Annotated in this window: 108 protein-coding genes, 2 pseudogenes and 1 riboswitch (1 of these 111 only partly in view); of the genes and pseudogenes, 65 read left to right on the forward strand and 45 right to left on the reverse strand. The window is 38.2% G+C overall.

Annotated elements, in window-relative coordinates; genetic code table 11:
- The 15 genes from ACIFOT_RS22725 to ACIFOT_RS22795 form a co-directional block, all read left to right on the forward strand.
- On the forward strand, window positions 1–501 hold the 3' end of the coding sequence (locus ACIFOT_RS22725; protein WP_430068206.1) for a 4-hydroxyphenylacetate 3-hydroxylase family protein. The gene continues 1,050 nt to the left of window position 1, outside the view; 501 of the gene's 1,551 nt are visible here — the last part of the coding sequence; the start codon falls outside the window, past its left edge; it ends in the stop codon at window positions 499–501.
- Between the two features lie 49 nt (window positions 502–550).
- Entirely contained in the window at window positions 551–1,459 is a 909-nt protein-coding gene (locus tag ACIFOT_RS22730; protein ID WP_430068208.1) for a hypothetical protein, read from the forward strand.
- A complete protein-coding gene (locus tag ACIFOT_RS22735; RefSeq protein WP_430068210.1) occupies window positions 1,405–1,911 on the forward strand; it encodes a flavin reductase family protein in 507 nt (168 codons plus the stop codon). The genes ACIFOT_RS22730 and ACIFOT_RS22735 overlap by 55 nt, the downstream gene beginning before the upstream one ends.
- Before the next feature lie 99 nt (window positions 1,912–2,010).
- On the forward strand, window positions 2,011–2,844 hold the full coding sequence (locus ACIFOT_RS22740) for a dioxygenase (protein ID WP_430068212.1): 834 nt from the start codon (window positions 2,011–2,013) through the stop codon (window positions 2,842–2,844).
- A 301-nt stretch (window positions 2,845–3,145) separates the two neighbouring features.
- Entirely contained in the window at window positions 3,146–4,264 is a 1,119-nt protein-coding gene (locus tag ACIFOT_RS22745; RefSeq protein WP_430068215.1) for a maleylacetate reductase, read from the forward strand.
- A gap of 238 nt (window positions 4,265–4,502) precedes the next feature.
- Window positions 4,503–5,039, forward strand: coding sequence for an HTH-type transcriptional regulator Hpr (locus ACIFOT_RS22750; protein ID WP_430068218.1), 537 nt, complete (start codon window positions 4,503–4,505; stop codon window positions 5,037–5,039).
- Window positions 5,040–5,240: 201 nt separating this feature from the next.
- Entirely contained in the window at window positions 5,241–7,172 is a 1,932-nt protein-coding gene (locus tag ACIFOT_RS22755) for a XylR N-terminal domain-containing protein (RefSeq protein ID WP_430068221.1), read from the forward strand.
- 222 nt (window positions 7,173–7,394) lie between these two features.
- Complete coding sequence (gene nagZ / locus ACIFOT_RS22760) at window positions 7,395–9,137, forward strand: beta-N-acetylhexosaminidase (RefSeq protein ID WP_430068224.1); 1,743 nt, start codon at window positions 7,395–7,397, stop codon at window positions 9,135–9,137.
- A gap of 68 nt (window positions 9,138–9,205) precedes the next feature.
- Window positions 9,206–9,541 (forward strand): DUF3870 domain-containing protein, encoded by a 336-nt coding sequence (locus ACIFOT_RS22765; protein ID WP_430068227.1) that lies wholly within the window; start codon window positions 9,206–9,208, stop codon window positions 9,539–9,541.
- Window positions 9,542–9,891: 350 nt separating this feature from the next.
- Window positions 9,892–10,587: a CoA transferase subunit A gene (locus ACIFOT_RS22770; protein WP_430068230.1), complete on the forward strand. Its 696-nt coding sequence runs from the start codon at window positions 9,892–9,894 to the stop codon at window positions 10,585–10,587.
- Entirely contained in the window at window positions 10,574–11,239 is a 666-nt protein-coding gene (locus ACIFOT_RS22775) for a 3-oxoacid CoA-transferase subunit B (RefSeq protein ID WP_430068233.1), read from the forward strand. The genes ACIFOT_RS22770 and ACIFOT_RS22775 overlap by 14 nt, the downstream gene beginning before the upstream one ends.
- A complete protein-coding gene (locus tag ACIFOT_RS22780; protein ID WP_430068236.1) occupies window positions 11,232–12,485 on the forward strand; it encodes a thiolase family protein in 1,254 nt (417 codons plus the stop codon). The genes ACIFOT_RS22775 and ACIFOT_RS22780 overlap by 8 nt, the downstream gene beginning before the upstream one ends.
- A 100-nt stretch (window positions 12,486–12,585) precedes the next feature.
- The gene (locus ACIFOT_RS22785) at window positions 12,586–12,726 is read left to right on the forward strand and encodes an FbpB family small basic protein (RefSeq protein ID WP_430068239.1); all 141 of its coding nucleotides are present in this window, start codon (window positions 12,586–12,588) and stop codon (window positions 12,724–12,726) included.
- Between the two features lie 23 nt (window positions 12,727–12,749).
- Window positions 12,750–12,935 carry a hypothetical protein gene (locus ACIFOT_RS22790; RefSeq protein WP_430068242.1) on the forward strand — a complete coding sequence of 62 codons (186 nt, stop codon included), beginning with the start codon at window positions 12,750–12,752 and terminating at the stop codon, window positions 12,933–12,935.
- Between the two features lie 186 nt (window positions 12,936–13,121).
- Window positions 13,122–13,757, forward strand: coding sequence for an FMN-dependent NADH-azoreductase (locus ACIFOT_RS22795; RefSeq protein WP_430068245.1), 636 nt, complete (start codon window positions 13,122–13,124; stop codon window positions 13,755–13,757).
- A gap of 234 nt (window positions 13,758–13,991) precedes the next feature.
- Here the strand turns inward: ACIFOT_RS22795 and ACIFOT_RS22800 are convergent, their stop codons facing one another.
- Both ACIFOT_RS22800 and ACIFOT_RS22805 read right to left on the reverse strand, forming a co-directional pair.
- Window positions 13,992–17,261, reverse strand: coding sequence for an Ig-like domain-containing protein (locus ACIFOT_RS22800; protein ID WP_430068248.1), 3,270 nt, complete (start codon window positions 17,259–17,261; stop codon window positions 13,992–13,994).
- A gap of 292 nt (window positions 17,262–17,553) precedes the next feature.
- On the reverse strand, window positions 17,554–19,779 hold the full coding sequence (locus ACIFOT_RS22805) for a protease pro-enzyme activation domain-containing protein (RefSeq protein ID WP_430068251.1): 2,226 nt from the start codon (window positions 19,777–19,779) through the stop codon (window positions 17,554–17,556).
- Between the two features lie 490 nt (window positions 19,780–20,269).
- Here ACIFOT_RS22805 and ACIFOT_RS22810 point away from each other — a divergent pair.
- Window positions 20,270–20,960: pseudogene (locus ACIFOT_RS22810) on the forward strand (beta-ketoacyl synthase N-terminal-like domain-containing protein); the annotation flags it as partial.
- 35 nt (window positions 20,961–20,995) lie between these two features.
- Here ACIFOT_RS22810 and ACIFOT_RS22815 read toward each other — a convergent pair.
- On the reverse strand, window positions 20,996–21,121 hold the full coding sequence (locus ACIFOT_RS22815) for a hypothetical protein (protein ID WP_430068254.1): 126 nt from the start codon (window positions 21,119–21,121) through the stop codon (window positions 20,996–20,998).
- A gap of 453 nt (window positions 21,122–21,574) precedes the next feature.
- On the opposite strand from ACIFOT_RS22815, the gene ACIFOT_RS22820 reads away from it, so the two are divergent.
- The 9 genes from ACIFOT_RS22820 to ACIFOT_RS22860 all read left to right on the forward strand — a co-directional run bounded on the left by ACIFOT_RS22820 (window position 21,575) and on the right by ACIFOT_RS22860 (window position 27,122).
- On the forward strand, window positions 21,575–21,838 hold the full coding sequence (locus ACIFOT_RS22820) for a metal-sensitive transcriptional regulator (protein WP_430068257.1): 264 nt from the start codon (window positions 21,575–21,577) through the stop codon (window positions 21,836–21,838).
- Window positions 21,839–21,919: 81 nt separating this feature from the next.
- Entirely contained in the window at window positions 21,920–22,147 is a 228-nt protein-coding gene (locus ACIFOT_RS22825) for a sulfurtransferase TusA family protein (protein WP_430068260.1), read from the forward strand.
- Window positions 22,148–22,210: 63 nt separating this feature from the next.
- A complete protein-coding gene (locus tag ACIFOT_RS22830; protein ID WP_430068263.1) occupies window positions 22,211–22,690 on the forward strand; it encodes a DsrE/DsrF/DrsH-like family protein in 480 nt (159 codons plus the stop codon).
- Between the two features lie 41 nt (window positions 22,691–22,731).
- Window positions 22,732–23,094 carry a rhodanese-like domain-containing protein gene (locus ACIFOT_RS22835; protein ID WP_430068265.1) on the forward strand — a complete coding sequence of 121 codons (363 nt, stop codon included), beginning with the start codon at window positions 22,732–22,734 and terminating at the stop codon, window positions 23,092–23,094.
- A gap of 24 nt (window positions 23,095–23,118) precedes the next feature.
- Window positions 23,119–23,415, forward strand: a complete 297-nt coding sequence (locus ACIFOT_RS22840) for a rhodanese-like domain-containing protein (RefSeq protein WP_430068268.1) — start codon at window positions 23,119–23,121, stop codon at window positions 23,413–23,415.
- Between the two features lie 52 nt (window positions 23,416–23,467).
- Complete coding sequence (locus ACIFOT_RS22845; RefSeq protein WP_430068271.1) at window positions 23,468–24,043, forward strand: sulfurtransferase TusA family protein; 576 nt, start codon at window positions 23,468–23,470, stop codon at window positions 24,041–24,043.
- Window positions 24,044–24,089: 46 nt separating this feature from the next.
- Window positions 24,090–25,217, forward strand: a complete 1,128-nt coding sequence (locus tag ACIFOT_RS22850) for an MBL fold metallo-hydrolase (protein ID WP_430068273.1) — start codon at window positions 24,090–24,092, stop codon at window positions 25,215–25,217.
- A 101-nt stretch (window positions 25,218–25,318) separates the two neighbouring features.
- Window positions 25,319–26,095: a sulfite exporter TauE/SafE family protein gene (locus ACIFOT_RS22855; protein WP_430068276.1), complete on the forward strand. Its 777-nt coding sequence runs from the start codon at window positions 25,319–25,321 to the stop codon at window positions 26,093–26,095.
- A 193-nt stretch (window positions 26,096–26,288) separates the two neighbouring features.
- Window positions 26,289–27,122 carry an SPL family radical SAM protein gene (locus ACIFOT_RS22860; protein ID WP_430068278.1) on the forward strand — a complete coding sequence of 278 codons (834 nt, stop codon included), beginning with the start codon at window positions 26,289–26,291 and terminating at the stop codon, window positions 27,120–27,122.
- Window positions 27,123–27,205: 83 nt separating this feature from the next.
- Here the strand turns inward: ACIFOT_RS22860 and brnQ are convergent, their stop codons facing one another.
- Both brnQ and ACIFOT_RS22870 read right to left on the reverse strand, forming a co-directional pair.
- Entirely contained in the window at window positions 27,206–28,558 is a 1,353-nt protein-coding gene (gene brnQ, locus ACIFOT_RS22865) for a branched-chain amino acid transport system II carrier protein (RefSeq protein ID WP_430068280.1), read from the reverse strand.
- 59 nt (window positions 28,559–28,617) lie between these two features.
- The gene (locus tag ACIFOT_RS22870) at window positions 28,618–28,839 is read right to left on the reverse strand and encodes a hypothetical protein (protein ID WP_430068283.1); all 222 of its coding nucleotides are present in this window, start codon (window positions 28,837–28,839) and stop codon (window positions 28,618–28,620) included.
- A gap of 702 nt (window positions 28,840–29,541) precedes the next feature.
- Between ACIFOT_RS22870 and ACIFOT_RS22875 the strand changes: the two genes are divergently transcribed.
- The 9 genes and pseudogenes from ACIFOT_RS22875 to ACIFOT_RS22915 all read left to right on the forward strand — a co-directional run.
- Complete coding sequence (locus tag ACIFOT_RS22875) at window positions 29,542–29,925, forward strand: MerR family transcriptional regulator (RefSeq protein WP_430068285.1); 384 nt, start codon at window positions 29,542–29,544, stop codon at window positions 29,923–29,925.
- A 16-nt stretch (window positions 29,926–29,941) separates the two neighbouring features.
- A complete protein-coding gene (locus ACIFOT_RS22880; protein WP_430068288.1) occupies window positions 29,942–30,637 on the forward strand; it encodes a zinc metallopeptidase in 696 nt (231 codons plus the stop codon).
- An 80-nt stretch (window positions 30,638–30,717) separates the two neighbouring features.
- Window positions 30,718–32,022, forward strand: a complete 1,305-nt coding sequence (locus ACIFOT_RS22885) for a hemolysin family protein (protein ID WP_430068291.1) — start codon at window positions 30,718–30,720, stop codon at window positions 32,020–32,022.
- Window positions 32,023–32,255: 233 nt separating this feature from the next.
- Window positions 32,256–32,900: a helix-turn-helix domain-containing protein gene (locus ACIFOT_RS22890; protein WP_430068294.1), complete on the forward strand. Its 645-nt coding sequence runs from the start codon at window positions 32,256–32,258 to the stop codon at window positions 32,898–32,900.
- A 95-nt stretch (window positions 32,901–32,995) separates the two neighbouring features.
- Window positions 32,996–33,931, forward strand: a complete 936-nt coding sequence (locus ACIFOT_RS22895) for an LCP family protein (RefSeq protein ID WP_430068297.1) — start codon at window positions 32,996–32,998, stop codon at window positions 33,929–33,931.
- 55 nt (window positions 33,932–33,986) lie between these two features.
- The gene (locus ACIFOT_RS22900; RefSeq protein WP_430068300.1) at window positions 33,987–34,373 is read left to right on the forward strand and encodes an FxsA family protein; all 387 of its coding nucleotides are present in this window, start codon (window positions 33,987–33,989) and stop codon (window positions 34,371–34,373) included.
- A gap of 378 nt (window positions 34,374–34,751) precedes the next feature.
- Window positions 34,752–35,492, forward strand: a complete 741-nt coding sequence (locus ACIFOT_RS22905) for a cation diffusion facilitator family transporter (protein WP_430068303.1) — start codon at window positions 34,752–34,754, stop codon at window positions 35,490–35,492.
- Window positions 35,493–35,594: 102 nt separating this feature from the next.
- Window positions 35,595–36,197, forward strand: a complete 603-nt coding sequence (locus ACIFOT_RS22910) for a YitT family protein (RefSeq protein ID WP_430068306.1) — start codon at window positions 35,595–35,597, stop codon at window positions 36,195–36,197.
- A gap of 106 nt (window positions 36,198–36,303) precedes the next feature.
- Window positions 36,304–36,585, forward strand: a pseudogene (locus tag ACIFOT_RS22915) (peptidoglycan-binding protein); the annotation flags it as partial.
- A 107-nt stretch (window positions 36,586–36,692) separates the two neighbouring features.
- Here ACIFOT_RS22915 and ACIFOT_RS22920 read toward each other — a convergent pair.
- The 3 genes from ACIFOT_RS22920 to ACIFOT_RS22930 are packed head-to-tail and all read right to left on the reverse strand — an operon-like array spanning window position 36,693 to window position 38,753.
- Window positions 36,693–37,106, reverse strand: a complete 414-nt coding sequence (locus ACIFOT_RS22920) for a chromate resistance protein ChrB domain-containing protein (protein WP_430068308.1) — start codon at window positions 37,104–37,106, stop codon at window positions 36,693–36,695.
- Window positions 37,103–37,537, reverse strand: coding sequence for a Chromate resistance protein ChrB (locus tag ACIFOT_RS22925; protein ID WP_430068311.1), 435 nt, complete (start codon window positions 37,535–37,537; stop codon window positions 37,103–37,105). The genes ACIFOT_RS22920 and ACIFOT_RS22925 overlap by 4 nt, the downstream gene beginning before the upstream one ends.
- A gap of 16 nt (window positions 37,538–37,553) precedes the next feature.
- Window positions 37,554–38,753, reverse strand: coding sequence for a chromate transporter (locus ACIFOT_RS22930; protein ID WP_430068314.1), 1,200 nt, complete (start codon window positions 38,751–38,753; stop codon window positions 37,554–37,556).
- A gap of 183 nt (window positions 38,754–38,936) precedes the next feature.
- Between ACIFOT_RS22930 and ACIFOT_RS22935 the strand changes: the two genes are divergently transcribed.
- From ACIFOT_RS22935 to ACIFOT_RS22975, 9 genes are all read left to right on the forward strand, one after another.
- On the forward strand, window positions 38,937–39,869 hold the full coding sequence (locus tag ACIFOT_RS22935; RefSeq protein WP_430068317.1) for a DUF1259 domain-containing protein: 933 nt from the start codon (window positions 38,937–38,939) through the stop codon (window positions 39,867–39,869).
- A gap of 78 nt (window positions 39,870–39,947) precedes the next feature.
- Window positions 39,948–40,118, forward strand: a complete 171-nt coding sequence (locus ACIFOT_RS22940) for an alkaline phosphatase (protein ID WP_430068491.1) — start codon at window positions 39,948–39,950, stop codon at window positions 40,116–40,118.
- 196 nt (window positions 40,119–40,314) lie between these two features.
- On the forward strand, window positions 40,315–40,737 hold the full coding sequence (locus tag ACIFOT_RS22945; protein WP_430068319.1) for a MarR family winged helix-turn-helix transcriptional regulator: 423 nt from the start codon (window positions 40,315–40,317) through the stop codon (window positions 40,735–40,737).
- Window positions 40,738–40,799: 62 nt separating this feature from the next.
- Window positions 40,800–41,198: a DoxX family protein gene (locus ACIFOT_RS22950; RefSeq protein WP_430068321.1), complete on the forward strand. Its 399-nt coding sequence runs from the start codon at window positions 40,800–40,802 to the stop codon at window positions 41,196–41,198.
- Window positions 41,199–41,311: 113 nt separating this feature from the next.
- Window positions 41,312–42,250: a ring-cleaving dioxygenase gene (locus ACIFOT_RS22955; RefSeq protein WP_430068324.1), complete on the forward strand. Its 939-nt coding sequence runs from the start codon at window positions 41,312–41,314 to the stop codon at window positions 42,248–42,250.
- Between the two features lie 23 nt (window positions 42,251–42,273).
- The gene (locus ACIFOT_RS22960) at window positions 42,274–42,882 is read left to right on the forward strand and encodes a flavin reductase family protein (protein ID WP_430068327.1); all 609 of its coding nucleotides are present in this window, start codon (window positions 42,274–42,276) and stop codon (window positions 42,880–42,882) included.
- A gap of 39 nt (window positions 42,883–42,921) precedes the next feature.
- A complete protein-coding gene (locus tag ACIFOT_RS22965; protein ID WP_430068330.1) occupies window positions 42,922–43,866 on the forward strand; it encodes a ring-cleaving dioxygenase in 945 nt (314 codons plus the stop codon).
- Window positions 43,866–44,489, forward strand: coding sequence for an alpha/beta hydrolase (locus tag ACIFOT_RS22970; protein WP_430068333.1), 624 nt, complete (start codon window positions 43,866–43,868; stop codon window positions 44,487–44,489). Before ACIFOT_RS22965 ends, ACIFOT_RS22970 begins: the two co-directional genes overlap by 1 nt.
- Before the next feature lie 52 nt (window positions 44,490–44,541).
- Entirely contained in the window at window positions 44,542–45,519 is a 978-nt protein-coding gene (locus tag ACIFOT_RS22975; RefSeq protein ID WP_430068336.1) for a ring-cleaving dioxygenase, read from the forward strand.
- A gap of 233 nt (window positions 45,520–45,752) precedes the next feature.
- Here the strand turns inward: ACIFOT_RS22975 and ACIFOT_RS22980 are convergent, their stop codons facing one another.
- Complete coding sequence (locus ACIFOT_RS22980; RefSeq protein ID WP_430068339.1) at window positions 45,753–47,156, reverse strand: PLP-dependent aminotransferase family protein; 1,404 nt, start codon at window positions 47,154–47,156, stop codon at window positions 45,753–45,755.
- A gap of 104 nt (window positions 47,157–47,260) precedes the next feature.
- Between ACIFOT_RS22980 and pdxS the strand changes: the two genes are divergently transcribed.
- The 5 genes from pdxS to xerS all read left to right on the forward strand — a co-directional run bounded on the left by pdxS (window position 47,261) and on the right by xerS (window position 50,991).
- A complete protein-coding gene (gene pdxS / locus ACIFOT_RS22985) occupies window positions 47,261–48,145 on the forward strand; it encodes a pyridoxal 5'-phosphate synthase lyase subunit PdxS (RefSeq protein ID WP_430068342.1) in 885 nt (294 codons plus the stop codon).
- 1 nt (window position 48,146) lies between these two features.
- On the forward strand, window positions 48,147–48,737 hold the full coding sequence (gene pdxT, locus ACIFOT_RS22990; RefSeq protein ID WP_430068344.1) for a pyridoxal 5'-phosphate synthase glutaminase subunit PdxT: 591 nt from the start codon (window positions 48,147–48,149) through the stop codon (window positions 48,735–48,737).
- Between the two features lie 304 nt (window positions 48,738–49,041).
- A complete protein-coding gene (locus tag ACIFOT_RS22995; protein WP_430068347.1) occupies window positions 49,042–49,266 on the forward strand; it encodes an aldo/keto reductase in 225 nt (74 codons plus the stop codon).
- Window positions 49,267–49,383: 117 nt separating this feature from the next.
- The gene (locus tag ACIFOT_RS23000; protein WP_430068349.1) at window positions 49,384–49,815 is read left to right on the forward strand and encodes a hypothetical protein; all 432 of its coding nucleotides are present in this window, start codon (window positions 49,384–49,386) and stop codon (window positions 49,813–49,815) included.
- Between the two features lie 87 nt (window positions 49,816–49,902).
- Entirely contained in the window at window positions 49,903–50,991 is a 1,089-nt protein-coding gene (gene xerS / locus ACIFOT_RS23005) for a tyrosine recombinase XerS (protein ID WP_430068351.1), read from the forward strand.
- Window positions 50,992–51,322: 331 nt separating this feature from the next.
- On the opposite strand, the gene ACIFOT_RS23010 is transcribed toward xerS, so the two are convergent.
- The 8 genes from ACIFOT_RS23010 to ACIFOT_RS23045 form a co-directional block, all read right to left on the reverse strand.
- The gene (locus ACIFOT_RS23010; protein WP_430068353.1) at window positions 51,323–53,212 is read right to left on the reverse strand and encodes an ABC transporter ATP-binding protein; all 1,890 of its coding nucleotides are present in this window, start codon (window positions 53,210–53,212) and stop codon (window positions 51,323–51,325) included.
- Complete coding sequence (locus tag ACIFOT_RS23015) at window positions 53,209–54,936, reverse strand: ABC transporter ATP-binding protein (protein ID WP_430068356.1); 1,728 nt, start codon at window positions 54,934–54,936, stop codon at window positions 53,209–53,211. Before ACIFOT_RS23015 ends, ACIFOT_RS23010 begins: the two co-directional genes overlap by 4 nt.
- A gap of 20 nt (window positions 54,937–54,956) precedes the next feature.
- A complete protein-coding gene (locus tag ACIFOT_RS23020) occupies window positions 54,957–55,406 on the reverse strand; it encodes a MarR family winged helix-turn-helix transcriptional regulator (RefSeq protein ID WP_430068361.1) in 450 nt (149 codons plus the stop codon).
- A gap of 173 nt (window positions 55,407–55,579) precedes the next feature.
- Window positions 55,580–58,018 (reverse strand): DNA topoisomerase IV subunit A, encoded by a 2,439-nt coding sequence (gene parC / locus ACIFOT_RS23025; protein ID WP_430068363.1) that lies wholly within the window; start codon window positions 58,016–58,018, stop codon window positions 55,580–55,582.
- Window positions 58,015–59,994, reverse strand: coding sequence for a DNA topoisomerase IV subunit B (gene parE / locus ACIFOT_RS23030; protein WP_430068365.1), 1,980 nt, complete (start codon window positions 59,992–59,994; stop codon window positions 58,015–58,017). The genes parC and parE overlap by 4 nt, the downstream gene beginning before the upstream one ends.
- Window positions 59,995–60,259: 265 nt before the next feature.
- The gene (locus tag ACIFOT_RS23035; RefSeq protein WP_430068368.1) at window positions 60,260–60,676 is read right to left on the reverse strand and encodes a CoA-binding protein; all 417 of its coding nucleotides are present in this window, start codon (window positions 60,674–60,676) and stop codon (window positions 60,260–60,262) included.
- An 84-nt stretch (window positions 60,677–60,760) separates the two neighbouring features.
- Window positions 60,761–61,606: a sensor histidine kinase gene (locus ACIFOT_RS23040; protein ID WP_430068370.1), complete on the reverse strand. Its 846-nt coding sequence runs from the start codon at window positions 61,604–61,606 to the stop codon at window positions 60,761–60,763.
- A gap of 239 nt (window positions 61,607–61,845) precedes the next feature.
- Entirely contained in the window at window positions 61,846–63,585 is a 1,740-nt protein-coding gene (locus tag ACIFOT_RS23045; protein WP_430068373.1) for a glycosyl hydrolase family 18 protein, read from the reverse strand.
- 166 nt (window positions 63,586–63,751) lie between these two features.
- Here ACIFOT_RS23045 and plsY point away from each other — a divergent pair, with 166 nt between their 5' ends.
- The 4 genes from plsY to ACIFOT_RS23065 all read left to right on the forward strand — a co-directional run bounded on the left by plsY (window position 63,752) and on the right by ACIFOT_RS23065 (window position 66,303).
- Window positions 63,752–64,351 (forward strand): glycerol-3-phosphate 1-O-acyltransferase PlsY, encoded by a 600-nt coding sequence (gene plsY / locus ACIFOT_RS23050; RefSeq protein ID WP_430068376.1) that lies wholly within the window; start codon window positions 63,752–63,754, stop codon window positions 64,349–64,351.
- 120 nt (window positions 64,352–64,471) lie between these two features.
- A complete protein-coding gene (locus ACIFOT_RS23055) occupies window positions 64,472–64,648 on the forward strand; it encodes a hypothetical protein (protein ID WP_430068380.1) in 177 nt (58 codons plus the stop codon).
- Between the two features lie 123 nt (window positions 64,649–64,771).
- Window positions 64,772–65,920, forward strand: coding sequence for a CapA family protein (locus tag ACIFOT_RS23060; RefSeq protein WP_430068384.1), 1,149 nt, complete (start codon window positions 64,772–64,774; stop codon window positions 65,918–65,920).
- An 86-nt stretch (window positions 65,921–66,006) separates the two neighbouring features.
- Window positions 66,007–66,303 (forward strand): HesB/YadR/YfhF family protein, encoded by a 297-nt coding sequence (locus ACIFOT_RS23065; protein WP_430068387.1) that lies wholly within the window; start codon window positions 66,007–66,009, stop codon window positions 66,301–66,303.
- Between the two features lie 25 nt (window positions 66,304–66,328).
- Here ACIFOT_RS23065 and ACIFOT_RS23070 read toward each other — a convergent pair whose 3' ends face one another.
- The 9 genes from ACIFOT_RS23070 to mtnA all read right to left on the reverse strand — a co-directional run bounded on the left by ACIFOT_RS23070 (window position 66,329) and on the right by mtnA (window position 72,867).
- A complete protein-coding gene (locus ACIFOT_RS23070; RefSeq protein ID WP_430068389.1) occupies window positions 66,329–66,640 on the reverse strand; it encodes a hypothetical protein in 312 nt (103 codons plus the stop codon).
- Between the two features lie 18 nt (window positions 66,641–66,658).
- On the reverse strand, window positions 66,659–67,090 hold the full coding sequence (locus tag ACIFOT_RS23075; RefSeq protein ID WP_430068392.1) for an acyl-CoA thioesterase: 432 nt from the start codon (window positions 67,088–67,090) through the stop codon (window positions 66,659–66,661).
- A gap of 25 nt (window positions 67,091–67,115) precedes the next feature.
- A complete protein-coding gene (locus ACIFOT_RS23080) occupies window positions 67,116–69,440 on the reverse strand; it encodes an AAA family ATPase (RefSeq protein WP_430068395.1) in 2,325 nt (774 codons plus the stop codon).
- Between the two features lie 111 nt (window positions 69,441–69,551).
- Entirely contained in the window at window positions 69,552–69,770 is a 219-nt protein-coding gene (tlp, locus tag ACIFOT_RS23085; RefSeq protein ID WP_430068398.1) for a small acid-soluble spore protein Tlp, read from the reverse strand.
- A gap of 125 nt (window positions 69,771–69,895) precedes the next feature.
- A complete protein-coding gene (locus ACIFOT_RS23090; RefSeq protein WP_420491684.1) occupies window positions 69,896–70,036 on the reverse strand; it encodes an acid-soluble spore protein N in 141 nt (46 codons plus the stop codon).
- A gap of 68 nt (window positions 70,037–70,104) precedes the next feature.
- Window positions 70,105–70,236, reverse strand: coding sequence for an FbpB family small basic protein (locus tag ACIFOT_RS23095; protein ID WP_160723454.1), 132 nt, complete (start codon window positions 70,234–70,236; stop codon window positions 70,105–70,107).
- 125 nt (window positions 70,237–70,361) lie between these two features.
- Window positions 70,362–70,898, reverse strand: a complete 537-nt coding sequence (locus ACIFOT_RS23100; RefSeq protein ID WP_430068401.1) for a peroxiredoxin family protein — start codon at window positions 70,896–70,898, stop codon at window positions 70,362–70,364.
- Window positions 70,899–71,004: 106 nt separating this feature from the next.
- Complete coding sequence (locus tag ACIFOT_RS23105) at window positions 71,005–71,802, reverse strand: class II aldolase/adducin family protein (protein WP_430068403.1); 798 nt, start codon at window positions 71,800–71,802, stop codon at window positions 71,005–71,007.
- Between the two features lie 15 nt (window positions 71,803–71,817).
- The gene (mtnA, locus tag ACIFOT_RS23110) at window positions 71,818–72,867 is read right to left on the reverse strand and encodes an S-methyl-5-thioribose-1-phosphate isomerase (RefSeq protein WP_430068405.1); all 1,050 of its coding nucleotides are present in this window, start codon (window positions 72,865–72,867) and stop codon (window positions 71,818–71,820) included.
- Window positions 72,868–73,058: 191 nt separating this feature from the next.
- Between mtnA and ACIFOT_RS23115 the strand changes: the two genes are divergently transcribed.
- Window positions 73,059–74,099, forward strand: a complete 1,041-nt coding sequence (locus ACIFOT_RS23115) for an NAD-dependent epimerase/dehydratase family protein (protein WP_430068408.1) — start codon at window positions 73,059–73,061, stop codon at window positions 74,097–74,099.
- Between the two features lie 67 nt (window positions 74,100–74,166).
- Here the strand turns inward: ACIFOT_RS23115 and abc-f are convergent, their stop codons facing one another.
- The 3 genes from abc-f to acnA form a co-directional block, all read right to left on the reverse strand.
- The gene (gene abc-f / locus ACIFOT_RS23120) at window positions 74,167–75,867 is read right to left on the reverse strand and encodes a ribosomal protection-like ABC-F family protein (protein WP_430068410.1); all 1,701 of its coding nucleotides are present in this window, start codon (window positions 75,865–75,867) and stop codon (window positions 74,167–74,169) included.
- 236 nt (window positions 75,868–76,103) lie between these two features.
- A complete protein-coding gene (locus ACIFOT_RS23125; protein ID WP_430068413.1) occupies window positions 76,104–77,081 on the reverse strand; it encodes a phosphotransferase enzyme family protein in 978 nt (325 codons plus the stop codon).
- 311 nt (window positions 77,082–77,392) lie between these two features.
- Complete coding sequence (acnA, locus tag ACIFOT_RS23130) at window positions 77,393–80,098, reverse strand: aconitate hydratase AcnA (protein ID WP_430068416.1); 2,706 nt, start codon at window positions 80,096–80,098, stop codon at window positions 77,393–77,395.
- 330 nt (window positions 80,099–80,428) lie between these two features.
- Between acnA and sspO the strand changes: the two genes are divergently transcribed.
- Complete coding sequence (gene sspO, locus ACIFOT_RS23135; RefSeq protein WP_430068419.1) at window positions 80,429–80,581, forward strand: small acid-soluble spore protein O; 153 nt, start codon at window positions 80,429–80,431, stop codon at window positions 80,579–80,581.
- A gap of 29 nt (window positions 80,582–80,610) precedes the next feature.
- On the opposite strand, the gene ACIFOT_RS23140 is transcribed toward sspO, so the two are convergent.
- The gene (locus tag ACIFOT_RS23140) at window positions 80,611–80,883 is read right to left on the reverse strand and encodes a hypothetical protein (RefSeq protein ID WP_430068422.1); all 273 of its coding nucleotides are present in this window, start codon (window positions 80,881–80,883) and stop codon (window positions 80,611–80,613) included.
- A 112-nt stretch (window positions 80,884–80,995) separates the two neighbouring features.
- On the opposite strand from ACIFOT_RS23140, the gene ACIFOT_RS23145 reads away from it, so the two are divergent.
- Window positions 80,996–81,136 (forward strand): small acid-soluble spore protein P, encoded by a 141-nt coding sequence (locus ACIFOT_RS23145; RefSeq protein WP_335443640.1) that lies wholly within the window; start codon window positions 80,996–80,998, stop codon window positions 81,134–81,136.
- A 38-nt stretch (window positions 81,137–81,174) separates the two neighbouring features.
- Here ACIFOT_RS23145 and selA read toward each other — a convergent pair whose 3' ends face one another.
- Entirely contained in the window at window positions 81,175–82,581 is a 1,407-nt protein-coding gene (gene selA / locus ACIFOT_RS23150) for an L-seryl-tRNA(Sec) selenium transferase (protein WP_430068425.1), read from the reverse strand.
- A gap of 113 nt (window positions 82,582–82,694) precedes the next feature.
- On the opposite strand from selA, the gene ACIFOT_RS23155 reads away from it, so the two are divergent.
- Window positions 82,695–83,099 carry an Hsp20/alpha crystallin family protein gene (locus tag ACIFOT_RS23155; RefSeq protein WP_430068428.1) on the forward strand — a complete coding sequence of 135 codons (405 nt, stop codon included), beginning with the start codon at window positions 82,695–82,697 and terminating at the stop codon, window positions 83,097–83,099.
- An 83-nt stretch (window positions 83,100–83,182) separates the two neighbouring features.
- Here ACIFOT_RS23155 and ACIFOT_RS23160 read toward each other — a convergent pair whose 3' ends face one another.
- The gene (locus ACIFOT_RS23160; RefSeq protein ID WP_430068430.1) at window positions 83,183–83,422 is read right to left on the reverse strand and encodes an Rdx family protein; all 240 of its coding nucleotides are present in this window, start codon (window positions 83,420–83,422) and stop codon (window positions 83,183–83,185) included.
- A 130-nt stretch (window positions 83,423–83,552) separates the two neighbouring features.
- On the opposite strand from ACIFOT_RS23160, the gene selD reads away from it, so the two are divergent.
- A complete protein-coding gene (gene selD / locus ACIFOT_RS23165) occupies window positions 83,553–84,605 on the forward strand; it encodes a selenide, water dikinase SelD (protein ID WP_430068433.1) in 1,053 nt (350 codons plus the stop codon).
- Between the two features lie 276 nt (window positions 84,606–84,881).
- Here the strand turns inward: selD and ACIFOT_RS23170 are convergent, their stop codons facing one another.
- The 4 genes from ACIFOT_RS23170 to ACIFOT_RS23185 all read right to left on the reverse strand — a co-directional run bounded on the left by ACIFOT_RS23170 (window position 84,882) and on the right by ACIFOT_RS23185 (window position 90,558).
- On the reverse strand, window positions 84,882–85,844 hold the full coding sequence (locus ACIFOT_RS23170) for an L-threonine 3-dehydrogenase (protein ID WP_430068436.1): 963 nt from the start codon (window positions 85,842–85,844) through the stop codon (window positions 84,882–84,884).
- Between the two features lie 29 nt (window positions 85,845–85,873).
- Window positions 85,874–87,064 carry a glycine C-acetyltransferase gene (locus ACIFOT_RS23175; protein ID WP_430068439.1) on the reverse strand — a complete coding sequence of 397 codons (1,191 nt, stop codon included), beginning with the start codon at window positions 87,062–87,064 and terminating at the stop codon, window positions 85,874–85,876.
- A gap of 278 nt (window positions 87,065–87,342) precedes the next feature.
- Window positions 87,343–88,890 carry an acyl-CoA carboxylase subunit beta gene (locus ACIFOT_RS23180; protein ID WP_430068442.1) on the reverse strand — a complete coding sequence of 516 codons (1,548 nt, stop codon included), beginning with the start codon at window positions 88,888–88,890 and terminating at the stop codon, window positions 87,343–87,345.
- A 12-nt stretch (window positions 88,891–88,902) separates the two neighbouring features.
- Window positions 88,903–90,558: an AMP-binding protein gene (locus tag ACIFOT_RS23185; RefSeq protein ID WP_430068444.1), complete on the reverse strand. Its 1,656-nt coding sequence runs from the start codon at window positions 90,556–90,558 to the stop codon at window positions 88,903–88,905.
- A gap of 242 nt (window positions 90,559–90,800) precedes the next feature.
- Window positions 90,801–90,902: riboswitch (purine riboswitch) on the forward strand.
- Window positions 90,903–91,021: 119 nt separating this feature from the next.
- On the opposite strand from ACIFOT_RS23185, the gene ACIFOT_RS23190 reads away from it, so the two are divergent.
- Together ACIFOT_RS23190 and ACIFOT_RS23195 are read left to right on the forward strand one after the other, a co-directional pair.
- Window positions 91,022–91,615 carry a xanthine phosphoribosyltransferase gene (locus ACIFOT_RS23190; RefSeq protein WP_430068446.1) on the forward strand — a complete coding sequence of 198 codons (594 nt, stop codon included), beginning with the start codon at window positions 91,022–91,024 and terminating at the stop codon, window positions 91,613–91,615.
- Window positions 91,615–92,919: a nucleobase:cation symporter-2 family protein gene (locus ACIFOT_RS23195; RefSeq protein ID WP_430068449.1), complete on the forward strand. Its 1,305-nt coding sequence runs from the start codon at window positions 91,615–91,617 to the stop codon at window positions 92,917–92,919. Before ACIFOT_RS23190 ends, ACIFOT_RS23195 begins: the two co-directional genes overlap by 1 nt.
- A gap of 14 nt (window positions 92,920–92,933) precedes the next feature.
- Here ACIFOT_RS23195 and ACIFOT_RS23200 read toward each other — a convergent pair whose 3' ends face one another.
- A complete protein-coding gene (locus ACIFOT_RS23200; RefSeq protein ID WP_430068452.1) occupies window positions 92,934–93,155 on the reverse strand; it encodes a spore germination protein in 222 nt (73 codons plus the stop codon).
- Window positions 93,156–93,365: 210 nt separating this feature from the next.
- On the opposite strand from ACIFOT_RS23200, the gene ACIFOT_RS23205 reads away from it, so the two are divergent.
- The 4 genes from ACIFOT_RS23205 to ACIFOT_RS23220 all read left to right on the forward strand — a co-directional run bounded on the left by ACIFOT_RS23205 (window position 93,366) and on the right by ACIFOT_RS23220 (window position 98,492).
- Window positions 93,366–94,919: an ABC-F family ATP-binding cassette domain-containing protein gene (locus ACIFOT_RS23205; protein ID WP_430068454.1), complete on the forward strand. Its 1,554-nt coding sequence runs from the start codon at window positions 93,366–93,368 to the stop codon at window positions 94,917–94,919.
- Between the two features lie 268 nt (window positions 94,920–95,187).
- Window positions 95,188–96,087, forward strand: a complete 900-nt coding sequence (locus ACIFOT_RS23210; RefSeq protein WP_430068456.1) for a putative selenate ABC transporter substrate-binding protein — start codon at window positions 95,188–95,190, stop codon at window positions 96,085–96,087.
- Window positions 96,088–96,100: 13 nt separating this feature from the next.
- Entirely contained in the window at window positions 96,101–96,853 is a 753-nt protein-coding gene (locus ACIFOT_RS23215; protein ID WP_430068459.1) for a phosphonate ABC transporter ATP-binding protein, read from the forward strand.
- Window position 96,854: 1 nt separating this feature from the next.
- Window positions 96,855–98,492 (forward strand): PhnE/PtxC family ABC transporter permease, encoded by a 1,638-nt coding sequence (locus ACIFOT_RS23220; protein WP_430068461.1) that lies wholly within the window; start codon window positions 96,855–96,857, stop codon window positions 98,490–98,492.
- Between the two features lie 597 nt (window positions 98,493–99,089).
- Here the strand turns inward: ACIFOT_RS23220 and ACIFOT_RS23225 are convergent.
- From ACIFOT_RS23225 to ACIFOT_RS23260, 8 genes are all read right to left on the reverse strand, one after another.
- Complete coding sequence (locus ACIFOT_RS23225) at window positions 99,090–99,494, reverse strand: hypothetical protein (RefSeq protein WP_430068463.1); 405 nt, start codon at window positions 99,492–99,494, stop codon at window positions 99,090–99,092.
- Between the two features lie 357 nt (window positions 99,495–99,851).
- Window positions 99,852–100,658, reverse strand: coding sequence for a formate dehydrogenase accessory sulfurtransferase FdhD (gene fdhD / locus ACIFOT_RS23230; protein WP_430068465.1), 807 nt, complete (start codon window positions 100,656–100,658; stop codon window positions 99,852–99,854).
- Window positions 100,659–100,696: 38 nt separating this feature from the next.
- Window positions 100,697–101,065, reverse strand: a complete 369-nt coding sequence (locus ACIFOT_RS23235) for a DUF2294 domain-containing protein (protein WP_430068468.1) — start codon at window positions 101,063–101,065, stop codon at window positions 100,697–100,699.
- A 20-nt stretch (window positions 101,066–101,085) separates the two neighbouring features.
- Window positions 101,086–101,490, reverse strand: a complete 405-nt coding sequence (locus ACIFOT_RS23240) for a phosphate-starvation-inducible protein PsiE (protein ID WP_430068471.1) — start codon at window positions 101,488–101,490, stop codon at window positions 101,086–101,088.
- 52 nt (window positions 101,491–101,542) lie between these two features.
- Window positions 101,543–102,022 carry a DUF1641 domain-containing protein gene (locus ACIFOT_RS23245; RefSeq protein ID WP_430068473.1) on the reverse strand — a complete coding sequence of 160 codons (480 nt, stop codon included), beginning with the start codon at window positions 102,020–102,022 and terminating at the stop codon, window positions 101,543–101,545.
- The gene (gene fdhF / locus ACIFOT_RS23250; protein WP_430068476.1) at window positions 102,022–105,018 is read right to left on the reverse strand and encodes a formate dehydrogenase subunit alpha; all 2,997 of its coding nucleotides are present in this window, start codon (window positions 105,016–105,018) and stop codon (window positions 102,022–102,024) included. The genes ACIFOT_RS23245 and fdhF overlap by 1 nt, the downstream gene beginning before the upstream one ends.
- A gap of 225 nt (window positions 105,019–105,243) precedes the next feature.
- Window positions 105,244–107,364, reverse strand: coding sequence for a Ger(x)C family spore germination protein (locus tag ACIFOT_RS23255; RefSeq protein WP_430068478.1), 2,121 nt, complete (start codon window positions 107,362–107,364; stop codon window positions 105,244–105,246).
- Between the two features lie 85 nt (window positions 107,365–107,449).
- A complete protein-coding gene (locus ACIFOT_RS23260; RefSeq protein WP_430068481.1) occupies window positions 107,450–108,676 on the reverse strand; it encodes a spore germination protein in 1,227 nt (408 codons plus the stop codon).
- Window positions 108,677–108,869: 193 nt separating this feature from the next.
- On the opposite strand from ACIFOT_RS23260, the gene ACIFOT_RS23265 reads away from it, so the two are divergent.
- A complete protein-coding gene (locus tag ACIFOT_RS23265; protein ID WP_430068483.1) occupies window positions 108,870–110,042 on the forward strand; it encodes an MFS transporter in 1,173 nt (390 codons plus the stop codon).
- Window positions 110,043–110,114: 72 nt separating this feature from the next.
- Complete coding sequence (locus tag ACIFOT_RS23270) at window positions 110,115–110,438, forward strand: hypothetical protein (RefSeq protein ID WP_430068486.1); 324 nt, start codon at window positions 110,115–110,117, stop codon at window positions 110,436–110,438.
- Window positions 110,439–110,468: the final 30 nt, after the last annotated feature.

A 110,468-nucleotide genomic window follows, 5' to 3' on the forward strand; every position in this document is an offset into this window, starting at 1 on the left:
GCTACGAATCCTGATTTTGGCCCTGGCGGTGCTGCTCTTCCAAATTTAGAGTATGGACAATCCTACCGTGTCTTTTCCAATCTCGCTTGGCCAAAAGTAAGGGATATTATTGAAAGCGTCGTTGCCGGGGGTCTTATTGTCCAACCATCAAGCGCTGCTGATTTTAAAAACCCTGAACTTCGTCCCATCCTAGATCGTTTTTATAGAGGATCTAACGACTATGAAAGTCTTGATAAAATTAAAGTAATTAAGCTGCTGTGGGACGCAATTGGAACAGAATTCGGGGGCAGACATGGACTTTACGAGCGAAATTATACCGGAAATAATGAGGATATCCGTATTCATAACTTATTTACGGCGTTAGATAATGGAGCCGCTGCATCGTTCAAGGGTTTTGTTGAACAATGTATGAGTGAGTATGACCTGGATGGCTGGAAGGAAGGAACAACCTGGATTAATCCAGATGATGTGAATCAAATTGTTAAAAAGGTTTTAGTGTAAAATCTGGTTCAAAGTGTGCGTTTATTGGAAAGAGGGGAGGAGAAAGGGATTGCAAATCATACATTCACCGTCTGAACTACGTCATAATGGAAAAAAAAGCTGGATTGCAATTGGAAAGTGGGATGGAGTTCACTTGGGACACCAGCATCTCATACGGCAAATTGTGACAAAGGCGCGTATGCACGGTGGTCAATCCATCGTTATTAGTTTTAATCAGCATCCTTATTCCATTTTGCGCCCTGGGAGCGAACCGGCTCAGCTCCAAAGTTTATCAGAGCGTTCAGAGCGGCTTGATGCGCTCGGTGTGGATGTTCACCTAGTGATTCCTTTTACGAAGGATTTTGCAGAACTTTCTCCGGAAACTTTTGTTTTTCAAATACTCTTATCGGACTTGTCTGCTACGGAAATTATGATTGGATATAACTTTCGCTTTGGAAAGGGCAGAAAAGGAACACCGGAATTACTAGAAATGTTGTGTGCTCCCCATGGAGTTAAGGTCAAAGTTGCTTCGCCGGTTTACCTGAACAATGAAGTCATTTCCTCTACTTTGATACGTGCCTACCTTTCGAATGGACATGTGGAGACTGCTGCCACATTATTGGGGCGACCTGCTGTTATTACGGGGCGTGTCAATTTACGATCAGAAATTAAAGCAGAACAAACTTTTACTTATGAGATTCAAATGGATAGAAATCGTCAGGTACCAGGACCAGGAGAGTACTTTGTGGAAATTTCTAATGACTTTCCTCCCTTTTGTTCAAATGCCCGATTAAAGATTGAGAGATTGGAGGGAAAAAATAGATGTTATCTTCAATTGAATGAGAATGTATCTGGTGTAAGTTCTCAGTATCTCAGCATACGGCTAATTCAAAGAATAAATAATTTTCAATTGGAGGGTTATCCATGCAAGAAAGTTTTGATTCACGATTCTTCCGTAATGCCTGTGGTCAATTCTTAACGGGTGTAGCGATCGTGACTACCACAGGAGAGAATGGAAAGCCCGTGGGAATAACGGCAAACTCATTTACGTCGGTTTCTTTAGGCCCTCCACTTATATTAGTTAGCTTGGATAAAAAACTCGGATCATATAGTGCGTTTATGAATTCCGAAGGGTATGCCGTACATGTCCTGGCAGAAGAGCAACAAGAATTATCAGGACACTTTGCCAAACGAGGTGTAGATAAATTCCAGGAACTTGATTATAAGGAAGGATTGTATCATGTACCTTTAATTTCGAATGCATTGGCTGTGTTTGAATGCAGGGTAGACCAAAAAGTGGACGCTGGAGATCACACATTACTCCTCGGCAGAGTGGAGAGAGTCCAAATAAACGATCCAACCCGGCGCCCATTAGGATATTTACGGGGACGTTATACCGTACCGGAACAGGAAAAAGAGCTAACAAAATAAGGTATCACTTTATATATTAAATCCTCTTCTTTACTTCATGTCTTAATTTTAAGAAATGCATGTCTTTGGAAAAATTTTTGAAAGAGGAGCGCATCGTTTATGAATACTAGATTATCTGACATTACTGCAAAAATAACCCAACACCTTCATGCTGTCATACAGGAATTTCAGGTTACGGAAGAAGAGTTAATCCAAGCCATTAAGTTCCTTACTGAGGTTGGCAAGCTAAATCAGTATACTTTGCTTTCAGATGTATTAGGTATTTCGGTTGCCGTGGATGAAATTACACACCGGTCAGATTATCATGGAGGAGGAACTGAGAACAATGTCGAAGGTCCACTTTATCGAGACGAAGCCCCATTGTTGGAAACCCCAGCGAAGATTTGTTCAGAAAATACCAAAGGGGAAATGTTAATTCTCTCTGGTCAAGTCCTTTCTTCAGATGATCAACGACCGCTGCCTAATGCACTGCTTGATGTTTGGCAAGCAAACGAACATGGAAACTATGAAAATGAAGACCCGGAACAGCCGGACTATAATCTTAGAGGCCGAATCCAGTGTGATAAGAATGGTCGATTTGAAATACAAACCATGGTCCCTGCTGCTTATGAAATTGGAAAGCGAGGACCAGTTGGTCAATTATTAAAAAATATTGGCAGGCATTCCTGGCGTCCGGCACATATTCATTTTAAAGTAACGGCAGCTGGATTCGAACCCGTTACCACTCAGTTGTTTATTCCAGATGATCCATGGATCGAATCCGATTCAATTGGTGCTGTAAAGGATTCACTTATCTTAAAAATGGACAAATGCGACGATCCTAGAGAAATATTAAATCGAGGTTTTAACAAACCTTTCAATACCTCACATTATGATTTTATACTTCGTCCAAAAGTGCTTTCACCAATGGAAACGGATATGATTTTCAAATAGTTTTTAAGATTTACTACTTTACTACTATATTTTACTTACCTAAGGAGAGGTTCATTAAGCCCGTGAGCTGGAAAAAAGCATGGATGCGTTCGATGAGAGGTTCATAAAGCTCGTGAGCCAGAAAATAGTAGGTTGACGGTCGATAAGAGCGGTTCATAAAGACCGTGAGCTCGGAAAAAGCGGGTTGACGGTCGATATGAGGGTTTCATAAAGACCGTTAAGAGGAAAAAGCAGGGAGAACGTCGATAAAAAAAGTGTGGTTATTGTCATCGATGCTAGATTTCTTAAGGAGAATCTGAAGATGGAGAATTTTATAAACGAAACACAGGCAGCAAGGGTTGTCTTCGGTTCAGGTGTAATAGGTCAAGTTAGAGAGGAACTAAATGCTTTAGGAGCAAAAAAAACATTAGTCGTATCAACACCTGGCCATGAAAAAAAAGCAAATGAAATGGCTGAATTAATTGGTGACATATGTGTCGGAATCCATGCAAAGGCTGTTCAGCATGTTCCTATTGATGTTGTGGAGGAAGCACTTAAAGTTGTGAAGGATAGAAAGGTTGATAGTCTTGTTTCCGTAGGAGGGGGGTCCTCCATTGGATTAGCAAAAGCGATCGCTTTATCTACTTCACTTCCTATCGTAGCTGTTCCAACAACATACGCAGGTTCAGAAATGACCCCGGTTTGGGGGATAACGGAAAATGGGCTCAAAAAAACTGGTACTGACCACAAAGTAAAGCCGAAAACGGTAATCTATGATCCAACGCTTACTGTTACCCTGCCTAAAAGATTAACCGTTATGAGTGCAATGAATTCCATGGCACATAGTATTGAAGGGCTTTATGCGCCTAAAGTGAATCCAATCATCTCACTTTTTGCAGAAGAGAGTATAAAGGCAATTCGTTCTAGTTTGCCCGATATTATGAAAGATCCTTCTGATTTAAATAGTCGCTCTAATGCTCTTTATGGCTGCTGGCTGAGCGGAACAGTTTTAGGGTCCGTTGGAATGGCATTGCATCATAAATTATGTCATGTATTGGGAGGTAGTTTTGGACTACAACATGCTGAGACCCATACTGTCATTTTACCTTATGCGGTTTGGTATAATGCCAGTTCTATTCCTGAAGCCATTAAGATCATGGCACGAGCACTTGGAACGGATGAAGAGGACGTTGCCGGCTTCCTTTTTGACTTCAGTAAATCTCTAAATGTCCCAACTTCTTTAGCTGAAATTGGCATGAAAGAAGAGGATTTGGATCGAGCTGCAGAGCTTGCTTCAAAGAATCCTTATTATAACCCAAGGCCGATCACAAAACAGTCCATTAAACAATTACTCGAAAGTGCATTTAAGGGTGAACGTCCTCCTAAAGGAATGGAATTTCAAGGTGGGGTAGATCAATGGATGTTGGAACTGCCATTCTAAATTTTTTCGGGGATTCAATCGAAAAAATAATGTTAATGGAAGTATCATTTTTGCAATTGTTGCATCTTGCAGTAAGTAATCGTTTCGCATATGGAGGAATTGACGCTTACCTATTAGTAAGTTAGAATTACACTAAGAAAAATCGAAAAATACAAATTATTGATTTAGCATTACAGTTGATTCAATAAAAAGGGTATGTAGAGTTTAACTATGATAATAGAAAAAGAGGAATGAAAACTTGGAAAAAATTTATTCTTTGAAGGAAGCACTGATTTTTAGTCAAAGAGTGGCACAATTAAGCAAGGCACTTTGGAAAGTGAGTGAAAATGATTTACAACAATGGATAAAACCATTTAACTTGAATATTAATGAATACCAAATTTTATGGGTTGGCTATCATTTAAACGGTGGATCTATCTCCGAAATTGCGGAGTTAGGAGTCATGCATGTTTCTACCGCATTTAATTTTTCCAAAAAGTTAGAGGAACGAGGGCTTCTACAATCTTTAAAAAGAAAAGATGATAAAAGAAATACGTATATTCAACTTACTGACAAAGGAAAAGAAATGATCATTAGCTTGCTCGAATCTTACCAGCCAAAAAAAAATGACCTTGTTTTAGCAACCCTCCCATTAAGGAATATATATGGGAAATTCCCTGAGCTGCGTGAACTAGAGGCCATAATTCGAAATACCTTCGGTGAAAAATTTATTAATACTCATGAACAGATGTTTCAGCATTTTGAAAAAGAATTTATTGATGAAAAGGAAAAGTGATAACCTCAAGAAGATTGAAGGAGCTCGCATAAGAGAGGTTTGGCATACATGAAATGGATGCTTTTTTACTAACTTTTATTTGCAAATTGAATTCATTTTGCCATTCTTACTCGTAAGTAATGGTTGTGGGTAAAAATTTTCCCGGATTTCATGAACGGGTAAGCCAATATAATAAAAACTCACTTAATAAGGCGGGAGAATATGGAGCAAGTACTAACATCACTGAATAAATCAGATATTGAATTTCATCCAGGCCAAATCAGGTTTAAAGGAGAACGTTTTATTCTGATGAATGCCGAAGCATTAGGAATGCTCAGTCGTGACCTTATTTCTACATTGGGACGAGAAAGAGCAAGGGCTTTCCTCCTTCGTTATGGGTGGGAATGCGGATATAAAGATTCAATTTCAATAAAAAAACTATTTCCTAATGCGTCGCTTGAATTCCTCCATCACCAGGCTCCAATTTTTCATATGCAAGAAGGCTTTGTTCAAGTTGATGTACAAGGTCTTAGTGTGAATTATGAACATAATAAGTTTTATATGGAAGGAGTTTGGTTAAATTCATTTGAAGTAGAGCAACATATTCAACATTTCGGTTTCGCCAAAGATCCGGTGTGCTGGACATTAATTGGATATGCAAGTGGGGTCTCAACGGGAATTTTTGGAAGGAAAATATTGTATAAAGAAGTAACTTGTGTTGGTCGTGGGGATGCAGAGTGCCGGTTTATTGGAAGAACTGTAGAAGAGTGGGGAAATGAAATTGAACATGAACTGTCTTATTATGGTCAAACCAAAATTGCCGAAGAATTAGAAGAGGCACATCAGCACATTCAAAAACAGCATACGATGTTACAAAGAATTATGGACATACATGAACAGCTCAACAGGATGGTTCTTTCAGGGCAGAGCAGGCAAGCTGTCATAGATACAATCGGGCAAATGCTTAATTCACCTGTAATTGTTCAAGATAAATATTTTCGTCCGCTTTCTTGGTGGCTGCCAAACAAGGAAAATTCAGGTTTAGACCAATACCTCATCAAACCAGAAAAGGAGATTTCTTCCAAATTTAACCTGAAGCTTAGACAGTTAGATGAGGAAAAATGTGCGAAAGATTTTTTTGTTTCGGATGACCCAATGTCTCTTAACAGGACCATTGCTCCGATTGTTCTTGGCGATGAGATTATGGGATATTTATCGGTCATCCATGTTGAAGGAAGAGATATAGAACTAAGAAAAATGATTACCGAACGCGCTGCTACTGTTATGGCAGTAGATTTATTGAAAGAAAAAACGGCATTGAATACCGAACATAAATTAAAAGGTGAATTTCTGGAAGAATTGTTATCCGGTACCACCTCTATTGAGCAATTGGTGAAACGAGCAAATTTTATGGGATATGATTTTGGAAAACCACACCGATTTATGCTTGTGAAAATTATTCAACGACGAAACGATACTGGCTTTATAGAAGATCAAGATCTGCTTATGAATCTTCGTAATGAATTGTTAAATATTGTTCGAACCCATTCTCACGCTTCTACGAAGGATACTTTAATTGTAGAGCGAAGAGGAGAGATTATCCTTTTGGGGCCTTCAGATCCATATGGATTAGATTTCCGGAAGATAGCAAAAAACCTGCAAGACCGTCAACAGCAATTATTTGCAAATATTAAAACTTCCATTTGTATTAGTCGCGAGGCGATGTCCATTGAAGTACTTCAAGCCTTATTTGAAGAATGTTCAAACATGATGAAGGTTATGACACGATTAGGACGTACAGGTGAAATATTTTTAGTGGAAGAAATGAACATATTTGACTTGCTATATGCAGGCTCTGCTCAAGAGCAACTGCTTACGTATGCAACCAGAACGCTCGAAAAGCTTCTCAAATATGATGAAGAAAGCGGTGGAACTACACTTATCTCTACCCTTCACATCTTTCTTGCAAACGAATGCAATCTTCAGAGAACAGCAAAGGAACTGAATGTTTCGCTAAGTGGGTTGAAGTATAGAATTCAGAGATTAAAAGATATCGGAGAGATTGATTTTAATCATGCAGATCAAAAATTTAATCTTCAGCTTGCTTTAAGGATTCTGAATGCCAACGGGAAGATTAGCTTATTAAAAGTATAAAATGCAAATGAATCATGTTAAGAGGAGAAAAATCTTTGTTTTCTCCTTTTTTGTCTTGTTAAGGCGGATTTTTTCATGAAAATCCATCGGAAATAGCTAGTCTTAACTGTTACGGTAGAATGTTAAAATATTAAAGGTATCAAAATAAAAAAAAGAAGGAATTGTGCAAAATATTTACTAAATCGTACTGAAGTGGACTCTATAATTGGAAGGAGCATCATTATGAAAAAGTCGATAATGAAAATGCTGTTCATTTTGATTGCATTATTACTTATTAATGGTTGTTCAAAGAATAATACAAATAATAATACTACGGATAAACAAAAAGAGATGAATACAAGCCAAACTGAACATACCAAAACAGAAGATACCCAAACAGAAGATACCCAAAAGAGAACTTTACCACCTAAGAAAGATCCAATTCAAGAGCAGCTTAATAAGATGACTTTAAATGAAAAAATCGGGCAAATGATAATCGCGGGATTTGATGGCATAACCGTTAATTCAAATACACAAAACCTAATTAATAAATACAAGCCAGGCGGGTTAATCCTATATCAAACGAATGTTAAGGATGCTGCTCAATTAGTAAACTTAACAAATGCAATTAAGATTGCAAACAGCAAGAATAGAGTACCACTATTCATATCCGTCGACCAGGAAGGCGGAAGGGTACACAGAATGCCAACATCAATCCAAAACACACCGAGTGCAAGGATCATTGGAAATAAAAATGATCAAAAATACGCATATAATATCGGTAAGGTGATTGCCTATGAATTGCAAGCTTTTGGATTTAACACAGATTTCGCTCCCGTTCTAGATATCCAAAGCAATCCTAATAATACTGTTATCGGGGACCGTTCCTTTGGAACAAATTCCAGTATTGTTTCAAAAATGGGAGTTAGTATGATGAAAGGTATTGGTGCTGGAAAAATCATTCCAGTTATTAAACATTTCCCTGGTCACGGCGACACGTCCGTTGATTCTCATTTGGAACTTCCATTAGTACAGAATGATCTTACAAGGCTAAAAACGGTTGAATTAGTTCCATTTAACAATGCAATCAAAGAACATGCCGATATGGTGATGGTTGCTCACATATTAGTGAAAAAAATTGATCCTAATTATCCTGCATCGATGTCAAAAACCATTATTACAGATCTTTTACGTAAACAATATCGATTTAGAGGTGTTGTCATTTCAGATGATATGACGATGGGTGCGATTGCAAAGCACTACAATTTGAAAGACGCAGCCGTAAGGGCCGTTAACGCGGGGAGCGACATTATTTTAGTTGGTCATGGAATGGATAATGTGGCTACTGTCTACAACAGTATTTATTCAGCAGTGACCAATCATACAATTTCTGAAGATACGATAAATAAGAGTGTTTACAGGATTTTATCTTTGAAACATAAATATAATCTTAATAATAATAAAGTTTCACCTGTAAATGTCAGTAATCTAAATAATCAAATAACAAAAGCTATTTCAAATAATACTACGACGAATATAACAAATAGTAAATTACTTTTAAATATCGCAACTAAAGCAAAAGAAGATTCCATCATAAACGCTGATTTTCATCTAAAAAGCACTACAATTGATGATGTAAGAAAGAGTTGGGGAAAAGAAGATAAAAGCGAGTATGTTGCTGCAACTAAAGGCACCTATTGCACATACAGTAAAAAAAATGTAGTTGTGGCTTATAATAAAGGGCAGCAGTTGTTTGAGATTCGATCTTATGATCCTGGTTTAAAAGTCTTAACCATTCAGGATATAAAGAATTATTTTGGTTTTCCGAAAACAGATGTTAAAACAAGTAACAAGGAAGAAATTATCAGCTATAATGTTGGAACCAATACATTAAAGTTTGTTTTTCCTACAGGAACTCAAACAATGTATCTTGATCATTACTCTATATATAACGCAGCCTTAGCTAATATTAATATGGCAAGTTAAAAGACGGCAAAACATTTTTTGATGTAAGTTTAATTTAGAAATATACTTCAAGATAAGGTGGCAATATTATGGGAAAGCAAACAGAATTAAATACTGTTCTTGTCACTGCATATGCTAAGGCACCTCAAGGAAGTGCTATGTACGAAGCTTATAAACATACAGGAATAATATTAGAAATTAATCCAACTACTAATGTAATTATAAATGTGGAATTCACTTTTTTGGCAGATTTAACAAAGGATTTTTTTAGCCGAATGATGGTTGGGTATGATTTATCGAATGGAATCGACGAACTTATTAATAGAGTTGAGAAGCATTACTTTGCTCCTTCTACGAATTCCGTAATAGTTGCTTTAAAAGCAGCCTATAAAAGGTACATTGAAAGACTTAATCAAGTGAAATAAAATTATTTGCCACACTATAATTATGATATTAGCGGCTCTTTTAATCAAAGTTAAATTGTTAGAACATTATAGTGATATACTGTTGTTATGAAGCTCAGAGAAGGAAATTCTTTCTACTTGAAAGTTATTATTAAAGTAGTATAATAACTTCAACGAAATATTTTATAAATTAAATTCTTAATCGCTTGCTGATTAAGATGGTGGAAAGATGAAATCTTAATGTTGAAAACTGACCGTTTTCATAAAATTTAAGATAAGCCCAGTCTTTCCAAAGGAAAAAGCTAAATGCTTATTTCCTTTGGATTGGCTGGGCTTTTTGCTTTGCAAAAAAAAATCTTGGAGTGATATCAATGCAAAAAGTAAAAAGTGTGGAAGAAATTATTGCAAAGGTTAAATCAGGTGACACCATTATGGTGGGAGGATTTGGTTTAGTTGGTGCTCCATTAAGTTTAATTGAAGAATTGACGCGCCATGATGTGAATCAACTGACCGTGATTAGTAACAATCTCGGTGAACCGGGAAAGGGCCTAGGCATCTTATTACGACAAGGAAAAATTAGAAAAGCTATTGGTTCGTATTTTACTAGTAACAGGGAAGTGGGAGATCAGTTTAATCAAGGTAAACTTGAAATTCAGCTTATGCCTCAGGGAACGATGTCTGAATCGATAAGGGCTGGAGGAGCCGGCATTGGCGGCTATTATACAAAAACAAGCGTTGGGACTCAATTGGCAGAAGGGAAGGAAGTTCGCGAAATTAATGGAGAATTGTATGTATTCGAAGAGCCTCTGCGAGCAAATGTTTCACTTATTAAAGCGGCAAAGGCAGATACACTCGGGAATTTAGTGTATTACAAAACAGCTCGTAATTTTAATCCGTTAATGGCCTCGGCATCTGATTTCGTCATTGCGGAGGTTGATGAGATTGTTGAGGCAGGAGAGCTTTCGCCCGAGGAAATTGTCACCCCACATTTATTTGTAGACGCCATTGTAGAAAGCCATCTGATTTTAACTAAGGAAGGAGTTGTAGCAAAAAATGCAATCAAATAAAGAAGTTCAAGAGTTAATAGCAAAACGTGCTGCAGCTGAACTGCAACCTAATTCAGTCATTAATTTAGGAATCGGAATACCCACTCTAATTGCCAAATATGTGGATTCAGAGTTCGTTTATTTCCATACAGAAAATGGAATGCTTGGGGTTCAAGAGTTGAAAAGTGAAGATGATTTTGATCCAAGTCTAGTCAATGCGGGAAAGCTGCCAATTGGAGAGGGAATGGGTGCTTCCTATTTTAATAGTTCGGACTCTTTTGCCATGATCCGCGGGGGACATGTGGATGTTGCCATATTGGGAGCACTGCAGGTGGATGAACAGGGGTATATCGCTAACTGGGCTATACCGGGGAAAAATATAATGGGAGTAGGAGGGGCAATGGATCTTTTAAGCGGAGCGAAAAAGATAATTATTACGACGAATCATACTTCCAAAAATGGAGAATCCAAAATAGTTGAAAATTGCACTTACCCGATTACATCCATTCGTAAAGTCGATATGATAATTACCGAGTTAGCTGTTTTTGAATTTCAAAATGATCAGTTAGTACTAAAAGAATTAATGCCTGGTATCAGTTTGGAAGAAGTACAAGAAAAGACAGATGCAAACTTTAAAGTTATGTCAGTAAATCATGGAGGACAACATGAATAATAGAGTTTATGTAATAAGTGCACAACGAACAGCGGTTGGAAAATTAGGTGGAGCTCTAAAGGAATTACAGCCGGATGATCTGTTACTTCCATTATTTCATAATTTAAAAGAAAAGAATTTGCTGCCTGAAGAAATGATTGATGAAGTGATTATTGGTCAGGCAAAACAGAGCCAAGACCAAGCCAATATTGCACGAGTGGCTCTTTTAAAGGCAGACCTGCCGGAGTCAATTCCAGGGTACACCGTAAATCGCCAATGTGGTTCAGGTATGCAGTCTATTCATAATGCTTTCTTGGCAATTCGAGCTGGTCTAGGTCATGCCTATATTGTAGGGGGCGTGGAAAGCATGAGCAGTGCCCCATATTATATAAGAAATGGACGATTTGGCTTTCTTTCAGGAAACAGTGAAATTCTTGATCCGAATAAGGAAAGTCAGCCGGGTTCCCAACCGGTGGAGAAGTACGGAAGGCTTGTTATGGGGATGACAGCAGAAAATCTGGCAGAAGATTATTCGATCTCCCGTGAGGAGCAAGATTTATTTGCATATGAAAGTCAGCAAAAGGCACTTTACGCCATTGAAAATGGTGATTTCCAGAACGAGATTGTTCCTGTAACAGTTCCACAAAAAAAGGGAGAGTCCATTATTTTTTCTACTGATGAACATCCAAGGAAAACAGATTTAGAAAAATTAGCGGCTTTAAAACCTGTGTTTAAGAAGGAGGGAACAGTCACAGCGGGGAACTCATCAGGATTAAACGACGGTGCATCTATGTTGTTACTGGTTTCCGGTGAAATGGTGGATCGATATCAATTAGAGCCTTTAGTAGAAGTTGTAGGACTTGGAGTTTCAGGGGTAAAGCCAGATCGGATGGGAATTGGGCCTGTTGAGGCAACAAATAAAGCGTTAAGCATGGCAAATATACAACTTGAGGATTTAGATTTAATTGAACTAAATGAAGCATTTGCTGCTCAATCGTTAGCGGTGATAAATGAACTGGATTTACCAATGAATAAAGTGAATGTAAATGGTGGAGCCATTGCACTAGGACATCCGATTGGAAACAGTGGGGCTAGAATTAGTGTGACACTTATACATTCCATGTTGAAAAGAAAGGCGAAGTGGGGACTTGCTACCCTTTGCATGGCTGGTGGACAGGGTATCGCAACTGTATTTCGTGCGCCGATTTCCCCACAAAAATCAGGGTTTGAAGTGCCGTTAAATCCTGGCGGAATTAACTTCCTGTAATAACAGGATCATTATAGAATGGATTCCAACAAAAGTACAAAATAAGACATTCTAATCTAATTATTTAAAAAACGAAACAAATACATCAGGAGGAACTATCATGCGTAAAACGAAAAAAATGTCATTTATAGAATTAGTAGAGGCAAACAAAAAAAAACTTCTTAACAATGTCGAGGAAATAGAAAGAATTGAAAAACGGATTGAACAACGTCATGAAATAAAACGATATAAGCAAAAATAATAAAATAATATTGGCGGTCATTTATGATATTTAGGGTGAAAATATTTGATCAAAAAGGAAAAGAACTTGAAATTGAAAATAAAATTATTAGTGGTATCCTATTTGAATCTGAGGAAGCAATTGAATTTTTTTTAAATGCAATAAGAAGCAGTTTGCCACCAAATTTCCAGTATAAAGTGATTTTCGAAAACCAAGCTGATGTTCACTAAAAATTGGATATGTTAGCGGTGTCCCAAGGTTGGAAAAATATGATGCAAACAATTTTTTTGATATTCAGTAAATCATTTTATACAATTATCTCGAATTAAAAATAATAAAACCCGAGAATTATTATTTTTTTTATTTTTGATTCAAAATAAAATATTCAAATTAAACAAAGGAAAAGGTGAAAAGAAATGACAAAAGTATTGTACATTACAGCACACCCACACAATGAAACACAATCGTATAGTATGGCGGTTGGGAAATCATTTATTGATACCTATAAGGAAGTTAATCCAAACGATGAAATCGTTCATATTGACTTGTATAAAGAAAACATCCCACATATTGATGCCGATGTATTTAGCGGATGGGGAAAACTTCAATCTGGACAATCATTTGATGCACTTAATGCCGAAGAAAAAGCAAAAGTAGGCCGTTTAGGCGAGTTAAGTGACCAATTTGTAGCTGCAGATAAATATGTTTTTGTTACACCATTTTGGAACTTTTCATTTCCTCCAGTTATGAAGGCTTATCTTGATTCAGTTTCTGTAGCTGGGAAAACTTTCAAATATACAGAAAACGGCCCTATTGGACTACTACAAGATAAAAAAGCATTGCACATTCAAGCGCGCGGTGGAGTTTATTCTGAAGGTCCTGCAGCTCATATGGAAATGGGACATCGTTATTTAAGTGTAATGATGAGTTTCTTTGGTATTCCGGCTTTTGAAGGTCTATTTGTAGAAGGACATAATGCAATGCCAGATAAAGCACAGGAAATAAAAGAAAATGCTATTGCCCGTGCTAAAGATCTTGCTCATACTTTCTAATGTAATAAAGTCAAAAAGATAGACCCATGTCGGGTTTGTCTTTTTTAATAGTGTGATAGGGTATTAGTGAACAATATAAAGTACTAAAAAAACGGGAGCCATTTCGATAGAAACGGCTCCCATTTTTTTTACTTCTCAACCTTTTGGGGTGAATGGCCACAAATTTCTGGCTTTTCATATTAAATATTGCGGCGAATTGAAATCCCATCATCAATCATTCTAAATGGACATAATTTAATTAGGTTTAACGATAACAGGAATTATGATTTTAAAACCGTCATATTCCGCAAATATCACAGCCGCCCCTTCTGATTTCGCTGCGATCTTATGATCGGCGGTCACCTCAGCTACTTCCGGATTCGACGTACCCCAAGTGACATCAGCCGTAACGTCTTTTACTGTTCCATCGCTGGACATAGCATTTATGACTACATCATTTGTTGAGCCTGCTGAATTTACGATATAACCCGGCGAAGAACTTATCCCCAAAGTAAATGTAGGAGGTGTAGGAACCTTTGCTACAACTTCAACATCAATTGTCTTTGACATTCCAAAAACAGTTGCAGTTATTGTCGTTTTTCCAACAGAGTGAGCGATGAGATGTCCATCAGCAGAAATCGTTGCAACCGATTCGTCCGCCACCGTCAATTTTGCTTTGCTAGTAAGATTATAACAATCACAATTTCCATCTCTGCCTGGACGACCAAAGAATCCATCAATTTCGATGTCAGTGGACTTATTAGGTTCTAACATTACATTTTCTATACCAAAACCGTTTTTAACCCAATATAAATCTACAGGCTTAGTGTTTCTTACCCAAATAGCATCTTTCAAACCATTATAATTGAACCAGATGTATGCTTCACCAGGGCCGACCCATGTAATGACCCCGTTCTGGTCAACAGTTGCTACACTTTCGTCGGAAGATTCCCATTTCCCTTCTGTATCAACATGAACTATATTATGATCTGTATATTCAGCAAACGCGTTCGCATCAACAGTTCCTGCTTCAGGGTGTAATATCATCCCATTGCTACCCCAAGTTATCGCTTGTACTATATTTCCTGCTTCAGGCTGTAATACCATCCCCGTGCTAACAATTCCTACTAAATTTACTGGTCCAGGTTGACTTTGTACTTTTACTGGAATTTTAATAGGAGGGAAGCCTGCAATTGTTGCACTAACTGTCGTTTTTCCAAGTTTCATTCCAGTAAATTTCCCGTCTGTTACACCAGCAATAGTAGGATCCGCTGAACTCCACTGGATTGAGTTCGTAATCTCTCTTTGAGTCCCATCATTGTATTGGGCAAGAACATGTACGGGATAAAGCTTATCTTTTTGAACAACAACATCCATTGAGGATACAAGCAATGACTCAATTTTTAATTCCTCTGTAGATGCATCATTTCCAGAATGAATTGAAACATTCAAGATTTCGGTGCTTGTTCCGTGATCGATAAGGACCTGAGTTGTACCTGGTGCAACCGCTGTAAGAACACCATTCTTAACTGTAACAATGTCCGGGTCTAATGATGTGAATCTTGAGTCTGAAGTGACGTCAGCTGTTGAACCATCCTGATATTTTGCTTTTACAGAAAACGAATGTGTGTGGTCAGCTAACTGAAAGGAGATGTTCGTTTCACTAGGAATCAGACCAACAATTTTATTCACGAAATCATTAGAAGGTTTTTCTGAAACGGTAATAGGAATCTGCTTTGAGTAACCAGAGCTATCTACGGTAATGATTGCTGTACCAGTATTTACAGCAGTAAGTAGGCCATCCTTATTCACATTAACAACATCAGGATTAGATGATTTATAAACCGCAGTTGAAGTCGAATTTACCACAGATTTGTCCGTATAGCTTGCTTTTACCTCCAATTGCTGCTGTTGATGTACTACCATATTTTTCATATCTGATGTAACAGAAATCGATTCAGGGGTTGGAGCCTTCCTCTGACCGTCTTTATTCGTGACTGCCACCGGGATATCTACAGTGTTACGACCACCATTATAGTCAGCATATAAAATGGTCGCGCCACTCAATTGACCAATAACCTTTGGTGTACCACCATTTGTTCGCTGAACTGAAGCTACGAAAGGATTGTCGGAGTACATTTCAACGGAAGCTGTGACATCCTCCGTGCTCCCATCACTGTAAATCGCTGTTATCGCAATAGGCGCGCTTTCTTCACCTACACCTATGGAGATATTTGATGGAGAAGCTGTCAAACCAATCACTCTTGGAGTAGTAAGCTTATTGGTGACAGTAACCTCCATTTTAACTGGAGGAAGAACATCTGATCTATAGGAAGCTGTCACAATTGTTTTACCTGGCTTACCTGCGATGATTAATCCTGAATTCGTTACCGTTGCAATGCTGCTGTCTTCGACAGTCCACTTCACATCATATGGATTTACATTTTGATTTAAAAGCATACCACCCTCTGATATTCCGTTAGTGAATACTTCGGTTAAATTAACCGACGAATTTTCACCTGGCAACATTTCAACAGCAGGTGTATCGGTTACAAGCTTCACCGGCTTTACAACATTAACTAGTACAGCATCAACCAATTTATCGTATTTAAAATAGATATAGGCTTGGCCTATTCCAACTGGGGTTATCTGACCATCTTTACTAACGGTAGCAACATTACGATCTGTCGTTGTCCAACTTCCTAAATTGGTAACATCTGTAGAACCCACCATGAGATCCCTTGTATAGGCTTTTACTTGAACCGGCTTATCAGAGGTTTCTAACCTCAACATGCTAGCCGTAAGATTAAGCTGCGTTACTTTTTCAGGAACATCTTCTATAGAAGCAAAGAAGTTTATCTGTGGAAAAGTTGAGTAGGTTACTCCCAATGAAACATCACCTGATGATATCCCTTTTAATACGCCATTTTCAACCTTTGCAATCGACGGATCTTGTGATTTCCATGTAGCTAAATTAGTTACGTCTTCCATCGAACCATCGCTATAAAGCGCTTTTAAAGCGATAGGACGCTGTTGCCCTTCATCTATGAATGATATTCTAGGTGCAGCTAAAACGAGCGATACAATTGTTTTCCCTGCTGAAGCATTTAGAGTTTGACTTAAAACACGCGCATCTTGAGTAGTAACATTTACTTCAACATTTAACACCGCATTACCAAGACTGAATTGTACGTGTGTAGACCCTGCATGCACAGCTGTTAGCACTCCACTAGCAACTGTTACAACTTTCTCATCTAGTGAAGTCCATTTTCCTTCTGCTGTAACATCGGCTTTGGAACCATCCTTATACTCTGCTTCAGCCTTTAATTCATGTTTGCCTTTAGACAGAGAGAACGAGACTTTCGATTCACTTGGAGTAAGTTTGACGATCTCCTTTGAAGGCGGTTCCTTTGTTACCATTTTTGCCTTTTCAGGTGAGGCAGAAGCCAAACTGCTGAATAAAGACAGGATTACGGTAAAGATGAGAGTTAATGCTGTAATTCGTTTTTTCACCTTTGTTGCCATTTGTCGACCTCCTAGATTTTTTTATATTAATCAACCTGTAAATACAGACTGGTAATATCAATCTACTAACACTAGATTTCTTCATGTGATTTCATTTTTCACACTTACCTTGTTTATTGAAAAAGATATCCAATGAAAAATTGACGTTATTTTCAATGAATATGTATTTTTCATCATTAAAAATTTATTAGATTTTTTCCAATTTTCACAATCCAAATACTAAATTATGACTAATCTTCCCGTCTAAAACAAACCCAACGGCCTCCTTTTAATAAAGACCGCCGGGTTTATGTTATTGAACCTGCAAGCTTACATCATCTACAAAGAAATCAGTTGGATTACTGCTGTTATTGGTGCCCTTAAAAGCAATCTGTATGGTCTGCCCTTTATAATCCAAAAGGTTGAAGCTATGCTGCACCCATCCTGCTGCCGTTCCATCATTCAAAGTTAACAGGGTGGACAGGCCTGACCCGCTTGTATTTCTAACCTGTGCATAAAAATAATCATAGGGATGTTTCCTTTCCTTGGTGGATACACAGGTCCAAAAAGTAAGAGAAGCACTCGTTGCAGTGGATGGAATAGTAACAGTCTGATAGATTATATCAGTACTCTTATTGTAGCCATTTAGATATGCAGAATAACTGCCGGAATGCGGTTGGGTTGTAATCAATTGTTGGCCGTTAGTGCTCGATTCTACCCAAGGAGACTGTCCATTTTCAAAACCGCCATTTGTAATAAGCTCTGTTCCTCCGCCTGTTCCTCCGCTTGGACTGTTTATATCGCGAATCAAATTATATGCATCCGGGGTCCCAATACCGGATGCCAAATCATAGCCAGTTGTTGCCCGATAAAATAAGTTGTCTCCGGACGTAATATCATGATACGCCGGAAATGTTTGTACAGTATTAAACATTCTATAAAGAGTTGGGTTCGCCTCGCCAAGATTGCCCTTACCATTGGCTGCAGCGTACTGATTATTGAGGGCCGCGATTCCTGCCCATAAAGGTGCAGCTGCCGATGTCCCTCCGACTACAGTCCAGGAGCCCCCGCTATAGATAGAATAACCAGTGCTTGGATCAGCATCGGCCGATACATCAGGAACCTGCCGATAGCCATTTGTATACATATTTTGGACACCAGTACCTGATTGGAAAGAAGGCATAGTATATACTTTGGACAAACCGCCGCCGCCTCCCCACCTGGATGTGGTATCGCTCCAAATTGTTTCAGAGCTATAAGAAGATCCGCTTAGATTTAAGTGGGTTCCGCCAACACCTGTCACATATGGGTCATTTGCAGGACTGTCGACTTCTAAGGTACTGCCGCCTGAATCGTAAGCCCCATGGTCACCAGACGCAGCAAAAATACTTTGTCCTTGTGTAGCATATTGCTGAAAAATTGTATGGAGGCTATTCATGGTCGCACTTGAGATACGCTGTTCGCCGATTCCCCAGCTGACGGAGATTGTTTTTGCTAGATTATCAGACGCAATTTTTTGATAATTATCGATTAAACCTCGATCTGTATTCGGTGCTTCATATACTATGACCTGCGCTTTTGGAGCTATCGCATTGATGACCTCAATATCCAGTTCAACCTCAAGTTCTGCTTGACCGGCAGCACCGTTATAACCGTCGATATAAACGTTCGTTGGTGCAGGACTTCCAAGACCATAGTAGTTACTATAGTTGGTAGTGTTCGTAGCCTTATATCCGTCAAGCTCCATGACGGCTACTGTTTGACCGCTACCTGTATAGCCGGCACTTGCCAGCGCGCTGACACCGTAAGCCCCTTTCAATTCATCAGGCGTATACCCGCCAGCTGGACCGCTGCCCACATTCGGTATAACTGCTGCTGGCTTTTGATTTACATAGGGTGATGTTTTACTGATTTTTGGATGTGTATAGTGTGCTTCGTTATTCATCCCTTCTACATCTGTGATTACTCCGGAAAATTCCGCAGGGATCATCGGCGCCTGGGCATTTGAATAATAGGTTTGCCCTTTGGAATTTTTATAGTTATTAATCGTTACACCAAATGCATCTTCCATTTGTCCGGTTGTCCCACTGACCGAAATAAACGCATTATTGGCTGAAACATCTTGGACTTTAAAGCCTTTACTAGTTAAATAGCTCTTCACATTGGTAACCGTTTCATCAGTTGGCCCATATTGACTTTTGAATTCTTCAGGTGATATGAAATGCTTGTAGTTAGGAGAGGAAGGGTCGCTCAAACTGTCAATAAAATGGTCCAGTTTATCACTGTTTCTTAATTGCAAGGCAATTGTTAAAGAAGATTTCGTGCTGCTGTTCGTGTGACCAATGAGAGTACCGTGCTTTGCGGCCATTGGCGCTGCTCCATTAAGCTGAACGTGGTTGGATGTTGCTGCATAGCTCGATCCTCCCGATATGTACAACGTCAAACTTAACACAGATGCAGCCGTTGAAATGAATACTTTTCTTTTCATCCTATCACTACTAAGTTTTCCTGTAATTCGTTTTTTCACCTTTGTTGTCATTTGTCAACCCCCTAATTTTTTTTATATTAATCAACCTGTATATACAGACTGGTAATATCAATCTACTAATACTCGATTTCATCCTTCACACTTACCTTGTTTATTGAAAAAGATATACAATGAAAAATTGACGTTATTTTCAATGAATATGTATTTTTCATCATTAAAAATTTATTAGATTTTTTCCAATTTTCACAATTCAAATACTAAATTATGACTAATAAATTGACAACAAAATATTTTTTTAAAAAAATAACTTTGAACACGTAATCTGCCCACTAAAGGGGGAATTCTTAATAAAATTCAAACCCTTATGATTGCTTAATCGCCTTTTAGTTCACTTTTTTCGACCGATTCATACATAGATTTATTTAAAATTCGGTCTTTATTATTCAAATAGGGATTTTGAACTTTTGATATGCACAAATAAGCGGAATCTTTAATAAAATTCAAGCAAATATTATTGCACTATCGTCTTTACCCCTGAGGAGTAAGCCCAAGTTTAGTACCTATTATTATTTCAAATGCGGCAGCAGCCCAAATAAGCATAAGATTGAGCGCACTTGGCCCTTCCTTATCACCTGTAACTGTTTGCTCTATAGGAAATTCGTCTATGGGTGAAGCATTCAATTCGATTCGTAACGGAGATGCTGATGTGATATTTGGAGGTGGTACTGAAGCTGCTATAGCTCAATTAACCTTGGCGAGTTTTGAAAATGCCAAACAATCAATTCTGAACCTTCTATTGCAAATCGGCCTTTTGATGCACAAAGGGATGGATCTGTAATGAGTAAAGGTGCCGGAGTGTTGGTGTTGGAATCATTGGAACACGCAGTAAAGAGAAATGCGCCTATCTTATGCGAGGTAATAGGTAATGTAGCCAGTTCAGTTGCATATCATTTGGTAGCAAACCACTTAGAAGGGAGCGGAGCTTTTATAGCTATGAGAAATGCTTTAAATAAAGCAATAATATCTATACAAGAAGTGGATGTCATTAGTGCTCATGCCACAAGTACACCACTAGAAGAACTTTCAGAAACTATTGCTATTAATAATTTGTTTTGGGAACGTACCTATCATATTCTGGTAACCGGAAATAAATCGATGCTTGGCCATATGCTAGGCGCAGCAGGGGGGGAGAGACTATTGCCTTAGTGAAAAGTCTAAAGGAAAGCATAATTATAAGCAGTGAAAAATGAAAAAAGATGATTTTGGGCTATGCAAGAAAGGATTTACCGGGCGTTTCTTTTGCCACTTCTCTTTGGTCTTGCACATTACTTAGTATTAAAAATCCGCCAATTCCTATCACAAGGCTGGCCAGGGTAATCAAAACAGTTTTCATAAAATCGCTTCCTAATTATCTTTTTTTGGTAGAAGAAACGAAAATGATGTGCAAACAATCAAACCTTACAAACGAAAGGATTTTTCTTCTTATGTAAAGAAAGATGTTGTTTGTGCGACCACTTGTTCTTGAGAACAAGTAAGCCAAAATACCCTTTGATATAAGTATGGGCAGTTAAATGGAAACTACGAATGAAAGAGGAAAAACAGCAAAGAACGATTGACATTATACCTATTGGGGTATATTATAGAGCTTGTCAATGTTTCATTGAAGGAGGCTAAGATGACATAATTCATTTTAACAGGTATCTTTATTACCTGAAAAGAATATTGGAATACGTTGCTTGAATAAAAGGGGTTTTTGAGTTGGATATATAATTATTAATCAGCAAAAGTTATTAATAAAGTAAAATTCCTTGAAAATAGAAACCAATTGTTAAAGGAGGGATAAATAATGGATTACAATGATCAAATGAAAAACAGAGTAAAACGTATTGAAGGACAGTTAAGAGGAATTTTAAAAATGATGGAAGAAAACAAGGACTGTAAGGAAGTTATCACCCAATTATCTGCAACTAGAAGTGCCATTGATCGCACCATTGGTGTAATTGTTAGTTCCAACTTAGTGGAGTGTGTTCAAAAAGCGGAAAACCAAGGGGAAAGAAGCATGGAAGAATTAGTAAAAGAAGCTGTTAATCTGCTAGTAAAAAGTCGATAAAAAAGGGTTGACACCCTCTTTTATTTTTACTAATATATACCCGTAGGGGTAATGGAAATAAACTATGCGGAGGAATTAATAATGAATGTTACAAAAGTAGTTGATGCCAAAGGTTTAGCTTGTCCGATGCCAATTGTTAAAACAAAGAAGGCGATGAATGAACTTGAATCCGGTCAAGTATTGGAAATCCATACTACGGATAAAGGCGCTAAGAATGATCTTACCGCTTGGGCTAAATCGGGTGGTCATGAATTATTGAAACTTGAAGAAGAAGACAAAGTATTAAAATTTTGGATTAAAAAAGGATAATTTTTTTAATCAAAATATACCCATACCGGTATATGTTTATAAATTCTATCAGGAGGTAACAAAATGACAGAAAAGAAAAAGACAACAATCGTTTTATTTAGCGGAGATTATGATAAAGCAATGGCTGCTTATATTATCGCAAATGGAGCAGCTGCGTATGATCACGAAGTAACCATTTTTCATACGTTTTGGGGATTAAATGCCTTACGTAAAGATGAAAATATTCCGGTAAAAAAAGGGTTCATGGAAAAAATGTTTGGGAAAATGATGCCAAGAGGCGCTGATAAAATGGGTCTTTCCAAAATGAACTTTGCTGGGTTTGGTCCCAAAATGATTAAAGATATTATGAAAAAGCACAACGCGATGTCTTTACCTCAATTAATTGAAATGGCACAAGAGCAGGATGTAAAACTTGTAGCATGTACCATGACAATGGATTTGTTAGGACTTAAACAGGAAGAGCTATTAGATAACATTGAATTTGCAGGAGTCGCTGCTTACTTAGCAGATGCAGAGGAAGGTAATGTCAATCTGTTTATTTAAAACAGATAGGGGTTTTCCCCTACATAAAAAGGAGGTGCCAAATGGAATTTGTAAATTATCTTGTTGCAGCACTATTTCTATTCTTCATAATAATGAGGTTCTTACCAACAAAAGGTGTTAACAATATTTCAACAAAAGAATTAAAAGTCGAATTGAATGACAAAAACAAACAATATGTTGATGTCCGTACACCCGGCGAGTTTAAAGGAAACCATATTAAAGGTTTTAATAATATCCCTCTTCATCAGCTTGCTCAAAAAGCAGTGAAGGAACTTTCGAAGGAAAAAGAAGTAATCTTGATTTGTCAAAGTGGTATGAGAAGTGGGCAAGCAAGTAAGATCCTAAAAAAATTGGGATTTTCAAAAGTAACAAACGTCAAAGGCGGCATGAATGCTTGGTCTTAAACAAAATAGAGGGAGGAATATAAATTGAAACAATTGACAGCAAAAGAGGTTGAAACATTATTAAACGAAGGAAAGAAATTAAATATCATTGATGTGCGCGAGGTGGATGAAGTTGCGGCTGGCAAAATTCCAGGTGCCGTAAACATTACATTAGGATTAGTTGAGTTTCGCATGCATGAGTTGGATAAATCCCAAGAGTATATTTTGGTATGCCGTTCGGGAGCCAGAAGTGGTCGAGCTACGCAATTCCTTGAAAGTTATGGATTCAACGTGATTAATATGACTGGCGGAATGCTTGCTTGGGAAGGTAAAGTTGAATAAATTTTTTTAACAAGAATAATACCCTTATAGGTATAAAAACAGGAGGTCTATCATGAATAACATAAAAGCAAACGTAACTTTAGATGCAAAAGGATTAGCTTGTCCAATGCCGATTGTAAGAACAAAAAAGGCAATGATTAACTTGGTGGCAGGACAAGTATTAGAAGTTCAAGCTACAGATAAAGGGTCCAGAGCGGACATAAAAGCATGGAGTGAAAGTTCGGGGCATCAATATTTGGGAACCATCGAGGAAGGCGAAGTATTGAAGCATTACCTTCGCAAATCTTCTAATGATGAATTCAATGAAAAAAATCACCCAAATGTTATCAATAATGAAGAACTAGAGAACATGCTTAATGCAAATGAAAATATCGTAGTAGTCGATGTAAGAGAAGCTGCAGAATATGCTTTTAACCATATTCCTAGCTCGATCTGTATTCCATTAGGTGAACTGGAATACAGATTAAATGAATTAAACAAACAAGATTATATCTTTGTAGTTTGCCGGACAGGAAATCGCAGCGATCTTGCAGCACAAAAATTAACGGAAAATGGTTTTACTAATGTAATCAATGTTGTTCCAGGAATGTATCAATGGACTGGTGAAACTACAGGTATTAAGGGTTAAGAATATTTTTTTAATTAATTTTATACCATAGGGGGTAATTTAGAAAATGGCTGTCAATGTAATGACTTCAAAAGGGGTAACGAAGAAGGTTTTTAATAGAGAAGAGTTATTTATTTTTGATGTACGTAATGAAACTGATTTCAATGATTGGAAAATTGAAGGCGAAAACTTTGAGTATTTAAATATTCCTTATTTCGAATTACTTGATGGTGTAGAAGAAATCATTGATAAAATTCCTACTGATAAAGAAGTATTAGTGGTTTGTGCTAAGGAAGGCTCATCGGTAATGGTAGCAGAAATGCTTTCTGATGCAGGGTTAACCGTGTCATACCTTAAGGGTGGAATGAAGAGATGGAGCGAACATTTAGAACCAGTTAAAGTGGGGGACCTAACTGATGGTGGCGAAATGTATCAGTTTGTTCGAATCGGTAAAGGATGTTTATCTTACATGGTGGTTTCAAACGGTGAAGCAGCACTGATTGATGCAACCCGTATGACAGATATATATCTTGATTTTGCTGAAAGTATCGGGGCAAAAATTACGCATGTATTTGATACACATCTTCATGCTGACCATATTTCTGGCGGACGTACAATTGCTGACAAAACTGAAGCTACTTACTGGCTTCCACCAAAGGATGCAACAGAAGTTACCTTTGATTACCAACCATTAGAAGACGGTAATAACGTCGTAATTGGAACCGTGAGAATTAATATCCATGCCTTATATACACCAGGTCATACCATTGGTTCTACTTCCTTTATTGTCGATGAAAAGTTCTTACTTTCAGGTGACATTTTGTTTATTGACTCAATTGGAAGACCAGATTTAGCCGGCTTGGCAAAGGATTGGGTTGGGGATTTAAGAGAGAGTCTATATAAACGTTATCGAGGTTTAGCTGAGGATTTAATCGTCTTACCCGCTCATTTTATGATTATTGATGAATTAAATGACGATGGCAGTGTAGCTGAAAAATTAGGAACTCTATTTTCCAATAATCATGGTTTAAATATTGAAGATGAAAATGGGTTTAGAAAATTGGTGACTGAAAACTTACCGCCACAACCAAATGCGTATCAAGAAATTCGTGAAACGAATATGGGAAAAATCAATCCTGACATTGATCAGCAACGAGAAATGGAAATCGGTCCAAACCGTTGTGCGGTCCGTTAATAATAAAATAGGAGGCAATATAATGACGTTCTAAAATTCCGGATAAAGAGGTTAATAATGGGGATCCAATCATGGTTCCCTTTTCTAAAGAGGAGGACATCATGGATATTAGCTTAATGATTACGCTCTTCCTAATGGGGGTTATAGGCTCGTTTATTTCTGGGATGTTAGGGATAGGTGGAGCTATCATCAACTTTCCGTTGTTGTTATATATTCCAGTCATGCTTGGTGTAGGTCATTTTTCTGCTCATGAGGTTTCAGGTATTACAGCCATCCAAGTGTTTTTTGCAACAATTGGCGGTGTTTTGGCTTACCGTAAAGGTGGTTATTTAAATAAAACACTTATTGTTTACATGGGTATAAGTATTTTAGTTGGAAGTTTTATAGGGGGATTTGGGTCCACTCACATGCCGGAAAGAGGAATCAACATTGTATATGGAATCTTAGCGTTGATCGCTGTGATCATGATGTTTATACCAAAGAGACGAATTGATAATCTTCCGTCGGAACAAGTCAAGTTTAACAAATGGATTGCAGCGCTGCTATCTTTCATCGTGGGGATTGGGGCTGGTATTGTAGGAGCCGGAGGTGCATTCTTGTTAGTGCCAATCATGCTTGTTGTGTTAAAGATTCCAACAAGGATGACCATTGCCACTTCCTTAGCCATTACACTTATTTCATCGATTGGGGCTGTTTCCGGTAAAATCGCAACAGGACAAGTGCCAATTTTACCTTCACTTATCATGGTTGTTGCCAGTTTAATTGCTTCACCAATAGGAGCAAACGCTGGTAAAAGAGTTAATACCAAAGTGTTGCAAGTCATTATGGGGATTTTAATATTGGCGACAGCAGTGAAGACATGGATAGGAATTTTGTAAAATAGATATTTTATAATTAACATTTTTAAATTCTAGGTGCCATTTTTAATTATGTAATCTTCAAAGCACTTTCTAAGAAGCATCTTGTTATTAGAAAGTGCTTTTTTTATTTAACCTTGTGAAGAATTGTACTAAACTAAATTTACGGAGTTAAAGGATATTTAAATTCCTTGCAAAGAGAGGATCGTTAAATATGGGGATTGAAATAAAAGAAACGTTAGCGAAGAAAATTCTCACTGAAGCAAAGGGATATTTGGATGTAGGATTTACTCATTCGTTAAATCCTTATAGCGGATGCGGGTATTCATGCAAATATTGCTATGTAAGAGAAATGCCCATTCAGAGATTCAAAGAAATCCCTTGGGGACAATGGTTGGACATAAAAACAAACGCAGCTGATAATTACCGAAAAGAAATCATCAAACTTCGTAAGAAAAATAATCCCGTGAACATTTTTATGTCCTCTGCAACAGACCCTTACCAACCCATTGAGCGTAAAGCAAACATTTCAAGAAGGATATTGGAAGAAATGATTGAAAACCCGCCAGATTTTCTTCAAATTCAAACACGAGGACCACTTATTACAAGGGATATTGATTTATTAATAAAATTAAAAGAAAAATGCAAGGTCCTTGTATCCATGACGATTGAGACTGATAGAGATGATATAAGGAAGATTTTTGCGCCGTATGCACCTGGGATTAATTTGCGGGTAAAAGCACTAAAGGAACTTCACGATGCAGGAATATCCACCCAAGCTTCCATTTCTCCAGTTTTGCCGTTTACTCAGGAGTTTCCGAAAATATTGGATGGGATTGTGGACCATATTTGGATTGATACTTTATCCATTGGAGATGGGGCGATGGGTAAGCGATCAGAGAGATTAGGAATGCCAAATTTATTTCATGAACATGGATTATCGAAGTGGTACCAAAAAGATCTACACATTAAGGTGGAAAAACATTTTAATAAATATTTTTTAAAGGGAATTGTACGAGTTTCTAAACAGGAAGCCTTCCCAAAATAAAAAGCTTGAAATAGCAGAAGAGAAGTGCCAATCATGACACTTCTCTTCCTTTTATAAATAGCAAAATGGGTGGTTCTAATTTATTATTGAATAGCAGTTTTTTTGGACCCCGTTGGCCAGAAATTGCCGATAATTGCACCAACTACTGCTGGTAATATCCATCCAAGACCAATACTGTATAGCGGTAAATACTCAATATACGCAGCTTTAATGGATTCGAACAAATAAATGGTCGCCCCCGGCAAGCTTCCAACTAACGTGCTGTAACCATCAAAGAAACTTACACAAAAAGTAAGAAGCATAGACGCTGCATATACACTTTGCTTATGATTAAAAAATGATGAACAGAGCGTCAACAAAATCAGAACAATCGCCAAAGGATATAATAACATTAATACTGGAACAGCGTATTGAATAATATTGTTTAAGCCAAAATTAGCGATGATAAATGACATAAGGCTTAGGATAAGCACGAACATTTTATAGCTTACTTTTGGAAAAATACTATTGAAAAATTCACTACAAGAGGTAATGAGTCCAATGCTCGTTTTTAAACATGCCAGTACAATTATAATTGCAAGAAGGATCGCACCAAATTCTCCAAAGTAATGCTGGGCGACCTTAGCAAAGATTAATCCGCCATTATCGAATGTACCGATGATAGATACGCTTGATGCCCCCATATAAGTAATGAGGCCATAGATTAACATCATTAGTGCCATAGCGAAAATGCCTGATTGCCATGTTGCTTTTGCAATTGTCTTCTTATCGGTAATCCCTTGTCCCTTAATAGCATTGATGACAACAATACCAAATGCTAATGAAGCGAGGGCATCCATCGTGTTATAACCCTCTTTAAAACCAGTTATAAATGCCAATTGGCTGTAATCACCCGTTGGCGTTCCGAATGGTCCCATAGGTTTGACAATCGCGATAATAATTAAAAAGAATAAAAATACTAAAAATGCAGGTGTTAGATATTTTCCGATATAGTCAATAATTTTCGCAGGATTTAATGAGAAATAGTAGACGATGGCGAAAAATACAAAGCTAAAGAGCCCAAGATATAAACTGACGTGCTCTGGATTAATAAATGGTTCAAAACCGACTACGAAAGGTACTGTTGCTGTACGTGGAATCGCGAAAAATGGGCCAATAGTTAAGTAAAGGGCCATGGCGAAGATAACTCCAAATTTCGGATGGACCCGTCCTCCTAATTCACGAAGTCCATTACTTGCAGATAGTCCGAATGCTAAGATCCCCATAAATGGCAAACCAATTGCTGTTACTAGAAAACCAATTAAAGCTGGCCAAAAGTGAGTACCGGCGACCTGTCCCATCTGAATAGGGAAAATCAAATTTCCTGCCCCGAAGAACATACCAAACAACATTGTACCGATGACTGCGTATGTTCTGAATGATATTTTTTGATGCATACATGTGCTCCTTCTAGATGAATTTCATTTATTTTAACACCATTTAGAATTGTTGGCTATCATGTAATGACTGCAATATTGAAGATTGGAAGAAAGATATGATTATTACGGGTGGGTTTAATGTTATGCGATTGAAGTTGAAAACGCTTTAAACTCGCAACTGGCGGTTCAGCAATCGGTAGTGGCAGGTGTTCCTCATGAAAAATGGGGTGATGCCGTCCATTTCGAATTAATGCTGATTTAAAAATTGTATCAATAAATATAGAAATGGCGGGTGTCAAAAGGCTCCCGCCTTTTTGTCCTTTTTCTTTTCCGAGTAAATCAATCACAGTTCCGAAAATGGCTATAAAGGGGAATGAGTACAGTCATTGGAATGTGGGTTATTTATTTTAATTGATTAATCGGATGGCTCCCCTTACTTTTTTCCATATTTCACACAATAGTCTATTCAATGTTGTTAATATTTTATTAATATTTTTGTGATAAAATTATTTTTAACTTAAATTTTATCTAAATACTTAATAATCGGAAAATGAATGTTTCTAAATATGGAAAGGTGACCTCCCAAAAATGACAGTGTTTATTTTCTTAAACATAATAGGAATTATCCTTATTTTGAAGGGGATTAAAGATTCATTTACAACACTTAAGGAAAGTTTTAAAAAGAAGGTTCATTTTAATTTATGTATCAATTCTATTTTAAAAAGCAGCTATTACTTTTTAACAGGGGGCTATTTAATGTACTTTCAAAACCTAGAAATGCAATTACACCAACTGTATTTATTGGGGGTATTCTATTTTGGAATGTCCACAATTTTTTGGCTTATCCTTAATCGAATAGAAAAAGAGGAATAATCGAGTATCTTTTATTACCAAAACCATAACGTTGACTGTACGGTTTGGATTGTGATATAGTTAACATATCTATAGAAAGGGGTGAGTAAATTGGGAAGTTGTATCGGATTGGTGAAATAGCCAGTTTAATGAGCATTTCAAAAAGAACGATTGATTATTACACCCAAATAGGCTTACTAAACCCTGTAAGGTCGGATTCTAATTATCGAATGTATGGAGAAGAGTCTATTCAGATATTGGAATTGGTTGAACATTATAAAACTCTTAATATGCCGCTTGATGAAATCAAAACTTCTATTAAAATGATCAATTCAAATAATTCCATAGATAAAGAGAAAGTAGAAAAACATTGTGAGCAGATTGCTGTTCTTATGGAGCATCTTAAAGAGGAAATAAAGGTAATGGAGCCAATTCTTCAAAAATTAAACAATAATGAAAAAGAAATGCTCGTTAATAAACTATCCTTAAAGGGAGTTTCATTAGCTCAAACATTGTTATTATTATTTGGTTAAAGAGGTGAATGTTTAGATGTTATTCCATCCAATGGATATATTAATCTTCATTGCTTTTGGACTATCCATCTGGGCGCAATTTAAAGTAAAAGGTAACTTTAGTAAATGGTCTGAGGTCGGGACATCTTCAGGACTATCTGGTGCAGAGGTAGCGAGAAGGATTTTAGATTCGAATGGTTTATATCATATCCCTATTCAAGTAGTTCCTGGACAGTTATCAGACCATTACGATCCTATATCAAAAGCAGTTCGTTTATCAGAAAACGTTTACTATGGCCGTTCAATTGCATCAATTTCAGTTGCAGCCCATGAGGTAGGCCATGCAGTACAGGATAAAGAGTCTTATAGGGCACTTGTTTTAAGACATCGAATGTTCCCATTAGTAAATATTACTTCAGGTATTGCACCTTTCTTATTGATGGGAGGGTTTTTCCTTCATCAAACATCCCTTATTGGGCTAGGAATCATCCTTTTCGCAGCAGCAGTTGCTTTCCAGGTGATTACTCTGCCAGTTGAATTTAATGCAAGTACTCGTGCAAAGAACTTTATGCTTGCAGAAGGAATCATTCGAAATCATGAAGAGAAAGGTGTAAATAAGGTTCTTGGCGCAGCAGCCTTAACGTATGTGGCTGCAGCATTAATTTCTGTTCTTGAGTTATTAAAATTTGTCATGATTTTCTTTCAAGGAAACAATGAAGAACAGGAAGATTAACATATTTCAAAAGTAATAGAGTAACTTTGTTTTCAAACTAGGAGGTGTATTCCTTACTTTACTATTAAGTAAGGAGACTATTGATAATTATTAATTTAATTACAATTGCAATGTTAATTGCTTTTACGGCATTTTTCGTATCTTTTGAATTTGCCATTGTTAAAATCCGAGGTACACGAATCGATCAACTTGTTGGAGAAGGAAGCAAAAATGCTATTGCAGCTAAAAAAATAATTTCAAATCTAGATGAATATTTATCCGCATGTCAGTTAGGTATTACAGTTACAGCATTAGGTTTAGGTTGGCTGGGTGAACCAACGGTGGAACATATTCTTCACCCATTGCTGGTAAGCCTTGACTTGCCTGAATCCGTTTCAACTATTGCATCATTTGTAATCGCCTTTGCTTCTGTAACATTTATTCACGTGGTAGTAGGGGAACTTGCTCCCAAAACGGCAGCAATTCAAAAAGCGGAAGCTGTCACATTAATTTTTGCACGACCAATGATTCTGTTTTATAAAATCATGTATCCTTTTATTAAAGCATTAAATGGATCTGCTCGTTTGATTTTAGGCTTCTTTGGAATTAAACCAGCTTCTGAACACGAAGCTGCTCACTCGGAGGAAGAACTTCAATTGATTATTTCCGAAAGCTATAAAAGCGGAGAAATTAATCAGTCTGAGTATAAATATGTGAACAACATTTTTGAATTTAATGATCGAATTGCAAAAGAAATTATGGTGCCACGAACTGAGATTGTTGTTTTTGATAAATCACAAACGTTAGCAGAATGCCTTGAAACTGTTAAGAGTGAAAAGTATACAAGATACCCAGTTATCGATGGAGATAAAGATAATATCGTGGGTATGCTGAATTTGAAAGAAGTCTTAACGGATTATATCGTCGGCAAGAATCTAGAAACTCCAATTGAACATTATGTACGTCCTGTGATCCAGGTAATTGAATCGATCGCCATACACGATTTGTTACTTAAAATGCAGAAAGACCGCATTCATATGGCTATCCTAATGGATGAGTATGGCGGAACAGCTGGATTAGTAACAGTAGAAGATATTCTAGAGGAAATTGTCGGTGAAATTCGAGATGAATTTGATGCGGATGAGGTACCTGAAATCAATAAAATAAACGATAATAAAACAATCGTCGATGGAAAAGTTCTTATAGAAGAAATAAATGATTTATTCGGAATAGATTTAGATGATGAGGATATTGATACCATTGGGGGTTGGATATTATCCAAAAAGATGGATGTAGTCGAAGGCGAGATAATTAATTATGGTGATTTTGATTTTAAAGTTCGTGAAGTTGATGGGTATCATATTAAATCTTTAGAAATAGTAAAAAAGCAAGAATCTTTTGCTTAATAGATGAATCCCTCTTAATTAGAGGGATTTTTTTCATTTTTAATCTGTATAAATAATAAATATGTTGACATTTTATTGACAATGAAAAGTCGAATGTTGACAAAATGTCAACGAATTTGTATATTTTAATAGAATTTCATTTTTTCAATTAGGATAAAGTGTGTTTAATTTTTCTACTGATTTTTAATAGTTATGAAATTGATAAGGAATGAAAACCGGAAAGGGAAGCTAATATGTCTGGTGAAAAGATGGATAATAATCTGGGGTTATTATTGAAAAAATTATTAAAGGAACGTTCTTTCTCCATGAGGAAGCTTAGTGAGCTTACTGATATTGACACAGCCACGATCTCTAGGATTATTAATGGTAAACGCAAAGCAAATCCTGCCCATTTACAAAAATTTGCTGATTGTTTACAAGTCCCCATTTCAGAGTTATTTATAGCTGCAGGCTTTTCAATTGAAGAGAAAAATACAACACAGCAATCTGACATTTTTATGTCTGTTGAAAGTATTCAAAATTCACTTGAATTCTCCCACCTTATAGATAATAAGTTTAGTATTGCTAGTTTAGAACAGGAATTATCTAATTATGAACAATATGTACAAACAGAAGAGGGAAAAGAAAATATTCTCAAAAGCTTTGGGGAAAAGATTAAGAAATTAGGCAGTATTGGTCCGTTTATCAGTCAGCTTAAGGAAATGTTTGAGAAATTCCGCTTAAACAAGGGAACACCACGGGAGCTTGCCATAGTTGGAAGTGCACTAATCTATTTTATTGTCTCAGTGGATGTTATTCCAGATTACATTTTTCCAGTCGGTTTTATCGACGATGCTATGGCAATTCAAATTGTAGCAAATTTACTAAAAGCTGAGTAGCAATTGACTTAATTCTTCGAAATAGCCGTTTAAGAGCTACATTTAAGTTACAGGACAATAATTCAATAAACTAAGGACAATTGGGAAGGTGTACTATGGAAAGAATGCTTCGTAGGAAAAAGCGTGTTAGATGGAAAAGGGTAATGTTGCTTATTTTTATTTTAATGATTGGTAGTGTAAGTGCTTATGCAACTTATCAATATAAACAAGGAATTTCGCTTGGTAAGGATGGAAAATTTAATGATGATGAGAAAGTAGCGAAAGCATTCCAGGGAGAAGATGTGAAGTTTGGTAGAATTAATGTGCTCCTATTGGGAAGTGATTCACGTGGTGAAGAACATTCAAGAACGGATTCCATCATGATCGCTCATTATGATCAGGATACTCATCAATCTAAGTTGATTTCTATAATGAGAGATACCTATGTTAATATTCCTGGTCATGGAAAGCAAAAAATAAATGCAGCATATGCATATGGTGGCCCAGAGCTTCTTAGACAAACAATTAAAGAAAACTTTGATATTGATGTAAATTATTACGCTATTGTTGATTTTGAAGGATTCTCAAAGATTGCAGATATTATTGCACCAGATGGAATTGAAGTTGATGTTCCTCATGAAATGAAATATGGAATAGGAACGACAATTAATCCTGGAAAACAAACCTTACATGGGGATAAGTTATTAGGATATGTACGTTTTAGGCATGACAATTTAAGTGACTTTGGCCGAGTTCAAAGACAACAGGAAGTCATTAGCAAGTTGAAGGACCAAGCTTTGAGTATTGGAAGTATCATAAAGCTTCCTAAAATATTGGGTGTTATAAACCCATATGTTGATACCAATTTGGATACTCCCACTCTTTTTTCCTTGGGGAAAGATTTGCTTACTAATAAATCCAAAGACTTAAAATCAATTCGTACTCCCGTGGATGGGTCTTTTACTAATGAACAATTCAAGAATGCAGGTGCAGTGTTAAGTATCAATCTTGAACAAAATAAATCTGCTTTAAATGCATTTTTATCTTCATAATAAAAAACATAAATTCGGCAATTTCTATATCAGTTCATTTGAAAGGTGGACTAACATGCGCTATTTATTATTATTAATCATTATTATTCCCGCAATGGATATAGGTTTTTTGCTATTTTCTGGTAAAACGATTGGTGTTTGGCCGACATTGATTTTTATCATATTAACAGGAATTATAGGAGCCTATTTAGCGAAAAGAGAGGGGCTGCAAACCATTCGCAGGGCACAGGAGCAACTGCGTTACGGACAAATTCCCAGTGAAGCTGTTTTAGATGGCATTTGTATTCTAATTGGCGGTACACTACTTTTGACTCCAGGATTTATCACGGATATATTCGGATTTCTAATGCTTTTTCAGCCAACAAGAAAACTGTTTAAATTCTTTATGAAAAAATCATTTCGAAAATGGATCGACAGAGGAAATATTAAGATTATAAAATAAAGCCTGCTTGTGAAAGGAACTCAGTGATGGGTTCCTTTTAATAATATCTTCAGTGCGTATTTCGAAATAGCATAATCTCGATGATTCGAATTTATAAATACACATAAGAATTTTTCCCAAATACAACTGGACGAACTCACACCAAGAGATCTCTTTACGTTATGCAATGTTCAAAAGTTTGTTTTTAGCGATACTGATAAAAAAATAAAAATCCCACTTGTATTAAAGTTTTGATCATTTATACAAGGGGGATTTTTTATTTATATACATGTAATTCGACTTTTTAAACTCATAAAAAGTTAACAAAAAATTGATTTTATCAATATTTCCCATTTTTATTGGGACACTATAAAAACAAAGAGTAGGGGAGGTAAGCATATGAAAATTAAGCTGTTGTTAGAGTCAGTAAAAAAAGGTAACAAATCATCTGCATTAGCCATGACGGGTAATACGCTTATTGCTGTTACTGAATTTATAGCTGGAAGCATTAGTGGGAGCGGAGCGATGTTTGCCGCAGCTATGCACTCTTTAGGAGATGCAGTTAACCAAGGTTTCATTTTTATAGGAAGTGTGTTATCTCAAAAAAAACCGTCAAAACGGTTTCCTAATGGTTTCGAACGTTTGAACCATATTTTTAGCATGATTGCCGCATTGGTTGTCTTCACTATGGCATTTGAAACCATCCGTGAGGGATGTCATTTAATTTATAATCCTGTTGAACCAAGTACAGGTCTATTGATGAACATATTTATTTTAATTCTAAACCTGGTTATTGATGGAGCTGTTTTAATTAAAGCGATGAAAGAAATAAATCATGATTCTGGGATAAAAGTAAAAGGGCTCAGAATTGTCCTCGAATCTTTTAAAAATGTAGGCAGAGCAACTCCTCCAACAAGATTTGTCTTCTATGAAGATCTTGTGTCTGTTACAAGTGCGTTATTGGCCTTAATTGCAGTAGTAATAACCTCGATTACAAATTTACATCTTTTAGATGGAGTTTTCACCGTCATCATTGGATTGTTAATGATTGGTGTTTCTATTCGAGTGGCCTACGATAATATTGTAGATCTAATTGGAAGCTCACCTATTGTGAAATTAAAGAACGGATGGCAAAAATAATAGGAATAGTAGGTATATAAATTTTAAAGTACATTTTAAAAATTAGGGATAGATAACCGTAACAACATTATTTCGGCCCATGATAATAGGGGGGATGAGACAATGAATATTCTTAAGAAAATGTGTGTCATTTTGCTTGGCAGTATTTTGTTGTCAATTGGTATTAATTTCTTTTTAGTGCCATTTGAATTACTTGATGGCGGCATAATCGGCATAGGGTTGATTATCAAGTATTTAACAGGAATTAAACCTGGACTAGCTATTATTTTATTAAGTGTACCTATATTTGCACTAGCCTGGTTTCATAATAAAAGTTATTTTTATAATAGTTTACATGGAATGTTGTTTTCTTCGTTTGTGATTGACCTACTGGCACCTTCACGATCCATTTTACCAGAATTTCAAATCCCTGCTGTCTTTAGTTCTATTTTGGGAGGAATATTCGTTGGATTAGGTATTGGGATCATGCTCCGACATGAAACTAGTACGGGAGGAACAGATCTATTAGCTCAATTTTTATCGAAGATATTTAAAATTAATGTAGGGATTTTGATATTCATTATCGATGCATTGGTCATTTGTCTTGGCGGTTTATTATTATCTAAAGAAACCTTTTTCTTATCCTGTGTTACGATAACAGTTGTAGGTTTATTTACCAGCCTATGCACGTGGAATATTAAAGGGAGTAATATAAAGACGAGTTGAAGGAAACCTCATTAAAACGAAAATTGGATAACTACCATTATGTAGGGGGTTATTCCATGAGAAGGAAAAAAAAATTATTAAATCGCTAATCGTTTTCTCCTTATGAATGGCATTGATGCCTTTTACAGCAAATATCAATGTTCATGCATTTTCTAATCAGGTAATCCAAAAGGGTGCAGTTGGAAGTGATGTCATTGAACTTCAATTCAGGTTAACATATATTGGTTTTTACCATGGGAAAATTGATGGTGTATTTGGATGGGGAAATTATTGGGCACTAAGGAACTTCCATTATGAGTTCGGCCTTCCGATTGATGGTCTTGCAGGAGCTAAAACAAAGGCTAAATTAGTTAAGGTAACCAAATATAATCCAAATGATACTGCAAAAAAAGCTGTAATTGATGCAATAAATGGTTGGGATCCAACCAAAAAAGACCGAATAAATCGGTCTTTTCTACTGTATATTAGAATTTACTTCTGCCTAAAGGAGTTTGACTAGTTTAATGATAATTGTGCATACATGGCTTCGAAAATCAAACTACCTCTTTCTAATGCTGTGATGTCATCAGGACTTGTTAAACGAATTCCGTCACATATAAAATCTAATCCTGGAGCAATGGGCTCCAAACATGCTTCCTGTATTGTATCTGCTTCATCTATAATTCTAGCCATTTGTTCTAATATCGGTTCCTTTATTTTATATTCTCGTAACATCGTATGGAAGGTGCAATGACCTCTGCGGTGGGAAAGTCGTACCCCTGGAATATCAAACGGTTCGTGCCCTTCAGGTAATGGTTTTTGACCAATCGGAATAAATGAAAATTCCGCATCAGAATCTATCCATCTTTTTATTAACCATGAACAAGCCATCCTATCGACTCCTACATGTTCCAACGTAACCCATTTCATTGTACAGAACCTCCTCTGGCATCCTGTAATTTTTTTAAAACCTGTTTTCCTAATTCAGATTGAAAATAATCGACCATTTTAATTTGTTGATATTTTTTTGTTACCGATACTAGATCAAATTGTTCGCTACCCAAATGATTCAGTATATCGCTGTATTCTTTATCCACTTGAGCAAGAAACTCATTAATTATCAATTCATCTTGTATTCCTAATACAAGATGAGATTCCCAGACAGACGCTTCACCACCAAGTTCCTGAATTTCTACAGCCAGCCATTGAAATTGTTCTTTAGTTTTTGGGTTAGATGGCAGACACCAAATGGAGTCGTGTAGAAGGACAGCACCGATTTTTTTTAGTTTTCTCCACACGTAAACACGCACTTTACTTGGATTCCTTGGAATCTTGTATATTAAATGAAGCCACTGTTGCATGAATCCATCTCCTAATTTAATGTGTCATAGGATAAATTATTAGACCGATAATTGCAGATGCAAGGATAATAATGGGTTCCGAAACCTTCTTGATTTTCCATAGGATTCCTAATGTAATAATAGCAAATAATGCCGTAGGTAAATCAATAATAGATCTTTTCCCCAATACAATCACAGCTCCGCTAATTGCACCTGTAGCAGCAGCTGTTACACCATTAACGAATGCATTTATCCCAGGCACCTTACCATATTTTTTAAACAGTGGTGCTGGCAGTATGGTCAACAAGTAACATGGAAGGAAGGTAGCCAATGCAGCAACTGTTGCTCCAGAAAAACCAGAAACTAAATATCCAATAAATCCAGTCGTAATCACAACAGGACCTGGTGTAATCATCGCAACAGCCACAGCGTCAAGGAATTGTTGTGCATTTAACCATTCATACTCTTTTACTACCCCTCCGTAGAGGAAAGGGACAATTGCAAGTCCGCTTCCAAAAACAAATGCACCAGCCTTTAAAAAAAAGATAAAGATGTCCGTCAAAACACCAGACTCGTTGCCCTGTACACTTGTCAAAAATAAAGTGAAAGGAAGAGGGATGAAACTATGAAATTTATTTGTTTTTCTCCATAATCCTTTGGGCGGAGATTTCACTATCCAATATAAAATTCCAGCACCTAGAAACAACATTACATTTTCTGTTTCGGTTAGGACAGTTACTAAACCTGCCACTAAAAAGATTGTCCATAATAGCCAGTCCTTTCCAATTGTTTTTACCGTTAATTTATAGGCACTGAATGCGATGATTCCGATAACACTTGCTCCCACTGCATAGAAAACAGCTTGCATCCATGTTAATCCACCAAAGTGGACATAAGCCCAGCCTAAAGCTATAACCATTAGGAATGATGGGGCAACAAAGGAAATGGCAACTAGCGTAGCACCAATTATTCGATAGTGCACATACCCTAGATAAATCGCTAATTGTGCAGCCAATGGGCCTGGTGCAAGCTGTGCCAAAGCAAGCCCGTCTTTGTAGTCAGATTCTGAAATCCAGCCTCGTTTTTCAACCAAGTCTCTATACATGTATCCTGTTAAAGCGACAGGCCCGCCAAAACCAATAGTCCCCAACTTAAAAAAATATAGGATCATTTGCCGTAGTGAGTAGCTTACAGTCTTATTTTGAATGTTTGTTTCCCCATCCTGTGATGTGCCCATTTCAACTCCCCCTTTTGTAATACTGGTTACATTTTAATTAATTATATGCATCGGTTTAGGGAAGAACAATGATTTTTTAATTCAGTAAGCAAATAAAAAATATCCTTTTAAATCAATATTAAGGAAGGATTAGGGAATCTTACTATTGTAATTGAATTATCGAACCTAAAGGGGTTTTTGATTATGAGCTTACGGCAGTATATTTCTTCATTTGTTTCTTTCGTCTTAGTTTTGATGGTCACACTATGTTCCGCTACTTTGATTCATGCGGAGAATTCACCTTCTTCTAACAACTTAAAATCAACAAATCTTTTAGCGCAGCGGAAAAAGGTAGAGAAGGAAATTGGAAGACCAGGTGTACTTAAACCAGGTGATGTCTTCTTTATCAGTTTGCCTCGTAAAGATTTACGGGTAAGAGTCAAGGGAACACCCATCCGTCCTAGATTGGCATTAGGAGGTTGGACAGCTTTTAAACAAGTGGATGACCAAACGATGGTTATGGGGGATTTAGTCCTAGAGGAAAAAGAAATTCAGCCTGTTATGAGTCAATTGATTAAACAAGGAATTCAAGTTACGGCGCTACATAATCATTTATTAGGTGAAATCCCACGTATTATGTATTTGCATATTGATGGACATGGAAATGCAATTCAATTAGCCAAAGCAATCAGGTCGAGCATGGACCTAACAGGATTACCAAAGAACATAATAAGTGAGTCGTATTCATTTCCGTTTGATACTCAGAAACTTGATAATTTATTCAGACATAAAGGTACTATTACAAATGGGATTTATAATATAAGTATTCCTAGATTAGAAAAAATTACGGAAAATGGTATGGAGATTCCTCCTGCCATGGGGGTAGCAACATCGATAAATTTTCAACCTACAGAAAATAAGAAGGTAGCAATAACTGGGGATTTTGTGCTTACAGCAGAGGAAGTGAATCCCGTGGCGAGCACCTTGCGTAAGCATGGCATTGAAGTAACAGCTATACATAATCATATGTTAACAGAGAATCCTCGTTTATTCTTTATGCATTTCTGGGCACATGACCAACCTTTCAAATTGGCGAATGCTCTGCGAGAAGTCTTGGACAAAACTAATAGCATGTAGAATTACTTTAATTTATACTTTAATCGATTTTTAGAAATTGCAGAGGAAGCTGGAAAAACCACAGGTTTAGTAACAACTATTTCAGATAATAAAAAAGGTTTCTTCTTAATGGTTGAGGAGAAGGGATTCGATGAAATGGCTCATGAAATTAATGCTGAAAAAATGTTTAAAGTAGGTCAAGAGCAAGATAAATCAGTGGAAGTGGCTAAAGAATTTGCTAAACAGCATCCTGATATGTTGATGACTTAAGAGCTGTGAGAGGATTCCTTCCAGATGGAAGCGAACTGGGCATTCTAAGTGCGAATGGAAAATGGAGGTCTCGGTACTGGCTAAAATGTTCTTCGATAAATTTAACAATTGGTTATTGACAAAAAAAAATATAAGTATTATGATTATCTCAGATTCAAGATAATTTAATTCAAGATTTTCTGAGGGGGTGAAATTAATGGAGAGGAAATGCAATAATCTTCCCTTTCTGATATTAATGCAAACATCTAAAGCAATTCATGAACGAATAAAAGAAGAAATGGCAAAAAATAAGTTAGGTATTACGGAATTTTCGGTATTAGAGGTACTTTATCAAAAAGGGAAACAAACGATTCAACAAATTGGAAATTGCATATTGATCTCAAGTGGTTCGATGACCTATGTTATAGATAAGCTGGAGCAAAGAGGTTTATTAAGCCGAAATGCCTGTCCAGATGACCGACGAGTGATCCATGTGACATTAACGGACGATGGAAATGAGTTAATGAATGTAATCATGCCAAAATATCATGATTTTGTTAATCAGATGTTTGAATCATTAGATGATGATGAGGCCGAGACATTGGTGCAGCTTTTGAAAAAAGTAAGGAATATAGTTTAAATATCATTTTTTTTACAAATATATCTCGAATTCGAGGTAAAAATATTTAGGAGGATTTTAAGTTGATGAATATCGGTTTATTAATAATTCGTTTGGTAATTGGTTTATTATTCGTTGGACATGGAGCTCAAAAATTGTTTGGTTGGTTTGGCGGCTATGGATTGAAAGGAACTGGAGGCTGGTTTGAATCCATTGGCATGAAACCAGGAGTAACCATTGCTCTTATAGCAGGGTTAGCAGAATTTGTTGGCGGAATATTGTTTGCATTAGGGCTTTTAACCCCAGTAGCAGGAATTTTGATCGCTGGAACTATGGCTATGGCAATCATAAAAGTTCATGCGCCAAACGGATTATGGAATACATCAAATGGATATGAATTTAACTTAACATTACTTGCAGTGGCAATTGGTGTTGCCTTAATCGGTCCTGGTAAATATGCTTTAGATGCTTTTTTATTCTAAAATATTCAATTTTGAGATTGATAAATAATTGTTTTTTATCCGTATATGGAACAAAATAAAGTATCTTGTTTAGTTAAATACTGGATATTAATTTATAAAGGAGTGTTGAAAAAATGAGTAAGAAAACAATGGGTATTCACCATATCACAGCAATTGTAGGGCATCCGCAAGAAAATGTGGATTTTTACGCAGGAGTTTTGGGATTACGTTTGGTTAAGCAAACGGTCAATTTTGATGATCCAGGCACCTATCACCTTTATTTCGGTAATGAAGGTGGAAAACCAGGAACCATTATTACATTCTTTCCATGGGCAGGAGCACGTCAGGGAGTCATTGGTGATGGCCAAGTAGGGGTTACTTCTTATGTAGTTCCGAAGGGTGCCATGGAATTCTGGGAAAAAAGGTTAGAAAAATTTAATGTTCCTTTCACAAGAATGGAGCGCTTTGGAGAGCAATATTTAGAATTTGATGATCCGCACGGTCTTCAGTTGGAAATTGTGGAAAGAGAAGATGGAGAATTAAATACTTGGACTTTCGGTGAGGTTGCACCTGAAGTTGCTATCAAAGGTTTTGGCGGAGCAACTCTTTTATCGACCCAGCCTAACAAAACGGCTGAATTATTAGAAAAAGTAATGGGACTTGAATTAGTAAGTAAAGAAGGAGATTTCGCACGTTATCGTTCCACTGCTGATATTGGAAATATTATCGACGTTAAATTAACTCCAATCGGACGTGGACAAATGGGTGTAGGAACGGTCCATCACATTGCATGGCGGGCTATTGATGACGAAGATCAATTAGATTGGCAAAAGTATGTGGCTGCGAATGGATATGGCGTCACACCTGTACGGGATAGAAACTACTTTAATGCAATTTACTTCAGAGAGCATGGAGAGATTCTATTTGAAATTGCCACTGATCCTCCAGGTTTTGCTCATGATGAATCGCAAAAGACAATGGGAGAAAAATTGATGCTGCCAACGCAGTATGAGTCTCAGAGAGAAAAAATTGAAAGAGTATTATTACCGTTTGAAGTAAGAGAACTAGACTAATTTTATGAAAAGGGATGATTTCTTTGCTTTCAATCGATCCAGCCTCATTGTCCGAAAGAGAAAATTATAAATTTCTAATAGGTAGCATCATACCTAGACCGATTGCTTTCGTCACCACCATTTCAAAAGACGGCGTTTTAAATGGGGCACCATTTAGTTATTTTAATATCGTGTCATCCAATCCCCCGATGATTTCTTTATCTATTCAACGGTCATCGGGGAGACAAAAAGATACAGCGAGGAACATCATGGAGTCAAAAGAGTTTGTGGTTCATATCGTAGATGACCACAATGTTGAAAAAATTAATAAAACAGCTGCAAACCTTCCTCCTGACGAGAGTGAGATTGAGTTAGCTAACTTAACTCCAATCGAAAGTGCGAAGATTTCAGTTCCTGGAGTAAAGGAAGCAAAAATTCGAATGGAATGTTCGATGGAGCATTCCTTCGAACTGGGTGGCTCAGATACTCCTGGATGTGATTTTATTATAGGAAAAGTTGTTCAATTTCATGTCGAAAGCGATATTTATGAAAACGGAAGAATCAATCCAAGGGGATTAGGTGCTGTAAGTCGATTGGCTGGAAATAACTACGCCAAAATTGGTGAGATTTTTGAAATCGAACGGCCTAAATAATTGGTTTCAAAATCTCAATGATGAAATGGAGAGGATTGAATGCAAAAAACAGCAGGTATCCATCATATCACAGCGATGGTAAACGATGCCGGGCGGAATATAGATTTTTATGCGGGTGTATTAGGTTTAAGGCTTGTTAAAAAAACCATCAATTTTGATCGTCCAGAAGTCTACCATTTATATTTTGGGAATGAAACAGGTCAACCAGGAACTGTGATTACGTTTTTTCCATGGGCTAAACAGCTGAAAGGTCGAATTGGAACAGGTCAGGTTGGTGTGACCAGTTATGTAATTCCAAAAGGTTCAGTCCAATTTTGGGAAAGCCGATTGCAAAAATTTGGAGTGGAGTTTACTTCATCCATTCGATTTGGTGAAAAATATTTAAAATTCAACGATCCTGACGGACTTCAACTTGAACTAACAGAACGAGATGAAGGATCTAAAAATACTTGGAGCTTCGGGGGAGTCCAACCAGAACATGCCATTAAAGGGTTTGGTGGTGCTGTTCTGTTTTCAGCGCAACCACATAAGACAACGGATGTTCTAGAAAATATTTTAGGTTTAGATTGCATCGGTCAAGAAAATGAAATTCTAAGATTTAAATCGACAGCAAATGTTGGCAACACTATTGATATTCACTTAAATCCTTCAGTTCGAGGGCTGATGGGAGCAGGAACGGTTCACCATATAGCATGGCGGACCACTGATAAAGAAGATCTTCTTAAATGGAGTTCACTACTCCAAGATAAAGGTTTTTATCCAACAGAAATTCGTGACCGTAACTACTTTAATGCAGTGTATTTTCATGAAGGAGGAGGCATCCTCTTCGAAATAGCCACCGACCAGCCAGGATTTGCAGTAGATGAACCTGTCGCCGAATTAGGAAATAAACTCATGCTGCCATCTTGGTTAGAATCGCAAAGAGAAGAATTAGAAGAAACCTTGCCTCAAGTAGAGGTTCGTGTTTTGGAGGGAGATAGATAATGAAACATATATTCAATAAGGGCCAAGATCCAACAAAACCAACTTTATTATTGCTTCATGGTACTGGTGGTAATGAATTAGACCTGCTTCCTCTTGCGGGAAGAATTGATGAAGAGGCTTCAGTCTTAAGCGTTCGAGGAAATGTATTAGAAAATGGAATGCCTAGGTTCTTCCGAAGATTGGCTGAGGGAGTATTTGATATAGAAGACCTTATTTTCAGAACAAAAGAATTAAATGAGTTTCTAGATGTGGCAGCTGAGAAATATGGTTTCGACCGAGATAATATTATTGCCATTGGATACTCAAATGGAGCCAATATAGCCGCAAGTTTATTATTCCACTATCAAAATGCCTTAAAGGGTGCCATTCTTCATCACCCTATGGTACCGAGAAAAGGAATTGAACTTCCCGATTTATCGGGGAAACATGTGTTTATTGCTGCTGGAACAAATGATCCGATTTGCTCGCCAATGGAATCAGCTGAATTACAATCGTTATTAGAAAATGCTAATGCGAAGGTAGAACTACATTGGGAAAATAGAGGTCACCAATTAACAATGCAAGAAGTCGAGGCTGCGGCTGACTGGTATCGCCATTTTTGGAACCAAAGCGAAAAAAGATAGAAGAAAAATTAAGACCCTTAATATTAAAATAAATCTCTAGGAGGGATATATAATGAACAATCTAAAAGGAATACACCATGTAACAGCTATTACAAGCAGTGCAGAAAAAAACTATGAATTTTTCACCTATGTTTTAGGTATGCGTTTAGTTAAAAAAACTGTAAATCAAGATGATATTCAAACCTATCATCTTTTCTTTGCAGATGATAAAGGCAGTGCAGGCACAGACATGACTTTCTTCGATTTCCCCGGCATTCCGAAAGGCGTACATGGTACTAACGAGATCTCAAAGACATCTTTCCGTGTACCGAGTGATGAAGCATTAAACTATTGGGTAAAACGTTTTGACCGTTTAGAAGTCAAACATACTGGAATCAAAGAGCAATTCGGCAAGAAAACCCTCTCTTTCATTGATTTTGACGATCAGCAATATCAATTCATTTCAGATGAATTCAATAAAGGGGTGGAATCTGGCACACCATGGCAAAAAGGTCCAATTCCACTGGAATATGCAATTACTGGTTTAGGACCTGTTTTTATCCGTATTGCGAACTTTGATTACTTTAAAGAAATGATGGAAAAAGTCCTATTATTTAAAGAGACAGATAAAGAAGGATCATTCCATTTATTTGAAGCAGGGGAAGGCGGGAATGGTGCTTCGGTCATTGTAGAATATAATGCAGTTCTTCCTGAATCCCAACAAGGTTTTGGGACGGTTCACCATGCCGCATTCCGTGTAGAGGATCGCTCTGTTTTAGAAGAATGGATTGAACGAATGAATAGTTTTGGATTCCATACATCGGGTTATGTAAATCGTCACTTTTTTGAGTCATTATACGCTAGAGTGGCACCGCAAATTTTATTTGAGTTCGCTACAGATGGTCCTGGTTTTATGGGAGACGAACCTTATGAAACGCTTGGGGAAAAATTATCTTTACCTCCATTCCTAGAGCCTAAACGGGCGGAAATAGAAAAATTAGTTCGCCCAATTGATACAATGAGAAGTACAAAGGAATTCATCAAAGAATAAAAAGAAACACATTCAACAAAACTGAAATTTAATAAGTTCTTGGTACCTTTATACATCAGGCAAAACGTACTATTCCAGTTGCAGAGTAGGTTAAAAATGCGAATCAATAAAAAGAAAAACTAATCGGGAGCACTTCCGATTAGTTTTTTACGTTTAAGGAAATTGGGAAGAAGTACGGACTATTTGTTCTTAATTGAAAAGGAGGGGGATGGTTCTAGTGGCACAAAAAGTCATTAGAACCGTCCCTCCGGTATCCAACATCGCATTAATTGGTGTACTCCTTTTTCAATTTGGTCCAATGGAATGCCGCCGAAGCCTAATAGAAAAGTTGGATATTGATAGTCAATGGGACTTAACAGATAATCGCTTACTGGATAGATGGCAATATGGTCCTTTGCCGCCATTTGTTTTAACTGATTTTCCCCTTTTGACAGGGGGACGGAAATTAAAATGTGCATTCCTGCTAGGTCTCCTGTGATCTTGACATCCGGATAATACGTTTCTAATATCCGGGTTAATTTTTCATGTTTTTTGCGATAAATTTTCCGCATCCTGTTTAAGTGTTTGGAAAAATAGCCATCTCTCATAAAGTCAGCTAAAATATGCTGATCGAATCTAGGTACTGTTGATGAGTAATAACTGAATGTCTCCTTATATTTTTGTAGTAAGGTTGAAGGTAAGACACAATAAGCAACACGTAAGGAAGGCATTAATGATTTGGTAAACGTGCTCAAATAAATAACTTTTTCGTTTTGGTCTAACCCTTGTAAGGCGGGAATAGGTTTTCCAATATAACGAAACTCACTATCGTAATCGTCTTCAATGATGTAGCGATTTTCATCTTTTGCTGCCCAGTTTAATAGCTGCGTTCTTCTTGTTGCTGATAGAACCGCACCCGTAGGGAATTGGTGTGAAGGTGTAATGTAAACAACATTGGCATTTGTTTTTTCAAGTTCATCCACTATTAAACCATCTTCATCCACCGGAATGGGGGTGGCCCTATTTTGCAAGTGTATTTTTGGGATGGCTGAATAGCCGGGATTTTCAAGGGCGAATTTTGAATCATTTCCAAGTAACCTTAGAATCATTGGAAGCAGCTGTTCCGTTCCCGAACCAATGACAATTTGTTCAGGCTTACAAACAATCCCCCTCGATTGATAAAGATATTTAGAAATTTCAGCTCTTAATGCGTATTCTCCTTGAGGGTCTCCAATTTGTAACAACTCTTTTGAACTATGATCATATAAATTTTTTGCATATTTTCGCCAAATTGAAAATGGGAATGAGTCTGAATCAATTTTTCCCGGATGGAAGTCGAATTGATATATTTTTTTCTCGACCTTTTCTACAGGCATGTTTAAAAGCTCTTTTTCAATATAGGGTAATTCATCAATCTCTTCTACAAAAAAACCAATGCGGGGTTTAGATCCCACATAGCCTTCTGCGATAAGTTGGGCATAGGCAATTTCAATGGTTGTTTGACTGATATTTAAAAATTCAGCTAATTTTTTTTTGGATGGTAATTTGGTTCCCACTTCAATTTGTTTTTGGATAATGGCGTCTTTGATACCGATATAAAGCTGTTCATATAAAGGTTTTGCTGTACTTTTATCCAATTTAAACATAAGCATATCCATCTGTAATCTCCCCAACTGACCATATTAATTTTTAAAAAATTGAACCTTTTCTTAAAGTCAATTTCTATTATACTAGTAATCATCAAATGTATGGAGGTTTTTTTATGAAACAAGTTGGAACTGAAAGAGTAAAACGTGGTATGGCAGAAATGCAAAAAGGCGGCGTGATTATGGACGTCATTAATGCCGAGCAAGCAAAAATTGCAGAGGCTGCAGGTGCAGTTGCTGTTATGGCTTTAGAGCGGGTACCATCCGATATTCGAAAAGCTGGTGGTGTAGCTCGTATGGCAGATCCTCGGATTGTAGAGGAAGTATTGAATGCTGTAACCATTCCAGTAATGGCAAAAGCACGTATTGGTCATATTGTCGAAGCACGTGTATTAGAATCAATGGGCGTTGATTACATAGATGAAAGTGAAGTATTAACACCTGCTGATGAGGAATTCCATTTATTAAAAAGCGACTACACCGTACCTTTTGTATGTGGATGCCGCGATTTAGGGGAAGCTGCTCGTCGTATTGGAGAAGGGGCTTCCATGTTACGTACGAAAGGTGAACCGGGAACAGGAAATATTGTCGAAGCTGTTCGTCATATTCGTAAAGTTAATTCACAGGTAAGACGCGTTGTTGGTATGAGCACAGATGAATTAATGACAGAAGCAAAAATTTTAGGTGCACCATTTGAATTATTATTAGAAATCAAAAAATTAGGGCGCTTACCAGTTGTAAATTTTGCTGCTGGCGGGGTGGCAACACCTGCCGATGCCGCTTTAATGATGGAACTTGGAGCAGATGGTGTATTTGTTGGATCAGGTATTTTCAAATCTGATAACCCAGAAAAGTTCGCACGTGCCATTGTAGAAGCAACGACGCACTATCAGGACTATAAACTAATTGCTGCAATTTCTAAAGAGCTGGGGACACCGATGAAAGGTATTGATATTGCAACGCTAAATGCAAGTGAACGTATGCAGGAACGTGGTTGGTAATATGCTGAAAATTGGGATACTTGCATTACAAGGTGCAGTCAGGGAGCATATAAGACAAATTGAAGAGCTTGGCTGTAAGGCCATTTCAGTTAAATCGGCTGAAGATCTAAAAGAATTGAATGGTCTTGTACTGCCTGGCGGAGAAAGTACAACAATGCGGAAACTGCTGGACCGATACGAGTTGCTTGAACCCATTCGTGCTTTAGCCGCCGCGGGGGTTCCGATGTTTGGAACATGTGCAGGCCTGATTTTATTGGCAAAAGAAATCGTAGGCTTTGATACGCCTCATCTGGGGGTGATGGACGTCGTGGTCGAACGGAATTCATTTGGTCGCCAAGTGGATAGTTTTGAAGTCGAGATGTCCATAAGAGGAGTAGGGGAGGATATTCCTGCTGTTTTTATCCGGGCGCCACATATCGTTGCGGCAGGCGAAAATGTTGAAGTTCTCGCAAAACATGAAGAGCGCATTGTTTTAGCACGAGATGGCCAATTTTTAGGATGTTCCTTTCATCCGGAATTAACAGAGGATCCTAGAATTATGAAGTATTTTATTGAAATGGTGCGACAGAACACAAATGTTTTAGCTTATTAGGTGCCATAAAAAGGCCGATTGGTATAAAGACCAGTCGGCCTTTTTATAGGTTTTACTTCACCAATAGCATTTCAAAAGCAAAACCCTGATTTCCTAAGTAAAGAAGGAGATTAGGTTTTCTTAAGTTATTGGATTTTTTAAAACTATACAATTCTCTCAATTAAAATCCCACTTGTTCCTCCATAATCTGAGGCGTATGACGCATTCCATTCGCAAAACACCATTCCACTATTTTCACGTAAGCTCCCGCAATAAATCGAAGAATAACCTCTTCATTTATTCCTTTATTTTTCCCTGATGTGGAGTGAACCTGAAAAAGAATTATTTGATATTTGTGAAGAGTAAGGGGGGATCTTTTGTCGCTTACAGTCCACAAGAAAATGGTTTCCTAAGCGGAAAATATACAAAAGAAACGAAATATGAAGAAGGAGAATGCAGAAACCTTATGGGAAGATTCAAACCTGAGGTAGTTAACCATAATAAAGCTTTATTAAAATTAATAGCTGAATTTGCTGAAAGCAAAAAGTAGTCAGGCATTTGTCGATATGTTAAAATAAAATTATACAAACAAATGTTCTGTAAAAAGGTATTTGAGAAATGTTGCCCGCATTGTTATAACGAGAAAAAAAGTAAATGGTATAGTGGGATGGAAAATCCTAATTGGAACGGCGCCATTACATCTCTAAACATAGCATTAAGAGAGAGTACGAAAAATTGGAAATTTAAAACCTTGATTAAATATGAGTATAGATGTGCGGTTACTGGTGAAAGAGCAAATGATCTGCAAATACATCATACCGAATCATTTGCTGCTTTACGTGATGAGGTATTAAAAGAATTAAATTTTAACAAAAGAAAAAATAAAAAAGATTATACTAATGATGAATTGCAACTCATTTTTAGCAGATTAGAACAAAAACACGATGAAATTATTGGTATACCCCTAAGAAAACAAGTTCATATTTTGTTTCACAAAATATATGGTAGAAAAAATAATACGTTAGAACAGTTTCTTGAATTCAAGAGACGCTGGGATAACAGAGAGTTTAATGAACAATTAGCGTTAGATTTATTTTAATACTTTAATCTTCATACTATAAACTGCGTAAAATATAAATTTGACGCAGTTTATAGTATGAAGTAAAATAGTTAAGGAGGTGTTAATATGGTGAATCAGGCAAAACAAGAAAAATTTAAAAAACTTCAAGCCTTGCTCCGAGAATTGCCGTGGTATGTTGAAGAATACATAAATCATAAATTACGAAATCTTTCGACCGCATCCCTGTATAATTACTGCCATGATTACAAAATCTTTTTTAATTGGATGCTTAGCGAAGGCCTATTTGAAGGTAGAATTGACGAAATTCCGTTAGATCGCCTAGAACAATTGACTGTGATAGAGATTGACGGTTTTCTTAACTTTTTGCACTTTCAATTAAATAATAAAGAACTGACCGTAAATCGTAAATTATCCGCATTAAAATCCTTGTTCAACTATCTTCAAAATATTGCTGAGACATCGGAGTTAAAACCTTATATTAATCGGAATATCATGGCGAAAATTGATTTTAATGAAGTTAAAGAAAGCATGGAAACGAAAGCTACGAAAATGGAAGGAAAAATTCTGCTTGGAGATGAATACGAGAAATTCCGCTTATTTATTGCCAATGATTATGGTGAATTGAACAAAGGAAACAAGAGATTATCCTACTTTTATCAATTGAATAAAGAACGTGATACTGCAATTGTGTCGTTAATACTAGGATCTGGACTTCGCCTTTCAGAGCTGGTCGGAATTGATTTGGATGATATTGATTATAACAAGTATTGTGTACGAGTTATTCGAAAAGGAAATAAAGAACAATTCGTATATTTTAGTCAAGTAGCTATGGCTGACCTCCAAGAATATTTAGCAGTCAGAACTGCCAAATACAACGTTGATAAAAATGAAAAGGCATTATTTGTTAGTGGACCAACGGGTCCTAAAGTAAAATCACGAAGATTAAAAGTTAGAGCCGTTGAAAATCTGATTGAAAAATATGCTGCAGCATTTGGCAAACCGTCATTATCCGTACATAAGCTGCGTCATTCATTTGCAACCAGATACCATGCTGAAATAAATGACGTGCCAAAATTAAGACGGCAATTAGGTCATTCCTCGATCCAAACGACTATGATTTATACGCATATAAAGAATGATGATTTAAAAATTGCGGTTGATAAGATGGATATGCCGAAGGAACAAATAGAATAATAGCTGCCATTGTTGTGGTAGTTTTTTTGATTCTATAAGTTTACATAATATAATTATAATAAACAAAATTTAAACCGTCTCAAAATTCAAGTATACTTAAGAAAATGAGACAGAATAAAAAATTTTACTCTTTAACAACCTCATTTCTACAAATATCTAGTCGATTTCTATAAATATTTAGCCTATTTCTACAAAATCAATGACCATTTCTACAAAAAACAAATCGATTTCTACAATTCAAGCGATAAATTGGAATTACAACCCCTTTTTCCGTCTAAATGACACAAAAGAAGCGTTCATGAAGTCCTCAGACTCCCTGAACGCCCCTTCCCTATCCCACATTCTTCATCGAATTCCCGCCAGTAAACTGACTATTATACAAATCAGCATAGAATCCCTCTTTTTCAAGCAGTTCAAGATGATTTCCTTTTTCAATGACACTTCCATTATTCATTACCAAGATCAAATCTGCATCACGAATCGTTGATAGTCTATGTGCAATGATAAAGCTTGTGCGCCCCTGCATTAAGCGATTCATTGCCCGTTGAATCTGGACCTCGGTCCTAGTGTCAACGCTGCTCGTTGCTTCATCTAGGATTAAGATCGCTGGATTAGCGAGTAACGCTCTAGCTATCGTTAATAATTGCTTTTGACCTTGAGAAATATTCGAGGCTTCCTCATTCAAAATAGTGTCATACCCGTCTGGAAGCGTTCGGATGAAATGGTCGGCATTAGCTGCCTTTGCTGCGGCAACAATCTCCTCCTCCGTCGCCCCCTCTCTTCCATAGGCAATATTGTCGCGAATCGTGCTATTAAACAGCCATGTATCTTGAAGTACCATCCCAAATAAACTTCTTAGATGCTCCCGTTTTAAGTCCCTAGTATCGATACCGTCTATTAAAATTTTACCGGAATTAATTTCATAAAAGCGCATCAACAAATTAATCAGCGTCGTTTTACCAGCGCCGGTTGGACCAACAATCGCCACTCGCTGCCCCGGCTTTACATCGATATTCATGTCACCGATTAACGTTTCATTCTCTTTATAGCCGAAAGAAACATGGTCGAATTTTACCTCACCTTTAGAATCCAAAATCTCTTTCGCCGCAATGGATTCAGGTACTTCTTCGGCTTCATCCAATATTTCAAAAACACGCTCTGCACTAGCAATCGTCGATTGGATGACATTCGCAATCATCGCCGTTTGAGTAATTGGCTGGGCGAATTGGCGGGCATATTGGATAAATGCTTGAATATCACCAATTTCAATTGCCCTTTTTGTAACTAAAATACCACCTGCTACCGATACCAGCACATAGCCAATATTATTAATAAACGACATTAACGGCATGATCATCCCGGATACAAATTGTGCCTTCCAGCCTGATTGATAAAGCTGCTCGTTGATTTCTTCGAATTTTTCAATCGACTTTTTCTCATGGCCAAATACTTTGACCACTTTATGACCCGTATACATTTCTTCAACATGTCCGTTAAGCTGTCCGAGTGATTTTTGCTGTCCTTTAAAAAAAGTTTGTGATTTTTTTGCAATACTGGCAGTAGCCACAAAGCTGAGCGGCAGCGTAACCACCACAATCAGTGTCATTAATGGACTGATGGTTAGCATCATCACAATAACTCCAACTATTGTGACAACCGAAGTGATAAGCTGGGTCAAACTTTGCTGCAGGGTCGTACTGATGTTATCAACATCGTTGACGGCCCTGCTAAGAATTTCACCATGGGTTCTCGAATCAAAATATTTTAACGGTAAACGATTAAGTTTATCTAACACTTCTTTACGAAGGCTGTAAACGGTCTTTTGGGCAACTCCCGCCATAATATATTGCTGAATATATGAAAATATCGCACTTAAAATATACAAACCAATTAACAGCAGGATGATTTGGCCAATGTAATCAAAATCTATTTTTGCTCCCGGGACACCGCTAAGTTTTCTCATTAGTCCTTCAAATAGTTTGGTGGTGGCTTTCCCCATAATCTTCGGACTGACAATCGCAAAGACGGTACTTATGATTGCTGTGACCAATACAGCAAGAAGCTGTAATTTATGGGGTTTTAAGTAGCCGATTAATCGTTTAAGCGTTCCTTTAAAATCCTTTGCTTTTTGGACAGGCATTCCCATGCCTCCAGGTCCAAAGCCGCGTCCTCCTGGACCGAAACGTGGTCCCTGACTCTGATTATTCGTCTCATTGCTCATGCGATTTCTTCCTCCGAAAGCTGTGACATCACAATCTCACGATAAACAGAACTTGTTTCTAAAAGGTCTTTATGCTTCCCGATTCCAACAATTTCGCCATCGTCGAGGACAATTATTTGATCTGCATCCATGATCGTACTCACACGCTGAGCCACAATCAAAACGGTGGAATCCACTGTTTCTTTTTTCAATGCAGCACGCAGTTTTGCATCCGTCTTAAAATCCAATGCGGAGAAGCTATCATCAAAGATATATATTTCCGGTTTACGAACCAGCGCCCTGGCAATGGATAAACGCTGTTTTTGACCACCCGAAACATTCGTTCCCCCTTGGGCGATTACGGCATCATACCCACCCTCCATAGAAGTAATAAACTCCGAAGCTTGGGCGATTTCTGCCGCATGGAGTATTTCTTCTTCGGAAGCATGTTCCTTTCCATAGCGAATGTTTTCCGTGATGGTACCTGTAAAAAGAACAGCTTGCTGCGGGACAAAACCAATTTTCGACCTAAGATTTTCCTGCGTCATTTCTCGTACATCAATACCATCCACCAGGATTTTTCCACTATCCACATCATAAAAGCGAGGTATCAAATTGATAAGTGTCGATTTACCTGAACCTGTTCCGCCTATAATGGCAGTCACTTCGCCTGGCTTCATCGAAAAAGAAATATTAGAGATAGCAGGCATTTCTGCACCCGGATAGCTAAAGGTAACATTTTGAAACTCTACCTGACCTTTTTGACCTTCATTTAATAAAGGCTTACTTGGATCCGTAATATCAGCGGCTGTCTCAAGTACCTCGTTAATTCTAACAGCGGATACGGACGCCCTTGGGATCATAACAAACATCATGGATAACATGATGAACGAGAACATGATTTGCATCGCATATTGGATAAATGCCATCATATCCCCGACCTGCATATGTCCATTGCTAATCCGTATGCCCCCAAACCAAATGATCGCTACGGAAGTAAGATTTAAGACAACCATCATAATCGGCATCATCGACGCCATGATTTTATTGACCTTAATGGCTGTTTGCGTTAAATCCCAGTTGGCTTCGTTAAAGCGGATCTTCTCATGCTGAATTCGGTTAAACGAACGAATGACACGAATTCCCGTTAGATTTTCTCTTAAAACACGATTCAGACTATCAAGCTTTACCTGCATCGCTTTAAAAAGAGGTATACCGGTTTTTGCGATAATCACGATAGCCAAAACGAGTACTGGCAGCGATACTGCAAGAACTAATGTTAATTTGGCATCTTTTGAATAAGCCATTATGATGCCGCCGATACACATCATTGGTGCCATTGCCATCATCCTAAGCATCATCACTAAAACCTGCTGCACTTGTGTAATATCATTGGTAGTTCTTGTGATCAAAGAGGCAGTCCCAAGTTTATCAAACTCATGCAAGGAAAAACCTCCGACATGAGAGAAGATTTTTGTACGAAGTAATTTTCCGAAGCCCGATGCAGCTTTTGCGGAAAAGAAGCTTGCGGTAATGGAACAAACCATCCCTCCTGCAGCAACCAAAAGCATATAACCCCCAATTTTCCAGATGTAGTCTGTATCTCCTTTGACAACACCTTTATCAACAATATCAGACATTAGGGTAGGTAAATAAAGTTCTGATATCGACTGTAGAAGGACTAGACTTAAAACCAAAATAATCGATAATTGAAATGGCTTAAGGAATTTGCTTAATTTCAACAAGGTTCTTCCACTCCCTCCATTTAGCGTTTCAGTTCATAAAAATATTTATGGACTTTGTTTAATAATTCCGCTAGCTTTTCACTGTCCTCTTCGCCCAGATAATCAACTAATCCCAGATATTTTTCAAAAAACGCCTTTCTAGCATTTTCGGTTAATTCTATTCCTTTTGGCGTAAGTTTAATTCTTACAGCACGCCGATCTTCAGGATCGATTGTTCGTTCAACTAAACCTCCTTTATCAAGGTTATTGATGATTTGGGTTACGGTCGGTGGGGTTACCTCTAATATTTGACTAATTTCAGTAACCTTCATTTCTGTTTCTTTCTTATTCGCCCCTTCATAAATAACAGCAAGTACCTTGTACTCGCTCGGATTATATCCGTTTATTTTTTTATCATGCCATCCTGTCTTCCTGAATTGAATAAATGATTTAAGTAGTTTTTGTACAGTGGGATTTTCACGGTCTCCCATAAACACACCTCTATTTTAATTTATATACCTAATAATTAGGTAGCCTAATTATATTCCTCCACAAAGTCATCGTCAATTTTAAAAATTAATTTTTGGATTAAATTTTGATTAGAATTCCTAAGGGCGTTCATGTAAAAAAGACTCCCTTTTTAAAAGAGAGTCTTTCCTTACAATTATTCATTTGAAGTTTCTGGTTTTTCCTCTTTCCAAACGGTTTCCACTTTTCCGTTTTCACCTTCGTCAAGGATAAACGAACCGTTCGAGTAGCGATCACTAAACTTTATATCAGCCGTTTTTAAGGTTTCAATATATCCTTTTTCCGTCTGAATATAAATTTCATCCAGGTCATTTGCTACGACAAATCCCATAATCCGATGCGGATTGGATTTAAGCTCCCTTAGGATTACCACGCCGCGTTTAGCACGAGTCGCTTTATCGAATTCTTTCAATTTCATTCGTTTCACAGAACCGCGTTGTGTTGCGACAACAACAGATTCACTACTGTCAGTGCTAATGATTTTACCGCCAACAACAAAGTCGCCATCCTTAAGGTTAATGCCTTTTACTCCTGCTGCACGCTGACCAACAATACTGATTTCTTCCTCATCAAACCAAAGGGCATAACCATTATGGGTTATGATGAAAATTTCCTTGGCCCCGTCAGTTAAATGGACATCCACTACTTGGTCATTATCCTTCAGATTCACGCCAACAAGCGGTTTTGAGTAACGCTGCGCTTTATAGGCTTTTAGCTCGGTTTTCTTTACCATTCCATTCTTTGTCACAAATACTAAGAAGGCATCTGCTTCAAAATCCTTTACAGGGATCGCCTGAATGATTTCTTCGTCACGATCAATTGGAATAATATTGGCCACATGCTGGCCAAGGTCCTTCCAGCGGATATCAGGAAGCTCATGAACTGGGCTGAATAAATAATTTCCCTTGTTCGTGAATAGGAGCAGGACATCCTTCGTATTCATATCCAGCTGTGCCAGCAGACGATCGGTTTCTTTCATCGCAAAGTCCTGCCCGCCTGATGCTGCATAGGAGCGCTGGCTTGTCCGCTTCACATAACCATCTTTCGTAACAGTCACGATTACATCTTCACTGGCCACCGTCACTTCGAGATTGATTTTAAGCTCTTCAATTTCTGCTTCAATTTTTGAACGACGTTCATCGGCAAAGCGCTTTTTCACATCTTTTAATTCTTTTTTGATAACAGAATGGAGTTTTTTCTCACTCTCAAGGATGCTCGTAAGCTCTTCGATTTTTTTCGCTAATTCTTCCGCTTCATTTCTTAGCGCGGTAATGTCCGTGTTGGTTAAGCGATAAAGCTGTAAAGAAACAATTGCCTCAGCCTGCAGCTCGGTAAAGCCGTACTTGGCGATTAAATTGTCTTTTGCATCCCGTTTATCCTTCGATGCTCGGATGGTCGCAATTACTTCATCAAGAATCGATAATGCTTTCATTAAGCCTTCGACAATATGCTGGCGTTCCTTGGCTTTATTAAGGTCGAATTGTGTTCTTCTTGTCACAACTTCCTTTTGATGTTCGATATAAGCATCTAATAATTCTCGAAGACCCATTAATTTTGGACGCTTATTATGAATAGCTACCATATTAAAATTATATGTCACTTGAAGATCACTATTTTTATATAAGTAGTTTAAGACACCTTCAGCATCTACATCTTTTTTTAACTCAATGACAATTCTAAGGCCAGTTCGGTCTGTTTCATCACGGACCTCTGATATTCCTTCCACTTTCCGGTCCAGACGAAATTCATCCATTTTTTTGACGAGATTTGCTTTATTCACTTCATAAGGAATTTCAGTGATCACGATTTGCTGTTTTCCGCCGCGTACCTCTTCAATTTCTGCTTTGCTGCGGACGATAATTTTGCCTTTACCAGTTTCATAGGCTTTTTTAATTCCATTTATCCCTTGGATAATGCCGCCTGTAGGGAAATCTGGACCTTTAACAATCGTCATAAGTTCATCAACAGAAGCATCCGGTTTATCCATTCTCATGATGACCCCATCAATGACCTCACCCAGATGGTGTGGAGGAATATCCGTTGCATAACCAGCAGAAATCCCGGTTGACCCGTTAACAAGAAGGTTCGGGAACATCGCTGGTAAAACAGTTGGTTCCTTTGACGTATCATCGAAGTTTGGAATAAAATCTACCGTTTGCTTATCGATATCACGTAATAACTCAGAGGCAATTGCCGATAGACGGGCTTCAGTGTAACGCATCGCAGCAGGCGGGTCACCGTCGACGCTTCCGTTGTTTCCATGCATTTGGACAAGAACATTTCTGACCTTCCAATCCTGACTCATACGTACCATCGCATCATAAACGGAGGTATCACCGTGAGGGTGGTAATTACCGATTACGTTACCAACGGTTTTTGCTGATTTACGGAAGCCTTTTTCATGGGTGTTTCCTTCAACATGCATCGCGTATAAAATCCTTCGCTGTACGGGTTTTAAACCGTCTCTAGCATCCGGGAGGGCACGTTCCTGAATAATATACTTACTATATCTTCCGAAACGATCGCCTAGTACATCCTCAAGAGGTAAGTCGCGGAATTTTTCGTTTGCACTCATCCTTCAGCACCCTCCTCAACAACTGTGATATTTTCATTTTCTAAAATAGATTCATCTTCTTCCATTCCAAATGCCACATTACTTTCTATCCATTTGCGGCGGGGTTCTACTTTATCACCCATAAGAGTGGTAACCCTGCGTTCTGCTCTGGCAGCATCGTCAATTTTAACGCGAATAAGGGTACGTGTTTCTGGATCCATCGTCGTTTCCCATAGCTGGTCTGCATTCATCTCACCAAGCCCCTTATAGCGCTGTATCATATAGCCTCTGCCAACCTTTTTCATGGCATCCTGCAATTCATCTTCATTCCAGGCGTACTCGATGATTTCTTTTTTGCCAGTTCCTTTACTCACCTTATAAAGAGGAGGCAGGGCAATAAACACTTTTCCTGCTTCCACAAGCGCTCTCATATAGCGGTAGAAGAATGTTAACAGTAGGACTTGAATATGAGCACCGTCTGTATCAGCATCGGTCATAATGATAATTTTATCGTAATTAATATCTTCCACATTGAAATCAGACCCTACACCGCCGCCAATTGCATGAATGATGGTATTGATTTCTTCGTTTTTAAAGATATCCGCCAGTTTCGCTTTTTCTGTATTAATAACTTTACCTCTTAAAGGGAGTACTGCTTGAAAACGACGGTCACGGCCTTGTTTGGCAGATCCGCCTGCTGAGTCACCCTCTACAAGATAAAGCTCATTTTTTTGCGGGTTGCGTGACTGAGCTGGTGTCAATTTACCAGATAATACGGCTTCTGAACGCTTCCGCTTTTTGCCGCTTCTTGCATCCTCGCGGGCCTTTCTCGCTGCTTCACGTGCTTGATAGGCTTTAATCGCTTTTTTGACAAGGAGAGAGCTTATATCTGGATTTTCCTCTAACAGGTAGGAAAGCTGCTCCGAAACAACCGCATCTACTGCAGACCGGGCTTCGCTCGTACCCAATTTCCCTTTTGTTTGCCCCTCAAATTGGAGCAGTTCTTCAGGAATCCTAACTGAGACAATGGCAGATAATCCTTCACGAATATCGGAACCGTCCAGGTTTTTATCCTTTTCTTTCAACAATCCCACCTTACGGGCATAATCGTTGAACACCCTTGTCATCGCAGTTTTAGCACCTGCTTCATGTGTCCCGCCATCCTTCGTGCGGACATTATTGACGAAAGATAAAACATTTTCCGAGTAGCCGTCGTTAAATTGGAAGGCAAATTCAACTTCTATGCCATTTTGTGTGCCATCAAAGCTGGCGACAGGATGAAGAACATCCTTTTCTTCATTTAAATACTCAACAAAGGCTTCGATTCCATTAACGTAGTGAAATACTTCATGTAGATTATTACGTTCATCAAGGATTTCAATTTTGAGTCCCTTCAACAAGAACGCTGATTCTCTTAACCTCTCACATAAAGTTTCAAAATTATAGGTTGTCGTCGAAAAAATCGTTGGATCCGGCTTAAAATGAATCGTAGTTCCCGTTTGATTGGTTTTACCGATTTTTTCGAGTGTTGTGATTGGCTTCCCGCCATGTTCGAATTGTTGTTCATAGACAAAACCGTCTCTCTTTATAGTTACGGTTAACCACTCCGATAATGCGTTGACGACTGATGCACCAACACCGTGCAAACCGCCGCTAGTCTTATAACCGCCCTGGCCAAATTTTCCCCCTGCATGGAGAACAGTTAAGATGACCTCTGGAGTCGGTTTCCCCATTTTATGCATCCCGGTAGGCATACCGCGACCTTTATCAATTACGCTTATTGAATTGTCTTTGTGTATTTTTACAATGATGTGATCACCAAATCCGCCAAGCGCTTCATCGACTGAATTGTCCACGATCTCGTAGACGAGATGGTGAAGTCCGCGTGAATCGGTGCTTCCAATGTACATTCCTGGACGCTTTCTAACGGCTTCTAAACCTTCCAGTACCTGTATGGCGTCATCATTATAATCAAATGCTTGCTGATTTCTTGCCACTAAAATACCCCTTTCATACCCTACAAAAAGAAACAAATAATAAAAAGTGAATTCATTCTATATGAAAAATAATAATTAGAACGAGTGTTTGCTACATAATTTTACCACAAGTTCATGCGGCGTCTATGCTTTATTTTAGCGATTTATTTCGATTTGGCAAATAAGTATTTTAAAACTACATATTTTTGTCATCTGATTTTGGTGCATATTTGGTCAAAAAAAAGTAAAAAGCCGCATATTTTATCAGCAGCTTTTTGGTAAAAATTTAGTATTTTGTTAGTGCATGCTCAACTTTAATACACCGGTCCATAATAACCGTGTAACCTTTAGACTTTAGGAATTCATAGGCTTCTTCATTGACAAGCCCCTGCTGGGCCCAAAAAACTGGGGCACCCATTCCATCGAATTCCTTCGCTACATCAAACAACTGTTCGGAGCGGCGGAACACATTTACAATGTCAACTGGACCTTCGACATCCTTCAATGACGCCTCAGCCTTAACACCGAGTGCCTCATCGATAGTAGGGTTGACGGGAATGATTTCATAGCCAGCTTTCTGCATAGCAGCTGAAACTTGATAAGAAGTACGTTCTGGATTATTACTTAATCCTACGACAGCAATTCTTTTTGCCTTTTTTAATATATCCTTGATTTCATCACGGCTTGGATTTTCAATCGCCATTCTGATCCACTCCTAAATATATTTTCCTTTTAGTTTACCTTTTTCTATCAAAAAAACATAATAAACTGTTCTAAAAGGAAAAACTTAATCGGAGGGAGTGTTATCAGAAACAGATACCTTTGGCAGTAATAAACTGAATCGGGCACCATGGCCGGTATTTACTACCGTGATAGAGCCATTCATTTTCTCGATGATCAGTTTTGACATATGTAATCCGAGGCCTGTGCCTTGCGGGCGCGTTGTAAAATATGGCTCAAATACTTTATGGATTTGTGCTGGGTCTATTCCACCGGCATTATCGACGAATTCAGCTTTTATGATGTTATCGGTTTCCGTTAATTTAATGATGATTTTTCGATTAGGAATTTCCTTATGTACAAAGGCGTCTCGTGCGTTTGTTAAGATATTAAGCACCACCTGGCTGTATTCATTGGGTACTCCATATGCCATTTGCTGACCCCTGTATTCAAATTGAACCACAATCCCATGGTTTTGAAGGCTTAAAGAAAAAATAGACAAAGCCTCTTCAATGGAATCACCAACAGAAAAGGTGGTTTTTTCTTTGTTAAATTTATAAAATTTCCGAAAATCATTAATTGTCTCTGACATCTGTGTGATCTGACTCATGCTGTCCCTAGTGAATCGATCTAAGTATTTGTCGTTAATTTCCCCATATACCAGGGCATCCTTTAAATCATGGATTAAGAGGGTTAAACTGTTTAAAGGCAGCCGCCATTGGTGACCAATGCTAGCTAACATTTCCCCCATTGCAGCAAGGCGCGATTGCTGAATTAACAGATTTTCTTTATGTTTGTTTTCTGCGGCAATCTCATCAATCCGTTTCTCTAAATATCGATTTAATTTAATGGTTTCTTCATATTTTTCTAACAATGCATGGTAACTTAAATCATTATCCATTTGCATGTTCATCACCCTCACTCCCTTAAATATATTATTGGAATATAAAGATAAACCGACCATTTTTTGTTCGATCTGGCCGGAAATTCTTCGTTATATATGGTTGTATATCTAAATTATATTGGGCGTATCCATGGCTTTCAACGGATTAATAAATCGTTAGAAAATTCTCCATATTTTTGTAATAAAATTGACTCTAATTGTTCTTACTTTACACAAAAAACCGGCAAAAGCCGGTTTTTGTTTATCTTTTATTTTTGAGTAATCGCTTTGTTGGAATTTAGATTTAATGCGGTCCACGCAGTTTGATCGCCAAAATATCTTGACCAGGTTCCAATGCCGGCAAGCTTGTATTTAATCGCTAAATTTGCTCGCTTTTGTAAGGACTGCCCATCCTCAATCCAAATTTTATAGGTGGCTTTTTCAGCTTCTGCATAATACTCTGCATAATTTTGACCGCTTTCTTCATCGTACGAGGGCTGTAATCCCTTTTCAGTAACCCATGCTTTTACTTTATCCATTGCTAGTGCCTCAGCACTAAGTTCCATCGTTCCGTCTAGCTTCGTTTGTTCCTTCCAAAGTCTCGCATACAAGGGAACACCCAGGACTAACTTTTCATTTGGAACTTCTGTCAGCAGTTTCTCCAAATTGCTTTCGACCCATGGAAGGCTTGCCACACTTCCAGCACTTAAGGATGAATCGGTATGTTCATCATAGGCCATCACGATTAAATAATCAGCAATTTGGGCGAGTTTCGTTCTTTCATAGAAGGATGACCAGTTGTTATTTTCACCTGCAGAAAAGGTGATATCCATAGAAACGACCAATCCAGCTTCATGCAAGTATGGTGCTGCTTCCCTCATAAACTGTGTCACGAGCGGACCATCCTCTGGATTTACATTTTCAATATCAAAATTAAGCCCCTGTAATTGATACATCAGGCTATATTGCAGCAATTGGCGAATGATATTTTGCCTTGTTTCATAGTTTTTAAATGCTTCGTTTGTGAGCTTGGGATCAAAGGCATTAGAAAACACTCCCCAAACTTGATAACCTTTTCCATGCGCCCATTTGCTATAGTCAAGAGAAGCAAGATTTTTTATCGTTCCATCACTTCCGGCAAGAGAGAACCAAGTTGGTGATACTACATTCACGCCTGCCATTTCAGGAATTTTTGTTGAATCAGGATTTTTCTTATAAACAGCTTCCCATGTTAATTGAATCGGCCCATTTAATTTAGGAAGCTGAAAGGTCTTACTTTCTAGGTCTATCGTGATTCTTTCAGCTTTCTCCTTCTGGACATACTCTTTTTTGATATAACCACTAATCCCATTGGTCTTCCTAACAAGATAGAAATCTTCCTTTTCACCCTCAATGGTGACGGCTTCTTGTTTCTTCATATCTGCTGTGTACGGTGATGACCAGGTGGGCTTAGTACGGAGTCTTAGCTTTTCATTATTAACGTCCTTATCTATTAATCTTGCAGTCTCGTATTTCTCACCATCGCGCTGAACCCAAATGGCTTCACTTCCCGGTATTTGCTTGTATTGAATGGGAAAGAAAGAAAGGATCGAATCAATAGTAACGAAAATTTTTCCGTCCATCGATAGAATAGGTGACAGCTGTAAGGTGACTCCCTTTTGATTAACAAAATAGGTTAATGAATCGGTCGGCATTTGGACAACTTTATCCTTAGTTGTAATAATGACAGATTTTGATTTTTCATCATAAAGGATAGATGGGTCAATTTGTTCCTGTAAAAATGTTAGTGGGACAAACACAGTATTCCCTTCAATAATGGCATTTCCCTGCTGGTTCCCTTTATAAAGTATCGGATTTTCCCCTTTAAAATAAGTTTTTTTCTCTGTCGAGGCAAAAGGATAGAAAAATAGAAAAATCGATGAAATGATAAGCAACCCAGCCCCTATCAATCCGCCGATGATTAATTTTGGTGATATTGTCTTTGTCTTATGATATTCAATGCGTGCCATGAATTATTTCCTCCTTGATTCTATCGTAAGGTATCTTTTTGGTATTGAGAAGGTATTTTTCTTAATTAGGTATTTTTTCGTGGCTAAATCCAAGCTGAATAGTGTTTTTTCAAAAATACATGGTAAAATAGAAGAACTGGATCTTTTATAGAAGGAGAAATTATCAATGGTTCAAATTATTTTAGTCTTGATCCTGGCATATTTGCTCGGCTCTATCCCCTCTGGTTTAATTATCGGAAAAGCGTTTTATAAAACGGATATCCGCCAGCATGGAAGCGGAAATTTAGGCGGTACCAATACCTTTCGAACCCTTGGGGTAAAAGCAGGTTTAGTCGTAACCCTAGCTGATATATTGAAAGGAACGTTAGCAGCAGCATTGCCGCATTTATTTCATGTTGACATAAATCCTTTGCTTGCTGGAGGTTTCGCAGTTGTCGGCCATACGTATCCCATCTTTGCCGGGTTTCGCGGCGGAAAAGCAGTTGCGACTTCAGGTGGTGTACTTCTGTATTGCGCACCATTGATGTTTGTCGCGGTATTAATTGCTTTCTTTATTAGTCTATACATAACGAAATATGTTTCACTATCTTCGATGATTGCAGGAATTATAGCGATTCTTTTTACATTAATATCTGGGTTTACTCGAGAATGGGATATCCCCTTACTAATTGCGGTAACATTATTAGTAACCTTTGTAATATACCGGCACCGGGCAAACATTAAAAGAATTATCAATAAAACAGAACCGAAAATTAAATGGCTCTAAACGGATCTGAACGGTCCTTTAGGGCCTTTTTTCATAGAATTTTCATAATTATTCCATGCAGCCCGTATGATTTAAGGTAAAATAAAGTTATATAACAGTACCTTTTTGGGGGTGTTTTGGATGCAGAAAGTAAAGAAAGACTATCATTTTTCAACAGTTGTATCCGATAGTAATGATGTGAATGAATTTATTGTTGAATTTTCTCCTTCTCCACCCGCCGATCCCACTCAACCAAAGGTAACGAAAGATTTTGATGAATTACTTGAGTTCCTTCTTGGAATAGACCAAAATGAATAATTCATTGAAAAAGCGGAGCCGCCATTAACTGGTGTCTCCGCTTTTCTTTATTTTCGAAGTATTATTTTAATATTTACCTAAATTATAGTAATAATAAGAAACAAACCACTTATAGGAGTACATATGAAAAAAAGAGTTATTGTACCGTCTTTTATAATAATATTTATTTGTATTTTCGGAACCGCTTACTTCCTTCTTCAGCAAAAAAATACCGACAAAAAAGAAAATCATCATTCTTTTCAGATACATAAGAAAAGGCCATCCTTGATTGAAAATCGAGAAATGACTGAAAAGGTTACGCTTGGTGCCATTGGGGATATTCTGATCCACAATTTTGTTTATCAAGATGCCTTCAATGGAGCTTCCTATAATTTCGTTCCAATGTTTGAAAATGTAAAGACGTTGTTGGAAAATCCTGATATCCTTACGGCAAATCAGGAAAGTATGTTAGGAGGAGCAGAAATCGGGCTGTCAGGCTATCCAATGTTTAACAGTCCCCATGAGGTTGCCGATGCTCTTGTTGCAACGGGTGTCGACATTGTTTCTACGGCTAATAATCATACCCTCGATAAAGGCGAAAAAGGAATTCAGTCTGAAACTGCCTATTTGAATTCGATCGGTTTGCCCCATGTTGGCAGCTTCCTTGATGAAAAAGATCGTCAAAAATTAAGGATAATCAATAAAAATGGCATTAAGCTTGCTTTCCTTGCCTATACGTATGGAACGAACGGCATCCCAGTACCAAAAGGAAAGGATTTTCTCGTTAACCTTATCAATCGAGAAGTGATGAAGGAAGAAATTCATCGAGCTAGAAAAGAAGCCGATGTCTTGGTGATGAGCATCCATTGGGGAAATGAATATCAGCGAATCCCAACGATAGAACAAAAGGATTTAGCTCAATTTCTAGCAAATGAAGGTGTTGATATCATCTTTGGATCGCATCCCCATGTCCTTCAGCCGATGGACTGGATTGAAACGAAAGATGGCAGAAAGACGTTCATCATTTATTCATTAGGTAATTTTATCTCTGCCCAATACGGTGATTATAAAGATATTGGCGGTTTAGCAACCATCGATATTTTTAAACATATTTCCGACAAAGGAAATTCGATTGAACTTTCGAATCCTAATTTTTATCCAACCTATGTGACGAGCCAGAAACATCATCATTATCGTGTCGTACCTTTAGAAAAAGCAGGCGGGTTTGGATTGCAAAATTCGGAAGCAAAATACAAAGAAATCCAATCCCACATGGTTCAGTGGATTAAATAGTCTGGGATAATTTATAAATCTTATCGTTATGCCCATAAAGAGTTATCATTTATAATATAAGTGAGGAAAAATGGAAAGGAGACCGCATGAATATACACATTTCAAAAGAAGCAGCAGCGTGGTATAAAGAGGAACTCAATATAAAAAATGGAGACTTTGTCCGTTTTTTTGTAAGATATGGCGGATGCAGTACGGTCCAAAGTGGATTTTCTCTCGGAATATCGACAGAGGAGCCCGTCGATATTGGTGCAGCATCAAACCTTGATGAGATTACTTTTTATATTGAAGAAAAAGATTTGTGGTACTTTGACAATCATGATTTAGTTATTACCTATCATTCTGATTATGAGGAACCAGTCTTTGAATATAAAAAAATGGGTTAAAAAATTAGGCACAGTTGAAGATTCCTTAATTCTCAACTGTGCCGTTCATCCATATATGCTCCATTAAACCTTCCTGCTTAAGAATCTCTTGCTGGCGGTCGCCAATTAAATCAAAATGAGAATAGCCATCGATTCTGTGATGAATCCACTCTTTCCTCAATCCGTATTTTTTTCCCCATTCTGCCAATTTCTCAAGATCTGAGCAGCCAACCTTTGTTACAGTCTTACAACCAGGGAAACGGTCATCCAGCCAGTAGTGGGTTAAAAATGCAATTTCCCCGATATCTATTTTCCTTTTCCATTCGATTAACTCCCGCCTTTTTATGCCAAAAGCCAATTACTTCACCCCAATGCTTCAATCCTTTTTCTTAATTTCCTCGTACTTTAAATACCATTCCGGAAAGGTCTTCTTGAAAGAGGTGGGTCTGAAATTATCTTTTCTAACAATAATATGGGTAGATTTACCCTCGGCACACACCTCCTCCTCCCCATTAAAAATGGTATAACCATAGATGGTCTTGATTCCATCATTGAGTTCAACCCATGTTTTGACGAAAGCTTTATCTCCATATCTTAACGGCTTTTTGTAGGTGATTTGAATATCATAGACGGGAGCATAATAGCCTGCTTCTTCCATTGATAGATAACTATAACCAATATCTTCAATAAACCCTGTACGGCCTAACTCAAAAAATTTTAAATAATTTGCATGATAAATGACACCCATCATATCGGTATCTGCGTAGTAAAGCTGAATTTCTCTTAGAGAAACAAAATAATTATCCACAAAAATGTTCCTTTCTTTCGTCTATTTACATTTTCATCAGTGCGTTTTTAACATCCTCCATGTCCAGAAATAAAAAATTATCAAGGAGATTTGCTTCCTGCCCTGTCATTAATCTAGCAGCCTGTGCTTGAATGATTTCATCAACCAAATTGGTTGCAAAGCGGCCATTCCCTTTATAATTTTCAGCTTCCATCGTTTCACGCAGCAACATAATTGCCTCTTTTGTCAATTGATATTGGAATCGTCCGGCATAGGCTTCCATAATGGACAGCATCTCTTCCGAAGAATAATCAGGGAAGAAAAAGAACTTTTTAAACCTTGAACGGAGCCCAGGATTACTTTCTAGTAATTCTTCCATTTCGATTGGATATCCTGCTAACACGACAACCAAATTTTCATTATGCTTTGTCATTTCATCGACAAGTGTATCAATGACCTCTTTGCCGAAATCACCGGCTGTGTGGCTAAGTAGTGAATAGGCCTCGTCGATAAACAATACACCACCAAGGGCTTGCTTGATCATTTTCTTTGTTTTCCCAGCTGTCTGCCCCACATAGCCTGCCACAAAATCGGCACGGCTGGCGACAATCAGATGACCTCTTTTTAAAATGCCACACTCTCTTAGCATTTCAGCATATAGTTTGGCGACCGTTGTCTTACCTGTCCCCGGATTTCCTGTGAAAACAGCATGAAGCTGAATCGGAACGGTTGGCAGTCCTTGATTCCGCCTGAACTGCTGCATTTTTACAAAAGAAATCAGAGCATGCATTTCATCTTTGATGGAATTTAAACCAATTAATTTGTTTAATTGGTCCTTTGGTGAATCCTCAGTTTTCGGGTTCTCAATCAGGAAATCTTCTTTGTTTAATACCATATAATCAATGAATTCTTCGTTATGATCTTTTTTTTCAGATCCTTTTTTAAAAATAGCATCCATAACAATGTTCTTAACCGTTCTAGCATTTCCGAATGTGTCATCCACCCGCTCCATATCTATTCGGTTAACTATTTCGATTTTCGCTTCTTCCGTCATAAAATAATCATTCTCTGAAGCAATTTGTTCAGCAATCATCACTAATTCATCGTTTAAGTAATTAGGGAGATGAATGAAATTAGATTGTGGAAAACGGCTTCGTAAGCCCGGATTTGCATCCAAAAAGGATCGCATTTCTTCCGGATATCCGGCTAATATGACGGCGAACTTGCCTCCGTATTCCGAACTCGTCATCATCGAAACAAGTGTATCCACAGCTGCCTGACCATAATCATTTCCTGATTGGCCCTCGCGTTTAAGGCTGTAAGCTTCATCAATGAATAGCACTCCCCCAATCGAGCGTTCAACGACAGCCTTTACGTTTTCTTCGGTCTGACCGACAAAGGCTCCAACCAATTGTGCCCGATTCGTCTCGAGCACTTCTTCACGGGGCAAGACACCTAATTCGTGATAAATTTTAGCCAACAGGCGGGCAAGTGTAGTTTTCCCGGTTCCTGGATTCCCAGTCAAGATCATATTTAGGCTTAAATCATCTTTTATTTGGAAACCGATTTCCTTTCGGGTCTTTTGATACTTGATAAATCGATAAAAATCGTTGACCCGCTTTTTTACCTGCTCCATGCCGACCATTGTGTTCAGCTGGTCCAAGGCATTTTCATAAGTTACTTCGATTGCTTCTTCTTCTTGAAAATGACTTTGCCACTGCCGCTTTATATCTTCCACAGCTGCCAAATGTGATTTTAAATCATCATAAAAGGTGGAGGTATGAAACACTCCGGTAATGGATTGGTCGTATTCTTCTGCCGCCTTTAACAGACTGACGGTTTCGGTTATAGCAGAGGATAGCAACTTAAAAAGCATTTGATACTTTGAGGTAATCGTATGATCGTTCAGCCCCGTTGCAAGGTTCATTTCCTTTTCCAATTCACTTAATGAATCGTCAGCCTCTGATAAAAATCGTTGGCAAATTTGTATGTATTCTTCCGCTGTTTTCTTTTTTGCCGTGCGGTTATCTGTTTCCCTGATTGATGGAAAAGAAAGCTGTGTCAATACATCTTTCCATTTTTTCCAATTGGACTGAAGCAAATATTCCTTTGCTTCTTGATTATGTGGATTTAGCTCTAGCGCCCTGTCCAACCAAAAATCGGCCAGTGAATCCTTTTTATTCTGCCATTTTCGTGAAATAGCCGCAAAGGTTAAGAGCTTCGAAAGTGTTAGCGGATTTCTTTCATTCCCTAACAAACTCATCAACAGGTTTTCATCTGATATAAAACCATTTTGGTCTAATTCTTTTTCCCAACGGATTATGTGCTGTTCTATTATGTCTTGGTTGTTTATTTGTTGATTCAATATCATCACTTCTTCATCAAAAATTCCCTTTTATCTTACCATACTATAAGGCATGTACCTAAAAAAAGGACCTGTCATGTTTGACTAGATCCTTTAGGCGTTAAAGTCTAAATTTTTTCAGGTTTCATCCTTGATTTCTGCTCGGAATGATTCAACACTCTCGCGTCTGCGTTCATTTTTTGCTTCGATTTGCTGGCGTTGTTGTTCACTATCCGTAAAGGAAAGGGACTGCTCTGCTTTTTGAATATTATCCTGGGTATTTTGTATCATGGCCTGCAGCTTTTCAGCATTATCACTGCGATCATCTGGTTTTGGTTGGTTATTGTATTGTTCCATCTGTAAATCCTCCTTAAATATAAATGGTACAGATATAGTTTGTCATGGAGGTTAAAAAATATGTGAAGAATTTCAACAAAAAAGACCCTTTGGCTTTCGCCGTTTGGGTCTTATATCCAATAAAATTATTCACCTTTTGTTTGAATTACCTGTGCATGCTTGCCAGATGTATCATTCATTTTGTTTCCTTTATTTCCACTAATTCCTTTAGGTTGTGTCCCTAAATGGTCTGGGGCGAAACGTTTTGTTTTATAGCCTTTAGTCATAGTCATAATCCCTCCTTGGTTATATTTTGTCCATAAGGATTACAAACCATGATTGGCAAACATTGTGATTACTCTGCTTTGCCGAGGCGTTTTTCTTCTAAGCGCTGTTCGATTTTTTCCATTGCAGCACGGTCTTTCAAAAGTTGAGATTTATTTTCTAATACTAGTTCTGCGAATGAGCGTTTTCTAGGTTTTCTCATCACTATCACCATCCTTATATCCTATTGTAACAGTTATTATGCCCGGAATCGGTTGCAATTATTACAACTTTTTGAAAATTTATATAAGATAAAAAAAACGCTGGTATTATACCAACGTTGTTCGACTACTTTAATTTACTTGCATTGTTTTTCATGATATCAAGAGTCATAGCTCCGGTAAATTTATTCTGAATGATGCCTTTACTATCTATAAAATAAGTAGTTGGAATCGATAAAATTTGGTAATTTTCATTTACTTTATCCTCTGCATCAAGAAGGATTGGGAAGGTGATCTTGTTTTCATCAACAAATTTCTGGACTTCCAACTGCGGGTCTATGTTGACAGCCAAAATGACGAGATCATTATCCTTTTCTTTGTAAAACTGCTCCATTTCAGGCATTTCCGCTTTACAAGGCGGGCACCAGGTAGCCCAAAAGTTCAGCATGACTTTCTTCCCTTTTAAGTTCGAAAGCTTAACTGTTTCACCAGTCAATGTTTTTAATTCAAAATCAGGCGCCTTTGCCCCAATGGCTAAGCCTTCCTTATTCACTGATGCTGTACTTGCGGTATCGGGTTGTTCTGTCTTTTTATCCATAGCCTGTACAATTGCTACAGTAAGTAATGAGATCAAAACTACAGCAGCAATGACTTTTTTCATCATACCCGACTCCCTCCTTTATCCAATCATATTTGCTACCATTGATTTTACACTATAATCCCTGTTGAAACAAAGGTTGCTTATGCCGATTCTGTGAACAATGTCGACGTTACTTTAATATGTTTTTTAATTCTGTTAAGACCTTGCTTGTAACCTTTTCAACAATTAGATTTAAATCCTGCTCCGAGAGTGAATATTCGAGTAGGTTTGTGATTTTCTTCGCATGGATCCCAGCTGGAACATCTGCACCAACTGGCGAAATTCCATTGATACCCATCTTGTGTTTCATATCAACAAGCGTTTGGACGTGCTCTTTTGATAACTCTCGATCACCGCTCATCTGTTTGGCAATCCAATTGATTTTTGCTGTAAACTCTAATGATTCCATTAAAAAATAAGCGTGTTCAAGATCCCGTCCCCATGTCAAAGCACCATGGTTTTCCAGCAATACGCCCTGATGCTGAGGAACATACTTCTTAACAGCATCCGGTACTTCAGAAGTCGATGGTGTTCCATACTCCGCTACCGGTATTGTTCCTAAATAAACTACCGACTCCGGCATGATGGCTTGATTTAATGGAACTCCCGCAATGGCAAATGCCGTTGCATACGGTGGATGCACGTGCACAACCGCATTTATATCCGGACGCTCTTGATAAACAAGCAAATGCATTTTCATTTCTGAAGTCGGCCGGTAATCTCCTTCTAACACATTGCCTTCCCCATCTACCTTGATGATCATATCCGGGGTCATAAACCCTTTACTTACACCTGTTGGCGTAATAAGAAATTCATTTTGGCAGAGACGAATGGAAATGTTGCCATCATTCGCTGCAACAAACCCTTTATCATAGATTCTTTTGCCGATTTCGCAAATTTGTTTTTTGTGTTTTATCTCAATTTTCATTGCTGCCTCCGTTCTCTACTTTTTAAAAAGTTTTGGAAGCTCTTCTTGGTAATTCCCTCTTAGTATGCCCTTTTCTGTGATGATCGCTGACACCATTTCATGTGGAGTAACATCGAACGCTGGATTAAAGACCTTTACACCTTCTGGGGCCGTTCTTTTCCCGAACCCTTCCGTAATTTCAGAAGCCTCCCTTTCTTCAATAGGGATATCTGCCCCTGTTTTCGTTTCCAAGTCAATGGTTGAGGTTGGAGCTGCAACATAGAAAGGTATATCATGGGCTTTGGCTAGTAATGCCACACCATAGGTTCCAATTTTGTTGGCCACGTCTCCATTGGCTGCCACACGGTCGCAGCCCACAATAACTGCCTGCACCCAGCCTTTTTGCATCACCATAGCGGCCATACTGTCGGTAATCAAGGTGACATCGATTCCTGCTTGCATCAGCTCCCATGCTGTCAACCGGGCTCCTTGCAATAATGGTCTTGTTTCATCTGCAAACACTTTGATATCCCAGCCTTTTTCTTGCGCAAGATATAGCGGGGCAAGAGCCGTCCCGTACCTGGCCGTTGCAATACCGCCAGCATTACAATGTGTTAGAATACCCATACCATCATGAAGAAGTGTTAAAGCATGCTCGCCAATGGACCGGCAAACTTCTTCATCTTCCGTTCGAATTAAATGGGCTTCATTCTCAAGTGCCTCTATAATTCGGGCAACGGGTTGGTCTTTTTCTTTTTGGGCACGGTCATCCATTCTTTTTAATGCCCAAAATAAATTGACCGCTGTTGGCCGGGAAGTCGCTAAATAGTTTGCTTGCTTTTTAAATACAGAGTAAAATTCGTCGAATGAATTCTCGGGTGCATCTTTGATTCCAAGTAATAATCCATAGGCCGCAGCAATCCCGATCGCCGGTGCGCCTCGGACCTTTAATTGTTTAATCGCATCCCAGGCATCTTCTATTTTCGTGATTTCTAGAAAATCGGTGATCTCTGGAATTTTGGTTTGATCTAATATGTTTAATATTCCGTTTTCGTAATAAACAGATTGTAAAAATGAGCTTTCCACTTAAAAATCATCTCCACTTCTATATGTATAAGTCTGCATCTAAAGCTGAATTTTCTTACATACCATAGATATTGTAACAATATCTAGAGTAGATGCAATATTTTTAGTTTTTAGTTATAGCAGCATCGTTTTTGTTTCTTTAATTTTCTGAAAATTGGTAAAATAAAACCATGTTGAGGAGGGATTATTTTATGAAAATTCTCGTTTTAGGCGGAAGCCGCTTCTTAGGAAGAACGTTTGTCGAGAAGGCTTTAGCTGAAAATCATGAAGTAACTGTTTTTAACCGCGGAAATCAAAATCATGGATTAAAGGATGTTGAAATTATTAAAGGGGATCGGTTTGGTGATTTAAAGGAATTAGAGAATCGCTATTGGGATGCAGTTTTGGATACGAGCGGTTTTATACCGTTTACAGTGCTAAATTCAACTCAAGTTTTAATGGACCGGGTGAATCAATATGCCTTTATCTCAAGTATATCGGTATATAAGGACTGGATTCCGGAAAATTTGGATGAAACATATCCTGTTTTAGAGATGACCCTTGAGGAAGCGAATGAACTTACAAAAGATGTGAATGGCCCAGTTTATGAATATTATGGACATTTTAAAGCCCTATGTGAACGGATAGCTGAAAAAAATTTGCCAGGACGTGTGTTAAACGTTCGGGCTGGACAGTTAATTGGCCCGAATGACTATACAGACCGCATTCCCTATTGGATACATAGAATTTCTAAGGGTGGGAAGGTCTTGGCGCCTGGAAATCCGGATCGTAGAGTACAACTGATTGATAATAATGATCTTTCTAAGTGGATCTTATTGATGATGAAAAACCAAGCGGCTGGTACTTTTAATGCAACAGGACCGGATTATTCCTTATCCATGAAGGAATTTCTGGATGCCTGTATCAAAGTAACGGGCTCAAATGCTGAATTGGTTTGGGCTGATGAAAAATTTTTGGTGGATCAAGGCGTTGCGCCTTGGACAGAAATGCCGCTTTATGTTCCTGAGAATTATCCGATTTCACAGGATGTAGATCAGCCTTGGAAGGGAACCTTTTCAATAAATAAAGATAAGGCTGTTTCTAGCGGCCTTACCTTTAGGCCTCTTGTAGAAAGTATTGCGGATATTTATGCTTGGGAAAAGACACGATCGTTGTCAGCCGATGAGTGGAGATCCGGGATGCGGGAAGAAAAAGAGAAAGCTTTACTTGACTTATTAAGTCTTAATAAATGAGGAAATTTCAATTCTATATTAAACCCTAGCCTAAAAAGAGCAGGTCCGACCTGCTCTTTTCAAGTTATTAGCCGATTATTTTTCTTTTTTGCTTTAATAGGTCCTTAAATTCCTGATCCAATTGCACATATTTGGGATCTTTTTGATCTAAAATGGATAATTCTCCTAAAATTGAGGCGATCCTATTTTCAATAATTAACAAAGTCTCGTGATTATCATTAATTTCGTTATTTTTATTTAAATATTCCTCAGGTTTCATCTCGACGCGTTTAATCGTTTGTTCCTCAAACACAAGCAATCGGTCACAAAGCTTATTTAAAAAATAATAATCATGGGAAACGGTAATAATGGTCCCGGTAAATTCGCTCAAAGTTTTTTCAAGCTGCTCGCGACTTGGTAAGTCCAAATGGTTGGTGGGTTCATCAAGAACGAGGACATCGTAATCCCGTACTAACATATCAACCAATTTGACTCTTGTTCTTTCACCTAGACTTAAAGTGTTAATGGGCTTTGTGATATGCTGCTCTTTCAACCCTAGATTAGCTAACAATGTACGGGCTTGAAGTATGCTTTCTCTATCCGTATATCCTAATGCTTCAAGCGCCGATTTATCAGACGGCAAATCATCCACATCTTGGCTTAAATAAGCGATTTTAAGGGAGTCACTTGTCCATAGATTGCCGCCAGATGAATCAATATGGCCTAAAATCATTTTTATTAAGGTTGATTTCCCGCAGCCATTTTCACCTAAAAGACCTATTCTTTCACCGTGAATAATATAAAAATGAGCATCTTGAAAAAGATTCCGCTCCTCGAATGTCATTGTAAGTTTCTTCGCCTCAATAATTCGCTTTCCTCTTTTCCCGTCGCTTTCAAATTGAAATCTTACCTTTGCATCTTCAAGTGGTTTCTCGATTTTATTCTTATCTAATTCATTTTGCAGCCGTTTCATTTTTGATTTTACTTGTGCATCCCGCTTCTTCGCTTTAACGCGATGATATTCCTTAGTGCCATAATCTCTGCCTTGTTTCGTCGAAGTACTATGAGCTTTATCAGACCATGATTTAAGCTGCTCCATTTGCAGTTCGATGTCTTCTACTTTCCTTTGCTGTACTTCATATTGGTGCATATGGTCTTTAAACTTCTTTTGTTTTTGCTTTTGATACTCACTATAATTCCCATTGAAAAAATGAATTTTCTTATTTTCTAATTCAAATATCCTGGTAACGGTCTTATCCAAAAAATGGCGGTCGTGCGAGATGATAAGTACCGCCCCTGGAAATTTGTCTAATTCAGATATCAACCATTCAATTCCCTTATAATCCAGATGATTTGTAGGTTCATCTAATATTAAAAACCCTGGCTTTGAAGCCCAAATCATAGACAAGGCGAGCTTCAGCTTTTCACCGCCGCTTAAATGGGTTAAACGACTCTCTTCCCATTCATATGCTTTCTTAAGGCCAAGTTCACTTGCATGCTTATAAAATTCAGTTTCCTTATTCATTGAAAGAGACTGTTGAAAATCACTAACTTCGTAATCAATGGATTGCGATAGGTAACCAATCTTTAAATCTTTTGAAGCCTCAATTTGGCCGCTATCAGGGGGAAGTTTCCCTGAAAGAATATTAGCCAGCGTTGTTTTGCCAGTGCCATTATACCCCACCAGTCCAATCCTTTCCCCATTTTTTATGTCAAATTGAATATTTTCTAATATTTTCACTAAATTAAAACTTTTATCTAATCCAGATACTTTTATTATTTGGTTCATAAAAAAACTCCCTTCAAATGAACCTGAAGAGAGTTTTATGTATGATCGGTCGACAAATAAGCCAATAAAGGGCCTTGAATACATCGTTATACGATCAGGACATAAAAAGGACAGACTAATCCTATTCTTCAGGTTCAACATTTTTCGTTATTCGAATCATGTTCTGAAAAAAAAGATTATAACTTCATCGGCCCAAATTCATTCCTTTTCGTTTGATAGTTCCATTTTATTGAAAATCAAATGAATTTGTCAATCAATTCTTTAAAATCAACATTTGAATAAGGCGTTTTATCCTCTATTTTCTGTTTTAAATCTTTTAATGTAAAGGCTTGCCAATCTTCAAGATGCTGCAAATCCCACTTTTCCAAAAATAAAACATATAAAAAAATCTCTCTTATTTTCAAGAAAATAGGAATTTGTTCAAGCAGGTGTTTGCTAACAGAGTGTTCAGTTTGATATCCATTTAGAAAATGAACCCAAAAATTCTCACTAAAATCAGTCCACTCAGCGACAAAAGATGAAGACTGCCAGTAGGCATGATAGAAGGAAACGGCGAGATCATAGGCAAACCAATGATAGGCACAATCATCAAAATCAAAAACGGTAATCCTTCCGTCTTTCGCAAAGAAATTTCCCTGATGGAAATCGTTATGCATAAGGCCGAACAAATTAAGGTCTTCATTATAATGTTTTAGGATTTCAAGTAGATCTAGATATCGGTCAGCAATCATTGTTGAAGATATTTTCGGAATAAGCTTAAGAAGATCAGGTTGTTTTTTTGTCCATTTGGGTCTGTCCAACTTGGCATCCAATTTACTAGATACCCTATGCATCTTACCTGTCAACTTACCCCAACTGTAAAATAAATTAACATTCCAAATTTCTTTGTTTGTTACATCAACTGGAACTCCTTCAGCTTTTTCAAAAGCAACAACATAAAACTTTTGTTTTTGATAATCCACTTCTTCAATCATACGTTCATATTTAGAAAGTATTGGATTCGATACTGAAATCCCTTGTTCTGCAAAAGTTGATACGAATTTTAATTCATTTTCAAGCTCAGATAAACTTCTTCTTGTTCCATTTGAGATTCTAAAAACTAAATTAGTACCGGCATGTTCATAGGAATAGACTGAATTATGAAATCCGGTACTAATCGGCATTAGTTCAGAGGCTAAGATATTAAATCTTTCTGCTATGATATTTTGAATCATTTTCTTTTTCCCCTATGACAAAATTATAAAGAGCTTTTTGCGACCGTTAATTTAATTAACTGGGGGCATTTTGAATCGCTACTAATTACCGTCGCCCTTGATTTTTGAAGCATGCGGGCATTAGGAGCCACTTCTAATTACCGTAGCCGTTCACTTTTGAAGCATCCGGGCATTAGGAGCTTCTCCTAATTACCGTAGCCGTTCATTTTTGGAGTTCATGAGCATTAGGAGCCTCTCCTAATTACCGTAGCCGGATCAATACAGTATTTAAGAACAAAACACCATGCAAAAGCTGCATGGTGTTTTCATTTTTATGCTTGTAATTTTTCACGAAGTACCATTTGAAGAATGCCGCCGTGACGGTAGTAATCGATTTCCACTTCAGAGTCGAAACGAACAAGAACTTCGAATTCTTTCTTGTTGCCAGCTTCATCAGTAGATGTAACTTTTAGAAGATCACGTGGTTTTACGTTTTCGTCAACTTGAACTTCAAATGTTTCTTTACCAGTTAAACCAAGTGATTCAGCGCTGTCGCCATCTTTGAATTGAAGTGGCAGTACGCCCATTAACACTAGGTTTGAACGATGGATACGTTCGAAGCTTTCAGCAAGAACTGTTTTAATGCCTAATAAGTTTGTACCTTTCGCAGCCCAGTCACGTGAAGAGCCCATTCCGTAATCTTTACCTGCAAGTACCATTAGGCCAGTGCCTTCTTCTTTGTACTTCATGCAAGCATCATAGATAGATGTAACTTCGCCTGTTGGCCAGTAAGTAGTGAAGCCGCCTTCTGTGCCAGGAGCGATTTGGTTACGAATACGGATGTTTGCGAATGTACCACGCATCATGACTTCGTGGTTACCACGGCGAGATCCGTAAGAGTTGAAGTCACGAGGCTGTACGCCTTTTTCTAATAGATATTTACCAGCCGGAGTATTCTTGCCGATTGCTCCTGCAGGTGAGATATGGTCAGTTGTAACAGAGTCACCAAACTTACCAACAACACGAAGTCCAGTTAATGGCTCAACAGTGCCTGGTTCTGGTGATAAGCCTTCAAAGAATGGAGGGTTCGCAATGTAAGTTGAATCCTCATCCCAAGTATATAATGGCTCATTGCTTGTTTTGATTTCGTTCCAACGCTCGTTGTCTCCGAACACATTCTCATACTCTCTACGGAATAATTCAGGAGTAACAGTCTTCTTAACAACATCATTCACTTCAGCAGTTGTTGGCCAGATATCCTTGAAGAATACATCGTTGCCGTCTTTATCTTTACCAATTGGTTCAGATGCGAAGTCAATGTTCACTGTACCAGCAAGAGCATAAGTAACAACTAGCGGTGGTGAAGCAAGGTAATTTGCTTTTACAAGCGGATGAATACGTCCTTCAAAGTTACGGTTACCTGAAAGAACAGATGTAACTAAAAGATCGTTTTCAGCGATTGTTTTTTCGATTTCTTCTTTTAATGGACCGGAGTTACCGATACATGTTGTACAGCCGTAACCAACAAGGTTGAAGCCGATTTGCTCTAGGTATGGAAGCAATCCGGAATCACGAAGGTATCCCGTTACAACCTTTGAACCTGGTGCTAAAGAAGTTTTAACAAACTTAGGAACTTCCATTCCAAGTTCAACTGCTTTTTTCGCAACAAGTCCAGCACCCACTAAAACATATGGGTTAGAAGTGTTTGTACAGCTAGTGATAGATGCAATGGCTACTGCACCAGTTTTAATTTCAGTTTGATCACCGTTGTTGAAATTAACGGCTGCTGATTTTTCAAGTTCATCAGCTTGTAAGCCGAAGCCTTGGTTGCCTTGTGGAGCAGAAACAGCTTTTACGAATTCTTCCTTCATTTTTGAAAGCGGGATCAAATCCTGTGGACGCTTAGGACCAGAAAGGTTTGCTTCAATTTGAGTAAGGTCGATTTCGATTACATCTGTATAAACTGGCTCGTCAGATGGATTGAAGAATAATCCATTTGCCTTGCAATATTGTTCAACAACATTAATACCTTCTTCGTCACGGCCTGTTAAGCGCATGTACTCAAGAGATTCACCATCAATTGGGAAGAATCCGCAAGTTGCACCATATTCAGGCGCCATGTTAGCGATTGTAGCACGGTCTGCTAAAGGAAGCACAGATACACCAGGGCCGAAGAATTCTACGAATTTACCTACAACACCATGGCTGCGTAGTACTTGAGTTACTTTAAGCGCAAGGTCTGTTGCTGTTGCACCGTTTGGAAGTTCACCTGTTAATTTAACACCTACAACTTCAGGTACTGGGAAGTATGAAGGCTGACCAAGCATTCCTGCTTCAGCTTCGATTCCGCCTACGCCCCATCCAAGAACACCGATACCGTTGATCATTGTTGTATGGGAGTCAGTCCCTACTAATGTATCAGGATATGCTTCCAGCTCTCCGTCAACTTCTGCAACATGTACTACATCAGCCAAGTACTCAAGGTTTACTTGGTGAACGATACCAGTTGCAGGTGGAACCGCACGGTAGTTGTTAAAGGATTTTTGTGCCCAGCTTAAGAACTGATAACGCTCTGCGTTACGTTCAAATTCATAATCCATGTTGATTTTTAAAGAATCAGCTGATCCATAGGCATCAACCTGTACAGAGTGGTCAATAACAAGATCTACTGTCTTTTCTGGATTAATCTTATCTGGGTCGCCGCCTAGGTCAGCCATTGCTTTTCTTAAAGAAGCAAGGTCAACTACTGCAGGAACTCCAGTAAAGTCTTGAAGGATAACACGAGCTGGCTTGAATGGAACGTCCACTTCTTGAAGCTCGTTTGTTCCCCATTTTGCTAAGTTTTCAACATGCTCTTTTGCAATTACACGTCCATCGTATTGGCGAAGGACAGATTCAAGTAATACTTTTACGGAATAAGGCAATTTGGATACATTCCCAATGCCTGCTTCTTCCAATGCATTTAAACGGTAGTAGTGATAAGTTTTGCCGTTTGCTTCAAAGGAAGAACGTGCGTTAAATACATCATTTTTCACCATGAGTAAAAAACCCCCTCGTTCGTCATAAATAAACAAATTCCACGAAAAGTTGAAAAGTTTGAATTTTCCCATCCTGCTTCACTTTTCTCACAATTCTTATCTTAATACAACCTATTACATAAGTAAATAACAAGAAAGTTATTGCGGTTGATAAGTTTTTCTTATGTTTTTTTATGTAAGTTGTTCTGAATATTTTGAAAATGTTGTCAAAGCTACTTAGTTTTTTGCAATGGGAAAATATCTTCTTTCTTTATTATTATCTCAAAAAACTTTTTAATTGTCATTTTTTTAACTTGAAAGGAAATAGTAACATTATTAGGAGGTGATTATGTGGTTAAACGAAAGTCTAATCATGTCATTCCAGGGATGAATGCAGCCAAGGGACAAGGAAAAGGTGCCGGTTACAATGAGGAATTGGCAAGTGAACCGGAATTAACAGCTAAGGAAAGAATGAACAATAAAAAGCGCAAGAAAAATCAATAAAAGCAGGCGGACATTCCGCCTGCTTTTTCCTATTCTGTTTGATTAACTTCAGTTACCATGGACTGTAAATCTTGCTGAAAACGTTCTAATTGAGCGCGTTGATGCTCAGATGCAACTTCAAGTGCGTTTTCAATTTGCTGATAGGCTTCGTTTACTTCGTCTTTTAAGTGCTTTAACTGATGCCCATAGCTGGCACTATCGCTGACGATCGTTTCAAATAAACCTTGTGCATTTTCATATCCTTGCTGAGCAGCTTGGAATGCCTGCTGCTTATCTTTATGATATGGGAATTTGTCTGCCATTTTATGATTCACTCCTTAAAATTGTATACCGTTAAAATGCACAGAACGATAAAAAATATTCAGCATAAAAAGACTTAAGCTCTGCATCCTAACTGATAGGAGGGATGAAAAAATGGCCAACAAAAACGATGGAAAAGATATGCGTAAAAATGCTCCAAAACAATCCGGACAGCCAGAGCCTATGAGCGGTTCTCATAAAGTGAAGAATCGAAATCATACCCGCGCCAAACATAATTCACACCATGACATGTAATCGAATACCCCCCTCACCCATAATGAGGGGGGTATCGCTTAAATTTTTACCAAAGCTTCAATTAAAATTGCTTCCTCTTCAGCTGTAACAGTCCTTAGATCAATTAAAAAATCGTCCTTTTGTATTCTTCCTATAATTGCAGGCTTGGTTTCGGTGCGCAGTTTCCTTCCAAGCTGCTCGGCAGAAATGGAATTATGTTTTAAAGCAATGACCATAGTTGGCAAAGTTACATCAGGCATAGTTCCTCCGCCTACCTGGCTTGTATCTTGAAAAATTTTTGTTTCATATTCATTAGTTCTTTGTAATAAGTTTGTAACAAAACCGTAACATCTTACGTCTAATTCATTAAGTGTAACTAACAAATCACGAATTACAGGGATATTCTGAACCGCTTTGTCGCCGCGGGCATAATCGATTAACGTCCCTTCTAAGGCGGCAAGAGTCATCTTATCAACCCGAAGGACTCTAGCTAACTGATGTTTTTTCAATTGGTCTATTATTGCCTTTTTCCCAGCAATAATCCCAGCCTGAGGTCCGCCCAGCAGTTTGTCACCGCTAAAAGTCACAACGTCCGCTCCCATTTCAAGAACCTCTTTTACCACCGGTTCCTCGCCGATCCCATGTTTTTTAAAGTCGAAAAGAGCTCCACTGCCTAGATCTTCATAAAAAATCACATGATCCAGCTTTTTGGTCAAATCCACTAAATCCTCGGTCTCGACTGATTTTGTAAAGCCGACAACCTTGAAATTACTTGTATGTACCTTCATAACAATAGCGGTTTCAGGGCTTATGGCTTTTTCATAGTCGTAAAGATGAGTTTTATTGGTTGTTCCTACTTCTACAAGATTTGCGCCGCTTTCTTCCATAATCGAAGAAATCCGGAACGAACCGCCAATTTCAACTAACTGTCCGCGCGAGACAATAACTTCTTTTTTCTCTGCAAAGGCCCTTAAAACAAGATAAACCGCTGCGGCATTATTGTTGACCACCATGGCTGCCTCTGCACCTGTAATATCTTTGATTAATGCTTCAACATGACTATGACGAGAGCCTCGTTCACCTTCGGGCAGTTTATATTCAAGATTCGAGTAATTTCTCGCGGTATCCACCACATGTTGAATAGCACTTTCACTTAATCTTGCTCTTCCAAGGTTCGTATGTAAAATCGTCCCTGTCGCATTTACGACTTGTTCGAGTGTAAAAGAAAAATGGGATCTTAATCTTTTTTCAAGCGAGTCAAAAACTTCATTAATAAATTCCAATGTACCAGGTTTTGCTTTTTGCCAATCTCCATTTAATATCGAAAACCTAATTTCATCTATTACTTCTTTCATCTGTTTCGAAAGTTGAACAAAATCCAAACGGCTTTCCTCTAAGAGCAACAAAAACCGATGATGGTTCTGTAACTCATGTACAGGTGGGATCGAACGAAGCCATTCCTTCATGATCAAAACTCCTTCGCAATGGTTACTAGTTAGGTGAAATATTTATTTTATTATAACATTTTCACGTTTTTATGGCTGATGAATAATATGAAACGAGCAAGGAGGATATGGAAATGAAAAAAAGGAATACTGCTCAAAATCGATCCATCGATTATGAACTAGTGGAAAAATGGATGAAAAACTACTTTTTGGATCCACTAACATCCTTATGTGATTTTACCCAATTTCGCATTGACTTATATGAAACAGATGACGATTGGATTGTTGAAGCGGTACTGGATGAATATGACAGCTCAGAAATAACCGTGAAAATGGTAGATCGAAGACTTGATATAACAGCGCAAAAACCAACCTCTTCTTTATCCGCAGCATCCTCACCAAGAGTACGTACCATCGATTTCCCCTTCTCCATTATTGATCATAAAGTAAGCGCAGCCTTTAAAAACGGAGTGTTAGAGATATTTATTTCAAAAACTGAAAAGGGACTTGGAAAAAATCGTTACATTACACTGCCTTAATTTCTTTTTTTGCAGTAGATTACATAATAATATTACTGCAAAATTTTAAAACCCTCATAACCGTTTTGGTATGAGGGTTTTATTTATTTTGATGCTATAATTTCAATGATTTCTTCTGTATCCGGAAAAATCCCCGTATCAAGTTTAGAATAGATCTTCTCCCCGTTGACCGTAACTTCAAAAGCGCCACCTGAACTTGGGATAAGCTCCATCTTTTTTATATCACGAAAAAAATGGTTAAATAGTTCTTCCGCGAAACTCGCGGCTTTTGGTGCATAGTTTCATTGCATGCAAAATTCAACAATCACATGATAATTTTTCATATATGTACCCCCTTTAATTCTGTCTAATCTTTCTATAGTAGAAACATTTTATCTTACAGCTTATTCTACCGCAAATGTTTTGCTCCTATAAGCGATATTGTTATACTATTTAAGTGGAGGTGGACATGTTATGAGTGAACAAGAAAAAATTCGCCTGACTTCTTTATCAACAAAAGCTGGTTGAGGCTGCAAAATTGGTCCTGAGGACCTGGCGCAAGTTTTGCGTCAATTACCAAAACAAGACCCAGTCCCTGAATTGTTAGTGGGACATGAAACAAGCGATGATGCCGGTGTATACCGTTTAACAGACACAATTGCCTTAATTCAAACGGTCGATTACTTTACCCCGATTGTGGATGATCCTTATATGTTTGGACAGATTGCGGCGGCCAATTCATTAAGCGATGTTTATGCAATGGGCGGTGAACCGAAAACAGTCCTAAACATTGTCGGATTCCCAATCAAAAAACTTGGTGCTGATATGTTGGCGGAAATTCTCCGCGGTGCTGCTGACAAGGTAAAGGAAGCTGGAGCGATTACTGTCGGCGGCCATTCAATCGATGACCAAGAACCGAAGTTCGGACTATCAGTGACAGGTATTGTCCATCCTGATAAGGTTTGGAAAAATGTTGGGGCAAGGCCAGGGGATGTACTTGTTTTAACAAAACCGATTGGGGTTGGCATCCTTACTACCGGAATTAAAAGAAGTGCTGTAAATAAAGAGCAGGAACGAGCTGTCACAGAAACTATGGCCATGCTCAATAAAACTGCCGCACAAGTTTTAACAGACTTTACCCCTCATGCCGTAACGGATGTTACAGGATTTGGATTACTAGGACATGGCAGCGAAATGGCTCGCGGCAGCAATGTCAGCTTCGAAATATCATGTTCACAAGTACCTGTCTTAGAAGGCGCTGTTGAACTTGCGAAGAATGGTGTTGTACCTGGGGGTTCAAAATCGAATCATAAATGGTTAAATGATGATGTTGCTTATGAAGAGATTCTTCCTGAAGAGCAGCTAGTCCTTTGTGATGCCATTACTTCTGGAGGTCTTCTCGTTTCCATAAGTGAATCAGAAGCACAGCAATATATAAAAGGACTCTATTCAAATGGATTAGTACAAGCATCGATTATTGGAAGAGTAACAGAGAAAAAAGATAAACTTATTTATGTAAAAAGATAAACAGCGAAGGCTTCCTTCGCTGTTTTTTGTAATAGATAAGTAAGTATACAATTCGACTTTGAGAATTGTCCAGCTCCAGCGCCCAGCGACAAGTGTCCTTCGTTCTCCGCCCTACGATAAGTCAACATCGAATCGCTGACGCTCTTCGTGTTTCCTTTATCTCAGTTGGAGCGCTCCACAAGGAACGCTTCGGCAGCATAAGCATCGCACGAAGAAAAAGCGTGAGCTTTTTCGAGGAGGCCATACGTCGCTAAACGGGCACTTTCGCTTTTCTTTTTAACTAGGTATTTTCATTTGTAATTTTTGTTGCAGCTTTTCAAGCATATCCTTCGTCATTTTGTCTAAGTCGTAGTCGAATTTAAAGCCCCATTCTTCTTTTGCTGCCGCAGAATCAATGGAATTTGGCCAGCTATCGGCAATCTTTTGACGGGCAGGATCCACCTTATAGGCAATTTTAAATCCAGGGATGTACTTACGAATACTTGCAGCAATTTCTTCAGGATCAAAGCTCATCGAACTAACATTAAATGAATTCCTATGAATTAATTTGGATGCGTCTGCTTCCATTAAGTCGATAATCGCATTCAATGCATCTGGCATATACATCATATCCATGAAAGTGCCTTTATCAATGTATGATGTGTATTTCCCATTTTTGACTGCTTCATAGTAAATTTCAACGGCATAATCTGTCGTTCCTCCGCCTGGTAAGGCAACGTATGAAATTAAGCCAGGAAAACGCAATCCACGTGTGTCGACCCCAAATTTATGGAAGTAGTAATCAGACAATAACTCGCCTGCTACTTTATTAACCCCATACATGGTGGTAGGGCGCATAATGGTATCCTGCGGTGTTGCATCCTTTGGTGTAGTTGGACCAAAAGCTCCGATTGAGCTTGGTGTGAAAAATTGTGCCTTTAACTCCCTAGCTGTTTCAAGGGCATTCATTAACCCGCCCATATTTAAATTCCAAGCAAATACAGGTTTCTCTTCAGCAGTAGCAGATAGAAGTGCGGCTAAATGCATAACCGTATCAACTTTATATTTTTTAGCAATCTCAACCATGGATTTTAAATCGGTTACGTCTACGACCTCAAATGGACCGCTTTGGGCCGCTTCACTATCATTCTTTTTAATATCTGTAGCAATTACATTGTCTGTACCGTATATATCTCTTAGCTTCATCGTTAATTCAGAGCCAATTTGCCCTAATGCACCTGTAATTAATATTCGCTTCATGATGCTCCTCCACCTCAATCAATTTAGTCTTAAATAATACCCATTTCTTTGCCGACTTTTTCATATATGGAAATAGCCTTTTCCAGCATTTCTTTTGTATGTGCCGCAGTTGGCATATTGCGGACCCGTCCTGTACCTTGAGGTACCGTCGGGAAAACAATCGCTTTTGCATAAACGCCTTCTTCATTTAACCGCTTGCTAAATTGTTGGGTAAGTGATTCTTCTCCAATGATACACGGTGTAATTGGTGTTTCGCTGTTGCCGATATTAAAACCTAATTCCTTTAAGCCTTTTTTCAGATAGTTGCCGTTTTCCCAAAGCTTTTGATTTAGCTCAGTGCTTTCCATTAAGATTTCAATTGACTTTTTACTTGCAGCTACATCTGCCGGAGTTAATGAGGTTGAAAATAGGAAAGGACGACTGCGAACCTTTAACCAGTCAATCAGGTTTTTCTTCCCGGCAACATAACCGCCGACAACCCCAATTGCTTTTGAAAGTGTTCCAATTTGGAAATCAATCTTGTCAGACAAGCCAAAATGCTTGACTGTCCCTGCTCCTTCCCCAAGAACACCAGAACCATGGGCATCATCGACATATGTAATTAAATCAAATTCTTCTGCAATTTTTACGATTTCAGGTAATAAGGCCACATCGCCATCCATGGAAAATACGCCATCGGTAATAACCATGATTTTATTGTATTGGCCAGATTCTTTTGCTTCCATCGCTTTTGCTCGTAAATCTTCCATGTCAGAGTGGTTGAAGCGGATTATTTTTGCTTTTGAAAGTCTGCAGCCGTCAATGATGGAGGCATGGTTCAATTCATCTGATAAAATCGCATCATTTTTATCCATTACGGCTGAAATGGCGGCCATATTACAATTAAATCCGGATTGGTACGCAATCGCTGCTTCTGTATGTTTAAATTCAGCCAGCTTTTCCTCTAATTCAACATGAAGCTTAAGCGTTCCATTAATGGTCCGAACGGCTCCTGCACCGACACCATACTGCTCAATCGCTAGAGCGGCAGCTTTTTTTAAACGCTCGTCTGTTGCCAGACCTAAATAATTATTAGAAGAAAGATTAACAAGTTCTTTACCGTTAATGGTAATCATCGGTCCGTTTGGACTTTCTAATGGGTCTATTACATTGTAAAGGCCTTTGCCTTTTAAATCTTCAAGGTTTTCGTTTAAAAATTTCTCCAAAATGTTACTGGACATTTTCAATACCCCCTAATATTATCTGAGCATCCCTTTGTCGTTTAAAAAAATACATTTGTCCACTCCAAAAAGACACTGATATCTTCGTAAAAGCCTTTGTTAAAGGATTCCTGTAATATACTTTATCACACTTTTTATAAAATGTTCATACGTAGAGGACAAAAAAATAAAAATAATTTTATGATTTTAGATTGCCCAATTGACGGTTAGGATATTTTGAACAGTCCGTTGCAAAGAAAAAGAACCAATCCATTTGGAAAGGTTCTTGCTTTTATCATTTAGATTCCGGTCGGCCATGTTGCTAAGAGTCTTTCGCTTTTTTCTCTTTTTGATGTTAATAAATATTCAAGCGATTGACAGAGGAATTTTCTTGTTTCATTTGGCTGAATGACATCATCGATTAAATGTTTGGCTGCCGCTTTATACGGGGAACTATCAAAGGACCAAAGCTCTAAAAGTTTTTTACGTTGTTCGCTTGGATTTTCTGAACGTGCCAACTCTCTACCGAATACAACGTTTACTCCAACCTCTGGTCCGGTAAAATTAATTTCTGCTGTTGGCCAAGCTACGACCAAATCCCCGCCCATGCCAGGCCCGCACATATTACCATAAGCCGCACCAATACTTTTACGAATAACCACGGATATTTTCGGTACGGATGATAAGGCCAGCGCTTGATTCCAAACCATAATTTTCGTGGGCATCTTTGCTTTTTCCGCTTCGCTGCTGATCCGGAAACCCGGTGTATCATGGAGAAAAATGAGCGGAATATGATAGGAATCGCACAGACAAATAAATTCAGTAGCCTTTTGACATTCCTGGGGTCCGGGAGCACCGGCATAATGACTTGGCTGGTTTGCAATGATTCCGACAACATGACCGTTCAAATGGGCAAAAGCAGTAATCAATCCTTTTCCAAACTTCCTCTGATACTCAAAGGTAATACCATCATCTACAATTAAATCAATGATTTTCTTCATATAATAAACGCGGTTGCTTTGCTGTGGTAAGATGGTCAAAACTTCATCGACTAAACGATAAGGATCATCGGTAGTTGCCTTCATTCGGGGCCTTTCTCCTGCATTTTGCGGCATATATGAAAAATAGGTTTTTAATTGCTCTATGCACTCTTCTTCAGTGGCCCCATCCTCATCAATTTGTCCTGTATAACGATGATGCACATCGACACCGCCCAATTCTTCCGGTGACAATTTTTGGCCGTTAGCAAGCTCAAGCATTCGCGGCCCCGCTATCGCCATGCAAGTTCCGTGAAGCTGGGTAACAAAATCGGAAGACACCGCAGCCCATGTCGGCCCCCCAAAGCTGTCGCCTAAAATAGCCGTCATCGTAGGGACTTGACGATGAAGCGTTAACATTTCTCTCGGGAATAATTTATCACTAATTCCATCCGAGCCCATTCCATCTGGCATCCTGAGGCCGCCGCCTTCATGAAGTGAAAAAATCGGCAGCCCATTTTTTACGGCAAATTCATGAAGGCTTTTCGATTTCCTAATGTGGACATTCCCTTCTGTGCCAGCAAAAACGGTCTTATCTCCCGCTTGGATAACGGCAGGTCTCCCATTCACTTTCCCTACACCGGCAATTAGTCCGTCACCATAGCTTTTATGTTCCGTACCTTTTACATCCGAAGTATTTAACATACCAAACTCCATGAAAGTGCCGTGGTCAGCTAACATTTCAATTCTCTCTCTTGCCGTTCGCAATCCCTTGCCATGCTGAGCCGCTTTTTTTTCATGGCCTCCGCCTAAAAGGGCCGCTTCTTTTTTTGCCTGAAGTTCACCAGTTAATTGCTGTAAATAGTCCATGAGTTCCCTCTCCTAATTCTCTTTTAACAATTTTCTAAGTACTTTCCCAGACGGTGTAGCTGGAAGCTGGTCAATTATGTCAACATAGCGAGGATATTTATAGGCGGCCATATTCATTTTCGCCCACATGATAATATCGTCAGGCATTACTTTTTCTTTTTCCGTGTTCTTCAACACTACAAAGGCTTTAACCACTTCCCCTTTTACTGGGTCAGGAACACCGATCACTGCGGATTGACGAATGGCGGGATGTAAGTTGAGAAGAGCTTCTACATCTTCCGGAAAAATACTATATCCAGAGCATTTGATCATTTCTTTTACTCGGCCCTGAAAAAATAAATAGCCATCTTCATCAAGGGAGCCAATGTCTCCGGTATGAACCCATCCATTCCTTAATGTTTCGGCAGTGGCATCGGGGCGGTTTAAATAACCTTTAAACACACCCGGATTTTTTACGATTATTTCCCCTTGTATACCGGGAGGCTGCTCTTCACCTGTTTCAAGATTGATTATGCGAATTTCCGTATCATAAACCGGAATGCCGCAGGATCCAAATTTAATTTTTTCCTTAGGCATAAAAGTATCACAGGTGTGGGTCTCACTTAATCCGTAAGCGGCTTCATATAGAACACAGCCATTAGTGACCTCTTTCCAGTGTTCAGCGAGTTCTTTCGTTACTTGAACACCAAAGCTTGTTGCTAAATTCGTTTTTAAGCTTGATAAATCTCTCTTTTCAATTCCAGGAATTTGTAAGATGGCCCAGTTCATCGGTGCAATACTGTACCAATAACTGACTTTATATTTTTCAATGGCTTCAACGGTTGCGGATGGATCGAATTTTATAAACAAGACGCAGGGTCTTCCTGAATAAACCGGCGTATTTAACCCCATGACCATCCCAGCAATATGGCATAAAGGCGCACTAGCCATAAGAATTTCATCCTGGCTTATTCCATTTGCCTGCGCTGAGGCTGCCGTTTTAAATAAGGCATTCCCGTAGGTGAGCATCGCTCCTTTTGGACGGCCGGTAGTACCTGAGGTAAATACCATTAAGCCTGCATCACTCCACAAATCCACATTTTCTTTCACTTCAAAAGGTATGTCAGTTTGAAGAATGTCAACAAAATGCTCTGTTTCAGAAAAAGATTGCTTTGGAAAAATGAACTCATCAGGGAACTTCCATTCTGTCTGATCTGGGAGGAAATCATCATAGTTGGTCGTAACAACAAAATTCAGAGGACGTACTTTCTCGATTGCTTTTTGGATAAGGGGAACTCCTTCGGAACCGGCAATGATTCCTTCTATTGGAGCTTCTTCTAAGTAGTAAACCAACTCATTTTCTTTAAACATCGGGTTTAACGGGATGACGATGCCGCCCAATTTTTGAATGGCAAAATGAGCGATGATATATTGCGGACAGTTTTGCAAATAAAGGGCAACACAGGATCCCTTCTTTACCCCTTTATGGTGCAAATAATATGAGAACTTGTTTACATAACCTAAAAGCTCTCCCCAGGTAATCTTTGTGCCGTAAAAAATATAAGCCAGTTCCTCAGGCCTTTGTTTTCCGTGTTGTTCTAAGTAGTCCACTAGCGGCCTTTCTCCCTGCAAATATTCCAGTTGGGCAGGAAGCTGGTCTGGCCAAAAAGGCCGGATTTTTTCTACCATTTTCATTCCTCCTAACAATTTAACTGACTAGTTAGTATTTCCTGGTGAATTAATTTTGAATTTTCTGACTACATAAATTAATAGTACATGAAAGTGAATGGTTATTCAATGCTTGTCTTTACTTGTGGTTCCTTTCCATGGAAACTCTTCCAAAAACCGAACGAAAGTTATTAATTAACTTTAATTATTCGTTTTTTTGTAAAAAATGATTGATTTACCTATTCAGCATGCTATAATGTGAATAAATTCATAAAAGTTTCACTCATATAATCGCGGGGATATGGCCCGCAAGTTTCTACCGGATTGCCGTTAACAATCTGACTATGAGTGGGTAATGAGAAAGACGTGTTTTGCGGACTTCTTTCTTTATCCTTTCGGTTATAAGCCCAAAGGTCATTGCCCCACTCAAATGTTGATGTGGGTAATGGCTTTTGGGCTTTTTATTTTTCTTAGGGGGTACATCATGGAATTATTAAAAGACAGAATTAAAAAGGATGGAAAGGTTCTTTCAGAGCATGTGTTAAAGGTAGATTCCTTTTTAAATCATCAGATTGATCCAGAATTAATGTTAGCAGTAGGTAAAGAATTTACTGAAAGATTTGCTGATGAGAGAATCACGAAAATCGTTACGATTGAATCCTCTGGCATTGCACCTTCAGTGATGGCTGGTTTATATATGAAGGTCCCTGTTATTTTTGCTCGAAAAAGAAAATCGTTAACCCTAAACGATGATTTATTGACAGCCACTGTCCATTCTTTTACTAAAAAGGAAACAAATGAAATCTCACTTTCAAAAAAATATTTATCAAACGAGGATCGAGTACTTATTATTGACGACTTTCTCGCCAATGGTCAGGCTGCACTTGGTTTAGTAGAAATTGTGGAGCAGGCAGGTGCAAAGATTGCCGGGATTGGCATCGTCATTGAAAAGTCCTTTCAAGAAGGGGCTCAACTTTTAAAAGAGGCTGGCTTAAGGGTCGAATCCTTAGCAAGAGTTGCCTCTCTTTCAAACGGTGAGGTTAGCTTTGTAAACGAAAATGTAGAGGAGTTAGTCTAATGAAACAACATCCATTCAAAATTGTTTCTTTAGGAATTCAACATGTACTAGCAATGTATGCAGGAGCGGTTATTGTCCCGCTTATCATAGGCGGCGCCCTTAAATTTAATGGTGAACAACTAACCTACTTGGTTTCGATTGATATTTTAATGTGCGGGATTGCAACCATTTTACAAGTTTGGCAGAATCGCTTTTTTGGCATCGGCCTGCCCATCGTCCTTGGTTGTACGTTTACGGCTGTAGGTCCAATTATCGCAATTGGTAGCCAATATGGTATTTCAGCAATTTATGGCTCCATCCTTCTATCAGGCCTTTTTGTGATTCTTATTTCTGGCTTCTTCGGAAAATTAATTAAATTTTTCCCTCCAGTTGTTACTGGATCTGTGGTTACTATTATCGGGATTACTTTAATTCCGGTTGCGATGAATAACATAGCCGGCGGTCAAGGCAGCCCTGATTTTGGTTCCCTTTCGAATATTAGTTTAGCTTTCGGAACTTTACTGTTTATTATCTTGCTTTATCGATTTGCTAAAGGATTTATCCGTTCCATTTCAATTTTAATGGGCTTAGTTGCCGGTACTATTGCAGCGGCCATTATGGGAAAAGTAAATTTTACAGCTGTGGGCGATGCTTCATGGTTCCATATGGTAAAACCATTTTACTTTGGCACCCCTACTTTTGAAGTGACACCGATTATTACAATGACATTAGTTGCCATTGTAAGTTTGGTAGAATCGACTGGTGTTTATTTTGCCCTTAGTGACATTACGGGTAAAAAATTATCGGAAAAAGATTTAACCAAGGGTTACCGTGCTGAGGGTCTTGCAAGTATTATAGGTGCATTGTTTAATGCCTTTCCTTATACAACCTACTCACAGAACGTCGGCCTTGTCCAGCTTTCTGGAGTCAAAGGAAAAAATGTCATCTATACGATGGGCGGTATTCTTATTTTTCTAGGATTTGTACCGAAAATTGCGGCATTGACTACAGTTATTCCTACCCCTGTTTTAGGAGGCGCAATGGTGGCTATGTTCGGAATGGTTATCGCCTATGGAATTAAAATGTTAAGTAAAGTTGAATTCGCTTCCCAAGAAAATCTGTTGATTATCGCATGTTCTGTTGGCATGGGACTTGGTGTAACCGCTGTTCCTACCCTTTTTGACCATTTGCCAGAGAGCGTCAAAATTCTGACCAACAATGGGATTGTTGCTGGCAGCTTGACAGCCATTTTCTTAAACATTGTGTTTAATGTCTCAAAGCGCAGCAAAGAACAAACAAATGTTCATGAGTTAAAAGCGTCCTAATATTAAAGACGGAGCTAATCCAGGCTCCGTCTTACTATTTCTATTAAATCTGTTAGATTATTTTGGATGGATGCACTTTGCGCCGAATTTCTCGTAATGCTCCCTCCACTGTTTTGACTTCCTGAACCTGAGTACGTTTTTGTAACCGATATGGGAGAAATAAAAACCGCCCCGCCAAAATTTATTATGCCGCCAGAAACAGTCCCAATTGAAATTCTTTCTTTGTTAAAATCCAAGCCTTCCCCTTCTTCCCATCCTTTTAAATAGGATATGTACAAGCTCGGGGGCTTGATTAAACTCCTTCATTAGGAAAAATAATTTTTCATTAAAAGCAAATCCCAATTTATTTACAGTATTTTTCACACCAAAAAACCTAGTCGAATCCATGAAATTCTAGTATTATGTAATAATGTAATAATTCTTGAACAAAGCGAGGATTACAAAAAATGAGCTTATTAAACGTCGAAAATTTACAACATACATTCGGGGACCGTACATTATTTAAAGACGTTTCCTTTCGATTACTAGCAGAAGACCATGTTGGACTTGTCGGTGCAAACGGAGTCGGTAAGTCTACCTTAATGAATATTATTACAAACCAATTGATCCATGATAGCGGCCGTGTTGAATGGACACCTGGAGTTCATTATGGCTATTTGGATCAGCATACCGTACTAACACCAGGAAAAACGATGCGTGATGTCTTGCGTGACGCCTTCCTTCCTCTTTTTGAAAAAGAAAAAGAATTAAATGAAGTAACGGCAAAAATGGGTGAAGCATCTCCTGAAGAGCTTGAAGTATTATTAGAACAAATGGGTGAAATCCAGGATGCCCTTGACGCAGGCGGTTTTTACTCCTTAGATATCAAAATTGAAGAAGCGGCACGTGGTTTGGGACTTGATGCTATCGGTTTGGACCGAGATGTTGCAGCACTTAGCGGCGGTCAGCGTACAAAGGTTCTGCTAGCCAAGCTTCTTTTGGAACAACCAAAAGTATTGTTGCTTGACGAGCCGACCAACTATTTAGATGTTGAGCATATTCGCTGGCTGCAAACCTATTTAAAGGATTACCCATATGCGTTTCTTTTGATTTCCCATGATACGGAATTTATGAATCATGTTTCGAATGTTATTTTTCAATTGGAATTTTCAAAGCTTACCCGTTACACAGCAAGCTACGAGAAATTCCTTGAATTAGCTGAAATCAACAAAAACCAACATATCAACGCATACGAAAAACAACAGGAATTTATCAAAAAGCAAGAAGACTTTATTTCAAGAAACAAGGCGCGCTATTCGACAACTGGCCGTGCAAAAAGCCGTCAAAAGCAATTAGACCGGATGGAGCGGATTGACCGACCTGAAACAGCAATGAAGGCAACGTTTGAATTCAAGGAGTCACGCAGCAGCAGCCGTTATGTTTTTGAAGCAAAGGATTTAGAAATTGGTTATTCTCACGCACTTTTACCGAAAATGAGTATGACTTTAGAGCGTGGCGAAAAAGTCGCCATTATCGGCTGTAATGGTGTTGGTAAATCAACCCTTCTAAAAACGATGCTTGGTAAAATCGATCCATTAAATGGTTCCGTGGAACGTGGGGATTTCCTTTACCCTTCTTATTTTGAACAGGAAGTTAAAGCAGGCAGCATCACACCTATTGAAGATGTATGGAATGCCTTCCCTTCTATGGATCAGCATCAGGTTCGTGCAGCCCTTGCCCGCTGTGGGTTAAAAAATGAGCATATTTCCCGCCCATTGAGCCAGCTAAGCGGTGGTGAACAAGCAAAGGTACGCCTGTGCAAGCTCATGATGAATGAAAGTAACTGGATTTTATTCGATGAGCCAACCAACCATCTTGATATCGACGCAAAAGCTGAATTAAAACGGGCATTAAAAGCCTATAAAGGTACCGTTGTTCTAGTTTGCCACGAACCAGACTTTTATGAAGATTGGATTACAAAAGTTTGGAATGTTGAAGAATGGTCACAATTAACAGTCTAAGAAATTCAATCAATCCCCTGCCTTTTAGCAGGGGTTTTTCTTATGAACATATTTTACTATCTATTTTTTCGATGAGTATTGATAGGATAAATAGATATATTGAATTTATTCCCTTTTAACCTTTATTTATAATGAAAAAGGCTAAGCATTTCTATTATAAATAAAGGCTCTGTTAAACTTCGTTGTTGATTTGCGCTCCAGGCGCTTCGCTCCAATCAACAGTGCCATATAACAACGCCTAAATAAAAGTAAAAGAGGTTCTTATTTTATGAAAAAATGGCTTTCTGTTATGATTCTTTTTATCCTTGTTTTTACACTGGCTGCTTGCGGACAAAAGGATGAAAAATCAAGTGAAGGAAAAAAAGAAACAAAGACTGATGAAGTGTTTAAGATTGGTGCGATACCTGACCAAAATGCAGCAGACCTTGATAAAGGAATGACAGCGGTCGCCAAATATTTAAGCGAAAAGACGGGCATGAAGGTTGAATTCGTTCCATCTGTCGATTACGCTGCCCTTGTTACAGCCTTTCAACGCGGTGAAATCCATATGGCATGGTTTGGCGGATTAACAAGTGTACAGGCAAGAAATCTTGTTCCTGAGGCAGAATCCATTGTTCAACGGCCACGCGATGCTGAATTCCATTCTGTTTTTATCACACAGGCTTCAGAAAATATTACAAAACTTGAAGATTTAAAAGGAAAGTCTTTTACCTTTGGCAGTGAAAGCTCTACTTCTGGACATTTGATGCCCCGTTATTTCTTAACGGAAGCTGGAATTGATCCAAATAAGGATTTTGATGGCAAGCCTAATTTCTCAGGTTCACATGATACAACCTATAAATTAGTGGAATCAGGCGCATTTAAAGCAGGTGCCCTTAACGAAGCGGTATGGCAGGCTGCCGTTAAAGAAGGAAAAGTAGATACGAATAAAGTGAAGGTATTCTACACAACCCCTGCTTATTACGACTATAACTGGACTATTAATAGCAATGTTGAAGAAGTTTTCGGAAAAGGCACAAAGAAAAAAGTGAAAGACGCCCTTCTCTCCATCACTGGTAATCAAAAAGAGATTGCCGACTTATTCCAAACCGACAGCTTCATTGAAACAAATAATGATAATTACAAAAAGATTGAAAAAGTGGCGAAAGAATTAAAGATCATTAAGTAGTAGGTGTCATAAAATGTCTTCAAAAAAAATAATTGAAGCAAATTCCATAAGCAAACATTATGAGCGGAAGATAGCATTATCTTCCCTTTCTTTTTCGATTCATCAAGGGGAAACGGTGGCATTGATTGGACCGAGCGGGGCTGGAAAAACGACACTGCTTAATACGATTGCTGGATTGATTCCAATTGAGACCGGCGGACTGCTTATTGATGGCCATCCCCTTACTTCTTATAAAAAACGAAAGGCTTTTGCGAAGAAAGTCGGGGTAATCCGCCAGCAATTTGATTTAATCGGGCCGCTTGCGGTGATTCATAATGTGCTGGCAGGGAAATTAGCAGATTGGAGTTTGATCAAATCGGTATTTTCCCTGCTCCTTCCTCAAGAAAAAGCAGCGGCCTTTAAAGCTCTTGAGAAAGTCGGTCTATCTAACAAGGCATACGAAATCACCTCAACCCTATCAGGCGGTGAGCAACAGCGCGTTGCGATGGCCCGCTTAATGATACAAAATCCAGAAATCATTTTAGCGGATGAACCAGTTGCTTCGCTTGACCCTGCGCGAGCAGACGACATTTTAACGATGTTGACGAATATCGTCAATGAAAAAAACCAAACAATTATAGCCAGTTTGCATTCGGTTGACTATGCCCGAAAGTATTTTACAAGAATACTTGCCCTTAAAGATGGCGAACTTTTCTTTGATTTACCGACTGAAAAAGTAACGGATGAGATGTTAGCTGAGCTTTATCAAATTAAGGAGAGCAGCTAAGATGAAAAATCTGGTTTCCTCCCTACGTTTGCATAATCGTTTCTTTTTAACATTATTATTGGCCGCTATTTTCATCTGGAGCCTTTTCTCCATTAATTGGAATGCTGATTTATTTCATGCTGGTGGTATTCCAACCATGCTGCAGATTGTTGAAGGTCTGTTTTTTCCTGATTTTTCTACTGATGTTTTAATGAAGGGCTTAGAGGCTGCCTGGATTACACTGGCTTACGCCGTGGCCGGTATGTCACTAGCCATCATTTATGCGTTTATCGTTGGTATTCTTGCTTCCGGAACGTTAACTTCGAGCAGGGTTGCCCGTCTTACATCTAAGATATTTTTTAGGGGTGTTTTAGGATTTACCCGTTCCATCCATGAGCTCATTTGGGCCTGGCTATTTGTCGCTGCGGTCGGGTTGTCTCCTTATGCGGCCATTTTTGCACTTGCCATTCCTTATGGCGGGATACTTGGACGGATTTTTGCTGATATGTTAAATGATGTCCCTGTCGAGCCAATTAAGGCTTTAAAATCGACTGGCGCTTCTAGGCTTCAAACACTTGTTTATGGGTATCTTCCCCTCGTTTGGGCTGACCTTATCAGCTACACAATTTACCGGTTCGAGTGTTCGATCCGTTCCTCTGCGATTATGAGTTTTGTAGGTCTTGGAGGGCTGGGTTATCAAATTCAGCTATCGCTTGCTGATTTGAAATATGATCAAGTTTGGACTTATGTATTTTTTCTAATTGGGATTGTTTTATTAGTCGATGTTTGGAGTAATTCGGTGCGAAAAGCGTTAACGGAACGAAAGCGCCGGAGAGGATTCAGCCCTGGCTGGGGTTCTTCTCTTTTCGCAATTGTACTCATTATCGGTTCTTGGGTATTTATTACTAGCGGCGATAAGGCAAATTTATTGGAATTGCTATCAGATAAAAATATTGAATATGCGAAAAAGTTTTTTGGCGGCCTTATTGGGGTGAACGAAAAACACCCTGCATTTTTAGACGCAAGTGGGTGGTCATCTGCTTTAAAACTGACGATGGAAACGCTCGAGATGAGTATTATGGCAATTGGTTTTGCAACGATTGCTGCCTTTATAACGGTAATTCCGGCAGCTAGAAATATGGCCAATGGAAGCTTGTCGTCAGAACAAAAATGGTATAACTGGCCCCTCTTCGGAATCGTTCGGATTATTTATATTTTTTCACGAGCGGTTCCCGAGCTAGTTTGGGCGATGATGATAATCTTTATTTTTAAACCAGGGCTTTTGCCTGGTGCGATTGCACTTGCGCTTCACAATTTTGGTATTCTTGGGAAGCTGTGGGCTGAGGTTATTGAGGATATGGATCCCAGACCCATTCGTAATTTAGCATCTGCTGGTGCGTCTAAAATTCAAATACTGTTTTACGGTATCCTGCCGACCGTGTTACCAAGATTTCTTACGTATATTCTTTATCGATGGGAAGTCATCATGAGGACAACGATTGTTGTAGGTTTTGTCGGTGCTGGTGGTTTAGGAATGGAATTTAAATTGGCTATGAGCTTTTTTCAATATACCGAGATTACCTTATTATTGTTATGCTATATGATTCTCGTAATTATCGCTGATTTTGCTTCGGAGAGTACGAGAAAAGCCGTACGATAATGTGATAATAAAAATACACTGGGTTAAAGATAACATGTTTGTTTAATACCGCATATTTTTAATAGATCTTTTAATAAGGTCTATTTTTTTGTAGCTTAACAGGTGTTATTGGCGGAAAAGCGCCTGTGCAACGATTTTTGAAGGTTCACAGGCACTCTGGAACGCTGACAGTGCCCAAGCGGCTGAATTATGGAGAGTCATTGGCACTCTGAGCGGTTAACAGTGCCCGAACCCTTTCATTTTGAAGGTTCACAGGCACTCTGGAACGTTGACAGTGCCCAAGCGGCTAATTTTGAAGATTCATGGGCACTCTGAGCGGTTGATAGGGCCCGAGCCCCTTCATTTTAAAGGTTCATGGGCACTCTGAATCTTTGACTTCCTGGCTAATTCCTAAATAAGCCCCACATTTCTTACAGCTATCATAAAGTTACAAAGGAATAACAATTTCCTATCAATCTGCTAGCAATATGATGTCTTTTTGCTAAACCCTTATTAGCTCGGCTTTTTGCTCTCGTCTTTAGGTTGCTGTTGTGGCTTCCTCACTAATTTTCCGCCATCAAAATGTCTGCCATAAATAGTGACAATCTCCGCTGCTTCTCATAGGTTGGGATACGGCCATTTGCCTTCCAGGTCAAAAAGTAGGATTGTACTTTTCCACTGTAAAACACCCAGCTGGAAGAATTTTCGGGCAAAATTATGCATGCCGCTAGTGCGACAGGAATTCATATCCTTGCCAACCTTCCAAACCGTCATCGTTTGACCAATGCCGCCATCGAGCTGCCCCTTAAGCTCGGCATAAAGTAAATTTTCGTTTTTACTCATTGCTTTCATAATCATTTGATTTAAAAATCCATTAATGATTAATCGAGGAATGTTATATTGTTCTCCCCTTGTGACCGATACAACAGCATTTGGAGGAATTTCCACGTTCCGATCCCCTAGGATAAACGCTTCGCCATACTTATTATTCGAGTCAATTTGTTTTTCCCACTTCTTATTCATCTCATTATCCCCATATAAGTGCATATTTGCATAGTAATCATACCTAAATTTTCAAAAATTATGAAAATAATTCATGCGACTTTATCCCCATTAATCTAATAAATTTTCCAATTTCAACGCTCTACTGGAATGGGGCTTTATCTTGCCCAAAAAACAGCAGAAAAATTGGGACATAAACTATCCTAATATTCCACTTTACATGTGGGCACTGAAACTGTTGTGTATTTTCCGGATCGGACAGACTCTTTCTATAGACTATAAAAACCAAGCTCATAGGCTTGGCGATAGATTACAATTTATTTAATAATCCCCCCTCGAATGGGCTGGTAAGCAATGAAATTTATTAGAAAAAAGTAACTATAATACAAGACTACTAATTTTTATTCTTTCTGGACATGTATATATATTCATAGATTGATTGCGGATAAATCCTACCGTCGTGATCCCTAGTTCTTCTGCCAGTTGTAGTGCCAATTCCGTTGGAGCTGATTTTGAGAGAACCACCTCACATCCTATTTTTGATACTTTTAATAAGATTTCTGAAGAAATACGTCCGCTAAAAACAATAATTTTTTCTCCAATCGGGATGTTACTTCTTAAGCAATATCCGTATATTTTATCCAAAGCATTATGCCGCCCTATATCCATTCGGCTTAAAATTAAACCATCTCCATCGCAAAGCGCTGCGTTATGAACTCCTCCTGTATCTTGAAAAGTTGTGGCAGAGTTTTGCAAATCTTTCATTAAACGAAAGCATTGATCTGTAGAAAGAGTCACTCGAATTTCATTCATTTTTTTAGCATTTAATGCATCGTTTACAAAGACAAAGCCTTGTCTGCTCATTCCACAGCATGAGGTTATATAGCGTTTGTTTTGGAAATTTTGATAATATGGATTTAGATTATCTGTTTCAACATGTACAAAACCTTCTTTTTCTCGAACCCATATCTCTTTTACATCTTCATAACATCTTATTATCCCTTCAGATGCTAAATAACCTATTACCATATCTTCAATATACTCCGGTGTACAGACCATTGTCACAAGTTCTTGTCCATTTATTTTTACTGTAACCGGAAACTCTGTCACAATAATATCTTCAGCTGGTTCAGTATGCCCATTTGTACATCTTAGAATTTCTCGTTTTTCCACTATTGGTTTCATTAAAGGTTTCCTTCTTTTTATTAATGAGAATACTGGAGTCAATTTTTTATATCATTGACCAGAATAGGTTTGTCAAACACATAAATTGTCATTGCAATATCCGTATCTATATTGATATCTGTAAAAACACTAACAAGTTTCGCCTGAACTAATTCCTCTAGCTTTTCCACTTTTGATGGGTCTTCATAAATTTTTTTCACTAATGTCGTTCTTGCTTTATGAACCATCTGATGTCCTTCTTTTGATTCAATCATAAACTTTTCTATATTTGTCAGATTCCCTTTCATCTCACTAATCGCCCAAGGACCTACAAACCGCGTTGTAATTTCTCTCGGTCCATTCCCAACACATTCTTTACGTATTTCCCGAACTAGCATATTGAATTGATGTTCGATGTTTTTTGTCATTCAGTTCTCCTCTCCTTCGATTAAACTTTTAACCACTTGTTTGGTAAAAAATAACTGATCATGAGGACAAAAACCACGAAAGATAACCATAAATTCTGTATTGGATTTCCATTGTTAACAATGATAAAACGGATGGTTGCTGTAATTCCAATATAAAGAAGATACCTTATTGGAAAATGGTAATTTTCCTTAAAATATTTTACAATCATCGAAATAAATCCAAAATACAAGAAAAATACTAAAACCTTACCAAGAATATCATGTACATTATTATTTCCAATAAGTGCGTCGTTAACTATTTTGTATAGTTCTCTAAAAAGAAGAAAAATAAGGACAAAGCAAAGAATGCTTAACGATGAATTTAACATTGTTTGATAAAAATGTATTAGCCTTTTTCCTTTATTCCATCTATTTAATTCAGCCATTGGCCATTGTTCCCCTCCATCGTTGTCATACCTTTTTCTTCTAAATATAGGTTTATTCCTTCAAACCTTCCCCTAAGCCCTTCAAAAAGTTAATACCAAATCCCATTGCACGGTTAACATCAGGATCCTTCATTAATTTTAATAGATCAAAAAGACCTACTTTTTTATTTAATCGAAGTCCCTCCTCTGCTTTTTGAAAACCATTCGATACACTTTCCATTATTTTTTTCGTTAATTCAGGATTTAGTTCCGTCAACATTCCAGCTGCAGCCATCCCATTATTAATTGCATTTGTAACAGGAGGACGTAACATTTGCCCAACCGCAATTTTAGCAATTTTTTCCTTTGCTTCAACAAAGCTATTTACTGCTCCAAGAATTCCACTCTCGTGGAGCTCTTGAAGCAGTTTCAGCGTTTCTTGGATGCCTTCAGCATTTTGTGTTACATCGTGTATTACTTTTTCAAGAACTTGGTTCTGCATTTCCTTTTCGTTCAAAATAGTCTCAGCAATTTGAGATATCGGTTTCGCCATTACTTATTCCCCCCTGGTATTTCATTTAAGTCTGCAATTGACTCATAATCTTTACGTGCCCATTTTCGTTCCACCTGTACACCAAGTTGTGGATTCCGCTTTGCATAGCGAGGATTGTACAACGGAAGTGGTCTATTTCCCGTTACATTTATTAATTCCATTTTTACTTTTGTCTGTTTATAAGCAGGTGTTTGTGTTCGAACATCACCGACACTTCCAGTTAATAGGTTGATAGCATTTTCATGACTGACAGAATGCATAGGGACATAAAGTTCTTTTCCATTGACCCGATCTGTTACGATCGTACGAAGCTTAATCGCACCATAAGGTGACACAAGGCGTACAAGCGAGCCATCTTTTACACCGCGTTCTCTGGAGAGTTCCGGTGAAACTTCTACGAATACCTCAGGTAACTTATACTGAATCCCTTTAGATTTATTCGTCATATTTCCTTCATGGAAATGTTCTAAAAGTCGTCCGTTATTCAAAGTAAGGTCGAATTCATGTGAAAACTCAATAGGCGCAACATATTCTTCAAGGGAAAAACGAGCTTTTCCATCGGGAAAGTTAAATCGTTGCGTATAAAGAAGCGGCTCATCACTACCATCTTTTTGTACTGGCCATATTAAACTGTTCCATCCCTCAAGTCGTTCATACGATACCCCCTCAAAAATCGGAGACAAGCTTGCAATCTCATTCATAATTTCGCTCGGATGTTCGTAGTTCCAATTAACCCCCATATATTTCGCAATCTGTTGAATAATCCACCAATCCGGTTTAGATTCACCTAATGGATCAAGTGCACGATACAGCCGTTGAATGCGTCGCTCTGTATTCGTAAACGTACCGTCTTTCTCAAGTGACGGAGCAGCCGGCAGGACAACATCTGCAAATTGTGCTGTTTTCGTTAGAAACACATCCTGTACAACAAAGAATTCTAGCTTACTAAGTGTATCATGCACATGGTTTGAGTTTGAATCGACCCATGCCATATCTTCTCCCATTAGATACATGCCTTTTAATTCGCCTTTCTCCACTGCTTCTAACATTTCAATGTTTGTTAATCCGGGCTTATTGGAAATTTTGACTCCATAGGCCTGTTCAAACTTTGCTCGTGCTTTATAGTCTGATAGACGCTGATTCCCTGGTAGCCACTGTGGAAGGGTCCCCATGTCACAGGATCCTTGTACATTGTTATGGCCGCGTAGAGGATATGCCCCTGCACTAGGTCTGCCAAAGTTTCCTGTTACTAGGAGAAGATTAGCGATAGCCGCTGATGTATGAGATCCTGCAACATTTTGAGTGACACCCATTCCCCATAAAATACAGGTTCCATCTGCTTCGTGAATCATTCTGGCCGTGTCGATAAGATGTTCTTTTGAAAGACCAGTTACTTCCTCTGCATATTCAAGTGTGTATTTTTCAAGAAGCTTAAGATACTCACTGTATTGATTTACACGTTTTTCAATGAATTTTTCAGCATGCCAGCCTTGATCGATAATATATTTGGCAATAGCTGTTATCCAAACATAATCAGTTCCCTGTTTTGGATGTAAAAACAGATCGGAGCGCTCAGCCATTTCATGTTTTCGAAGGTCGGAAACAATCAATTTTTGGCCGTATAATTTCTTTGCACGCTTTACCCGCGTCGCTAGTACTGGGTGACCTTCAGTTGGGTTCGCACCAATAATGATGACAAGACCTGCGCTAGCAATATCTTTAATGGTACCCGAGTCACCTCCGTATCCAACTGTGGCAAGCAGCCCATCTGTGGCAGGAGACTGACAGTATCGTGAACAATTGTCAATGTTGTTTGATTCAAATACTTGACGTGCTAATTTTTGCATAAGATAGGAGTCTTCGTTTGTTGTTTTGGAAGAACTCACAAACCCTAATGCACGCCCTCCATAGGTTTGTTTAATCGTACCCATTTTTTCTGCAATCAAATTTAAGGCCTCATCCCAAGTTGCAGGGACAAACTCATCCCCTTTTCGAATTAAAGGGGTAGTAAGACGTTGCTCGCTATTCACAAAATCCCATCCAAACTTTCCTTTAACACAGGTAGAAACGCTGTTTACAGGTCCGTTTTCAGTTGGTTCGATTTTTAAGATTTCACGTCCCTTTGTCCATACTTCAAATGAACATCCTACTCCACAGAACGTACAAACAGTTTTGGTTTTCTTCGTACGAGTCTCCCTCATCGCAGCTTCTACTTCTGATAAGGCAAAAATCGTCTTATAGTCCGGTTCGACCTCTTTTATAAGATCAACCATAGGGTTTAACAAATCATTTGGAATGGCAGTCATAAGCCCGGCTTCGCCCAGCATCGATTTTTCCATTAGTGCATTACATGGACAAACTGTGGCACACTGTCCGCAAGATACACAGGAAGATTCATTGATAGATTTACCATTATCCCACAGGACGCGTGGAATTTTTCGTTCCCAATCAATCGTTAGAGTTTCATTAACCTGCAGGTCTTGGCAAACCTCTACACAACGCCCGCAAAGAATACATTGATTAGGATCGTACCGGTAAAAAGGATGTGAAATATCTACTTCATATCCTTTTTCTCGGTATGGACGAGTCTGATGTTCAATTTCTAAAAATTCCGCTGTATTATGAACACGGCAATTCCCGTTATTATTGTCGCAAACTGTACAATAAAGTAAGTGATTCTCCAAAATACGGTCCATTGCTTCTGTTTGTGCAGTTTTGGCCCGCTCTGAGGAAGTCATAATATTCATTCCTTCCTGCATTTGTGTAGAACAGGCCCGCATAATTTTCCCATCTATCTCACACATACACGTATCACATGTTTGTATTGGACCTAAAACCTCTGAATAACAAATATGCGGATGCTCTATTCCTTGTTGCAAAAGATAATCCAGAATACGAATTCCCTTTTCAACCTCACGGACCTCACCATTAATCTTCACTTTTACTATTTCCGACAATGTAACCTCTCCCCTTGTAAAAAATAAAAAGCCCGCCATAAAATAGTGTGTGTATGACTTTACACAAACTATTTTATGGCGGGCTAATATCTAAGCAGTAAACCTACTAGTTATCCATCTCACCAATAAAAATATAAAAAAGACATAGAAGCAAGCAATTTAGCATTACTTACCATCCATGAACTTTAACACTGTTATTATAATGCTTTTAATCTATAAACTCAATAACAAATTTCCTAGAACAATTCATTTAGATTCGTATCATTACTCCATTCTAGCATGAACCTGAAAATTCACTTTCAGTTTGGGATAATATTCATTCCTCCAGTTTTTTAATTCATTGTAAGAAATCAAATGGTGAAATTCTTGCCCAAATCCAAAAATATCTGTATGGGTTCCTTGTGTTTTCTTAAGTATTTGGTAAAAACGCTTTTCAGCAAGCTTTTCGAGTTCATTTTGAATTCTTTTATTTGTAATTCCCTCATTTCTTTCTAAAATATGTATTTTTAAATTCAGTTCACTTGACACCATCGGTTTATAGTTTTTCATTGAGGCTTTATTTTTGATTGAGCTGTTTGTGACCATTATACTGGCAAAATCCAATTTCCGTATTTTCCCTTTTTCATTTTTGTTTTGAAACACATTTATTAATTGGCTATCATCCGGGCTGATTCTATCCATTAATTTTCCTTGCTTCAAAATATCGGCTCCCTCAAAAATTAAGACTGTATCTTTTCCGGAACGAACAACCGGAACAGCGATATCTTTTGTATATAAAAATGGACTTCGATAGACTTCCCAAATAGGGGTACTAAAGACTTCAGGTGCCCAGCCAGCGCCTTTATTAAAGTAATCATGTATAGAGGAAGCATGAACACCTAATTTATCGTTTATGTTTGATAACACATTTTCGACATTATCATCTGTAATTGCTACTATCGCTCTTGAGGGAATGTCTTCAGAACCCATAAAGAACTTTATAAGCTTCTTGAATTCTTCTTGGTTTTGTGCCAATTTGTTTTGAATGACAATTAATCGTATTTGTGAGTAATCAATAGCATCCTCCGAGTTAGTACGTAATTCTCCAAGAACACTTGGAACGGTTTCGCCTTTCCCTGTTACGATTCTCGATATTTGGCTTTCATTTTTCAATATGGGGATTTGCAATGTTACTTTGAACTCTTTGCCATTTTCCTTTGAAATGCCCATGACTAAAGGAAGGGAGCGCTTATTGATATCTTTTATATCCCAGCACCCGCCAAGAAAGATGATGGACAGGATTACGATCCATTGTTTATATCGTTTCTTATTTTTATACCCCAACACGCCTCTTTTCGAAAAGAACCCATAGATCAAAATGGTAAGTGGAATAAGAATCATAGAATACGTTTGAGCACCTATACTCCAAAGAAAGCATTTTTCAATTAAAGCTTTGTTTGGAACAAATAACGCCAAAATGAATGCGATAACAGCAAAAGCAATAATCCAATAAGAGGATTTCATTATCCGGTAGTTAATCATTTTCCGCATGATTCGTCCAACCATCCAAAGCAAAATGGCATTAGCCAATATAACTAATCCAACTAAAGATATACCGAAAAACATGGTTTGGCGGTTAAACGAGAACCAGCTAATATCCACAGTATCCATTGCTTCCACGAAAGGGTGGGGCAACGTAACGACCGTTTCTTGTCCAAATATGAAAAGCGGTATATACACAACCGATAGAAAAAATAGTGTTACACTAACACATGCGACAAGAAGATGGCGGAATGTTCCTGTTTTGTTAGAAGGAATAAATCCCAAAAATAAAAACGATGAAAATCCCAAAAGATAGACAAATTTACTATTTAACATAAACTTATGAGGTAAATGCCAACCTGGTACAACGTTATGTAAATCAAAATTGATAACAGAAGAAAAAATGTTAGTTAGTACTAAGGGAAAAACAAACATGAAAATTAAAATCGAGGAACGTAAAATTGTGCCTAATCCTTTAATAGCTGTATATACTGAAATGAAAAAAAACAGGATCATTATTGACCAATAGGGAGTTCGAGGCAAAAATATCGAAATAATGACTTCCGTGTGCAACCGAATATTGAATGCAACTAAAGCAACCAGGTTGATGACATATGGTGTAAGAAAAATAATGGCTGCCCATCTTCCCATATTCAATAAAATAGCAATGACATCATTGTTGGGAAAATAATCTAACCCTTTCATATAAATCCATATTAATATTAATTGCAGTAATCCTTGACACAAAACCATTTCCCAATGACCTGTTTTCGCTACCGCATAAAGGAGGTTAGGATAGACCAAATAGCCAAAGCTTAGATGAATATTAAAGAAAATGATTCCAATTTGTAGCTGCTTCGTCACTTTGTGTCTCCTTTTTGTTCAATATGAAACGTTATATAAGGAATATCATTGGATGTTAAACTTGCCAAATATATGACGGTGAAAATTAAAACCATAATACACCTAATATTCCGAAAAGTGATGCCAAAATTAAAATGGGGTATTTTAGCAAATGAATGTACAAGGAATTTTGCATTCCAATCACCGCCGAACTTGCAATGACCACAGCAGTAATTACAATAACTAACAAATTACTAACCAATTTTGCTTCAACCATCGCCTGTCCTAGTATGATTCCTCCTACCATCGTAATTGCAGGGCCGACGCTCTTAGGGAGCCTAACAATTGCTTCTAGTATTAAATCCACTAAAACAACCATTGCAATGGTTTCAAGGAAGGCAGATAAAGGAATGCCTTCCCTGCTTTTTAGGACAAACAGAGCTAGATCTGTTTTAAATACTTCAGGGTTAACTGAAACTAAGGCTACATATAATGCGGGAAGTATCAGCGTGGCCACAACTCCTATTACTCGAAAGATTCGAATCATAATGGAAAGTACAAAAGGAAAATTGCGGTCGTTTGCACTACCTAACATATCCCAAAGGAGATGGGGAAAAACAAGCGCGAAAGGACAATTATCTAAAAAAAACACGATTCTGTTCTTTTTTAAGGAATGTATCACTTGAATCGGGAGTTCAGTGGCGAAAAGATGACTGACAGGACTCAGCCTTCTTTGTCCAAATTGCTTATTAAGATCATCAATGGTTTCAATATCTGTTTTAATTTGATTTACCTGTTGGTTAACTTTTTCAATAAGGGAATTAGGGGCTCTACCTTTAATATAGAGCATGGACAGCTTTCGCTTTTCCAACTCTCCGACTTGGTAGGAACAATGGCACAAACGTTCAGTGTTCAGCCTTTTTCGAATCAGACCCACATTAATATTTATATCCTCTCCAAAGGCATCCATAGAGGATTGAATAGGACTTTCATTTTTAGGCTCTTCAATGCCTCTCCTCAAATTTTGGACGATAGGGTCTACAACGGCATTCTGTTCGCCATCTTGTGATAAGACCACTAAATTGCCTGCTAATACGGCTTTAATTATTTGTTCTGTATCAACGTTAATCTGGGAACTAAGATTTAGGAAGAGTGCTTTTACTGAGGCTGACCTTGATGCCATTTGTTGAACATATAATTTAGACTTAGTTAAATCAACCAGCGTATTAAATCCAATAAGATAGATTACTGTTTTATATACTAGCTCTTCAGCGATGAAAAAATCGGCGTGCTTCGAAAACTTTGATTCCATCTCTTTTACTATATTCCTCATTAATTTGCCCCTTACCAAATAGAAATCAAATGAATTATTTGCAATAGGGAGCATTTTTATACAATAAATCCGGTATATCTTAAAACTTAAGGGCGGGGATACAAAGAAAATAATTACCCAAAAGCTTGTATTCATCCAGCGATTTCCATTATCCTATTTAATAGAACAACAAGTTTTAGGAGTGAAATTACATTTGCAAACAAAAGCAGCTTTGCCAATATTATTTGTAGTGATGTTTTTGGTAATGGTAGGGTTCGGAATCATCATTCCTGTTTTACCCTTTTATGCCGAAGAAATTGGGGCAAGTCCAACAGAACTTGGGCTGTTAATGGCGGTATATTCGTTCATGCAGCTCATCTTTGCACCAATGTGGGGACGTTTATCCGATCGGATTGGCCGAAAGCCGGTTATGATGATTGGGATTACTGGACTTGCGCTATCCTTTTATATTCAAGCAATCTCAACAGAGCTTTGGATGTTATTTGCCGCGCGGATCATTGGCGGCACCCTTTCATCAGCGAATATGCCAACCGCAATGGCGTACGTTGCTGATATTACAACTGAAGAAAACCGTGGGAAAGGTATGGGTATCGTAGGAGCAGCTGTAGGTTTAGGATTTGTATTTGGTCCGGCAATTGGCGGTATTTTTTCAAAAATTAGTTTGAGTATGCCGTTTTATCTTGCCAGCGGATCTTCTTTGATTACCTTGATCCTTGTATTTCTTTTATTAAAAGAATCAAAACTCAATAAAAATGACTCTATTAAAAAAAGGGGCTCCATTTGGGGGGCATTTAATCGAGATGTCGGTGTATTGTTTTTTGTGCAATTATTAATTTCCTTATCCCTCTCTGGCCTTGAAGCAACTTTTGCCTATTTTGCGGCAAAAAAAGCGGGCTTAAATTCTACAGAGCTCGGTTATATTTTTATGATCATGGGGTTTGTGGGAGCGATGGTCCAGGGCGGCTTAGTCGGAAGGATGACGAAAAAATACGGTGAACCTCCTGTAATTCAAGTCGGAATCATTGTTTCAGCTCTTGGGTTTGGTCTGATATTACTGGTTAATAGCTTTACTACTGCTGCTATCTTTTTATCTATTTTTGGGATCGGAAATGGTGTAATACGTCCGAGCGTCTCTTCCCTGCTTACAAAAACTTCAACAGCAGGACATGGCAGTGCGACAGGACTGCTTTCTTCCTTTGATTCATTAGGAAGGATCATTGGCCCGCCTTTAGGGGGGTGGCTGTTTTCATTAGCGATAGGCCTCCCTTATATTTCAGGTGTGATAATATCTATGGCAGCTCTCGTTCTCTTTTTTCTTTTCCGACCTCAGGTAAGTACCGTAAAGTCGACAAACATGCAAAATTAATCGATAGGCATATGTGGATAGGACATGCATAAAATGGTTGCAAGAATATATTTGATAAAAGGAGTTTGGCGCATGAAAAATAAAACCGTCACTAGTGTATTTTTCCTTTTAGTCATTTTAGGTTTTGCAGCCTATTTAGATTCACCCTATTCATTTATAAACAAAAATTACGCCTATTCCGACGACCAGCCTGTTATGGCCCAGCCAGTTGAGGTTGAAAAACCCGAGAATGTTCCTGATTTGGTAGATAAACTGGAAAAAACGGAAAAGGAAGATGGGTATATAATCGAAACCTACGAGGAATACGAGGTCTATAAAGATCAGGACGGAAAAGTAATCAAAAGTGAACCAACAGGAAAAACAGAAACACTAAAATACTGGGATTATAAAGATTAAAGACCGCTCTATTGGACTTAACCCCGTCAA

Source organism: Neobacillus sp. NRS-1170 (genome assembly GCF_050468025.1).

Excerpts from the sequence above, each read along its gene's own strand:
- ACIFOT_RS23145 (WP_335443640.1), top strand. The coding sequence starts at position 80,996 with ATGGCCAACAAAAACGATGGAAAAGATATGCGTAAAAATGCTCCAAAA.
- ACIFOT_RS22855 (WP_430068276.1), top strand. The coding sequence starts at position 25,319 with ATGGATATTAGCTTAATGATTACGCTCTTCCTAATGGGGGTTATAGGC.
- abc-f (WP_430068410.1), bottom strand. The coding sequence starts at position 75,867 with ATGAACCAAATAATAAAAGTATCTGGATTAGATAAAAGTTTTAATTTA.
- ACIFOT_RS22830 (WP_430068263.1), top strand. The coding sequence starts at position 22,211 with ATGACAGAAAAGAAAAAGACAACAATCGTTTTATTTAGCGGAGATTAT.
- selA (WP_430068425.1), bottom strand. The coding sequence starts at position 82,581 with ATGAAGGAATGGCTTCGTTCGATCCCACCTGTACATGAGTTACAGAAC.
- ACIFOT_RS23245 (WP_430068473.1), bottom strand. The coding sequence starts at position 102,022 with ATGGCGAAACCGATATCTCAAATTGCTGAGACTATTTTGAACGAAAAG.
- ACIFOT_RS22895 (WP_430068297.1), top strand. The coding sequence starts at position 32,996 with ATGGAAAGAATGCTTCGTAGGAAAAAGCGTGTTAGATGGAAAAGGGTA.
- ACIFOT_RS22920 (WP_430068308.1), bottom strand. The coding sequence starts at position 37,106 with ATGAAATGGGTTACGTTGGAACATGTAGGAGTCGATAGGATGGCTTGT.
- ACIFOT_RS23060 (WP_430068384.1), top strand. The coding sequence starts at position 64,772 with ATGAAAAAAAGAGTTATTGTACCGTCTTTTATAATAATATTTATTTGT.
- ACIFOT_RS23045 (WP_430068373.1), bottom strand. The coding sequence starts at position 63,585 with ATGGCACGCATTGAATATCATAAGACAAAGACAATATCACCAAAATTA.
- ACIFOT_RS22745 (WP_430068215.1), top strand. The coding sequence starts at position 3,146 with ATGGAGAATTTTATAAACGAAACACAGGCAGCAAGGGTTGTCTTCGGT.
- ACIFOT_RS23235 (WP_430068468.1), bottom strand. The coding sequence starts at position 101,065 with ATGACAAAAAACATCGAACATCAATTCAATATGCTAGTTCGGGAAATA.
- ACIFOT_RS23185 (WP_430068444.1), bottom strand. The coding sequence starts at position 90,558 with ATGGTAGAAAAAATCCGGCCTTTTTGGCCAGACCAGCTTCCTGCCCAA.
- acnA (WP_430068416.1), bottom strand. The coding sequence starts at position 80,098 with ATGGTGAAAAATGATGTATTTAACGCACGTTCTTCCTTTGAAGCAAAC.
- tlp (WP_430068398.1), bottom strand. The coding sequence starts at position 69,770 with ATGGAACAATACAATAACCAACCAAAACCAGATGATCGCAGTGATAAT.
- ACIFOT_RS22770 (WP_430068230.1), top strand. The coding sequence starts at position 9,892 with ATGCAAAAAGTAAAAAGTGTGGAAGAAATTATTGCAAAGGTTAAATCA.
- ACIFOT_RS23225 (WP_430068463.1), bottom strand. The coding sequence starts at position 99,494 with ATGAATAAGAAGTGGGAAAAACAAATTGACTCGAATAATAAGTATGGC.
- nagZ (WP_430068224.1), top strand. The coding sequence starts at position 7,395 with ATGAAAAAGTCGATAATGAAAATGCTGTTCATTTTGATTGCATTATTA.
- ACIFOT_RS23155 (WP_430068428.1), top strand. The coding sequence starts at position 82,695 with ATGAAAAAAAGGAATACTGCTCAAAATCGATCCATCGATTATGAACTA.
- ACIFOT_RS23035 (WP_430068368.1), bottom strand. The coding sequence starts at position 60,676 with ATGGCGATTGAAAATCCAAGCCGTGATGAAATCAAGGATATATTAAAA.
- ACIFOT_RS23220 (WP_430068461.1), top strand. The coding sequence starts at position 96,855 with ATGAAAAATCTGGTTTCCTCCCTACGTTTGCATAATCGTTTCTTTTTA.
- ACIFOT_RS23260 (WP_430068481.1), bottom strand. The coding sequence starts at position 108,676 with ATGAGGAATATAGTAAAAGAGATGGAATCAAAGTTTTCGAAGCACGCC.
- ACIFOT_RS22935 (WP_430068317.1), top strand. The coding sequence starts at position 38,937 with ATGAGCTTACGGCAGTATATTTCTTCATTTGTTTCTTTCGTCTTAGTT.
- ACIFOT_RS23020 (WP_430068361.1), bottom strand. The coding sequence starts at position 55,406 with ATGGGAGACCGTGAAAATCCCACTGTACAAAAACTACTTAAATCATTT.
- ACIFOT_RS23180 (WP_430068442.1), bottom strand. The coding sequence starts at position 88,890 with ATGGACTATTTACAGCAATTAACTGGTGAACTTCAGGCAAAAAAAGAA.
- ACIFOT_RS22945 (WP_430068319.1), top strand. The coding sequence starts at position 40,315 with ATGGAGAGGAAATGCAATAATCTTCCCTTTCTGATATTAATGCAAACA.
- ACIFOT_RS23105 (WP_430068403.1), bottom strand. The coding sequence starts at position 71,802 with ATGAAAATTGAGATAAAACACAAAAAACAAATTTGCGAAATCGGCAAA.
- ACIFOT_RS23095 (WP_160723454.1), bottom strand. The coding sequence starts at position 70,236 with ATGAGAAAACCTAGAAAACGCTCATTCGCAGAACTAGTATTAGAAAAT.
- ACIFOT_RS22785 (WP_430068239.1), top strand. The coding sequence starts at position 12,586 with ATGCGTAAAACGAAAAAAATGTCATTTATAGAATTAGTAGAGGCAAAC.
- ACIFOT_RS22875 (WP_430068285.1), top strand. The coding sequence starts at position 29,542 with ATGAGCATTTCAAAAAGAACGATTGATTATTACACCCAAATAGGCTTA.
- ACIFOT_RS23210 (WP_430068456.1), top strand. The coding sequence starts at position 95,188 with ATGAAAAAATGGCTTTCTGTTATGATTCTTTTTATCCTTGTTTTTACA.
- ACIFOT_RS22780 (WP_430068236.1), top strand. The coding sequence starts at position 11,232 with ATGAATAATAGAGTTTATGTAATAAGTGCACAACGAACAGCGGTTGGA.
- ACIFOT_RS22815 (WP_430068254.1), bottom strand. The coding sequence starts at position 21,121 with ATGAAAACTGTTTTGATTACCCTGGCCAGCCTTGTGATAGGAATTGGC.
- ACIFOT_RS23270 (WP_430068486.1), top strand. The coding sequence starts at position 110,115 with ATGAAAAATAAAACCGTCACTAGTGTATTTTTCCTTTTAGTCATTTTA.
- parC (WP_430068363.1), bottom strand. The coding sequence starts at position 58,018 with ATGAGTGCAAACGAAAAATTCCGCGACTTACCTCTTGAGGATGTACTA.
- ACIFOT_RS23040 (WP_430068370.1), bottom strand. The coding sequence starts at position 61,606 with ATGAACATGCAAATGGATAATGATTTAAGTTACCATGCATTGTTAGAA.
- ACIFOT_RS22765 (WP_430068227.1), top strand. The coding sequence starts at position 9,206 with ATGGGAAAGCAAACAGAATTAAATACTGTTCTTGTCACTGCATATGCT.
- fdhD (WP_430068465.1), bottom strand. The coding sequence starts at position 100,658 with ATGAAACCAATAGTGGAAAAACGAGAAATTCTAAGATGTACAAATGGG.
- ACIFOT_RS22925 (WP_430068311.1), bottom strand. The coding sequence starts at position 37,537 with ATGCAACAGTGGCTTCATTTAATATACAAGATTCCAAGGAATCCAAGT.
- ACIFOT_RS23090 (WP_420491684.1), bottom strand. The coding sequence starts at position 70,036 with ATGACTAAAGGCTATAAAACAAAACGTTTCGCCCCAGACCATTTAGGG.
- ACIFOT_RS23100 (WP_430068401.1), bottom strand. The coding sequence starts at position 70,898 with ATGATGAAAAAAGTCATTGCTGCTGTAGTTTTGATCTCATTACTTACT.
- plsY (WP_430068376.1), top strand. The coding sequence starts at position 63,752 with ATGGTTCAAATTATTTTAGTCTTGATCCTGGCATATTTGCTCGGCTCT.
- ACIFOT_RS23080 (WP_430068395.1), bottom strand. The coding sequence starts at position 69,440 with ATGATATTGAATCAACAAATAAACAACCAAGACATAATAGAACAGCAC.
- ACIFOT_RS22910 (WP_430068306.1), top strand. The coding sequence starts at position 35,595 with ATGAATATTCTTAAGAAAATGTGTGTCATTTTGCTTGGCAGTATTTTG.
- ACIFOT_RS23240 (WP_430068471.1), bottom strand. The coding sequence starts at position 101,490 with ATGGCTGAATTAAATAGATGGAATAAAGGAAAAAGGCTAATACATTTT.
- ACIFOT_RS22980 (WP_430068339.1), bottom strand. The coding sequence starts at position 47,156 with ATGGATATGCTTATGTTTAAATTGGATAAAAGTACAGCAAAACCTTTA.
- ACIFOT_RS22775 (WP_430068233.1), top strand. The coding sequence starts at position 10,574 with ATGCAATCAAATAAAGAAGTTCAAGAGTTAATAGCAAAACGTGCTGCA.
- ACIFOT_RS23000 (WP_430068349.1), top strand. The coding sequence starts at position 49,384 with ATGGAAAATCCTAATTGGAACGGCGCCATTACATCTCTAAACATAGCA.
- ACIFOT_RS22905 (WP_430068303.1), top strand. The coding sequence starts at position 34,752 with ATGAAAATTAAGCTGTTGTTAGAGTCAGTAAAAAAAGGTAACAAATCA.
- ACIFOT_RS22790 (WP_430068242.1), top strand. The coding sequence starts at position 12,750 with ATGATATTTAGGGTGAAAATATTTGATCAAAAAGGAAAAGAACTTGAA.
- brnQ (WP_430068280.1), bottom strand. The coding sequence starts at position 28,558 with ATGCATCAAAAAATATCATTCAGAACATACGCAGTCATCGGTACAATG.
- ACIFOT_RS23175 (WP_430068439.1), bottom strand. The coding sequence starts at position 87,064 with ATGTCCAGTAACATTTTGGAGAAATTTTTAAACGAAAACCTTGAAGAT.
- ACIFOT_RS23195 (WP_430068449.1), top strand. The coding sequence starts at position 91,615 with ATGAAACAACATCCATTCAAAATTGTTTCTTTAGGAATTCAACATGTA.
- ACIFOT_RS23140 (WP_430068422.1), bottom strand. The coding sequence starts at position 80,883 with ATGGCAGACAAATTCCCATATCATAAAGATAAGCAGCAGGCATTCCAA.
- ACIFOT_RS23205 (WP_430068454.1), top strand. The coding sequence starts at position 93,366 with ATGAGCTTATTAAACGTCGAAAATTTACAACATACATTCGGGGACCGT.
- ACIFOT_RS22755 (WP_430068221.1), top strand. The coding sequence starts at position 5,241 with ATGGAGCAAGTACTAACATCACTGAATAAATCAGATATTGAATTTCAT.
- fdhF (WP_430068476.1), bottom strand. The coding sequence starts at position 105,018 with ATGGCGGGCTTTTTATTTTTTACAAGGGGAGAGGTTACATTGTCGGAA.
- xerS (WP_430068351.1), top strand. The coding sequence starts at position 49,903 with ATGGTGAATCAGGCAAAACAAGAAAAATTTAAAAAACTTCAAGCCTTG.
- pdxS (WP_430068342.1), top strand. The coding sequence starts at position 47,261 with ATGAAACAAGTTGGAACTGAAAGAGTAAAACGTGGTATGGCAGAAATG.
- ACIFOT_RS23170 (WP_430068436.1), bottom strand. The coding sequence starts at position 85,844 with ATGAAGCGAATATTAATTACAGGTGCATTAGGGCAAATTGGCTCTGAA.
- ACIFOT_RS23190 (WP_430068446.1), top strand. The coding sequence starts at position 91,022 with ATGGAATTATTAAAAGACAGAATTAAAAAGGATGGAAAGGTTCTTTCA.
- ACIFOT_RS22820 (WP_430068257.1), top strand. The coding sequence starts at position 21,575 with ATGGATTACAATGATCAAATGAAAAACAGAGTAAAACGTATTGAAGGA.
- ACIFOT_RS22795 (WP_430068245.1), top strand. The coding sequence starts at position 13,122 with ATGACAAAAGTATTGTACATTACAGCACACCCACACAATGAAACACAA.
- ACIFOT_RS22800 (WP_430068248.1), bottom strand. The coding sequence starts at position 17,261 with ATGGCAACAAAGGTGAAAAAACGAATTACAGCATTAACTCTCATCTTT.
- ACIFOT_RS23125 (WP_430068413.1), bottom strand. The coding sequence starts at position 77,081 with ATGATTCAAAATATCATAGCAGAAAGATTTAATATCTTAGCCTCTGAA.
- ACIFOT_RS23065 (WP_430068387.1), top strand. The coding sequence starts at position 66,007 with ATGAATATACACATTTCAAAAGAAGCAGCAGCGTGGTATAAAGAGGAA.
- ACIFOT_RS22805 (WP_430068251.1), bottom strand. The coding sequence starts at position 19,779 with ATGACAACAAAGGTGAAAAAACGAATTACAGGAAAACTTAGTAGTGAT.
- ACIFOT_RS22880 (WP_430068288.1), top strand. The coding sequence starts at position 29,942 with ATGTTATTCCATCCAATGGATATATTAATCTTCATTGCTTTTGGACTA.
- ACIFOT_RS22965 (WP_430068330.1), top strand. The coding sequence starts at position 42,922 with ATGCAAAAAACAGCAGGTATCCATCATATCACAGCGATGGTAAACGAT.
- ACIFOT_RS22860 (WP_430068278.1), top strand. The coding sequence starts at position 26,289 with ATGGGGATTGAAATAAAAGAAACGTTAGCGAAGAAAATTCTCACTGAA.
- ACIFOT_RS22930 (WP_430068314.1), bottom strand. The coding sequence starts at position 38,753 with ATGGGCACATCACAGGATGGGGAAACAAACATTCAAAATAAGACTGTA.
- ACIFOT_RS22825 (WP_430068260.1), top strand. The coding sequence starts at position 21,920 with ATGAATGTTACAAAAGTAGTTGATGCCAAAGGTTTAGCTTGTCCGATG.
- pdxT (WP_430068344.1), top strand. The coding sequence starts at position 48,147 with ATGCTGAAAATTGGGATACTTGCATTACAAGGTGCAGTCAGGGAGCAT.
- ACIFOT_RS22850 (WP_430068273.1), top strand. The coding sequence starts at position 24,090 with ATGGCTGTCAATGTAATGACTTCAAAAGGGGTAACGAAGAAGGTTTTT.
- ACIFOT_RS23010 (WP_430068353.1), bottom strand. The coding sequence starts at position 53,212 with ATGAGCAATGAGACGAATAATCAGAGTCAGGGACCACGTTTCGGTCCA.
- ACIFOT_RS22970 (WP_430068333.1), top strand. The coding sequence starts at position 43,866 with ATGAAACATATATTCAATAAGGGCCAAGATCCAACAAAACCAACTTTA.
- ACIFOT_RS23215 (WP_430068459.1), top strand. The coding sequence starts at position 96,101 with ATGTCTTCAAAAAAAATAATTGAAGCAAATTCCATAAGCAAACATTAT.
- ACIFOT_RS22955 (WP_430068324.1), top strand. The coding sequence starts at position 41,312 with ATGAGTAAGAAAACAATGGGTATTCACCATATCACAGCAATTGTAGGG.
- ACIFOT_RS23115 (WP_430068408.1), top strand. The coding sequence starts at position 73,059 with ATGAAAATTCTCGTTTTAGGCGGAAGCCGCTTCTTAGGAAGAACGTTT.
- ACIFOT_RS22900 (WP_430068300.1), top strand. The coding sequence starts at position 33,987 with ATGCGCTATTTATTATTATTAATCATTATTATTCCCGCAATGGATATA.
- ACIFOT_RS22845 (WP_430068271.1), top strand. The coding sequence starts at position 23,468 with ATGAATAACATAAAAGCAAACGTAACTTTAGATGCAAAAGGATTAGCT.
- ACIFOT_RS23055 (WP_430068380.1), top strand. The coding sequence starts at position 64,472 with ATGCAGAAAGTAAAGAAAGACTATCATTTTTCAACAGTTGTATCCGAT.
- ACIFOT_RS22835 (WP_430068265.1), top strand. The coding sequence starts at position 22,732 with ATGGAATTTGTAAATTATCTTGTTGCAGCACTATTTCTATTCTTCATA.
- ACIFOT_RS22740 (WP_430068212.1), top strand. The coding sequence starts at position 2,011 with ATGAATACTAGATTATCTGACATTACTGCAAAAATAACCCAACACCTT.
- ACIFOT_RS22890 (WP_430068294.1), top strand. The coding sequence starts at position 32,256 with ATGTCTGGTGAAAAGATGGATAATAATCTGGGGTTATTATTGAAAAAA.
- ACIFOT_RS22975 (WP_430068336.1), top strand. The coding sequence starts at position 44,542 with ATGAACAATCTAAAAGGAATACACCATGTAACAGCTATTACAAGCAGT.
- ACIFOT_RS22735 (WP_430068210.1), top strand. The coding sequence starts at position 1,405 with ATGCAAGAAAGTTTTGATTCACGATTCTTCCGTAATGCCTGTGGTCAA.